This is a genomic window from Agrobacterium sp. CGMCC 11546 (genome assembly GCF_013365515.1).
GTDB classification, from domain to species: domain Bacteria; phylum Pseudomonadota; class Alphaproteobacteria; order Rhizobiales; family Rhizobiaceae; genus Agrobacterium; species Agrobacterium fabrum.
In genome coordinates this window covers 1,017,891-1,132,439 of record NZ_CP047387.1, presented here as the reverse complement: position 1 = coordinate 1,132,439, position 114,549 = coordinate 1,017,891, and the positions used below count along the sequence as shown (strand labels likewise).

General features: G+C 59.6%; 109 protein-coding genes and 1 pseudogene (2 of these 110 running past the window's edge). 48 read left to right on the top strand and 62 right to left on the bottom strand.

Annotated elements, in window-relative coordinates; translation table 11 throughout:
- The 3 genes from eno to GSF67_RS05650 form a co-directional block, all read right to left on the bottom strand.
- Positions 1-1,005, bottom strand: the 5' portion of a protein-coding gene (gene eno, locus GSF67_RS05660) for a phosphopyruvate hydratase (protein WP_006312487.1). It extends 270 nt beyond the left edge of the window; only the first 1,005 of its 1,275 coding nucleotides appear in the window; it begins with the start codon at positions 1,003-1,005; the stop codon falls past the left edge of the window.
- A gap of 136 nt (positions 1,006-1,141) precedes the next feature.
- Positions 1,142-1,987 carry a 3-deoxy-8-phosphooctulonate synthase gene (kdsA, locus tag GSF67_RS05655; RefSeq protein WP_006312488.1) on the bottom strand — a complete coding sequence of 282 codons (846 nt, stop codon included), beginning with the start codon at positions 1,985-1,987 and terminating at the stop codon, positions 1,142-1,144.
- The gene (locus GSF67_RS05650; RefSeq protein ID WP_035215177.1) at positions 1,987-2,865 is read right to left on the bottom strand and encodes a VOC family protein; all 879 of its coding nucleotides are present in this window, start codon (positions 2,863-2,865) and stop codon (positions 1,987-1,989) included. Before GSF67_RS05650 ends, kdsA begins: the two co-directional genes overlap by 1 nt.
- Before the next feature lie 283 nt (positions 2,866-3,148).
- Here GSF67_RS05650 and GSF67_RS05645 point away from each other — a divergent pair, with 283 nt between their 5' ends.
- Together GSF67_RS05645 and GSF67_RS05640 are read left to right on the top strand one after the other, a co-directional pair.
- Complete coding sequence (locus GSF67_RS05645; RefSeq protein WP_006312490.1) at positions 3,149-3,628, top strand: MarR family winged helix-turn-helix transcriptional regulator; 480 nt, start codon at positions 3,149-3,151, stop codon at positions 3,626-3,628.
- Positions 3,618-4,493: a 4-hydroxyphenyl-beta-ketoacyl-CoA hydrolase gene (locus tag GSF67_RS05640; RefSeq protein WP_006312491.1), complete on the top strand. Its 876-nt coding sequence runs from the start codon at positions 3,618-3,620 to the stop codon at positions 4,491-4,493. The genes GSF67_RS05645 and GSF67_RS05640 overlap by 11 nt, the downstream gene beginning before the upstream one ends.
- Before the next feature lie 198 nt (positions 4,494-4,691).
- Here GSF67_RS05640 and GSF67_RS05635 read toward each other — a convergent pair whose 3' ends face one another.
- On the bottom strand, positions 4,692-6,107 hold the full coding sequence (locus GSF67_RS05635) for an aminomethyltransferase family protein (RefSeq protein ID WP_006312492.1): 1,416 nt from the start codon (positions 6,105-6,107) through the stop codon (positions 4,692-4,694).
- Positions 6,108-6,262: 155 nt separating this feature from the next.
- Positions 6,263-6,997 carry a GntR family transcriptional regulator gene (locus tag GSF67_RS05630; RefSeq protein WP_006312494.1) on the bottom strand — a complete coding sequence of 245 codons (735 nt, stop codon included), beginning with the start codon at positions 6,995-6,997 and terminating at the stop codon, positions 6,263-6,265.
- A gap of 307 nt (positions 6,998-7,304) precedes the next feature.
- On the opposite strand from GSF67_RS05630, the gene GSF67_RS05625 reads away from it, so the two are divergent.
- Positions 7,305-8,225, top strand: coding sequence for a methylenetetrahydrofolate reductase (locus GSF67_RS05625; RefSeq protein WP_006312495.1), 921 nt, complete (start codon positions 7,305-7,307; stop codon positions 8,223-8,225).
- A 49-nt stretch (positions 8,226-8,274) separates the two neighbouring features.
- On the opposite strand, the gene GSF67_RS05620 is transcribed toward GSF67_RS05625, so the two are convergent.
- Positions 8,275-9,072, bottom strand: coding sequence for a crotonase/enoyl-CoA hydratase family protein (locus GSF67_RS05620; protein WP_006312496.1), 798 nt, complete (start codon positions 9,070-9,072; stop codon positions 8,275-8,277).
- A 144-nt stretch (positions 9,073-9,216) separates the two neighbouring features.
- Between GSF67_RS05620 and GSF67_RS05615 the strand changes: the two genes are divergently transcribed.
- From GSF67_RS05615 to GSF67_RS05585, 7 genes are all read left to right on the top strand, one after another.
- Positions 9,217-11,052: an AMP-binding protein gene (locus tag GSF67_RS05615; RefSeq protein ID WP_006312497.1), complete on the top strand. Its 1,836-nt coding sequence runs from the start codon at positions 9,217-9,219 to the stop codon at positions 11,050-11,052.
- A complete protein-coding gene (locus tag GSF67_RS05610) occupies positions 11,049-11,822 on the top strand; it encodes an SDR family NAD(P)-dependent oxidoreductase (protein ID WP_006312498.1) in 774 nt (257 codons plus the stop codon). The genes GSF67_RS05615 and GSF67_RS05610 overlap by 4 nt, the downstream gene beginning before the upstream one ends.
- A 4-nt stretch (positions 11,823-11,826) precedes the next feature.
- Complete coding sequence (locus GSF67_RS05605) at positions 11,827-13,419, top strand: acyl-CoA dehydrogenase family protein (RefSeq protein WP_244399826.1); 1,593 nt, start codon at positions 11,827-11,829, stop codon at positions 13,417-13,419.
- A gap of 68 nt (positions 13,420-13,487) precedes the next feature.
- Complete coding sequence (locus GSF67_RS05600; protein WP_006312500.1) at positions 13,488-14,636, top strand: ABC transporter substrate-binding protein; 1,149 nt, start codon at positions 13,488-13,490, stop codon at positions 14,634-14,636.
- 138 nt (positions 14,637-14,774) lie between these two features.
- The gene (locus GSF67_RS05595) at positions 14,775-15,809 is read left to right on the top strand and encodes a branched-chain amino acid ABC transporter permease (RefSeq protein ID WP_006312501.1); all 1,035 of its coding nucleotides are present in this window, start codon (positions 14,775-14,777) and stop codon (positions 15,807-15,809) included.
- Position 15,810: 1 nt separating this feature from the next.
- Positions 15,811-17,583, top strand: a complete 1,773-nt coding sequence (locus GSF67_RS05590) for an ATP-binding cassette domain-containing protein (protein WP_006312502.1) — start codon at positions 15,811-15,813, stop codon at positions 17,581-17,583.
- Entirely contained in the window at positions 17,580-18,302 is a 723-nt protein-coding gene (locus GSF67_RS05585) for an ABC transporter ATP-binding protein (RefSeq protein WP_006312503.1), read from the top strand. Before GSF67_RS05590 ends, GSF67_RS05585 begins: the two co-directional genes overlap by 4 nt.
- Before the next feature lie 150 nt (positions 18,303-18,452).
- On the opposite strand, the gene GSF67_RS05580 is transcribed toward GSF67_RS05585, so the two are convergent.
- The 4 genes from GSF67_RS05580 to GSF67_RS05565 are packed head-to-tail and all read right to left on the bottom strand — an operon-like array spanning position 18,453 to position 22,017.
- Entirely contained in the window at positions 18,453-18,941 is a 489-nt protein-coding gene (locus tag GSF67_RS05580) for an ureidoglycolate lyase (protein ID WP_006312505.1), read from the bottom strand.
- A complete protein-coding gene (locus tag GSF67_RS05575; RefSeq protein ID WP_006312506.1) occupies positions 18,941-19,984 on the bottom strand; it encodes an L-idonate 5-dehydrogenase in 1,044 nt (347 codons plus the stop codon). The genes GSF67_RS05580 and GSF67_RS05575 overlap by 1 nt, the downstream gene beginning before the upstream one ends.
- A 49-nt stretch (positions 19,985-20,033) precedes the next feature.
- The gene (locus GSF67_RS05570) at positions 20,034-20,804 is read right to left on the bottom strand and encodes an SDR family oxidoreductase (RefSeq protein WP_006312507.1); all 771 of its coding nucleotides are present in this window, start codon (positions 20,802-20,804) and stop codon (positions 20,034-20,036) included.
- A 10-nt stretch (positions 20,805-20,814) separates the two neighbouring features.
- The gene (locus GSF67_RS05565) at positions 20,815-22,017 is read right to left on the bottom strand and encodes a mandelate racemase/muconate lactonizing enzyme family protein (RefSeq protein WP_006312508.1); all 1,203 of its coding nucleotides are present in this window, start codon (positions 22,015-22,017) and stop codon (positions 20,815-20,817) included.
- A gap of 160 nt (positions 22,018-22,177) precedes the next feature.
- Here GSF67_RS05565 and GSF67_RS05560 point away from each other — a divergent pair, with 160 nt between their 5' ends.
- The 12 genes from GSF67_RS05560 to GSF67_RS05505 all read left to right on the top strand — a co-directional run bounded on the left by GSF67_RS05560 (position 22,178) and on the right by GSF67_RS05505 (position 33,367).
- Positions 22,178-22,933 (top strand): GntR family transcriptional regulator, encoded by a 756-nt coding sequence (locus tag GSF67_RS05560; protein ID WP_006312509.1) that lies wholly within the window; start codon positions 22,178-22,180, stop codon positions 22,931-22,933.
- Positions 22,934-23,055: 122 nt separating this feature from the next.
- Positions 23,056-24,273: a sugar ABC transporter substrate-binding protein gene (locus GSF67_RS05555; RefSeq protein WP_006312510.1), complete on the top strand. Its 1,218-nt coding sequence runs from the start codon at positions 23,056-23,058 to the stop codon at positions 24,271-24,273.
- A gap of 64 nt (positions 24,274-24,337) precedes the next feature.
- Positions 24,338-25,255 (top strand): carbohydrate ABC transporter permease, encoded by a 918-nt coding sequence (locus GSF67_RS05550; RefSeq protein ID WP_006312511.1) that lies wholly within the window; start codon positions 24,338-24,340, stop codon positions 25,253-25,255.
- Positions 25,255-26,085, top strand: a complete 831-nt coding sequence (locus GSF67_RS05545) for a carbohydrate ABC transporter permease (RefSeq protein WP_006312512.1) — start codon at positions 25,255-25,257, stop codon at positions 26,083-26,085. Before GSF67_RS05550 ends, GSF67_RS05545 begins: the two co-directional genes overlap by 1 nt.
- 12 nt (positions 26,086-26,097) lie before the next feature.
- Positions 26,098-27,249: an ABC transporter ATP-binding protein gene (locus GSF67_RS05540; protein WP_006312513.1), complete on the top strand. Its 1,152-nt coding sequence runs from the start codon at positions 26,098-26,100 to the stop codon at positions 27,247-27,249.
- A 76-nt stretch (positions 27,250-27,325) separates the two neighbouring features.
- Entirely contained in the window at positions 27,326-28,312 is a 987-nt protein-coding gene (locus tag GSF67_RS05535; RefSeq protein WP_006312514.1) for a 2-hydroxyacid dehydrogenase, read from the top strand.
- Between the two features lie 65 nt (positions 28,313-28,377).
- Positions 28,378-29,181 (top strand): transporter substrate-binding domain-containing protein, encoded by an 804-nt coding sequence (locus GSF67_RS05530; protein ID WP_006312515.1) that lies wholly within the window; start codon positions 28,378-28,380, stop codon positions 29,179-29,181.
- 68 nt (positions 29,182-29,249) lie between these two features.
- Positions 29,250-29,954: an amino acid ABC transporter permease gene (locus tag GSF67_RS05525; RefSeq protein WP_006312516.1), complete on the top strand. Its 705-nt coding sequence runs from the start codon at positions 29,250-29,252 to the stop codon at positions 29,952-29,954.
- Positions 29,954-30,607, top strand: coding sequence for an amino acid ABC transporter permease (locus tag GSF67_RS05520; protein ID WP_006312517.1), 654 nt, complete (start codon positions 29,954-29,956; stop codon positions 30,605-30,607). Before GSF67_RS05525 ends, GSF67_RS05520 begins: the two co-directional genes overlap by 1 nt.
- Positions 30,588-31,319 (top strand): amino acid ABC transporter ATP-binding protein, encoded by a 732-nt coding sequence (locus GSF67_RS05515; RefSeq protein WP_006312518.1) that lies wholly within the window; start codon positions 30,588-30,590, stop codon positions 31,317-31,319. The genes GSF67_RS05520 and GSF67_RS05515 overlap by 20 nt, the downstream gene beginning before the upstream one ends.
- A 387-nt stretch (positions 31,320-31,706) precedes the next feature.
- The gene (lexA, locus tag GSF67_RS05510) at positions 31,707-32,429 is read left to right on the top strand and encodes a transcriptional repressor LexA (RefSeq protein ID WP_006312519.1); all 723 of its coding nucleotides are present in this window, start codon (positions 31,707-31,709) and stop codon (positions 32,427-32,429) included.
- A gap of 260 nt (positions 32,430-32,689) precedes the next feature.
- Positions 32,690-33,367, top strand: coding sequence for a glutathione S-transferase family protein (locus tag GSF67_RS05505; protein WP_006312520.1), 678 nt, complete (start codon positions 32,690-32,692; stop codon positions 33,365-33,367).
- A 19-nt stretch (positions 33,368-33,386) separates the two neighbouring features.
- Here the strand turns inward: GSF67_RS05505 and GSF67_RS05500 are convergent, their stop codons facing one another.
- Positions 33,387-35,819, bottom strand: coding sequence for a ComEC/Rec2 family competence protein (locus tag GSF67_RS05500; protein ID WP_035215184.1), 2,433 nt, complete (start codon positions 35,817-35,819; stop codon positions 33,387-33,389).
- 306 nt (positions 35,820-36,125) lie between these two features.
- Between GSF67_RS05500 and gltA the strand changes: the two genes are divergently transcribed.
- The gene (gltA, locus tag GSF67_RS05495; RefSeq protein ID WP_006312523.1) at positions 36,126-37,415 is read left to right on the top strand and encodes a citrate synthase; all 1,290 of its coding nucleotides are present in this window, start codon (positions 36,126-36,128) and stop codon (positions 37,413-37,415) included.
- A 78-nt stretch (positions 37,416-37,493) separates the two neighbouring features.
- Here the strand turns inward: gltA and GSF67_RS05490 are convergent, their stop codons facing one another.
- From GSF67_RS05490 to GSF67_RS05400, 19 genes and pseudogenes are all read right to left on the bottom strand, one after another.
- The gene (locus tag GSF67_RS05490; RefSeq protein WP_006312524.1) at positions 37,494-38,228 is read right to left on the bottom strand and encodes an amino acid ABC transporter ATP-binding protein; all 735 of its coding nucleotides are present in this window, start codon (positions 38,226-38,228) and stop codon (positions 37,494-37,496) included.
- Positions 38,206-38,865: pseudogene (locus tag GSF67_RS05485) on the bottom strand (amino acid ABC transporter permease). The gene GSF67_RS05490 and the pseudogene GSF67_RS05485 overlap by 23 nt, the downstream one beginning before the upstream one ends.
- A complete protein-coding gene (locus GSF67_RS05480; RefSeq protein ID WP_006312526.1) occupies positions 38,862-39,533 on the bottom strand; it encodes an amino acid ABC transporter permease in 672 nt (223 codons plus the stop codon). Before GSF67_RS05480 ends, GSF67_RS05485 begins: the two are co-directional and overlap by 4 nt.
- 80 nt (positions 39,534-39,613) lie before the next feature.
- Positions 39,614-40,399 carry a transporter substrate-binding domain-containing protein gene (locus GSF67_RS05475; protein WP_006312527.1) on the bottom strand — a complete coding sequence of 262 codons (786 nt, stop codon included), beginning with the start codon at positions 40,397-40,399 and terminating at the stop codon, positions 39,614-39,616.
- 6 nt (positions 40,400-40,405) lie between these two features.
- Positions 40,406-41,116, bottom strand: coding sequence for a GntR family transcriptional regulator (locus tag GSF67_RS05470; protein ID WP_006312528.1), 711 nt, complete (start codon positions 41,114-41,116; stop codon positions 40,406-40,408).
- Between the two features lie 192 nt (positions 41,117-41,308).
- Positions 41,309-42,493 carry a lipid-A-disaccharide synthase gene (lpxB, locus tag GSF67_RS05465; RefSeq protein ID WP_006312529.1) on the bottom strand — a complete coding sequence of 395 codons (1,185 nt, stop codon included), beginning with the start codon at positions 42,491-42,493 and terminating at the stop codon, positions 41,309-41,311.
- Complete coding sequence (locus GSF67_RS05460; protein ID WP_006312530.1) at positions 42,490-43,371, bottom strand: LpxI family protein; 882 nt, start codon at positions 43,369-43,371, stop codon at positions 42,490-42,492. The genes lpxB and GSF67_RS05460 overlap by 4 nt, the downstream gene beginning before the upstream one ends.
- Positions 43,372-43,374: 3 nt before the next feature.
- Positions 43,375-44,190: an acyl-ACP--UDP-N-acetylglucosamine O-acyltransferase gene (lpxA, locus tag GSF67_RS05455; protein ID WP_006312531.1), complete on the bottom strand. Its 816-nt coding sequence runs from the start codon at positions 44,188-44,190 to the stop codon at positions 43,375-43,377.
- Complete coding sequence (fabZ, locus tag GSF67_RS05450; RefSeq protein ID WP_006312533.1) at positions 44,190-44,654, bottom strand: 3-hydroxyacyl-ACP dehydratase FabZ; 465 nt, start codon at positions 44,652-44,654, stop codon at positions 44,190-44,192. Before fabZ ends, lpxA begins: the two co-directional genes overlap by 1 nt.
- Positions 44,647-45,714 (bottom strand): UDP-3-O-(3-hydroxymyristoyl)glucosamine N-acyltransferase, encoded by a 1,068-nt coding sequence (lpxD, locus tag GSF67_RS05445; protein ID WP_006312535.1) that lies wholly within the window; start codon positions 45,712-45,714, stop codon positions 44,647-44,649. The genes fabZ and lpxD overlap by 8 nt, the downstream gene beginning before the upstream one ends.
- Positions 45,715-45,763: 49 nt before the next feature.
- The gene (gene bamA / locus GSF67_RS05440; RefSeq protein WP_006312538.1) at positions 45,764-48,088 is read right to left on the bottom strand and encodes an outer membrane protein assembly factor BamA; all 2,325 of its coding nucleotides are present in this window, start codon (positions 48,086-48,088) and stop codon (positions 45,764-45,766) included.
- Between the two features lie 199 nt (positions 48,089-48,287).
- Positions 48,288-49,409 (bottom strand): RIP metalloprotease RseP, encoded by a 1,122-nt coding sequence (gene rseP / locus GSF67_RS05435; protein WP_006312540.1) that lies wholly within the window; start codon positions 49,407-49,409, stop codon positions 48,288-48,290.
- A 49-nt stretch (positions 49,410-49,458) separates the two neighbouring features.
- Positions 49,459-50,292 (bottom strand): phosphatidate cytidylyltransferase, encoded by an 834-nt coding sequence (locus GSF67_RS05430; protein ID WP_006312541.1) that lies wholly within the window; start codon positions 50,290-50,292, stop codon positions 49,459-49,461.
- Positions 50,292-51,035: an isoprenyl transferase gene (locus GSF67_RS05425; protein WP_006312542.1), complete on the bottom strand. Its 744-nt coding sequence runs from the start codon at positions 51,033-51,035 to the stop codon at positions 50,292-50,294. Before GSF67_RS05425 ends, GSF67_RS05430 begins: the two co-directional genes overlap by 1 nt.
- A gap of 64 nt (positions 51,036-51,099) precedes the next feature.
- Complete coding sequence (gene frr, locus GSF67_RS05420) at positions 51,100-51,657, bottom strand: ribosome recycling factor (RefSeq protein ID WP_006312543.1); 558 nt, start codon at positions 51,655-51,657, stop codon at positions 51,100-51,102.
- Between the two features lie 66 nt (positions 51,658-51,723).
- Entirely contained in the window at positions 51,724-52,446 is a 723-nt protein-coding gene (pyrH, locus tag GSF67_RS05415; protein WP_003502561.1) for a UMP kinase, read from the bottom strand.
- A gap of 97 nt (positions 52,447-52,543) precedes the next feature.
- Positions 52,544-53,470: a translation elongation factor Ts gene (gene tsf, locus GSF67_RS05410; protein ID WP_006312544.1), complete on the bottom strand. Its 927-nt coding sequence runs from the start codon at positions 53,468-53,470 to the stop codon at positions 52,544-52,546.
- 359 nt (positions 53,471-53,829) lie between these two features.
- Entirely contained in the window at positions 53,830-54,597 is a 768-nt protein-coding gene (gene rpsB / locus GSF67_RS05405; protein WP_006312546.1) for a 30S ribosomal protein S2, read from the bottom strand.
- A 193-nt stretch (positions 54,598-54,790) separates the two neighbouring features.
- Complete coding sequence (locus GSF67_RS05400; RefSeq protein ID WP_006312548.1) at positions 54,791-55,633, bottom strand: cell envelope integrity EipB family protein; 843 nt, start codon at positions 55,631-55,633, stop codon at positions 54,791-54,793.
- A gap of 116 nt (positions 55,634-55,749) precedes the next feature.
- On the opposite strand from GSF67_RS05400, the gene GSF67_RS05395 reads away from it, so the two are divergent.
- From GSF67_RS05395 to GSF67_RS05380, 4 genes are read left to right on the top strand one after another with little or no spacing between them, the layout of a single operon-like run.
- On the top strand, positions 55,750-56,220 hold the full coding sequence (locus GSF67_RS05395) for a RidA family protein (RefSeq protein WP_006312549.1): 471 nt from the start codon (positions 55,750-55,752) through the stop codon (positions 56,218-56,220).
- The gene (locus tag GSF67_RS05390; protein WP_006312550.1) at positions 56,217-56,963 is read left to right on the top strand and encodes a glycerophosphodiester phosphodiesterase; all 747 of its coding nucleotides are present in this window, start codon (positions 56,217-56,219) and stop codon (positions 56,961-56,963) included. The genes GSF67_RS05395 and GSF67_RS05390 overlap by 4 nt, the downstream gene beginning before the upstream one ends.
- Complete coding sequence (locus GSF67_RS05385; protein ID WP_006312551.1) at positions 56,960-58,159, top strand: GNAT family N-acetyltransferase; 1,200 nt, start codon at positions 56,960-56,962, stop codon at positions 58,157-58,159. The genes GSF67_RS05390 and GSF67_RS05385 overlap by 4 nt, the downstream gene beginning before the upstream one ends.
- Before the next feature lie 21 nt (positions 58,160-58,180).
- On the top strand, positions 58,181-58,609 hold the full coding sequence (locus GSF67_RS05380) for an HIT family protein (protein ID WP_006312552.1): 429 nt from the start codon (positions 58,181-58,183) through the stop codon (positions 58,607-58,609).
- A gap of 126 nt (positions 58,610-58,735) precedes the next feature.
- On the opposite strand, the gene GSF67_RS05375 is transcribed toward GSF67_RS05380, so the two are convergent.
- On the bottom strand, positions 58,736-59,587 hold the full coding sequence (locus tag GSF67_RS05375; RefSeq protein ID WP_035215194.1) for a DUF1989 domain-containing protein: 852 nt from the start codon (positions 59,585-59,587) through the stop codon (positions 58,736-58,738).
- A gap of 110 nt (positions 59,588-59,697) precedes the next feature.
- Here GSF67_RS05375 and GSF67_RS05370 point away from each other — a divergent pair, with 110 nt between their 5' ends.
- Positions 59,698-60,564 (top strand): LysR substrate-binding domain-containing protein, encoded by an 867-nt coding sequence (locus GSF67_RS05370; RefSeq protein ID WP_006312554.1) that lies wholly within the window; start codon positions 59,698-59,700, stop codon positions 60,562-60,564.
- 12 nt (positions 60,565-60,576) lie between these two features.
- On the opposite strand, the gene GSF67_RS05365 is transcribed toward GSF67_RS05370, so the two are convergent.
- The 5 genes from GSF67_RS05365 to cckA form a co-directional block, all read right to left on the bottom strand.
- Positions 60,577-60,921 carry an AzlD domain-containing protein gene (locus GSF67_RS05365; protein WP_006312555.1) on the bottom strand — a complete coding sequence of 115 codons (345 nt, stop codon included), beginning with the start codon at positions 60,919-60,921 and terminating at the stop codon, positions 60,577-60,579.
- Positions 60,918-61,676, bottom strand: coding sequence for an AzlC family ABC transporter permease (locus GSF67_RS05360; RefSeq protein WP_006312556.1), 759 nt, complete (start codon positions 61,674-61,676; stop codon positions 60,918-60,920). The genes GSF67_RS05365 and GSF67_RS05360 overlap by 4 nt, the downstream gene beginning before the upstream one ends.
- A 77-nt stretch (positions 61,677-61,753) precedes the next feature.
- Positions 61,754-64,264, bottom strand: coding sequence for an ATP-dependent Clp protease ATP-binding subunit ClpA (gene clpA, locus GSF67_RS05355; RefSeq protein ID WP_006312562.1), 2,511 nt, complete (start codon positions 64,262-64,264; stop codon positions 61,754-61,756).
- A gap of 10 nt (positions 64,265-64,274) precedes the next feature.
- Positions 64,275-64,628 (bottom strand): ATP-dependent Clp protease adapter ClpS, encoded by a 354-nt coding sequence (gene clpS, locus GSF67_RS05350; RefSeq protein ID WP_006312564.1) that lies wholly within the window; start codon positions 64,626-64,628, stop codon positions 64,275-64,277.
- 285 nt (positions 64,629-64,913) lie between these two features.
- Entirely contained in the window at positions 64,914-67,499 is a 2,586-nt protein-coding gene (gene cckA, locus GSF67_RS05345; RefSeq protein ID WP_006312566.1) for a cell cycle histidine kinase CckA, read from the bottom strand.
- A gap of 237 nt (positions 67,500-67,736) precedes the next feature.
- On the opposite strand from cckA, the gene GSF67_RS05340 reads away from it, so the two are divergent.
- Together GSF67_RS05340 and GSF67_RS05335 are read left to right on the top strand one after the other, a co-directional pair.
- Positions 67,737-68,129 (top strand): hypothetical protein, encoded by a 393-nt coding sequence (locus GSF67_RS05340; RefSeq protein ID WP_176072008.1) that lies wholly within the window; start codon positions 67,737-67,739, stop codon positions 68,127-68,129.
- Between the two features lie 55 nt (positions 68,130-68,184).
- A complete protein-coding gene (locus GSF67_RS05335) occupies positions 68,185-69,435 on the top strand; it encodes a flagellar biosynthetic protein FliO (RefSeq protein WP_006312569.1) in 1,251 nt (416 codons plus the stop codon).
- A 108-nt stretch (positions 69,436-69,543) separates the two neighbouring features.
- Here GSF67_RS05335 and dksA read toward each other — a convergent pair whose 3' ends face one another.
- A complete protein-coding gene (gene dksA / locus GSF67_RS05330) occupies positions 69,544-69,963 on the bottom strand; it encodes an RNA polymerase-binding protein DksA (protein WP_006312570.1) in 420 nt (139 codons plus the stop codon).
- A 302-nt stretch (positions 69,964-70,265) separates the two neighbouring features.
- Between dksA and GSF67_RS05325 the strand changes: the two genes are divergently transcribed.
- The 4 genes from GSF67_RS05325 (at position 70,266) to GSF67_RS05310 (ending at position 74,115) form a co-directional block, all read left to right on the top strand.
- Positions 70,266-70,742, top strand: coding sequence for a histidine phosphatase family protein (locus tag GSF67_RS05325; protein ID WP_046033539.1), 477 nt, complete (start codon positions 70,266-70,268; stop codon positions 70,740-70,742).
- Positions 70,743-70,870: 128 nt separating this feature from the next.
- The gene (locus GSF67_RS05320; protein WP_006312572.1) at positions 70,871-72,349 is read left to right on the top strand and encodes a YcjX family protein; all 1,479 of its coding nucleotides are present in this window, start codon (positions 70,871-70,873) and stop codon (positions 72,347-72,349) included.
- Positions 72,346-73,425: a YcjF family protein gene (locus GSF67_RS05315; protein WP_006312573.1), complete on the top strand. Its 1,080-nt coding sequence runs from the start codon at positions 72,346-72,348 to the stop codon at positions 73,423-73,425. Before GSF67_RS05320 ends, GSF67_RS05315 begins: the two co-directional genes overlap by 4 nt.
- 129 nt (positions 73,426-73,554) lie before the next feature.
- Entirely contained in the window at positions 73,555-74,115 is a 561-nt protein-coding gene (locus tag GSF67_RS05310) for a hypothetical protein (RefSeq protein ID WP_006312574.1), read from the top strand.
- A gap of 14 nt (positions 74,116-74,129) precedes the next feature.
- Here the strand turns inward: GSF67_RS05310 and folK are convergent, their stop codons facing one another.
- From folK to folP, 3 genes are all read right to left on the bottom strand, one after another.
- Positions 74,130-74,666: a 2-amino-4-hydroxy-6-hydroxymethyldihydropteridine diphosphokinase gene (gene folK, locus GSF67_RS05305; RefSeq protein WP_006312575.1), complete on the bottom strand. Its 537-nt coding sequence runs from the start codon at positions 74,664-74,666 to the stop codon at positions 74,130-74,132.
- Complete coding sequence (gene folB / locus GSF67_RS05300) at positions 74,650-75,015, bottom strand: dihydroneopterin aldolase (RefSeq protein WP_006312576.1); 366 nt, start codon at positions 75,013-75,015, stop codon at positions 74,650-74,652. The genes folK and folB overlap by 17 nt, the downstream gene beginning before the upstream one ends.
- 78 nt (positions 75,016-75,093) lie before the next feature.
- On the bottom strand, positions 75,094-75,879 hold the full coding sequence (folP, locus tag GSF67_RS05295) for a dihydropteroate synthase (RefSeq protein ID WP_006312577.1): 786 nt from the start codon (positions 75,877-75,879) through the stop codon (positions 75,094-75,096).
- Between the two features lie 179 nt (positions 75,880-76,058).
- On the opposite strand from folP, the gene GSF67_RS05290 reads away from it, so the two are divergent.
- Complete coding sequence (locus GSF67_RS05290) at positions 76,059-76,685, top strand: DUF922 domain-containing Zn-dependent protease (RefSeq protein ID WP_006312578.1); 627 nt, start codon at positions 76,059-76,061, stop codon at positions 76,683-76,685.
- A 306-nt stretch (positions 76,686-76,991) separates the two neighbouring features.
- On the opposite strand, the gene GSF67_RS05285 is transcribed toward GSF67_RS05290, so the two are convergent.
- Together GSF67_RS05285 and GSF67_RS05280 are read right to left on the bottom strand one after the other, a co-directional pair.
- Positions 76,992-77,312 (bottom strand): 2Fe-2S iron-sulfur cluster-binding protein, encoded by a 321-nt coding sequence (locus GSF67_RS05285; protein ID WP_006312579.1) that lies wholly within the window; start codon positions 77,310-77,312, stop codon positions 76,992-76,994.
- Between the two features lie 129 nt (positions 77,313-77,441).
- Positions 77,442-77,810, bottom strand: a complete 369-nt coding sequence (locus GSF67_RS05280) for an Hpt domain-containing protein (RefSeq protein WP_006312581.1) — start codon at positions 77,808-77,810, stop codon at positions 77,442-77,444.
- Positions 77,811-78,286: 476 nt separating this feature from the next.
- Here GSF67_RS05280 and GSF67_RS05275 point away from each other — a divergent pair, with 476 nt between their 5' ends.
- The gene (locus tag GSF67_RS05275) at positions 78,287-84,634 is read left to right on the top strand and encodes a hypothetical protein (RefSeq protein ID WP_006312583.1); all 6,348 of its coding nucleotides are present in this window, start codon (positions 78,287-78,289) and stop codon (positions 84,632-84,634) included.
- 92 nt (positions 84,635-84,726) lie between these two features.
- Here GSF67_RS05275 and GSF67_RS05270 read toward each other — a convergent pair whose 3' ends face one another.
- Positions 84,727-86,676, bottom strand: a complete 1,950-nt coding sequence (locus tag GSF67_RS05270; RefSeq protein WP_006312585.1) for a translation factor GTPase family protein — start codon at positions 86,674-86,676, stop codon at positions 84,727-84,729.
- Positions 86,677-86,897: 221 nt separating this feature from the next.
- Positions 86,898-87,815 (bottom strand): PhzF family phenazine biosynthesis protein, encoded by a 918-nt coding sequence (locus GSF67_RS05265; RefSeq protein ID WP_006312586.1) that lies wholly within the window; start codon positions 87,813-87,815, stop codon positions 86,898-86,900.
- A 304-nt stretch (positions 87,816-88,119) separates the two neighbouring features.
- Here GSF67_RS05265 and GSF67_RS05260 point away from each other — a divergent pair, with 304 nt between their 5' ends.
- Positions 88,120-88,893, top strand: a complete 774-nt coding sequence (locus tag GSF67_RS05260; RefSeq protein WP_006312587.1) for an NAD kinase — start codon at positions 88,120-88,122, stop codon at positions 88,891-88,893.
- 19 nt (positions 88,894-88,912) lie between these two features.
- Complete coding sequence (locus tag GSF67_RS05255) at positions 88,913-89,413, top strand: hypothetical protein (RefSeq protein WP_006312588.1); 501 nt, start codon at positions 88,913-88,915, stop codon at positions 89,411-89,413.
- Between the two features lie 27 nt (positions 89,414-89,440).
- On the opposite strand, the gene GSF67_RS05250 is transcribed toward GSF67_RS05255, so the two are convergent.
- From GSF67_RS05250 to GSF67_RS05235, 4 genes are all read right to left on the bottom strand, one after another.
- Positions 89,441-89,911: a cysteine hydrolase family protein gene (locus GSF67_RS05250; protein ID WP_006312590.1), complete on the bottom strand. Its 471-nt coding sequence runs from the start codon at positions 89,909-89,911 to the stop codon at positions 89,441-89,443.
- A 73-nt stretch (positions 89,912-89,984) separates the two neighbouring features.
- A protein-coding gene (prfB, locus tag GSF67_RS05245; protein ID WP_113519808.1) for a peptide chain release factor 2 occupies positions 89,985-91,116 on the bottom strand; the annotation gives its coding sequence in 2 pieces (ribosomal slippage) (positions 89,985-91,046 and positions 91,048-91,116; 1,131 coding nt in all).
- A gap of 98 nt (positions 91,117-91,214) precedes the next feature.
- Entirely contained in the window at positions 91,215-93,662 is a 2,448-nt protein-coding gene (locus GSF67_RS05240) for a penicillin-binding protein 1A (RefSeq protein WP_006312594.1), read from the bottom strand.
- Positions 93,663-93,978: 316 nt separating this feature from the next.
- Entirely contained in the window at positions 93,979-95,238 is a 1,260-nt protein-coding gene (locus GSF67_RS05235; RefSeq protein WP_006312596.1) for an N-acetylmuramoyl-L-alanine amidase, read from the bottom strand.
- A 245-nt stretch (positions 95,239-95,483) separates the two neighbouring features.
- Between GSF67_RS05235 and GSF67_RS05230 the strand changes: the two genes are divergently transcribed.
- Together GSF67_RS05230 and GSF67_RS05225 are read left to right on the top strand one after the other, a co-directional pair.
- Positions 95,484-95,624, top strand: coding sequence for a hypothetical protein (locus tag GSF67_RS05230; RefSeq protein ID WP_006312597.1), 141 nt, complete (start codon positions 95,484-95,486; stop codon positions 95,622-95,624).
- A gap of 259 nt (positions 95,625-95,883) precedes the next feature.
- Positions 95,884-98,817, top strand: coding sequence for a ribonuclease E/G (locus tag GSF67_RS05225; protein ID WP_006312599.1), 2,934 nt, complete (start codon positions 95,884-95,886; stop codon positions 98,815-98,817).
- Positions 98,818-98,927: 110 nt separating this feature from the next.
- On the opposite strand, the gene GSF67_RS05220 is transcribed toward GSF67_RS05225, so the two are convergent.
- From GSF67_RS05220 to GSF67_RS05210, 3 genes are all read right to left on the bottom strand, one after another.
- Complete coding sequence (locus tag GSF67_RS05220) at positions 98,928-99,632, bottom strand: SDR family oxidoreductase (RefSeq protein WP_006312611.1); 705 nt, start codon at positions 99,630-99,632, stop codon at positions 98,928-98,930.
- A gap of 127 nt (positions 99,633-99,759) precedes the next feature.
- Positions 99,760-100,125, bottom strand: a complete 366-nt coding sequence (locus tag GSF67_RS05215) for an antibiotic biosynthesis monooxygenase (RefSeq protein ID WP_006312612.1) — start codon at positions 100,123-100,125, stop codon at positions 99,760-99,762.
- Complete coding sequence (locus tag GSF67_RS05210; RefSeq protein WP_006312613.1) at positions 100,122-100,448, bottom strand: NIPSNAP family protein; 327 nt, start codon at positions 100,446-100,448, stop codon at positions 100,122-100,124. The genes GSF67_RS05215 and GSF67_RS05210 overlap by 4 nt, the downstream gene beginning before the upstream one ends.
- Before the next feature lie 74 nt (positions 100,449-100,522).
- Here GSF67_RS05210 and GSF67_RS05205 point away from each other — a divergent pair, with 74 nt between their 5' ends.
- Positions 100,523-101,206: a helix-turn-helix transcriptional regulator gene (locus GSF67_RS05205; protein ID WP_006312614.1), complete on the top strand. Its 684-nt coding sequence runs from the start codon at positions 100,523-100,525 to the stop codon at positions 101,204-101,206.
- A 27-nt stretch (positions 101,207-101,233) separates the two neighbouring features.
- Here the strand turns inward: GSF67_RS05205 and GSF67_RS05200 are convergent, their stop codons facing one another.
- A complete protein-coding gene (locus GSF67_RS05200) occupies positions 101,234-102,391 on the bottom strand; it encodes a pyridoxal phosphate-dependent aminotransferase (RefSeq protein ID WP_035215228.1) in 1,158 nt (385 codons plus the stop codon).
- Positions 102,392-102,564: 173 nt separating this feature from the next.
- Between GSF67_RS05200 and GSF67_RS05195 the strand changes: the two genes are divergently transcribed.
- The 5 genes from GSF67_RS05195 to aat all read left to right on the top strand — a co-directional run bounded on the left by GSF67_RS05195 (position 102,565) and on the right by aat (position 106,389).
- Positions 102,565-103,332 (top strand): DsbA family protein, encoded by a 768-nt coding sequence (locus GSF67_RS05195; protein ID WP_006312616.1) that lies wholly within the window; start codon positions 102,565-102,567, stop codon positions 103,330-103,332.
- Positions 103,333-103,457: 125 nt separating this feature from the next.
- Complete coding sequence (gene aroQ, locus GSF67_RS05190; protein ID WP_006312617.1) at positions 103,458-103,895, top strand: type II 3-dehydroquinate dehydratase; 438 nt, start codon at positions 103,458-103,460, stop codon at positions 103,893-103,895.
- Positions 103,896-103,920: 25 nt separating this feature from the next.
- Entirely contained in the window at positions 103,921-104,409 is a 489-nt protein-coding gene (gene accB / locus GSF67_RS05185) for an acetyl-CoA carboxylase biotin carboxyl carrier protein (protein ID WP_006312618.1), read from the top strand.
- 12 nt (positions 104,410-104,421) lie between these two features.
- Positions 104,422-105,768, top strand: coding sequence for an acetyl-CoA carboxylase biotin carboxylase subunit (gene accC, locus GSF67_RS05180; RefSeq protein WP_006312619.1), 1,347 nt, complete (start codon positions 104,422-104,424; stop codon positions 105,766-105,768).
- Positions 105,769-105,774: 6 nt separating this feature from the next.
- Positions 105,775-106,389: a leucyl/phenylalanyl-tRNA--protein transferase gene (gene aat / locus GSF67_RS05175; RefSeq protein WP_006312620.1), complete on the top strand. Its 615-nt coding sequence runs from the start codon at positions 105,775-105,777 to the stop codon at positions 106,387-106,389.
- Between the two features lie 13 nt (positions 106,390-106,402).
- On the opposite strand, the gene GSF67_RS05170 is transcribed toward aat, so the two are convergent.
- The 5 genes from GSF67_RS05170 to gatB all read right to left on the bottom strand — a co-directional run bounded on the left by GSF67_RS05170 (position 106,403) and on the right by gatB (position 110,164).
- Positions 106,403-106,840: a DUF2155 domain-containing protein gene (locus tag GSF67_RS05170; RefSeq protein ID WP_006312621.1), complete on the bottom strand. Its 438-nt coding sequence runs from the start codon at positions 106,838-106,840 to the stop codon at positions 106,403-106,405.
- A 131-nt stretch (positions 106,841-106,971) separates the two neighbouring features.
- The gene (locus tag GSF67_RS05165) at positions 106,972-107,370 is read right to left on the bottom strand and encodes an NADH:ubiquinone oxidoreductase subunit NDUFA12 (RefSeq protein WP_006312623.1); all 399 of its coding nucleotides are present in this window, start codon (positions 107,368-107,370) and stop codon (positions 106,972-106,974) included.
- 109 nt (positions 107,371-107,479) lie between these two features.
- Entirely contained in the window at positions 107,480-107,953 is a 474-nt protein-coding gene (locus GSF67_RS05160) for a GNAT family N-acetyltransferase (protein ID WP_006312626.1), read from the bottom strand.
- Positions 107,950-108,447, bottom strand: coding sequence for a GNAT family N-acetyltransferase (locus tag GSF67_RS05155; RefSeq protein WP_006312628.1), 498 nt, complete (start codon positions 108,445-108,447; stop codon positions 107,950-107,952). The genes GSF67_RS05160 and GSF67_RS05155 overlap by 4 nt, the downstream gene beginning before the upstream one ends.
- Before the next feature lie 211 nt (positions 108,448-108,658).
- A complete protein-coding gene (gene gatB / locus GSF67_RS05150; protein WP_128821990.1) occupies positions 108,659-110,164 on the bottom strand; it encodes an Asp-tRNA(Asn)/Glu-tRNA(Gln) amidotransferase subunit GatB in 1,506 nt (501 codons plus the stop codon).
- 151 nt (positions 110,165-110,315) lie between these two features.
- Here gatB and GSF67_RS05145 point away from each other — a divergent pair, with 151 nt between their 5' ends.
- Complete coding sequence (locus GSF67_RS05145; RefSeq protein ID WP_006312632.1) at positions 110,316-110,648, top strand: DUF1294 domain-containing protein; 333 nt, start codon at positions 110,316-110,318, stop codon at positions 110,646-110,648.
- Here the strand turns inward: GSF67_RS05145 and GSF67_RS05140 are convergent.
- Positions 110,630-111,139, bottom strand: coding sequence for a GNAT family N-acetyltransferase (locus GSF67_RS05140; protein ID WP_006312634.1), 510 nt, complete (start codon positions 111,137-111,139; stop codon positions 110,630-110,632). The two genes, GSF67_RS05145 and GSF67_RS05140, sit on opposite strands and share 19 nt — an antisense overlap.
- A gap of 275 nt (positions 111,140-111,414) precedes the next feature.
- On the opposite strand from GSF67_RS05140, the gene GSF67_RS05135 reads away from it, so the two are divergent.
- Complete coding sequence (locus GSF67_RS05135) at positions 111,415-111,672, top strand: YjhX family toxin (RefSeq protein ID WP_006312635.1); 258 nt, start codon at positions 111,415-111,417, stop codon at positions 111,670-111,672.
- Between the two features lie 66 nt (positions 111,673-111,738).
- Here GSF67_RS05135 and GSF67_RS05130 read toward each other — a convergent pair whose 3' ends face one another.
- The 4 genes from GSF67_RS05130 to GSF67_RS05115 all read right to left on the bottom strand — a co-directional run.
- Positions 111,739-112,236 carry an N-acetyltransferase gene (locus GSF67_RS05130; RefSeq protein ID WP_342028819.1) on the bottom strand — a complete coding sequence of 166 codons (498 nt, stop codon included), beginning with the start codon at positions 112,234-112,236 and terminating at the stop codon, positions 111,739-111,741.
- Positions 112,227-113,708, bottom strand: a complete 1,482-nt coding sequence (gatA, locus tag GSF67_RS05125; RefSeq protein ID WP_035215206.1) for an Asp-tRNA(Asn)/Glu-tRNA(Gln) amidotransferase subunit GatA — start codon at positions 113,706-113,708, stop codon at positions 112,227-112,229. The genes GSF67_RS05130 and gatA overlap by 10 nt, the downstream gene beginning before the upstream one ends.
- 56 nt (positions 113,709-113,764) lie before the next feature.
- On the bottom strand, positions 113,765-114,052 hold the full coding sequence (gene gatC / locus GSF67_RS05120) for an Asp-tRNA(Asn)/Glu-tRNA(Gln) amidotransferase subunit GatC (RefSeq protein WP_003496362.1): 288 nt from the start codon (positions 114,050-114,052) through the stop codon (positions 113,765-113,767).
- 126 nt (positions 114,053-114,178) lie between these two features.
- Positions 114,179-114,549 carry the 3' portion of a metal-dependent hydrolase gene (locus GSF67_RS05115; protein WP_006312641.1) on the bottom strand. 334 nt of this gene lie beyond the right edge of the window, so 371 of the gene's 705 nt are visible here — the last part of the coding sequence; the start codon falls outside the window, past its right edge — the gene reads right to left on this strand; its stop codon occupies positions 114,179-114,181.

The window sequence follows — 114,549 nt, the reverse complement described above, 5'->3', positions numbered from 1 at the left end:
GACGAGGATGGAGTTTGCAACGCCCATCTTGATGCCGTCGCGAAGACGCGCGGAGTTGGTGACGAAGAGATCATCGCCAACGAGCTGGCATTTGTTGCCGACGAGATCGGTCAGCGTCTTCCAGCCTTCCCAGTCATCTTCGGCCATGCCGTCTTCAACCGAGATGATCGGGTATTTATTGACAAGCTCGGCCAGATATTCGGCCATGGCGCCGGGCTCCAGCGTGCGGCCTTCACCTTCCAGAACGTACTTACCGTCCTTGAAGAACTCGGTCGATGCGCAGTCGAGGCCGACATACATGTCTTCGCCCGGACGGTAGCCAGCCTTTTCGATCGACTTCATGATGAAATCGAGGGCTGCCGGCGCGCTCTCGAGGCCCGGTGCAAAACCGCCCTCATCACCGACATTGGTGTTGTGGCCCTGTGCGGACAGTTCTTTTTTCAGCGTGTGGAACACTTCCGAACCCATACGCACGGCTTCGCGGATGTTTTCCGCGCCAACCGGCAGGATCATGAATTCCTGGAAGTCGATGGGGTTATCGGCATGCGCGCCGCCGTTGATGATGTTCATCATCGGAACCGGAAGCAGATGGGCGTTCGGGCCACCGACATAACGGTAAAGCGGCAGGCCGGAAGCCTCGGCCGCAGCCTTGGCGATGGCAAGCGAGACGCCGAGGATGGCGTTGGCGCCGAGGCGCGACTTGTTCGGCGTGCCGTCAAGCGCGATCATCATCTGGTCGATCTGGATCTGGTTTTCAGCGTCGAAACCGCCGATGGCGTCGAAGATTTCCGTATTGACGGCTTCGACCGCCTTTTCCACGCCCTTGCCGAGATAACGCTTGCCGCCATCGCGCAGCTCAACCGCCTCATGCGCGCCAGTGGAGGCGCCGGACGGAACGGCCGCACGGCCCATGGAGCCGTCTTCGAGGTAAACATCGACTTCAACGGTCGGATTGCCGCGGCTGTCGAGGATTTCGCGCGCGATGATATCGGTAATGGCAGTCATGGTCTCTCCCTTGGGAATGGAACAGATATTTTCCGTCGCCTGTCTTAGACGATGACGAAGAAATTACAATGACGGCGGGCGGCAGAAACGGAGCGCCCGCCATTAAAATCGATTGGCACAAACCGAACGCACTGTGTCAGGCTTTGGTGATGGCGTCGAAGGCCAGAAGCTTTTCCAGCAGTTTTGGCATGTCTTTCAGGTGGACCATGTTGGGGCCATCGGAAGGCGCATTGTCCGGGTCCTCGTGGGTCTCGATGAAGAGACCGGCTACGCCGACAGCGACTGCCGCACGCGAAAGCGTCTCGACAAATTCGCGCTGGCCGCCGGTGGAACCGCCCTGCCCGCCCGGCTGCTGCACCGAGTGGGTGGCGTCGAAAACGACGGGTGCACCGAGTGAAGCCATGATCGGTAGCGAACGCATGTCGGAGACGAGCGTATTGTAACCGAAGGACGCGCCGCGTTCGCAGAGCAGCACATTCGGATTGCCGCTTTCATTCAGCTTGGCTAGCACATTCTTCATGTCCCAGGGCGCCAGGAACTGACCTTTCTTGACATTGATGACTCGGCCGGTTTTGGCGGCGGCAACGAGAAGATCGGTCTGCCGGCTGAGGAAGGCCGGGATCTGCAGCACATCCACCACTTCGGACACGATGGCGCATTGTTCCTCGGTGTGAATATCGCTCAGAACCGGAAAGCCGAATTCCTTCTTGAGATCGGCAAAAATCTGCATCGCGCTGTCAAGACCGATGCCGCGCTTGCCGGAAAGCGAGGTGCGGTTGGCCTTGTCGAAGGAGGATTTGTAAACAAGGCCGATGCCCAGACTGTCGCACAGTTCCTTGAGCACGCCGGCAATCATGAAGGCATGGTCGCGGCTTTCCATCTGGCAGGGGCCGGCAATCAGCGAAAAACGCTCGCTATTGCAGAAGGAGACCTTGCTGGCACCATCGCCGGCGGTGACTTTGAGATTGTTCGTAACGCTCATCATATTTCCTCGAAGGCGAAGGCGACGCCCTGACCGGGTGCTGCGGGCACCACCAGCCGGCCGCCCGCTTCCATGCTGGAGACGCCATTAGCAGCAAGTACTGCCGCTGTCACGGCAAGATCGGTGACGGAGAAGACGATGCCTGCGCCGCGCAGCCCACCGTCACCCCGATTTGAAGTATTCAGATCAAGGCCGGCGAAGGCCGGCTTATCGGTCAATCTGATCCTGGCATTGCCGGTTGCGAAAATCATATCTCCGTCCGGAGACATCGCGGATTCACAGTCAAACACCGTCTCGATCAGGCGAGCCGCCTTCGCATCTCCGCCAGAAAACAGCACGATCTCGCGGAGCCCCTTGACAGCGTTGGCATGCCGCTCCAGCTCCGCGCGGTCTCCCGGCAAGGCCTTCAGCCGCTGGCAGCCGAACAGGAAAAAATCCGCCGCCGCCCCGCTTGCCGCAAAAGCCAGCCGGAATGCCGCTTCGCTGCGGGAACCGTCCGGCATCTGCACCGGCCGCGAAAATTCAAAAAGATCACCCGCCGACAGGCCCGCCGTGACGAACCGTTGATGATCAGCGAAAGCATCGCCACTCCTGGCAACGAGAGCCGAGAAGCCTTCCGGGCCAAGGCTCTCACGAAAGGCTCTGTCCCTGCCGGTGAATACGTCACCTCTGTCAGCGGACTCATCATATTTAGCCGGGTTATTAACTGCGAGCGGCTCCAGATAAGTGCCGTCAGCAAGGAACACACAGGCATTCGCCGTGCCGAAGGGATGAACCGCCAAAGGCGCAACGGTGAAGCCGAGACTTGCAAGCCGCGCGGTGGCGACGTCGATCTGTGCAACCGGCAATACGAGATGATCTACGTGGTGAGGACGCAATGGAAAGGCCCTTCGTCAGGAGGAGGCATTGTCTGGCACCAGAAAAGCACGCGGAAAACGGCGAGGCAAACCGTTCGCCGGAGGAGAGGTGTTATTTCGTGGCCGGGTATCGACTGCATAATTCTGTCTGATGGTATAATTGTTGACTTGTAAACAATCTATTTGTAGATTTTCTGAATAGATTGTCGGGTTTGATGGCGCCTCATGCGAACGATATGATGACGCCGGTCGCGTTCTTTTTGAGACATGCGGCAAATTTGGCGAAGCATGAAACGGAAACATCATGGACCACCTCCCCCGCAAGACGATGGACGTCAATATCGACCGGCTGGAGACAGCGCTTGGATTTCTCATCCGCCTGGCGCAGCTCAAGACCTACGATGATTTCTTCACCGCACTTGGTGAATCCGGCATGCGGCCGGGCGAATTCTCAGTGCTTTTCGTCATCATGCACAATCCCGGCATTCGCCAGACGGCGCTCGGCCAGCGGCTGATGATCAAACGCGCCCATATGACCAAGCTGATCCGCGCCTTCGAAGACAGGAACCTCGTGACCCGCCGCGTTCCGGATGACGACCGCAGGGCCATCGAGCTGACATTGACGGCTGAAGGCGTGGCGCATGTGCGCAAGGAAAGCGAATGGTTCTTTTCGCATGAGGCAACGCTCGGCGCAGGCCTGACCAATGCCGAGCGCGATCAGTTCATTGTCCTGCTGCATAAATTTCTAGGCATGAATTTGGGAGAAACAGGCCGTGAATATTGATGAACTTATTGCCATCGACGTGCATACCCATGCGGAGGAGCCCTGCTGCGGCCCACGCGACGATGGTTACGATGAATTTCAGGCGGGCATGGCGAAATATTTCAAGAACCCCGCCGGCCACAAGGGCATGTTGCCGACCGTGCAGGAAACCGCCGCCTATTATCGTGAGCGCAAGATCGGCTGTGTGATCTTTCCGGTCGACGCGGAGCGGGAGACCGGTTTTCGACGTTACGAAAATGAAGAGGTGGCGAAGATCGCCGCCGAGAACAGCGATATCATGATCCCTTTCGCGTCGATCGATCCCGCCAAGGGCAAGGCCGGCGCGCGCGAGGCACGACGGCTTGTGCGCGAATTCGGGGTAAAGGGTTTCAAATTCCATCCGACGATGCAGGGTTTTTACCCGAATGACCGGATGGCCTATCCGCTTTACGAAGCCATTGCCGAGGAAGGCGCGATTACGCTTTTTCACACCGGGCAGACCGGCGTTGGCGCTGGTCTTCGCGGCGGCATGGCAATGCGGCTCAAATTTTCGAACCCGATCCACCTCGATGATGTGGCGGTGGATTTTCCCGACATGCCGATCATCCTCGCACATCCTTCCTTCCCCTGGCAGGAAGAGGCGCTGTCAGTCGCCACCCACAAGCCGAATGTCTATATCGATATGTCCGGCTGGTCGCCGAAGTATTTCCCGCCGATCCTGGTGCAATATGCCAATTCGCTCCTGAAACACAAAATGCTGTTCGGCTCGGATTGGCCGGCAATGACGCCGGAGCGCTGGCTCAACGACTTCGCCAATATTCCGATAAAGGACGAAGTTCGGCCGCTCATCCTCAAGGAAAATGCACGCAGGCTGCTGAAACTGTAGCGTCAGTCTGCAAAGCAGAGATTAAAGCCTCGGCGTCGAGCCGGGGCTTTTTTGAAAGAAACGCACCCTTGAGATTTGAGGGCGACGCGGCGCCCCTGCTTTTCACAATAGCAAAGGCCCACCGGTTCCGGTGGGCCTTGTTGTTTTTGATCGCTTCATATGGCGCCACGTGAAGGGGCGCGGGCAGAGAGAGCCTTCTCAGGACGCCTTTTTGGTGCGCCAGCTGTCGGCGTAATTGTCGCGTGCTTCCGCGGCGTAAGGCGTTTCTGAAACGCGGACGCGGATTTCCTTCTGCTTGTGGCGCTCCGTCGAGGTCTTGGCAGAGCCGCCGTCTGGCTCGCCCCAGACAAGCGTGAGAACGTCGCCGATCTGAACGTCATTGTCGACGATGCCGAGCGACAATATGCAGCGCTCATTATAGGAATAGCCGGTGAACATCGACATCCCCACATGTTTGCCGCCCTTCAGGATAAGGTCTGCGCCCGTCGAAGCGTAATTGGCCTGCGGGAAATCGATCCACTTGTAATGGTCTTCGCCAGGACGGAAGGCTGAGGCGATGACGTCAACGACATCCTCTGCATTCCATTCGAAGGTCACCTTCTTGCGATGCGTTTTGCCCTTCATGGCCTCGAGCGCCGACTTGCCAATGAAATCGTCCTTCTTCCAACCGATATAGAAGTCGTAACCGAGTTCGAACGGATTGACGTAATAGTCCTCGATATTCTCAGAAACGAAGCTTCCACCGATCGCGCCCGTGGCCTCGTAGCTATCCGCGCCCAGCCAGTCGCGATAATCCTTCAGCATGCCATCGCCAGTGTAGATGCCCGGCAGAGGCGACGGGATCCAGCCCGATTCGAGCGTGTTGGTGGAATAGGCCCGGCTGCCGCAGCGCACGAGATTGACGCCGGCCTGTTTGGCTGCCTCGAGGATGCAGGACAGGATGTAGCTCTTGTCCTCATACGGTCCCCATACTTCGAGACCGGGCGCGCCGGACATGCCGTGACGCAGCGCCTGTACTTTCTTCGAGCCGATATTGATCCAGTCGACATGGAAGAACTTGATATCCGGGATCGGCCCACCATTCATCTTCTCGAAGATCTTCGGGGCATCCGGTCCCTGGATCTGGTAGCGGTAGTGGGTGCGAAGCACACGCTCACCTTCCGGCCGCGACGGAGACCGAGGATCATGCTTGATGCGCACATTCCACTTGCCATAGGCAGCGCAGAACATCAGCCAGCTCGAGGTCGGAGCGCGGCCGACGAGGATGAACTTGTCCTGACGCTCCCGGAAGATGATGTGGTCACCAATGACGTGACCATCAGGCGTTACCGGAACGAAATGCTTGGCGCGGTTGAGATCGAAATTCGAAAAGGAGTTGATGCCGTGATAGGCAAGGAATTTCTCCGCATCGGGCCCTTCAACGATCAATTCGTCCATGTGGTGGGACTGGTCAAACAACACGGCACCCTCGCGCCAGGCGGCCTGCTCAGAACGCCAGTTGCTGAACTCACCGGCGACAACCGGGTATACATACATCCCGATTTTTGAGTTGCGGAGCATTTCAACGGGGTTCGGATATTGCTTCAAAACCTCGGTCAGACTGGAATTTGCCATTGTCATCTCCTCCCTGGCAATCGCATCGATGTATACATGAAACGCTGCGCGTCGATAAATTGCAAGCGCAAAATTACCGCGTCATGGAGGGTATCGACAAAAATAAAAGCGGCGCCAAAAGGCGCCACCCTTGGATTTGCAGCGATTTCCGCCGCTTAGTCGCTGATGAGTGCGAGACCCGGAACCTGCGCAATCAGTTCGGGCGCTTCGCGGATCATGTATTCAAGATTGGTGCGTGCTGTGCGGGAATGCTCCCGAGCCACAGCCTCCGCGCGCGCGCCTTCCCGCGCCACGATTGCCGCGACTATCGCCTTGTGCTGCTCCTGTGCGCCTCGCAGCGAGCGGCGAAAGGCGCCAATATTCGCCTTGTCGGGCAGAAAGGCCGAAGGGGACGCAAAAGGCAGGGAGCTTGCGCGCTCGACCTCGCGGCGAATCATCTCACTGCCGCAGAGCGCCGCCAGTTGATGATGAAAAATCCGATTGAGCGCTGCGTAACCATCGAAATCGACGTCATCGACACGATCACCGAAGCACAGGTCCAATTGCTGGACGGTGACACCGATCTCCTCCAGCGCCACTTTCGAGACACCGCGCTCAGCGGCAAGCCGCGCTGCCGTCCCCTCCATGACGCCACGTACTTCAATGGCATCCACGACATCCGCAAAACCAAAGCGGCGCACAACAAATCCGCCGCCCGGCAGACGATTAAGCAAACCCTCTTCCGTGAGGCGCGACAGCGCTTCGCGCACCGGAGTTCGGGAAATATCCAGAAGCTCGGCGGTCGACACTTCGAAGAGCCGCATGCCGCCAGGCAATTCGCCACTCAGGATTTTCTCCCTGAGTTCGATCACCGCCCGGCCGCCATGTGTCGCAGCATCCACCTGCCTCATATCTCACCCCTTCCATCCACCGGAGCGCCGCCATCAACGACATCGAGCACGCTTATTCAAGCGACATGCCATGTATACATTAGCAACTCAAGCAACAGGACGCAGAACTTCACCACCAACAGGACATGCCGCCTCCCTTTGAAATCGCATAGAAATCATAGGCAAAACCGACACCATCGCATCAACATGTATTCATTCAATCTAATTAAGATTAAATAATTCGTCAATATTCTTGGTTTTTCGCAAGATTTTGATTGAAGTAGCCGTTTCATGTATACATAATCAGGTCTCGCTAAGGGAGAAAGCGATGGGTTGGTCGAGTTTTTGGGATAATTCCGGTGCCGACGGAGATGTTGTCAGATCTGGCAACATCCTAGCTGGCTGGTCGATCGAGGTCATGCCGCGCACTGCGGCAAAGATCGATGATTTCAGAAATATTCTGCCTGACGGCACGCGGGTTTACATCGCCCACATAGATGGAACGCCGATAGCCGACATGGTATCCACCGCAAAGCGCTTGCATGACGAAGGCTTTCCCGTGATTCCGCATCTGCCGGCGCGTGGCATCGGCGGCAAAAACGAGCTGGAGGACTGGCTGAAGCGTTACCAGGGCGAGGCCGGCGTGACGCAGGCGCTGCTGCTGGGTGGCGGCCAGAAACAGCCCGCTGGCAGTTTTTCGAGCTCGATCGACATGATTGAGACGGGCCTCTTCGACAAGATGGGGTTTACCCACCTTCATCTGGCCGGCCATCCCGAGGGTAATCGCGACATAGACAGCGACGGCTCGTCAAGAGGTGTCGATCAGGCCTTGTTGTGGAAGCAGGATTTCGCCAGCCGCACCGACGCCCGGCTTGCCCTGACGACCCAATTCGCCTTCGATGCGAAGGCGGTTATCGAATGGGCAAAACGCATCGGGAATATGGGTGTCACAATTCCTGTTCACGTCGGTATTGCTGGTCCGACAAAACTGCAGACATTGATCAAATTCGCAATCGCCTGCGGCGTTGGGCCGTCTCTGAAGGTGCTGCAGAAGCGCGCGCTTGATCTTTCGAGGCTCTTCGTTCCTTACGAACCGACCGATTTCATCGCCGAACTTATCGATCACAAGGCGGCAAATCCCGATAGTCTCATCGAGCATGTCCATATTTTTCCGCTCGGTGGCATCAAGCCCTCTGCCGAGTGGATGAAGAAACATGCCTCCACCGGGACCCTCGCCAATGTCGCCTGAGAAAGCTTATTCTCAGGCGATATTGCGAGATGGCGTGAGGACAGTGCCGTCAGGCCGTCGTGTCCGGCGCTTTCAGCCGCGTAGCGCGTTTTTCAAGAAAGGCGCGCAGGCGTTCTTCGGCTTCGGGGCTGGCCGCCGTGAAGGAGGAAATGAAGGACTCGACGAACAGCCCGTCCTCCTTGGCCATATCCTGAATGCGGGGAAGCGCGTTGATAACGGCATAGTTGGACAAAGGTGCATTGGACGCTGCAATGGTGGCGAGCTCCTGCGCCTTCGCAAGCGCTTCGCCGCGCGGCACAGCATATTGCACAAGGTTCCAGCGTTCGGCTTCGGCGGACGAAGCGACCCGTCCAGTCAGCATCATGTCGCTCATGCGGGCGACCCCCAGCAGCCGCGCGATGCGGACGGATCCACCTCCCCCAACGAAAATGCCGCGCTGGCCCTCGGGCAACGCAAAGAAGGCGCTTTCGTCGGCAACCCGCAGATGGGTCGAGGCGGCCAGTTCCAACCCACCGCCGACGACCGCGCCATGCAGGGCAGAAACCCACGGTATGGTGCCATGCTCGATCTGCGAGAACACGGCGTGCCAGCGGCGGGAGCCGCGCACGCCTTCGATCGGCGTCTTGTGGATATGTTCGCCAAGATCGAGACCGGCGCAGAAATGATCGCCATGACCGAAAATGACGGCGGCACGGGCTTCGTTTTCCGCCCGCGCGGCGGCGGCGGCAATAGCCTCAACGAAACGGTCACTGATGGCGTTGCGCTTTTGTGGCCTGTTGAGGCCAACAAGGGCGATGTCACCCCGCAATTCGTAAGAGACAAATTCTTCTGTCATTTTTTCGCTCATGGCGAGGTCTCCGATAATTTCGTCTCATATACAATCTATCTTCCGCATTTTGTTTACAAGGATATTATTTTCTTGTAATCATTTTTTTGACAAAAGATTATTCGTACGGTTCGCGTGAATGACGTCTGGGAGGAGGTCGTGACGATGAGTGTGAAACTTTGGTCGCCAGATGTCGCATGGGAGAAGCGGCCGAACGGCGAGATCATGATCTGGCGGAACGATCCGCTTGGCCCCTATCCGCAGAAATTGAATGAGCGTCTCCTTCACTGGTCTCGTTCGGCACCGGAGCGCACATGGATGGCCGACCGTCAGGGTCGCGAGCCATGGCGCCGGGTCGGCTACGCTGAGGCTCTCGACAAGATACGGCGTATCGGCCAGTTCCTTCTCGATCATGACCTTTCGGTCGAGAGGCCGCTGCTGGTGCTTTCTGAAAATTCCATCGAGCATGCGTTGATGGTGCTTGCGGCCCAGCATGTCGGTATCGCCTCGGCTGCCATCACGCCGGCCTATGCCACGTCGGCCGATCTCACCAAACTCGCCGACATCCGCGGGCAGATCACCCCGGGGATGGTTTTTGCCGAGGATGCGACGCCTTTTCGCCGGGCGCTCAGCGAGGTTTTCGACGACGGTACACCGCTGGTCGGCCTCCGCAACCTGCCGGAAGATCGCTCCAATACGTTTCACTTCGAAACCCTGCTTGAAACGGAGCCGACCGAAGCGGTTGATCGTGCTTTCGATGCGGTCGGGCCGGATACCGTCGCCAAATTCCTGTTCACGTCAGGTACGACTGGTTCGCCCAAAGCGGTCATCCAGACGCAACGCATGTTGTGCTCCAATCAGGAAATGATTGCCGATTGCTATGGCTACTTTCGCGAGGAGCCGCCGGTCGTCGTTGATTGGGCGCCATGGAACCACACGGCCGCGGGGAACAAGGTGTTCAACCTCGTCCTCTATAATGGCGGTACCTATTATATCGATCGCGGCAAGCCCAGCCCGGCGCAGATCGGCCAGACACTGGACAATCTCCGGGACATATCGCCCACCTGGTATTTCAACGTTCCCGCTGGCCACGAAATGCTGGTCCAGGCCATGCGCAAGGACGAGGCGCTGTGCCGCAGCTTTTTTCGCGACCTGAAGATGCTGATGTATGCCGGTGCCGGCATGGCGCAGCACACATGGGATGCGCTGACGGAGCTTTCCATGGCAACGGTCGGCCATGCGGTTCTCATGGGTGCCGGCCTCGGCTCGACGGAGACGGCACCCTTCTCGCTGTTCTGCACCGAACCGCAGGACAAGCCCGGCAATATCGGCATCCCGGCCCAGGGCGTGACGATGAAACTCGTGCCCTTCGATGGCCGGTACGAATTACGGCTGAAAGGCCCGAACATCACGCCCGGTTACTGGCGTAATGGCGAACTGACGGCGGCAGCCTTCGACGAGGAAGGGTTCTATCGAATCGGCGATACCGTCAAATTTGCCGTCGCGGACGATCCACGCCGCGGCTTTTATTTCGATGGCCGCATGGCGGAAAACTTCAAGCTGCAGACCGGCACCTGGGTGGCCGTGGGGCCTTTGCGCGCGCAATTCGTCAACATGTTCGCCGGGCTGATCCGCGATGCCGTCATAACGGGCGAAAACCGGGCCGAATTGGGTGCCCTTGTCGTGCCATTCATGCCGGCGCTACGTGAGCTTGTTCCCGGTTCGCAACATCTCTCCGATGCGGAGATCATCCGGCACCCGAGTGTCAGGGCGCAGATTGTCGCGAAGCTTTCGGCGCATCAAAAACAGGCGAGCGGTTCCGCAAGCCGCGTCATGCGCATTCTCGTGATGGAAGACGCGCTGCGCTTCGAGAAAGGCGAGGTTACGGACAAGGGATCGATCAACCAGCGCGCCGTGCTTCTGCATCGCAAGGAGCTCGTAGAGTCACTTTACGGCGACACGCCGCAGGTCATCACCGTTGGCAGAGAGGTAGCAGCATGAATATCGAAGGCGCAGGCGCACTCGTCACGGGTGCGGCATCCGGCCTCGGCGCGGCCGTGGCGCGAATGCTCGCGGCTCGCGGCGCGGCGGTCACCATTTTCGACCGCAACGGCGAAGCCGGCGAAAAGCTGGCGGCGGAGATCGGCGGTAAGGCCGTTCAAGGCGATGTGACAAGCGACGCCGATGCGCAGGCGGCAATAAAGGTAGCCGCTTCCGCCAAAGGCGGCCTTCGTATTCTCGTCAATTGCGCGGGCATCGGCACCGCGGGTCGAATTCTCGGTCGCGAAGGGCCGCAGCCGCTGGGCGATTTCGAACAGGTCATCCGCGTCAACCTGATCGGCACCTTCAACATGATGCGGCTTGCGGCCGCTCGCATGGCTGAGAGGGAACAGGATGAAGGCCAAGATAATCGCCAAGACAATGGCGTGATCGTCAACACGGCGTCGGTTGCCGCTTTCGAGGGCCAGATCGGGCAAGCGGCCTATGCCGCGTCGAAGGGCGGCATCGTTTCACTCGCCCTGCCCGCAGCACGCGAACTTGCCCGCTTCCGCATTCGGGTGAATACCGTCGCGCCCGGCATTTTCCTGACACCCCTGCTTCAGGGATTGCCGCAGGAGGTTCAGGAGAGCCTTGCGGGCCAGATACCCCACCCTTCCCGGCTCGGCGATCCAGCCGAATTTGCCGATACGGTGCGCTTTCTCATCGAGAACGATTACATGAACGGTGAAGTCATCCGGCTGGATGGCGCGATCCGCATGCAGCCGCGGTGATGTGATGAGCTTTTCAACCCAGGCGGCCCGCACGATGGAGCTTCTGAAGGCAACGCCCGGCTGGCGTCGCATCCAGTCTCTTCGCGGCGATTGCGATGATGCCTTGGTAACGGCCATCCTCGACGAAGCGGCGCGTTTTGCCGAAACCGTCCTCGAACCGCTCAATACACCCGCCGATCGTCAAGGCTGCACCGTGGTCGGTGGCCGCGTTCGCGTTCCCACCGGCTTTACCGATGCCTTTCGGCGGCATGCGGGCGATGGCTGGCTGGCCATGGATGTGCCGGAACGCTTTGGCGGTCAGGCTCTGCCGCTGGTGTTACAGGCCACCTGCGCTCCGCTTTTCGAACGGGGCTGCGTGGCGCTGATGATGGCGTCCGGCTCGACCCGCGCCGCCTGTCACCTTCTTGCCGAGACCGCGGAAGGAGCCGTTGCGGACGAATGGGTGCCGCGCCTTGCGGCGGGGGAATGGGCCGCCACCATCTGCATTTCCGAGCCTGATGCCGGTTCCGACCTCGCCCGTCTGCGCAGTCGCGCCGTCTTCAGGGAAGGCGCATGGCGCATCGAGGGTCGGAAAATCTGGATATCCTTCGGCGACCATGACATGGCGATGCGTATCGGCCATTGTCTTCTCGCCCGCACCGGCGAAGAAACCGGGACGCGCGGCCTCAGCCTTTTCCTTGTGCCGGATGAGATCGATGGCGAACGCAACGGCGTCACCGTCGAGCGTATCGAGGAAAAAATGGGGCTGCACGGCTCGCCTACCTGCGCGCTGCGTTTCGACGGTGCCCGCGGCCTCTTGCTGGGTGAGGAAGGGCGCGGGCTGGCGCAGCTTTTCGCCATGATCGAATTGATGCGGTTGCAGACCGGCTGTCAGGGGCTGGGACTAGCCTCGGCCGCCATCGATATTGCCGAAACCTATGCGCGGGAGCGCCAGCAAGGCGGCGATCCGGCAAAACCCGCCATCGCCATCGCACACCACCCCGATATTCGCCGCCAGCTTCAGGAAGCCCGTCTGCGCACGGAAACATTGCGGGCAGCAACACTGGAACTCGCAACAGTCATGGATCTTGCCCGCATGGAGCCGAAGGAAGAGCTGCGCGGCGATCTGCAGGCGCTCTCGCGCTGGCTGCTGCCGCTTGTCAAGAATTTCGGTGCGGATGCCGGCTTTACCGTCTCCAATCAGGCCATCCAGATACTCGGCGGCGCGGGTTACACCCGGGAATGGCCGCTTGAGCAATATCTGCGCGATGCCCGGGTGATGACGATCTATGAAGGCACCACCGGCATGCAGGCGATCGACCTTCTGACAAGACGACTGTGGCGGGAAGGCGGAAAAGGTCTCGACGTTTTTCTGAAACGCGCCCGCAGCGAACTCGCTGATTACCGGTCCGACAAAACCAAAGCGGCAGCATCCGTGCTGGATGCTTTCGAGGCCGAGAGCCGACGCATGGCGGCGCTGGAAAACGAGCCGGAAACCGGCCTCTGGCAGGCCAACAACTATCTGAACGCCGCCTGGGAGGCATTCGCCGCATGGATGACCGTGCGGGTCGAAGGCGTCGCGGATGCGCAGGCACGGCGGACGGGAAAAGCGGCCTGACGTCACGAAAAGAATGAGACGCATTTTTCAGGGCTGTCACCGACGCCCGATCATTGGGAGGGAAGACAATGAATAAACGCATCAACACATGGATGGCAACTGCCGTCGCCTTGACGATCACAGCAAGCTCCGCCTTTGCCGATGTGACCATCGGCGTGACCATACCAACCACTGGGCCGGGTGCTGCGCTCGGCATTCCGCTCAAGCAATCGATCGAATTCTGGCCGGCCGATATTGATGGCGAAAAGCTGAAGGTCATCCTGCTCGACGATGCCGGCGATCCGTCCGTCGCAACCACCAATGCCCGGCGTTTTGCCAGTGACGACAAGGTCGATGTTATCGTCGGTTCGGCGCTGACGCCGGCAGCCATTGCCGTCGCCGGCGTTGCCAATGAGACGGAAGTTCCGCATTTCGCGCTGTCGCCGATCCCGCCGACGGCAACGAAGAAATGGAACTTCGTCATGCCGCAATTTTCCACGGTTCTGGTGAAGAGCATGTTTGCGCGCATGCAGAAGGACGGCGTCAAACGTGTCGCCTTTATCGGTTTTGCCGATTCCTACGGCCAACAATGGGTCGATGCGCTGAAGGCTACCGGCAAGGACTACGGCCTCGAACTGGTCGCGGAGGAGCGTTATGCGCGCGCCGACACGTCCGTTTCGGGTCAGGTGCTGAAGTCGCTTGCCGCACGTCCGGACGCCATCTTCATCGGCGCTTCCGGCACGGGCGCCGCCCTGCCCCAGATCGGGGTGCGCGAGCGCGGTTTCAAGGGCAAGGTCTATGTCGTTTCCGGCGCCGTAACATTCGATTTCCTGCGCATTGCCGGCAAGGCCGTCGACAATACCGTGTTTGCGTCCGGTCCGGTCATGGTCGCGGAAGATCAGCCGGACAGCGCGCCGACCAAACAGGAAGGCCTCGCTTATCTCAAGGCTTTCGAAGGCAAGTTCGGCCCCAACACCCGCACCCAGTTCGGCTCGCATGTCTGGGACGTCATGGTGATCCTCAAGAAGGCCGTTCCGGTGGCGTTGAAAAAGGCAAAGCCCGGCACTGCCGAATTCCGCGCCGCCCTTCGCGACGCCATTGAGACCAGCGGTCCGTATAACGCCACCCACGGCGTCTACGAATTCACCGCCGACAATCATTACGGGCTCGACCAGCGCGGGGTCGTGTTGCTGACAGCGGCCGACGGCAAATTCGTGTTGCTGCCGGACAATAAATAAAGCTCCCCATTCAAGACGGGCCGGGAGCCTGCTCCCGGCTCGAACGCGCAGCCGCAGACCCGGCGAGCCCGATGGCAGTTCGCCGGTCATCGAAAATGCCCATCGCGCATCACGCAAGGCCAAACCAAAGGGTGTATTTTGGACGCGACAATTGCCACTTTCCTGATCCAGGACGGCGTCACCAACGGCGCGATTTATGCGCTGCTGGGCCTTGCCATCGTTCTGGTTTTCTCGGTCACGCGGGTGATCTTCATTCCGCAGGGTGAGTTCGTCGCCCATGGCGCTTTGACCCTGGCGCTGCTGGATGCCGGCCGTGTGCCGGGCACGCTGAACCTGCTGCTGTGCATGGGCGTCGTCGCTCTTGTGCTGGATCTGTGGGCAACGCGGCGGGACATGCGCCTTCCGCGACTGTTGCAGGCGCTTGCCGTCAACCTTGCCCTGCCCGGCGCGATTTACGGGCTCGTCGCAATTCTGGCGCCCATGCAGCTCCCCTCGTTCCTGCGTGCCATGATTACCATCGCGATCATCGCGCCCATGGGATATTACGTCTATCGCATCGCCTACCGGCCGCTTTCCGATGCTTCCGTTCTCGTTCTGCTGATTGCCTCCGTCGGTGTGCATCTGGCGTTGATGGGCCTCGGGCTCGCTTTCTTCGGTCCGGAAGGCCTGCGCGCGGCGGCGCTCAGTGATGGTGGTTTCACGCTGGGGCCAATGCTCGTTACTGCCCAGAGCATTTTCATCTATCTCGCGACCATCCTCGTCATGATCGGTCTTTACCTGTTTTTCGAAAAGACACTGCTCGGCAAGGCGCTGAAAGCAACGGCGATCAACCGGCTCGGCGCCCGTCTCGTCGGTGTTCGAACGGAACTCACCGGCGTCACCGCCTTTGTGCTGGCCGCAGCCATAGCCGCGATTTCCGGCGTATTGGTCGGGCCAATCACGACCATCTTCTATGATACGGGCTTCCTCATTGGTCTCAAGGGTTTTGTCGCTGCCATTCTCGGCGGCATGGCGAGCTTTCCCGTCACGGCGGTTGCGGCGGTGGGCGTTGGACTCATCGAGGCTTTCGCCTCCTTTTTTGCTAGCGACTTCAAGGAGATCATCGTGTTCGGCCTCATCGTGCCCGTTTTGATCTGGCTTTCCTTCGGCGCAAGCCATCATGAGGAAGAGTGACATGACCTCAGGTAAACATCTCTATCCTGCGGTAGCTGCGCTTTTTCTCGTCGCCATCTTTCCGCTTCTGCCTGTTCCACCCTTCTGGGTGACGCTCGCCAACAATATCGGCCTTGCTTCGCTTGTCGCCATCGGGCTCGTGCTGTTGACCGGCGTCGGCGGCATGACCTCTTTCGGTCAGGCAGCATTCTGTGGTTTCGGCGCCTATACAACGGCGGTTCTGACCTCTGCCTACGGCTTCTCGCCCTGGCTGACCTTGCCGCTGTCCCTCCTCGTCGGCGCGGTTGTCGCCCTGCCGCTGGGCTTGATGACGGTTCGGCTATCTGGCCACTACCTGCCGCTTGGCACCATCGCCTGGGGTCTTGCGATTTATTACCTGTTCGGCCGCATCGAACTTCTCGGCCGTTATGACGGAATTTCAGGCATACCGCCGCTATCGCTTGGCGGCGAAGCGCTGATGAGCAGCAGTTCGATCTATTACATCATCTGGATCTTCGTCATCGCGGTGGCGATCGGCGCACAGAACCTGCTCGACAGTCGCGTCGGGCGCGGCATTCGCGCTCTGCGCGGCGGTTCGCAGGCGGCGGAGGCCTTCGGAGTCAATATCGAGCGCGCCAAGCTTACCGTCTTCGTGTTTGCGGCCGTGGTGGCCGCGCTTTCCGGCTGGCTTTACGCCCATATGCAGCGATCGATCAACCCGACCCCCTTCGGCCTCGACATGGGCATCACCTATATGCTGATGGCCGTGGTGGGCGGCTCCGGCCGTGTTGTCGGGGCGATCTTCGGCGCAAGTGTCGTGCTGGTGTTGAAGGAGGTGCTGCAACGGGTACTGCCCGGCCTCCTCGGCACATCGGTCAATTTCGAAATGATCGTATTCGGTGTGCTGCTCGTCCTTATCCTGCAGCTTTCCCGTGATGGTCTCTGGCCGCTTCTGGAAAGATACCTGCCCGCGCGGCCGCCCCGCACCATCAGGCGTGATGGCGAAGCGCTGGACAGACGCCCCATGCCGCAGACGGGCAGCCCGCTGGTGCGGGTCGAAAGGGTCCGCAAGGCCTTTGGCGGGTTGACAGCGGTCAATGATGTCAGCTTCGACATCAAGGCCGGGCAGATCATCGGCCTGATCGGCCCGAATGGCGCCGGCAAGAGCACCACCTTCAACCTCATCACCGGCATCCTCAACCTGTCCGGTGGAGAAGTCACCTATCAGGGACAAAGATTGTCGGGCCTCAATCCGCGGCTGATCGCACGACGGGGCATTGCCAGAACCTTCCAGCACGCCAAGGTGCTGCCGACAATGTCTGTTCTGGAGAATGTGGCGCTGGGCGCACATCTGCGCGGCAATGCGGGCATGTTCCGCAGCTTCTTCCGGCTCGAACGCAGGCAGGAGCAGGCCCTTCTGGCCGAAGCAGCCGACCAGCTTGACCGCGTCGGCCTCGGCGCCCATCGCGACCGTCCGGCCGGCGACCTCGCGCTCGGGCAGATCCGTATCCTTGAAATTGCCCGCGCGCTCTGCCTCAACCCGACCCTGCTGTTGCTCGATGAACCGGCGGCAGGCCTGCGCCACGGCGAAAAACAGGAGTTGGGCGATCTCCTGAAAAAACTGCGGGCCGAAGGTGTGAGCGTGCTGCTCGTCGAGCACGACATGGGCTTCGTCATGGGGCTGGTCGATCATATCGTCGTGCTGGACTTCGGCACGTTGATCGCCGAAGGCAAGCCTGCGGACATAAGGCAACATCCGGCCGTGATCGCGGCCTATCTCGGGGGTGCGGCGTGAGCGGAAATCTACTCGATATCAGGGACATCCATGTCGCTTACGGTCGCGCCGAGGTGGTGCATGGCATATCGCTTTCCATGGCCGCAGGTAGCATCGTCACCGTCATCGGGGCGAATGGGGCCGGCAAGACGACGCTGCTCAATGCCATCATGGGCGTGATCCCCTCGCGCGGGACCATTCTTTACGACGGCGCGCCGGTGCCCGATACCATCGAGGGCCGGGTTGCCGCCGGCCTTTGTCTGGTGCCGGAAAAGCGCGAATTGTTCGGATCGATGACGGTCGAGGACAATATCGAACTCGGCGGTTTCCTGCGCTCACGCCAAGAGCGCAACGAAACCCGTGAAGAGGTCCATGCACTCTTCCCGCGCCTTCGCGAGCGCAGCAAGCAGCTTGCCGGAACGCTTTCCGGCGGCGAAAGGCAGATGCTGGCGCTCGCCCGAGCACTGATGAGCCGGCCGAGACTGCTGCTGCTGGATGAGCCAAGCCTCGGGCTTGCGCCGTTGATCGTCGCCGAAATCCTGCGCATCGTCGCCGAACTGCGCCGTACCGGCGTCTCCATCCTGCTGGTCGAACAGAACGCCCGCGCCGCGCTTGAAATCGCCGACGAGGCCTATCTCGTTGAGCTCGGCGAGGTCCGCCGCTCAGGCCCTGCCGCTGAACTCGCCGTCGATCCGGCACTGATGGCAAGCTATCTCGGCCCCGGTGAACACGCCGTCTAGAGAGCCCTCCCTCCGGATGAGAACGGGTTCCCGTCGCTGACGGACGGACTGGTCGTGATGCGCTGATGTCTGAAACACAGCGCCGCCGTCACATGCACATTTCAGGCAGCGGTTCGATGGACCAGAAGAGCAAAACCGACGACCGCATGCTCACGGAGTGATGTCGGAGATATCCACCGATACGGGTGTGTGCAGCGGGTAAAGGACGGCGTCTCCACCACGTCCCGTCTGCCACATCGTCATGGCGAATCTGCCGGAGGGCGCAAGCGGCGTCAGCCTGTGATGCATGACACCGTGACGATAGGTGACGATCTGGCTGGGGCTTGCCAGAAAGGCCTTTATGGTGGATTCGTCCGGCATCCCGTCCTCACCTGCTTCGCAAACCACGATCAGAGATGACGACTGGTCGAGCGGCAGAAAAGTCTGGCTGGAGAATGGATGTATTTCCATTTGCGAAATGACCGGCGAACCCGACATTGCCTTCGCGTGTACGAGTTGAAGCACTGGTGTTTTTGCTTCGCCGGTTCCCTCATAGGCATCCGCAAGCGACACCAGATTTTCAAGTTCGGAGATGTCGGCGACAGAGCCGTAGGGCGCGAAGGCTTCCGCTGTCAGCGGCCTGGCGGCAACGGTCTTCATCAGGCTGCTCCGCTGAAGGCAAGCTGCACTTTCATGCTTTTTGCGCGGTCACCGGCAAGATCGAAAGCCTCGCGGGCCTGATCGAACGGCAATGTGGCGCTGATCAAAGGCTTAACGTCGATCAGGCCACGTCCCATCATATTCACCGCCTGGGCAAATTCCTCGTGGAAGCGGAACGTTCCGCGCAGCTGCAGCTCTTTAGCAACGATGAGGTTCATCGGAATGGTGAAGTCTCCGCCAAGACCGAGCTGGACGATAATACCGCCCGGCCGGAGCAGATCCAGCGCCGGGACAAGTGCCGCGTGATTGCCGGAGGCTTCGAACAGGACGTCGAAGACGCCTTTTTCAAACCGGTATTTCTCAAGCATGCCGGCATCGCGCAGGATGTTGACGGCTTCATCCGCGCCGATACGTCGCGCCAGCTCGAGCGGTGCGTCGGCGACATCGGTAACGACGATATGCGCCGCGCCGGCAAGACGGGCAACGAGCAGGCTAAGCATGCCGATCGGCCCGGCACCGGTTATCAGCACCGTCTTGCCCAGAAGCGATCCCGCCTGACGCGCGGCATGGAGGCACACGGCCAAAGGCTCGGCCATGGCTGCCTCACCCATGGAAAGTCCGTCGGCGATCTGTACCGGTTGCGTCGAATGGACCGTCACGACTTCACGGAAACCGCCCTGAACATGGGGGGAGCGCATGGCGCTGCCCATGAAGCGCATGTCCAGGCACTGATTCTGCCTGCCCTCAGCGCAATAGCGGCAGGTGCCGCAAGGCAGGCTCGGATTGACGGCCACGCGCATGCCGGGCACGAGATGCGAGACCGAACTGCCCACCTCAACCACCGTACCGGCAAACTCATGACCGAGCGCCATCGGCTCTCGAACGCGCACCGTACCGAAGCCGCCATGGTTATAATAATGCAGATCCGAGCCGCAAATTCCGCCGACGGCAACAGCCACCCGCACCTCGTCCGTGGCAAGTGGCTGGCCAGCAACGTCCTCTACCCGCAGGTCTTTTGCTGCATGAATGACGACTCCGCGCATGCGCGTCTCCTCCCGTCAATTTCTGTTGTTATCAAGGATGGGGGCGGTTCTAGAGAACCGACAGCATTCCACCATCGACATAGATTATCTGGCCATTGACGTAGTCGGAGGCCGAAGCAGACAGGAACACGGCGGTTCCGACAAGTTCCTGCGGCTTGCCCCAGCGTTTCGCGGGCGTGCGCGCCTTCACCCAGGCGTCAAATTCCGGATTGTCGATCAATGCCTGATTCATGTCGGTCAGCATGTAGCCGGGGCCGATGGCGTTCGCCTGAATGCCGTATTGCGCCCATTCCGCCGCCATGGCGCGGGTCAGCATCTTGATGCCGCCCTTGGCCACGGTGTAGGGCGCCACCGTCGCGCGGGCCAGTTCGCTGGTCAGGGAGCCGATATTGACGATCTTGCCATATCCCCGCGGGATCATCCGTTTTGCCGCCTCACGGCCAATCATGAAGGCGCTAGTGAGGTTGGTGTCGATTACCCGCTGCCAGTCGGCCGTCTCCAGCTCGATCATCGGCTTGCGGAACTGGATGCCGGCATTGTTGACGAGAATGTCGACGTCTATCCCCTGCTCATCAAGCCTGGCGAAAGCCTCAATGATTTTGCTTTCGGAGGTGACGTCAAAGGCGACCGCCTCGGCGTCATGGCCGGCATTGCGAAACTCCTGAACCGTTTGCGCGACACGCGACGGATCGGTGCCGTTGATGAGGATGCGTGCCCCCGCGACGGCAAGTCCTTCCGCCATTGCGCGGCCGAGGCCGCGTGAAGAACCGGTAACAAGCGCCGTGCGCCCGGAGAGATCGAAGATGGTCTGATTGCTCATGATGCCTTCCTCACAGCGTGCTGACGCGGACCGTCAGGTCCGGCCGCTCGAAGACCTTGGGCAGCAATTCGGTCCCGAGGCCGGGTCCTTCCATCGGCAGCACGAAGCCGTTTTCGATGACGGGCAGATTTGTCACCAGCTCGCTGTACCAGCCGGTATAAAAAGCGCGCACCGACTCCTGGATCATGGTGTTGGTCTGTGAAAAAGAGGAATGAACGGCTGCGGCATAGGCGACGGGCCCGGTGCAATCATGCGGCGCGTAAGGGCGATGATAGGTGTCGGCCAGTGCGGCGATCTTGCGGCCTTCGGTCAGACCACCTGTCCAGACGAGGTCGGTCATGACGATGCCGATCGCGCCGGCTTCCAGCATGTCCTTATAGGGGAAACGGGAACCGAGGGTTTCCGAGGCACAGATCGGCACGCTGGTGGAGGCGGCGAGTTCCGAAAGGGCGGATACCGAGTTCATCCGTATCGGATCTTCGTACCAGGTCGGGTCGAAGGCCTCGAGTTCGCGGGCGATCTTCTTGATCGTCGGCAGGTTCCAGAGGCTGTGAAACTCCACCATGATCTGCATGCGGTCACCCACACGTTTGCGTATCTGCTCGAACGGCAAAAGGGCTGCGCGCAGCTGCTCGCTGGTGATATAGCGTCCGTCGTTTTCGATGGCGGCGGGATCGAAGGGCCAGATCTTCATGGCCGAAATGCCCTGCTCCAGCAGGTTTTCGGCAAGCGCGCCCGCATCCGTCATGAAAGCCCTGAGATCTTCATAGGGGCCTTCGGCATCGTCGCGAAAATTCCAGGTATCGACCGGCTTGATTTTGTTGGACCGCACGTAACCGTAACCGGCGCAGGTGTTGTAGACGGGTATACGATCGTGGCAGAGGCCGCCCAGCATCTGATGGACCGGCTGGTTGCAGACCTTGCCGAAAATATCCCACAGCGCCAGATCGATCGCCGAAGCCGCACGATATTCGGCACCGGTCGAGGCCTGCGCCATCGGCAGATTCACCAGTTCGCGGGAATGCGCCTCAATCCGCATCGGGTCGCGGCCAAGCAGGCGACCGGCGAGCACATCGTGGATATGAGCCTCGACCGCGCCTGCGCCATAGAAGGTTTCACCCAGCCCGATCACCCCGGCATCGGTGTGGATGCGCACCCAAAGCACATTTGAGAACTCCTCGGTCCGCAAAGTTTCGACAGACGTAATCTTCATTAGCTCCTCCGCGCGCCCAGCTCGGTCGCGTCTCCCGATTGACTGACCAGCCTCCCAGCCAGTCTCGACCAGGACAATAATGTCGCTTGTAAAATTTCACAACATGTTTTATAGCGATTTATGTACTGAGTTTGTTGACCGCGACGGGAGGAGACCGGAGATGGCACGCAAGCAGACGAAACCCGAACTGGTAACGGACGGGGAAAAGCCGAAGCGGGCAAACCGCGTCAACTTCTTCGATCTCGCTTATGAGCGCATCGAGGAACTGCTGATCAATTGCGAGCTGAAGCCCGGTCGGCAACTGACATTGCAGGAATTGCAGGATGCCACGGGGCTGGGCCGGACGCCGGTTCATAATGCCGTCAGCCGTCTTGCCGCCGATACGCTGCTGGTCGTGCTGCCCCGCCACGGCCTCAGGGTCGCGCCGATCGATCTGGCGCGTGAACGCCTGCTGCTACAGCTTCGTCGGGACATGGAACGCTTCGTCATGCGGCTGGCGGTGGAGCGGGCAAGCCTCTCCCATCGCAATCAGATGCTGCATATTGAACGTGCCCTGCGTGAACGGCGGGAGCAGATCACGCTCAGCGAATTCAACCTGCTCGACCGTCGGATCGACCAGATTTTGCTGGCGGCGGCGAACGAACCTTTCCTCGAACATACCCTGCGGCCTCTGCACACGATCTATCGGCGCATCGGCTTCATTCACCACACGGTGACACATGGAAAATCCGACCTGACGCAGACAGTCGACTGCCATCTTTCGGTCCTGAATGCCGTCGCGAACCGCCATCTGGACACGGCGCTTGCCGCAACGGACGCCTTGGTCGGCTTCGTCGATTCCATGTTCGATGAAATGGAGACGGGTATAGACCCTCGCCTGCTGGATTGCAGCATCGAACCGATTTTCAAGATTTGAGACAGCGGCACCATTGGATGTGCGACATCCGTCCGCCACGAAGAAAGATTTCTGAAATACATATTTTACAATGACTTATGGCGCTCGGGAGGCGCCAAAAAAAAGCTCAGGGAGGAGCATGGATGAGCAATATCGTAAAATCCTTGATTGCGGCCACAATGGCGACGGCGCTTGCATCCTGGGCAGCGCCGGCGCTGGCCAAGGACAAGATCACCTTCGCCGCCGCGGTTTTTGCGGAAGCCGGACGTGGCGACCGGGTCAAGGCCTGGATCCAGAAGTTCAACGAAAGTCAGGACAAGGTCGAAGTTGAACCCATCGCAATTCCGTTTTCCAGCCTCGCCAACACTGTCTTCACCCAGATGGGCGGCGGTGGCGGACCGGACCTCGTACGCTTCGACCAGACCGATTTCTTCGCCGCCATTCCATCCGGTCGCCTGCTGCCGCTCGATGATATGATCAGCGACAAGGATCACGAATTCCTGGGGCCGGACCGCTTCATGAAGGTGAAGGACGTCCGTTACGGTCTGCTGTTCGACACGACGGGTTATGCGCTGCTGTACAACAAGGACATCCTGCCGGAACCACCGAAGGATTTCGAAAGCTTCCTGGCGGCCGCCAAGGAGAAAACCAAGGACGGCGTGTATGGTTATGCCTACCGCGCCACGATGGCGGAGCGCGCCGGTTTCTGGCAGGATCTCTGCAACTACGTCTTCGGATTTGGCGGTCGCTGGAGCGACAAGGACGGCAAGCTCACGCTCAACAGCCCTGACGTCATCAAGGGCGTTACCGCCTACAAGCAGGTTTATGATGCCGCCGTGACGCCACGCGGCGCGGATGCGGCCACCTATCGCCGCATGTTCTGGGAAGGCAAGATCGCCATGAATGTCGACAACGGCGGCGTGGCGGCAATCTTCAACCAGAACGCCCCGCAGCTCAATTTCGCCGCAGCACCCTCGCCTTTCCCGGACAAGGCGCAGGGCCTCATCATGACCGCTCTCGTGGTCAACGCCAACACGAAGCACAAGGATGCTGCGGGCGCCTTCATCAAATGGGCCTATTCCCCCGAGAACCAGAAAGGCCTTCAGGCCGCCATGGGGACGGGTGTCGGCACCAAGATCGACATGTCTGCCGAAGAGCAGGCAAAGCGGCCATGGCTGAAGGTCTATGAAGGCCAGATGCAGAACGCCCTTCCGCAGCTCGTGATGGGACATGAGGGCAAGACGCCCGAAATCCAGCAGATCGTGCTCGAGCAGGTGTTGAAGGTGCTTCTCGAAAATGCCGATCCAAAGGACGCCATGGATCGCGCCCAAACGCTGGTGGAGCGACGCGTCCTTCGCTGAGATCGATGCGGAGGCTGACTGATCGGCCTCCGCAACCCCGGCTCTATTTCCATCGAGGTCAGTTATGAAACGTGCCCAGCTCGCAGGAGCAAGGCTCGACGGTCATCCGTTGACTCCTTATCTCTTCGCCGCACCGGTCGGCATTTATCTCCTGCTGTTTCAGTTTTATCCGCTGGTCCAGCAGTTCTTAATGAGCTTCACCGCCACCGACCTGCTGACGCCCAACGTCAACCCGTTCGTCGGTATCGAGAATTATTCCTTCCTGATCGAGGATGGCGAATTGTGGAAGGTCCTGTGGATCACGGCGATCTATACCGTCGCCTGCGTGATCTTTGCCATCGGCACGGGTCTCGGTTCGGCCATGCTGCTCGATTCCCCCTTTTTCGGCCGGGGTATTGCCCGGGCGCTGATCACCGTTCCCTGGGCCGCGCCATCCGTTGCCGTCGCGCTGGTGTTCACCTGGATATTCAATTCGCAATACGGCATTTTCAATCGGGTTCTCACCGGTCTCGGCCTTCCCTTCGGCGGCGAGAACTGGCTCGACGATCCGAACCTCGCCCTACCGGCTATCCTGCTCACCACCGTCTGGCAGATATTTCCCTTCTCGTCCGTGGTGATCCTTGCGGCGCTGCAGGGCGTGCCGCATGAGCTTAAAGAAGCTGCCGTCATCGATGGTGCGGACCGGCTCAACATCTTCAAGACCGCCACATGGCCGACCATCCAGCCGACCGTGCTGATGCTGACGCTGTTCGTCACCATCTGGTCGCTGCGCCGCTTCGACCTCATCTGGCTGATGACGCAGGGCGGCCCGATCGGCGCGACCAATACGCTCGTCATCGAGCTTTATCGCCAGGGTTTCGTCTATCGCGATCTCGGATCGGCGGCCTCCATCGGCATGATCGGCCTGTCGATCGCGCTTCTGGTCACCGTCATCTATTTCAAGGTCACCCGGATGACTGAACAGGCACAGGGAAAGCGTTGATGAATACCACCGGCAACGCCCACTATGTCCGCATCCTCGCTGTCCTCTTCATGCTCGGCTTCGCGGCTTTTCCGATCTACTGGATGTTCGTCACGTCCATGACGCCGTCCTCGGAACTCTTCGCGCCCTTTCCACGGCTCGTGCCTGACTGGTCGCAGCTTGGAATATATCTCGAGGTTTTCGATACCATCCCGGTGACGACATGGCTGAAGAACAGCTTTCTGGTCGCCACAGGCACCACCGTCCTCAGCATCCTGCTTGCCGTCCTGCCGGCTTACGCCCTTTCCCGCTTCCGGTTTGCAGGACTTGCGATACTGGGCTTTGCATTGTTTGCGACGCAGATGCTGCCGGAAGCCATGCTTGTCGTGCCGCTCTATTCGATATTCGGCGACCTCAACCTGCTCAATACGATCCCTGGTCTCGTGCTGGCAAACACCGCCTTCGTGGTGCCTGTGATCACCTGGATCATCAAGGGTGCGATCGACGGCATTCCGATCGAGATCGAAGAGGCGGCAAGGGTCGATGGCTGCTCGCGTCTCGATATTGTGCTCGGCATCATCATTCCGCTGATTGCACCGACGCTCGCTGCCGCTGCCGTCATCTCTTTCTTCCACGGCTGGAACGAATATGTCTTCGCGCAGACCCTGATCAGCAGTGAAAACCTCAGGACGGCTTCCGTCGGGCTCGCCAGTTTTGTCGGCGAACTCTCCACCCCCATCCATTCCGTCATGGCAGTGGGGGTGATCTACACCCTGCCCGCCATCGTCTTTTACCTCTTTGCCCAACGCTACGTGGTCGCCGGAATGACCGCCGGCAGTGTCAAAGGCTGACAGGAAAACCAGATGCCCGCTATTGAACTCAATAATATCTCGAAGAAATTCGGTGCGAAGGAAGTCATTCGTGACATCAATGTCTCGATCGAAGAGGGAGATTTCCTCGTCCTTCTCGGCCCTTCCGGCTGTGGCAAATCCACGCTTTTGCGTATGCTCGCAGGCCTTGAAAGCATTTCCGGCGGTGAAATCCTGATCGGCGGCAGGCGGGTCGATCAATTGCCGCCCGGTGACCGCGATATCGCCTTCGTGTTTCAGTCCTACGCGCTTTACCCGCATCTTTCCGTGCGCAGGAACATGTCCTTCCCGCTGTTGATGCAGCAGTTTCGCTGGTGGCACCACCTGCCGATCATCGGCGGTCTGGCAAAACGCCGGATCGAGAAATCATCAACCGTCGTCGAAAAAGTCGCCAGGATCGCAAAAATCCTCGGGCTGACGGAGATGCTCGACCGTTTCCCGCGCACGCTTTCCGGCGGACAGCGCCAGCGCGTCGCCCTCGGGCGAGCCATGGTGCGGGAGCCGGAAGTGTTCCTGATGGACGAGCCGCTCTCCAATCTGGACGCCAAGCTTCGAACCTCCATGCGTTCGGAGATTTCACGCCTGCACCAGGAGATCGGTGGAACCTTCGTCTACGTCACGCATGACCAGGTCGAAGCCATGACCATGGGCACAAAAATCGCCCTGATGCGCGACGGCATCATCCAGCAATTCGGAACGGCGCGCGAAATCTATACCGATCCGGCCAATACCTATGTCGCCCGCTTCATCGGCACGCCGCCGATGAACCTGATCGTCACTGACAAAAAGCCTGATGGCCTCTTCATCGGCTCCACCTCCATCCGCGTGGATGTGCCACAGTCGGAGACGGCTTCCACCGTGTTGCTGGGTGTTCGGCCAAACGCCCTCTCCCTGACGACGGAACCGACCGAAGCCTCCCTGCGGGGCGAGGTCGTGATGGTCGAACATATCGGCGCAGATTCGATCATCGCCGTTCGCCTCAAAGACGGCCGCACGGCGCATGACGAGGACGGCGATATGGATGCGGTGATGGTGACCGTTCCCGGATATTGCACGCTTTCACTACGGCAGGAGGTTTCGCTGACGATCGATCCCGATCAGGCCATCCTGTTTTCGGCCGTGACGGGCGAGCGGATCCGGTCGTGACCGTGAACGTGACCGGACCTGCATCAGCGCAACCTTTTTTCAATCTCCAGAAATATCCGCAGCGGGGAGAATAGACATGTCAAAACGGATCGTTTTTCACGGCGAAAATGCCGCCTGTTTCAGCGATGACTTCAAAAACCTGGTGGAGGGCGGCGCGGAAATCGCTCTGCTGCCGGATCAACTCGTCACCGAGGAAGACCGCAACGCCTATCGCAAAGCCGATATCATCGTTGGCGTCAAATTTGATGCATCGTTGCCGACGCCTGAAAGACTGACGCTGTTTCATGTGCCCGGCGCCGGTTATGACGCCGTCAATCTCGACCTGCTGCCGAAAAGCGCGGTCGTGTGCAACTGCTTTGGCCATGATCCCGCAATTGCCGAATATGTGTTTTCAGCCATTCTCAACCGTCATGTTCCGTTGCGCGATGCCGACAACAAATTGCGCGCCGGCCAGTGGGCCTACTGGTCCGGTTCGACCGAGCGCCTGCACGACGAAATGTCCGGAAAAACCATCGGTCTTCTCGGCTTCGGCCATATCGGGAAGGCCATTGCGGTCCGCGCGAAGGCGTTCGGAATGCAGGTCAGCGTCGCCAATCGCAGCCGCGTGGAAACGTCGGATCTGGTAGACCGCTCCTTCACACTAGATCAGCTCAACGAATTCTGGCCGACCGCAGATTTCATCGTCGTCTCCGTACCACTAACGGACACGACACGCGGGATCGTCGATGCGGAGGCTTTCGCAGCGATGAAATCCGGTGCCGTCATCATCAATGTCGGGCGCGGCCCGACCATAGACGAGCAGGCGCTTTATGACGCGCTGAAAGGCGGAACCATCGGCGGTGCGGTCATTGATACCTGGTACGCCTATCCGTCACCCGACGCGCCGACGAGACAACCGTCCGCACTGCCATTCAATCAACTCGAGAACATCATCATGACGCCGCACATGTCCGGCTGGACCAGTGGAACGGTGCGGCGGCGGCAGCAGACGATCGCGGAAAACATCAATCGGCGGCTGAAGGGGCAAGACTGCATCAACATCGTCCGCACCGCGTCTGAATAGCAGATCACCGCATGGCCGGGAGGAGCCGGCCATAAACCACAGCTCAATCAACCAGGGAGAGAGTGATGAGCATCTTTCAGTCTTTTAAATCCGTTGCTGCCGCGATCGCGGTTTGTGCCGGTATCTTCACCGGTTTTTCGGCAAATGCACAGAGCGTCGATGACATCGTCAAGCGCGGCTCGGTGAAGATCGGCGTGCTGGTGGGTGCTCCGCCCTTCGGCTCGGTGGACGCGCAGGGAAATCCGGTCGGGTATGATGCCGATGTCGCAACGCTGATCGGCAAATATCTCGGCGTACCGGTCACCATGGTCCAACTGACGCCGCCATCGCGCATTCCGGCTCTGGAATCCGGCAAGGTGGACTTCCTTGTCGCGACGCTGGCGCCGACGCCGGAGCGCGCCAAGGCGGTGATGTTCACCAACCCCTACAGCGCCTTCCAGGTGGGGATCTATTCCCACAAGGATACCAAGATTGAAAAATGGGAAGACCTGAAAGGCATGACTGTAGGGGTCAATCGCGGGTCGAGCGTCGAGCGCGAATTCGTCAACCGTGAGAAGGAACTTGGCCTGACGATCCTGCGCTTTGATGATGATGCGACGACCATGCAGGCTCTTTTCTCGGGTCAGGTGCAGGCGATCGCCGGGCCGGATGCGCAGGCCAACGCGGCCATCAAGCTGCGCGGCGATACGACGACGGAGATGAAATTCTTCTTCTCCATGCAGCCGAACTCGATGACCGTTCGCAAGGATGCCGTCGACCTGCATCAGTGGCTGAACAATACGATCTACTACATCAAGCAGAATGGCGAGCTGGACACGATTGCCCGCAAATGGGTCGGCACGCCCCTGCCCGTTCTCCCGACGTTCTGATCGGACGGCAAAACTCCGGCGCGCCCTTCCACAGGCGCGCCGGAACAGCGTATTCGGGAGGAGCCAGCATGAATTTTTCACTTCACTTCGAGGCCGTGTTTGCTGAATCGGATCTGATCTGGCGCGGCATCCTGCTGACGATAGGCCTGTCGGCAACCGCGATCGTCTTCGGCACGATGATCGCCGTGGCGCTGGTCGCCATGCGCAGCCTCGGCAACGGCGCCATCCGCTTCGGCGTCGATTCCTATGTCGAACTGCTCAGGAACACGCCGTTTCTCGTCCAGCTCTTCATGGTCTTCTTCGGACTGCCGCTCGTCGGCTTTCGCATGTCCGGGACACAGGCGGCGCTCTTTGCCATGACGCTCAACCTTTCAGCCTATGCGACGGAGATCATTCGCGCCGGCGTGGAGTCCATACACCGCTCTCAGGTCGAGGCGGGCCTGTCGCTCTCGCTCAGCCGCCTTCAGGTGTTTCGTTACGTCGTGATGAAACCGGCCTTTGCAAAAATATGGCCGGCGCTGTCCAGCCAGTTCGTGCTGATGCTTCTGGCATCGAGCATCTGCTCCTTCATCTCTGTGCCGGAGCTTTCCGGTGCGGCGTCGATCATCGAGCAACGGACGTTTCGAAGCTTCGAGACCTATATCGTCGTAACCGTCATCTACCTCCTTCTCGCGCTGGCGCTGAAAATCATTCTCGCATGGCTCGGTCACTGGCTGTTCCGCCGCCGCGTCAAGATTTTCTCCCCGATGACCGTCCAGGAAGGAATTGCCTGATGTCCACATTCGGTTGGCCTGAATTTCTTTTCCTGCTTCGTGGGGCCGGCTGGTCCATCGTCCTGACCGCCATTGCCTTCAGCATCGGCTCGCTGACGGGCGGCTTCTTCGCCATCATGCGGCTTTCGCAATACGGATCGGTCCGCAACGTCGCAGCAGGTTACATCACCATCATTCAGTCGATACCGGTGCTGATGATCCTGTTCATGTCCTATTACGGGTTGACGCTGTTCGGGTTCGAAATACCGCCGCTGCTCGCCGCATCGGTGTCCCTGTCGGTCTATGTTTCGGCCTATCTGGCGGAAATCTGGCGCGGCTCCATTCAGGCGGTGCCAAAGCCGCAATGGGAGGCCTCGGCCTCGCTGGCGCTCACGCGTTTCCAGCAATATCGCTACGTCATCCTGCCGCAGGCGTTGCGGCTTTCCCTGCCTCCGACGGTGGGGTTCCTTGTCCAGCTCGTCAAGAACACCTCCATCGTATCCGTGGTCGGCTTCGTGGAACTCTCCCGCGCAGGCCAGCTCGTCAACAATGCGACGTTCAGACCCTTCCAGGTGTTCTTCGTCGTCGCCCTTCTTTATTTCGCGATCTGCTTCCCGCTATCGCGCCTCAGCCGCCATCTCGAAAGGGTTCTCCATGTCGGTCGTAACAATTGATCAGGTGCACAAGCGTTATGGCGCCCTCGAAGTTCTGAAGGGTGTATCGTTGAACGTCGAAGCGGGACAGGTCGTCGCCATCATCGGGCGCAGCGGTTCCGGCAAGAGCACGATGCTGCGTTGCATCAACGGTCTCGAAGAGTTTCAATCCGGCAATATCACCGCTGCGGGACACAGGGTGGAGCAGGACCAGACAAAACTCAGACAGTTGCGGAAGGACGTCGGCATCGTCTTCCAGAGCTATAATCTCTTTCCGCATCTGACCGTCGGCGAAAACATCATGCTGTCTCCGAAAATAACGCAGGATGTCGCCAGAGCTGATGCCTATGTGCTGGCGCGCAAAGTGCTGGCGCAGGTGGGGCTGGCGGAAAAATTCGACGCTTATCCCGACATGCTGTCGGGCGGACAACAGCAACGTGTTGCCATCGCCCGCTCGCTGGCGATGCGGCCGAAAGTCATGCTGTTCGACGAAGTGACATCCGCTCTCGATCCCGAACTGACGGGAGAAGTGCTACTCGTCATGGAACAGCTGGCGCGGGAAGGCATGACGATGTTGCTGGTGACCCATGAAATGAGCTTTGCCCGCAGCGTCGCACATGTGACCGTCTTCATGCATCAGGGTAAGATCTGGGAAATGGGCGCTTCGAAACAGCTGTTCGAGCAGCCGCAAACGCCAGAACTGCAGGCCTTTCTGTCCAACGGCGTGAAATAACCAGTCGTCCGCTTAATGAACGGGTTTGGCAGACGCAGTCACCAAACCTGCGGAGGCTATTGCTTCAATGCGAATAATAGACGCAACGGAGAGGATATCACTTTTCTTCGTTGCTTCGGCGCGTCCAGACCGTTTGCGGCTCCGCGGTCGTAATCCGAGCTGGTAACATCTCTGCAATAATCTCATCGATCGGAACCCGCGACCGGCGTCTATTCGCTACGTCGCTACGCTATCTGTGGCTCTCGTCATGGTTTCAACGATTGAATCACGATCCGAGATGTATCCTTCACGAAATTTTAGGGGATTGCGGAACACATATGGAACATATAGTGTTCGTTCTGTATTTGTTTCGCGACTTCAACGACGATTCTCAAGGGTATTTTCCTCATGCTCACGCGCAAACAGCAGGAATTGCTTCTCTTCATTCATGAAAGAATGAAAGAGTCCGGCGTGCCGCCCTCCTTCGATGAAATGAAGGACGCACTCGATCTTGCTTCCAAATCCGGCATCCACCGGCTGATCACCGCGCTCGAAGAGCGCGGGTTTATTCGCCGGCTACCTAACAGGGCGCGAGCGCTGGAGGTTATCAAGCTGCCCGAGGCCTATACGCCGGGCGCAAGGCCGCAACGCGGCTTTTCGCCGAGCGTCATCGAAGGCAGCCTTGGAAAACCGAAGGAGCCGGAACCGGCGCCTGCCGTGAAGGCGCCTGCCAATGATTTCGCCGGAGCTGCCACCATTCCCGTCATGGGTCGTATCGCTGCCGGTGTGCCGATTTCCGCCATCCAGAACAATACCCATGATGTGGCCGTGCCGGTGGACATGCTGGGTTCGGGCGAGCACTACGCGCTTGAGGTCAAAGGCGATTCGATGATCGAGGCCGGGATTTTTGACGGCGATACCGTCATCATCCGCAACGGTAATACCGCCAATCCGGGCGATATCGTCGTGGCGCTGGTGGATGATGAAGAAGCCACGCTGAAGCGCTTCCGCCGCAAGGGTGCGTCCATCGCGTTGGAAGCGGCCAATCCTGCCTACGAGACCCGCATTTTTGGACCGGATCGGGTGAAGATTCAGGGCAAGCTGGTCGGGTTGATACGCCGTTACCATTGATAGCTGGAGGCTGCTGCCGGTATTACTGAAACCGAATAGGTTTTCACGGGTAGATTTGGCTTTCGAAATGAATGGCGCATCGTTCCGTTGAATTGATGCGCCTTTTCTTTGTGAGATTGGCAAACGCACTCGTTGCTGCGAAATTCCGTCGTGTATGACGGCCCCTCCATCAATTGGCCTTATGGGAGCCATGGATTCTTTGCGATATTCCAAGGCTCCTTAGCAGGTGTAGAAATGTGCGTTCTATCGGGGAAAACGCCATGTACGATCTTTATATTGCCAACAAGAACTATTCCTCATGGTCATTGCGGCCCTGGGTTTTGATGCGCACGCTTGGCATCGCCTTTGATGAAAAACTCGTTCCCTTTGGCGAAGGTGTTTCCTTCTCCAGCTTTTCGCCGACCGGCAAGGTTCCCTGCCTCGTCGACGAAGGCGTGACGGTCTGGGAAACGCTGTCGATCGCCGAATATCTGGCCGAGAGACATCAGGGCGTCTGGGCAGGCGACAAGCAGGTACGGGCCTGGTCACGCTCTGCGGCGAGTGAAATGCATGCGGGCTTTTCCTCGCTGCGCAATCTCTACCCCATGTCGGTCGGTATCCGCGTAAAACCCAATGCCGGCGATGCCGGGCTTGCGGCCGATATAAAGCGCATCGATGCGCTGTGGAGTGAAGGCCTCGCAAAATTCGGCGGACCGTTTCTCGCCGGTCAGAAATTCACGGCGGTCGACGCTTTCTTCTGCCCGGTGGCGTTCCGTTTCCAGACCTATGGCGCCGATCTTTCGCCGGCGGCGAAGGCCTATTGCGACCGGTTGCTTGCCCTGCCCGCCATGCGCGAATGGTATGAGGCAGGACTGAAGGAGACATGGCGCGATGCCGCGCATGAAGAGGAAATCGGCGGCATTGGCGAGTTGACGTCGGATTTGCGCGCCAAGGCCTGATGATCCCGGCTGGCGGCACTCATAGCGATGCCGTCAGCAACCGGGTCACGGCGTCAGGCACGTCATGGTCAAAACGGCCGCTCTTCCAGTCGTAGAAGCGATGGTCGCTCCACGGCCTGTCTGTGCCGGCGGTTGCTGCGCGCATCCGCCCTACCACCCCACCAGCCTGATCGCTGCCGGCAAAATTTATCTCCACCGAGCCGATGCGCCTTAATATGTCGCGGTTGAGCAGCAAGGCTCCCGAGCGGCATTGCGTAAACGACGTTCTGCGGGAGACGATGACGATATCGGCGATGTCACAGGCTTTCCCGGCAAATCGGCCATCTTCCAGCACGATGATAAACTCGCCGCTTTTCGCACGCGCCGCACACCAAATGCCTGTCCTGCAGGTGAAGACGCCAGGCGCCGCATCTCTCAGCGTCGTTACCATCTCCCGCGCCACTGCCTTCATATCCTCCGGCGCCAGCTTCGATTTTGCGCTGAGAGCAATGGTGGTTGCGGGAACCCCCGTCTTGAGAAGGACCGGTGAGAGCGGTTTCTCAGGCAACAGCAGCGCCCTCTGCCATTGCTCATAGATGAAGCCCTGCGGCCGCGTTTTTGTGGTGTAGACCCTGCCCTCGTCCAGAAGCGCCACCAGCTTACCTTCCTCATGGATAAGCAGATCGGGCAGACTGCGTTGGGCGACAGCGCCGGAGAGGCCGAAGGCGAGAAGCAAAGGTGGAACTCCAAACAGTGCCAGCCGGGTGCGCAGCAATGTCAGCAGCAGAAAACCCACGGAGGCGATGCCGATAAACCAGCCATGCGGCCGCCCGGTCGCTGCGCTGCCGCCCCAGGACGCCACCTCCTGCGCAACCTCGATGACAAGCGCCATGCCGTAACCCATAACCTTCAGAAATGGCGCGTCCAGCCCAAAGGGCATCAACAGCATGGCGATGAGGCCGAAGGGCATGACGACCAGCGACATCAGCGGCATGGCCGCCAGATTGGCGAAAAGTCCATAGGTGGTGACACGCTGGAAATGCTCGACCGAATAGATCGCCGTCGAAAGTCCGCCGATCAGCGATGTGGTGACAACACCGCCGATGACGGCGCCTGCCGTTCCCGCCACCGTCATCCACGCCGGTTTGCGCCCGATGAACAGACGCTCCCGGTCGGTGCGCCAGCGGCTCCAGGCGGCATAAGCGGCAACAAGCGCTATTGTCGCGGCAAAGGACATCTGGAAGCTCGGCCCCATGATTTCCGAGGGAGACAGAGCGAGGATGACCAGAGCGGACAATGCAACATTCCTGAGGCTGAGCGAAGGCTGATCGAACAGCACCGCAATCAACATCACCGACGTCATCAGCCAGGCACGCTCGGCAGAAACGGCAAAACCGGAAATCAGGTAATAGGCAAGCGTCATCAGGAGCGCCGCGAAGGCGGACATCTTCTTCACCGGCCAGCGCTGCGCGAAAGCCGGAAACAGGCTGAAGGCAAGCCTCAGCCCCACGAAGAATATGCCTGAAGCCAGCGCCATGTTGAGCCCGGATATGGCGACGATATGGGCAAGGCCGGAAAGCCGCAGGGCTTCCATCGTCCCGGCCGATATGGCCTGTCTCTCATCGGTGACGATGGAGGCGGCAAAAGCGCCGGCGTCACCACCGATGGTGTTGCGAATGCGCTCGGCAATGGCGGTGCGCAGGCCGTAAAGCCGCATATCGGCCCATTCCAGCCAGTCCTTTTTTGCGTCGATATCAGGGGCCGTTACCGTCTGCGGCGGCTTATAAAAAAAGCCGGTGGCACCGATGCCCTTGAAATAGGAGGCGAAGGCGAAATCATTGAGACCGGGCAAGGCCGGACCGGATGGCGGCGAAAGCCGTGCCTTGCCGCGGATGGTGGCGCCGAGTGCCGCCGGCTCGCCGCCGCCGCGGGCCAGCAAAGAGACCTTTCCCGGCGGGCGAGACACTGTCGGCGCTTCGGTCGCAGCCAGTTGCACCACATACCGCCAGTCGCCGCGGGCATCGACCTCCCGGCGTATCACCGTACCTGATAGGGTGGTGGTGACGGGCGTATCCAGCACCACTGTCCCTGCCCGCCGCGTTTCGAATTCGGCAAAAAGCATACCCAGCAACAGCATCGCGACGATGCTGCAGGCCGTGGCTGCCAGGGTCGAGCGATATCGGGTGGCGAATGCCAGGCCGGCGGCGAGCAAAAAAAGAACGACGAGAAGCGGCAATGAAGGTGCTGCATCCAGCGAAAACCAGAGGATCGCTCCACAGCCGATGAAGACCGGCACGAAAAGAAAATCATGGCCGAATGCGCGTTCCTCGGCGAGGCAGGCGGTGATTTTCTGGATAACGGCAGCTTGCGGTTTCGGCCTGCTGACAAGGGCCGGTAAATCATATGTCGCGACCTCGCCGGTCCGGCGCAGCGGCGAAAGGATATCCGCCGTGCGGGGCAATCCGCCCTGCATCGTTTCGGCATACCCGAAATGCTGTTTTTCCCCTTGACCAAGCAATCTGCGCCGTGCCCCTGCCGCACCGGAAACAGGTTTGCAGGCGACGCGGGGGATTGCAATGCTTTCCTTTAACCCTGTGTTGACCGAGATTGAATTGCCATGATCGATAAAGCGAAAAGCGACGCGATTGCGTTTGCCGCAATGCACAATTTGACCTTTGGATAGCTTGGCATCGGCGCCAGGATCATATAGCTAATCGGTAGACGCTTAACCGCGAGGCGTGTCTCAACGCCTCCACCCGCATGTTCTCGGAGGATCAGTATGACGGAAAAAAGCGCTACAGTGACACTTGGCGAAAAGCAGGTGGAACTCCCGGTCAGGGAAGGCACGATTGGACCAAGCGTCGTCGATATCGCCACGCTCTACAAGCACACGGGCTCCTTCACCTACGACCCGGGTTTCACGTCGACGGCCTCCTGCGAATCCAAGATCACCTATATCGACGGTGACGAGGGCGTTCTCCTGCATCGTGGTTTCCCCATCGAGCAACTGGCTGAACAGGGCGACTTCCTCGAAACCTGCTATCTGCTGCTCTACGGCGAACTGCCGACGGCTGCGCAGAAGAAGGATTTCGACACCCGCGTCACGCGCCACACCATGGTGCATGAGCAGATGAGCCGCTTCTTCACCGGCTATCGTCGCGACGCACACCCGATGGCCGTCATGTGCGGCACGGTCGGCGCTCTCTCGGCCTTCTATCACGACTCGACCGACATCACCGATCCGCACCAGCGCATGGTCGCTTCGCTGCGCATGATCGCGAAGATGCCGACGATCGCCGCCATGGCCTACAAGTACCATATCGGTCAGCCCTTCGTTTACCCGAAGAACGATCTGGATTACGCCTCCAACTTCCTGCACATGTGCTTTGCCGTGCCGTGCGAGGACTACAAGGTTGATCCGGTTCTGGCCCGCGCCATGGATCGCATCTTCATCCTGCATGCCGATCACGAGCAGAACGCCTCCACCTCCACGGTGCGTCTTGCCGGTTCGTCGGGTGCAAATCCGTTCGCCTGTATCGCGGCTGGCATCGCCTGCCTCTGGGGTCCGGCTCATGGCGGCGCCAACGAGGCGGCGCTCAACATGCTGAACGAAATCGGCTCTGTCGACCGCATCCCGGAATATATCGCCCGCGCCAAGGACAAGAACGACCCGTTCCGCCTGATGGGCTTTGGCCACCGCGTCTACAAGAATTACGACCCGCGCGCCAAGATCATGCAGAAGACGATGTATGAAGTGCTGGAAGCCACCGGCAATTCCGACGATCCGATCATGCAGGTCGCGCTCGAACTGGAAAAGATCGCCCTTTCCGACCCCTACTTCGTCGAAAAGAAGCTCTACCCGAATGTCGACTTCTATTCGGGCATCACGCTGAAGGCGCTCGGCTTCCCCACCACCATGTTCACTGTTCTCTTCGCTCTCGCCCGCACCGTCGGCTGGATTGCACAGTGGAACGAAATGATCGAAGATCCGCAGCAGCGTATCGGCCGTCCGCGCCAGCTCTATACGGGCGCCGGCAAGCGCGATTACGTTCCGGTTTCCAAGCGTTAAGCCACGAAACCCTGTAAGATCAAAGGCCGGCAGGTTTTCACCCGCCGGCCTTTTTGTTGGGCGTCTCCGGGATATTTCTCAGTGGCGCGCAGCAACGCCGAGAAACTGCTTGAGCTCTGGCGTCGCGGGATTGGAGAACACTTCTTCCGGCGGGCCAATTTCATGCACCCTGCCCTCATGCATGAAAACGACGCGGGAGCAGACGTCGCGCGCAAATTTCATTTCATGCGTTACCATTAGCAGCGTCATGCCCTCGCCAGCCAGTTCACGCACGACCGCGAGCACCTCCGAGACCAGCTCGGGATCGAGCGCCGAGGTAATCTCGTCGCAGAGAAGCGCGATCGGTTGCATGGCGAGTGCACGGGCAATGGCAACGCGCTGCTGCTGGCCACCGGACAATTCGTCGGGATAGGCATCGAACTTATGCGCCAGCCCGACCCGTTCCAGCATGTTGCGGGCAACGGCTTCCGCTTCCGGTTTCGGTGTCTTTTTCACCACCGTCTGAGACAGCATGACGTTGCCGCCGACCGTCTGGTGCGGGAAGAGATTGAACTGCTGAAAGATCATGCCGACCTTCAGCCGCAAAGCTTTCAGATGCAGATCATCGTCGAGAAGCTGCGCGCCGGCGACCGATATGGAACCGGCCGAAATCGTCTCCAGCCCGTTGATGCAGCGAAGCAGGGTCGATTTTCCCGATCCGCTCTTGCCGATGATGGCGATGACCTCGCCGGGCTCCACATCAAGGTTGATGCCTTTCAGAACCTCGTTGCTGCCATAGCTTTTGCGGACCTCAGTGATTTCGATGAGCGACATTGAGCTTCCTTTCGAGGATCTGGCTGCTCTTCGACAGAGGCCAGCACAGCGCGAAATAGATGAGGGCGACAAGCCCATAAACGGTGAAGGGCTGGAAGGTGGCGTTGGTGACGACCGTGCCGGCCTTGGACAGTTCAACGAAGCCGATGATCGACGTTACTGCCGTTCCCTTGATGACCTATACGAAAAACCCGACGGTCGGCGGAATGGCCACCCGCATGGCCTGCGGCAGGATGACGTAGCGCATCTGTTGCAGGCGTCCCATGGCAAGGCTTGCCGATGCTTCCCATTGGCCTTTCGCGACGGATTCGACACAGCCACGCCAGATTTCGGTGAGAAAGGCGGCCGCCCACAGGATCAGCGTCAAGCCCGCTGCCAGCCACGCCGGCACATCAATGCCGACGAGGCCAAGTCCGAAAAAGGCGATGAAAAGCTGCATCAAAAGCGGCGTTCCCTGGAAAAGCTCGACATAATAGCGCGCGAAAACCCGCATCGATTTTTTGCGGGAAATGCGCATGAACAGCAGAAGCAGCGCCACGAGACCGCCGCCGACAAACGAGACGAGCGACAGCAGCACGGTCCAGCGCGTGGCGAGCAGCAGATTTCTGAGGATATCCCAGGTGGAGAATTCGATCATCGGACACTCCTGCGCGGAAAAATGAGGTTGCCGCCCATGACCAGCACCTGCCTCAAGAGAATGGCCAGCACGAGATAGATGACGGTGGAGACCATGTAGGCTTCGAAGGCGCGGAAGGTGCGCGACTGGATGAAATTGGCGGCAAAGGTCAGGTCTTCGGCAGCGATCTGCGACACGACCGACGAGCCGAGCATGACGATCACCACCTGCGACGAAAGCGCCGGCCAGATGCGTTGCAGGGACGGCACCAGCACCACATGCCGGAAGGTTTCGAAACGGGTCATGGCAAGGCTTGCCCCCGCCTCGAACTGCCCCTTGGGCGTCGCCTGAATGCCGGCGCGGATGATCTCGCAGCTATAGGCTCCGAGATTGACTACCATGGCAATGTTGGCCGCGCTCAATTCCGACAGTTGCAGGCCAAGCGACGGAAGGCCGAAGAAGATAAAAAACAATTGTATGAGAAATGGCGTATTGCGAATGAGCTCCACATAGGTCGCAACCGGCGGCCGCAGCCATTTGGGCCCGAGCGCGCGCACCCAGGCGCAGAATATGCCGAGCGCGATGCCAAGAACGCCGCCGATGGCAATCAATTCCAGCGTGATGGCAATGCCCTTGGCGATCTGCGGGTAATAATCGAGAAGCCATCCAAAATCGAATGTGTATTTCACCCGATATTTCCTTTCGGGGAGGACAAACCACGCGCCGCGCCGGGATCAGATACGGCCGGCGCATGGATTTGCCAGGTTGGTCAGAGATCCTTCGGAAGATCGGTTTTCAGCCACTTCTGCGCGATCGTGTTCAGAGAACCATCGGTCTTTGCAGTCGCGATGATGGCGTTGACCTTTTCCAGTAGCGCTGGCTGTTCCTTGTTCAGGCCGATATAGCAGGGCGAATTCTTGATCAGGAATTTCAGCTCGGGGCGCTTCGGCGGGTTCTTGGCCAGAATGGCGGCGGCCACGACATTGCCCGTGGCCACGGCTTCCACCTGGCCGGCGAGGAAGGCGGAGATGGTGCCGTTATTGTCCTCGTAACGCTTGATGGTCGTGTCGGCCGGAGCAACCTTTGTCAGTTCCAGATCCTCGACAGCGCCACGGGTGACACCGATGGTCTTGCCCGATAGATCTTCCGCCTTGGCCACAGTAACCGAGTCCGGCGCAAAAACGCCGTTGAAGAAGGGCGCGTAGGCGGTGGAGAAGTCGATGACCTTTTCACGGTCCGGGTTCTTGCCGAGGCTCGAGATGACGAGGTCGACCTTGTTGGTCTGCAGATAGGGAACACGGTTGGCGCTGGTGACCGGCACCAGCTCGACCTTCACGCCAAGCTTCTCGCCGATCAGATTGGCAACGTCGATATCATAACCCTGCGGCGCCATATCCGTGCCGACGCTACCGAAGGGCGGGAAATCCTGCGGGACCGCAACACGGATCGTTCCACGCGAGGAAATATCGCTAAGCGCATCGGCAAAGGCTGAGGGGGAAAAACCAAGCGTTACGGAAACAGCGGCGATGGCGAGCAATGAACGTCTGGAAAACATGGGAGACTACTCCTTGGGGCTTGAGAAAAGAGGCTGCAATGAAAGGGAGTTGCGGAGCTCATAGAGCGGGTCCGGTCTGCGGGTGAGATCGAGTCCGGTTTCGACTTCGTCGAGATGGCGGATGGCGAGTTCGGCGGCGGCATGGAAATCGGCCGCCCTGATCGCCTCGAAGATGCGGCAGTGCCCGTCATGCGATTGCTGCGCATGGAAGTCGGACTGATAGAGCATGGAGATGAGGATGGTTCTGGCCGTCAGGTCACGCAGCGCTTCGACAATGATGTCGTTTCCGGCGATTTCAGCGATGCGGATATGAAAATCACCCATCAGGCAAGTCAGGCGCTGGCGATCACCTTTGGCAATTGCCGCCTTCTCCTCATCGAGATGATCGGCAAGCAGCGCAATGCCTTGCGCGCTCACCGTGGAAAGATTGCGTAAGAGTCCATATTCGATGATGCGGCGCGCCTCATAGACCTTGATGGATTCTTCAGCGGAAGGCTCCACCACGAACCAGCCGCGACGTGGGCTGACGGTGACGATGCCGCGCGTCTCAAGCCGCATCATCGCCTCGCGGATGCGCGTGCGCGACACACTGAAAAGGCTGGCGAGCTGGTTCTCGCTGAGCCGGGTCCCCGGACGGATGCGCGCGGAAAGAATGCCTGAGATGATGGCGTCTTCTACCGCGCTCTGGGCGCTTTCGGATGTATGGCTGTCTTGCATACAAGATTGAAAGCAAGAGCCGTGCCAGACGAAAATTTAACGGCTCTCGGGTCGCTGATGATCAGCGGCTTGCCGCCCTAGCGATCAAATGCGCTAAAACAGAGCCCTCGACTGCCTTGATCGACGGCAGGTGGAACCGAGCGTTACCTGCCCACGAACCGCGATTACGCCGCTCGGACAGGAGAAATATGATCAGGCTGAGCGGCTATTTTTCGTCTTCAGGACATCGAGAAGAATGGCTGCACCGGTTTCGCCGGGAGGGATGTCCGTATGCAGACGCTGCTGCACCAACGCATAACCTTCCAGCATCGCCCGCCGTTCGGTGGTATCGGAAGACAGGCGCTCGGCCCAGCGCAGCATCGAGCCCGATCGTACCACCTCGTTGAAATATTCCGGTATGATGGCGTAATCGGCAATCAGGTTCGGCAAGGCGCCTGTCCATGTCTTCACCCGCTTGCTCAGCATGGTGAAAATCCAGTCGGTCTTATAGACCGAGATGGTCGGCACGCCGGTCAGCGCCAGTTCGAGAATGACGGTGCCGGAAGCGGCAATGGCCGCATCGGCCTCGGCAAAGGCCTTCCACTTGAAGGCAGAGTCGATACCAATCTCTGGCCTGATGTCGTCCGGCCACATCGCTGCCATTTCGCGGATGCGATGTTCCTGCCGTGGTACGGTGGGAAGCAGGAACCGGGTGGGGCCGTTGCGTTCCACGAAAGCTTTCGCCGCGTCCTGAAACGGCTCCATCAACCGCGTCGTCTCAGTGGAACGCGATCCCGGCAGGAGAAGGATGGTCCTCGGCTGGCCCTGTTCCGGAAGAGGCCGGTCGGCCCGCTTCTGCCGTGCCGCCAGCACTTCAGGATCGACGCTGAGCCGGTGTCCGACGAATGTCGTCGGCGGGCCGCCAAGGCGCCGCATAGCCTCCGGTTCGAAGGGTAGCAGGGCCAGAACGTGGTCGACATAGGACAACATCGCCGTGGCGCGATATTCCTTCCACGCCCACACGCTCGGGCAGACATAATTGACGACCGGCAGCTGCGGCAATTGTTTGCGGACTTTTTTCGCGACGCGGTGGGTAAAATCCGGGCTGTCGATGATCAGCAGAATGTCCGGCTTTGCGGCCACGATGGCTGCGGCAGTCTGGTTGATCCGCGCAATGAGTTTCGGCAGCTTCTTGAGAACCTGCGTGAAGCCCATGATGGAGAGTTCGGAATAGTCGAACAGCGAGGTGAGCCCCTGCGCCTCCAGCGCTTCGCCGCCAACGCCCACCAGTTCAACGGAACCCGCATATCGGACTTTGAGCGATCGGATCAGATCCGCGCCCAAGAGATCGCCGGATACTTCCCCGGCGATTACCGCCACTTTTAATGCCGCCGTCATCCGATCATGTCTCCGCCCACCATGTCGCCACCCAGTGATGTATCGATGCCGCAGACGAATATGCCCGCCTCATCGGCGGCTTTCAACATCGCCTCACGATCGAGCACCAGCGCCCGCCCGGCTTCGACGGCGATGCCCGCCAGTCCGGCTTTTTTCGCATTTTCCACGGTTTCGATGCCGATGGTCGGCAGATCGGCACGTATATCCTGCTGGGGCTTGCAGAGCTTGACCAGCACGCCTTTACGGCGGGGCGATATGCGCCCTTCGGCACGCAGAGCGGCGACACGCGCCAGCATGGCATCCGTACCCTCTACACCTTCCAGCGCCACGATGCGGCCACCAACGGAGACTGCCCCCTGCCCGACATCGAGCTTGCCGAGCGCAAGTGCCGCCTCAGCCGCCCTGCGAATATCCTTCAGATCCTCTTCGGCAGGCTTCTGCCCACCGAGAGGCCCCGTGGTTGCCAGCAAGCCGGGCGCAATCTCATGCGCGCCGATGACTTTTGCGCCGAGTGTGCTGATGATCTTGATAACCATCTGCAGAACCGCATCATCGCCACCTGACAGCAGCGTTTTGACGATGGAGGGCAGCTTAATCAGGATGCCGGCGGTGGGGCGGATTTCCCGCCATTCCGGCCGCCGCGCAACGGCGCCGGACAATACGACACGGTCTACCTGATTTTCACGCAGGAGACGGCCAAGCCCTGCGACATCGCCGACGCTGATGACGGCATTGTCAAAACCGCTCCAGTCGTAACGGGAATCATCGCGCAAGCGCACGATGAAGGGGTTCTCGCCCATCTCCCGGGCCGCCGCCGCCACATAAAGCGGCAGCTGGCCGCTGCCGGCCACGATGGCGAGACGCCCGCCGCCTGTCACGGCTCACTTGCCCCGGTTGGGCGAAGAAATCGCACGGTCGCTGCCCGCACCGATGAAATCGATGATTTCGAGCGCCTGCGGGCAATCCAGATAGTCGTTACGATCGATAGCCGCCGCGTTGCCGCGGATCGTGCCTTCGGCCTCAAAGATCGCCTTGTAGACGCGCCTGACCTTGTGGATGTCCGCACGCTCGATGCCAGAGCGTGTCATGCCGACGACGTTCAGGCCACCGAGAATGCCGGGATTGCCATTCAGCATGCCATAGGGGATGACGTCGTAATTGACCGCAGACAATCCGCCAATGAAAGCCTGGCGGCCGATGCGGGTAAACTGGTGCACGGCGCAGCCGCCACCCAGAATAGCGCGGTCCTCGATGGTGACATGGCCAGCCAGCATCACATTGTTGGACAGGATGATGTGGCTGCCGAGACGGCAATCATGCGCCACATGCGAATTGGCGAGGAAAAGATTGTCGTCGCCGACGATGGTCTTGCCGCCGCCATCGGAACTCCCGGCATTCATCGTCACGCCTTCGCGCATGATGCAGCGTTCACCGATTTCGAGCGTTGTTTCCGAACCATCATGGCGAACCGCCTGGGGCGTGCCGCCGATGACTGCCATGGGATGCACGACCGATCCGCGACCGATGACCGTGAGGCCCGACACCACGGCGTGGTTGTGCAGGCGGACATCATCATGCAACGTCACCTTCGGCCCGACATAGGCAAGTGCACCGATGACGACATTCTCACCGATGACTGCGCCATCCTCGACAACGGCAGTCGGGTGGATTTTCGCCGAAGCCGCGATCGTGCTCATTACTGGCCCTCGGGGATCATCATCGCGCCGACATCGGCTTCCGCCACGAGCGCGCCTTCGACCTTCGCTTCGCAATGGAACTTAAACACATTGCCGCGCTGGCGCTGCTTGACCACATGGATTTCGAGGCGATCGCCCGGAACCACTGGTCTGCGGAAACGCGCGTTGTCGATGGTCATGAAATAAACGAGATGACCGCCCTCGCCCTGGTTACGGGCGCAGATGGCGCCGGCCGTCTGGGCCATCGCCTCGACGATCAGAACGCCCGGCATGATCGGCCGATCAGGGAAATGGCCGGTGAAATGCGGTTCGTTGACCGTCACGTTCTTGATGCCGATCGCCGAACTGTCGCCATCGATCTCGATGATCTTGTCGATGAGCAAAAACGGGTAACGATGCGGCAGAAGTTTCATGACTTCCAAGATGTCGGCCGTGCCAAGCGTCGCCTTCGTTTCGTCAGCCATTGTTTTTTTCTCCTGTTTTTTTATCACGCTCTTCGGCGCGCGCCAGAATATCGGCCATATCGCGCAGGAAATGTTTCATCGGACGCGCCGGTATGCCGCCGTAACGGGTGCCGGCCGGAACATCGGAAACCACGCCGCTCATCGCGGCAATCTGCACACCATCGCCAATGGTGATATGGCCATTAACGCCCGTTGCGCCGCCAATCATCACACCGTCACCGATGCGGGTGCTGCCGGCAATACCGACCCCGCTGACGATGCCGCAATGGCGACCGATGCGAACGTTGTGACCGATCTGCACCTGATTGTCGATCTTGGTGCCTTCACCAATAACGGTGTCATCCATCGTGCCGCGATCGATCGTCGTGTTGGCGCCGACCTCGACATTGTCCTGAATGATGACCCGGCCGATCTGCACGATCTTCAGCATGCCACGCGGACCCGGCGCATAACCGAAACCATCCTGGCCGATGCGTGCGCCGTTATGGATGATGACATTATTGCCGAGCAGCGCCGCCAGAATGCTCGCTCCACCGGCAATCGTACAATCGCGACCGATCTGGACATCGGAGCCGATAACGACACCCGGGCCAATGCGCGTGCCAGCGCCGATATGAACGCCCGCGCCGATCACGGCCATGGGTTCCACGATGACGCCCGGCTCGAGCTTTGCCGATGGATCGACATAGGCAGCCGGGGAAATTTCCGCTTCTATCCGAGCAACAAGCGAGGGCCGCATGGCGGATGGATGCAGCAAAGCACCGACCTGCGCAAACAGCGTGTGCGGGGTCTTCGATATCAAAGCGGGAATATGGGAAGGAATCAGGCTCTTCAGGGCCGCGTCACAAATGACAGCACCGGCCTCGCAGGTCAGCAGCTCTTCGCCGCTCTTGCGGGAAAGAATGTAACAGAGCTGATCTGGTTTTGCCCGGTAGACCGGTGCAACGGATCGAATGATCCGCTCGCCCGCCGCGTCATCAGACAGTTCCGCCCCAAAACGGTCTGCGATATCTTTCAATCGCAGTCCCTCGTGGGGCGGAAAAAATGCGTTGTATTCCATCAGCCGGAAACTCCAGAACGTTCAAAGTTGCAGTTCTGGACTGCCGATATCAGAAAGTGTTGGACATGCCAAACCGGAAACGCTGTTCCTCGTCGTAGTCTTCCTTGGCAATCGGAATAGCGTAGTCAACGCGGATCGGACCGAAGGGCGACGCCCACATCACACCGATACCGGCGGATGCACGGATGGAGTTGTCATCCTTGACGGTCTGCGATGTAGAGACCTTGTTGCCATACATCGTACCGGCATCGACGAAACCAGCAAGACGCAGGCCGAAGTCTTCAGGAACACCAGGCATCGGAGCGGTGACTTCCGCAGACGCTGCGAAGTATGTCGTGCCGCCGATGGAGTCCGAACCGATGCGCGGGCCGATACCATCGTTCTTGAAGCCGCGAACCTGACGACCGCCGAACTTGAACTGGTCAAAGACGAGCAGATTGTCACCTGTCGGCATGACATGACCCGCCTGGCCGGTGAGCGAACCGATGACATCGTATTCGTCCGACAGCGTGTAGTAGTACCGCGCCTTGGCATAGATTTTGTAGTATTCGGAATCACCGCCGAGGCCTGCAAATTCGTTCGTCAACGCAGCCTGCCAGCCTTCACGCGGCATGTTGCGGTCATCGAGCGTATTGTAGTTCAGCGTGTTCGAAAGGATGGACTGGGTCCAGTCCTCACCGCGGATCAGAGCCTGATACGGTTCTGCGAGATTGGCGTTGTTCTGCCAGTCGCCCTTACCTTCATAATTGATCTGCTTATAGGTATACTTGAACGTCGTCGACAGGTTCTCGGTGATCGGCGCTGTTACGCGCAGTGCGAAGCCCTGTTCGTCGTAGTTGTAGTAGTCTTCGCTCTTGCTCTGGTTCTTGAAGAGATCGAAACCAGCCGCCAGACGGTAGCCGAGGAAATAGGGCTCGGTGAAAGACAGCGAGTAGGTACGCGCATCGTCTTCGCCAGCACCGGCAGCAACACGGATGTACTGCCCGCGACCGAGGAAGTTCTTTTCTTCGACCGATGCCTCGAGCAGCACGCCGTCGTTCTGCGAGTAACCCGCACCGATACCGAACGAGCCGGTCGACTGGTCTTCAACGTCGACCACGATCACGACGCGGTCAGGCGCGCTGCCGCCGGCGGTCGAGATGTTGACCTTGGAGAAATAACCAAGGGCTTCGAGGCGACGCTTTGCAGCGGTGATGATCGTCTGGTTGAACGCATCGCCTTCGGAAATATCGAATTCGCGGCGGATGACGTAATCACGCGTACGGGTGTTGCCGCGGATTTCGATACGCTCGACGTAAGCGCGCTCGCCCTGATCGACGATATAGGTCACGCCAATGGTGTTGCCAGACATATCACGGTCGCCGCGCGGCGTAACGCGGGCGAAGGGATAACCTTCACCGGCAACGCGCTTGGAAATCGCTTCCATGCTCTGCTGAACTTCCTTGGCGCTATAGCTTGCACCCTGGCGGGTCTCCACAAGGCCCTGAAGTTCGGAACCGTCAACACCCGGAACAGTCGATTCGACTGCGACGTTGCCGAAGTCATACTTCTTGCCTTCGTCGACCGTGATGGAGATGGTGTATTCGTTTTTGGACTCGTCCAGCACCGCGTCGGAAGACACGACCCGGAAGTCGGCATAACCGCGATTGTAATAGAACTGGCGCAGCGCCTCTTCGTCGGCGCGCAGCTTGTCCTCGTTATAGACGTCCTTGCGTGTCAGGAACGACAGCATGTTGGACTTCTTGGTATTGATCACAGCGGCCAGACGACCGTCGCTATAGGAATTATTACCGATGAAATCGATGCGGCCGATCTTTGTGCGTTCACCTTCGTTGATGACGAAAGCAATGTTCACACGACCCTGACCGACAGACACGGTCTGCGTGGTGATTTCCACATCGCTGCGGCCGATAGCGGAATAGGCTTCCTTGATGCGGGCGATATCCGCCGTCACGATTGCCTGGTTGAACGGGCCCATCGGCTGGGTCTGCACGATGCCGGCGAGCTTGTCGTCCTTGATCTTGCGGTTACCGTTGAAGACAACCTGGTTGACAAGCTGGTTCTCATTGACCGTCACGACCAGCGTGCTGCCGGAAACGCGCATAGAGACATTCGAGAAGTAACCGGTGGCGTAAAGACGCTTCACCGATTCATCGATGTCGGAATTGGAAAAATTCTTACCCGGCGCAATGGTGATGTTGGAGCGCACGGAGTCCGCACCGGACCGTTCAGCCCCGCGAACGTCAATCTTGCTGATGACGGCTGCATTTGCAACGCCAGCAGAGGCAAGCACGCCAAGGCCCGCAACCGAAGAAACACCGGCAGACAGAGCAACCGCCGACACAGCGTTCAAAAATCTTGAACCAGCCTTCATTTCAATTCTTACCTTTTTACGTTGTCCCTCAGCGGGCGGAACCCGACTCCGGCCATGTGCGTCGTTTTACCTGCTTTTCCCCTACAAGCAAGCGTGAACGTTAAATTCTGTTTACTTCGTGCTCCAGAGTGGCTCATTCGCCACTTCGGCATAAAAACACGGTAAACAAATAACTAACAAAACCGTTAAAACACAATCCTCAGCCGATCAAGCTGCTGATATCATTCCATGTTGCAAAAACCATCAGACCCAGAATCATCATCATGCCGATACGGAACGCCACTTCCTGCGCCCCCGCACCGAGCGGCCTGCCGCGGATGGCCTCGATGGCGTAGAATACCAGATGGCCACCGTCCAGCACCGGAACAGGCATGAGGTTCAAAAGACCGATCGAGACGGAAAGAACGGCGGCGAGCTGAATAACGGCGGAAATGCCGAGCGTCGCCATCTGGCCGGATGCCTGCGCGACACGCACGGGGCCACCGAGCTGATCGGCATTCATGCGCCCTGTCACGAGATTGCCGATATAGTTGAAAGTGCCGGTGATGACATGGCCCGTTTCGCGCACGCCCTCAGCCACCGCCTCTGACGGCGAATATTCGATGTGCCGGAAATTGCCGCTGGTCTGGTCGGTGACGATGCCGATGATGCCCATTTCCAGCTTGTTGCCGAACTGGTCTGTGGTTTCGGTACGGGTTGGGACCATAGGCAGCTTGAGTTCCTCACCTGCCCTTTCGACGGTTACCGTAATCGGCGTGCCCGGCCTGATGCCGACATAACGGCGGACATCCTCGAAGGTCATCACTTTTTCGCCATCGATCGCAACCAGCCGGTCGCCGGGCTTTACGCCGGCTGTTGCGGCGGCGCTGTTTTCACGCACCTCCGCCACGACGGGATCAGCGATCATCCGGCCGTAAATGCCAAAAAGCACCGCAAAAATGAGAATTGCGAGAATGAAATTTGCGATCGGGCCGGCAGCAACCGTGGCCGCCCTTTTCCACAGCTTTGCGCCGGAAAGCGTCTGCGCCCTCTCCTCCAGCGACATATGCGACAGGCCGGAACTATCCGGCTTGCTCGCCGCATCTTCGTCGCCGAAGAACTTGACATAGCCGCCGAGCGGAATTGCCGAAAGCTTCCATCGCGTGCCGCGCTTGTCGGTGAAACCGATCAGCTCGGGGCCGAAGCCGATGGAGAATGCGGTGGATCGGATGCCGCACCAGCGGCCGACAAGGTAATGCCCCATCTCATGAACGAAAACGAGCAGGGAAAGCACCAGTATGAAGGGCACTATATAGCCGGTCAGAAAGCCCGTCGCCGCCATTATTGTGTTCATGACAATCTGCCCTTTATGTCGTGACCTATCGCGACGCCTAGAAACCCGGCAGCAGACCGCCGCCCGATCCGGGCACGTCTCCGGTTGCCGCCGCATGCACGAAAGCTATGAGGAATACCGTAAAGCAGGCGAAAACAAGACCGTCAACACGGTCCATGAAGCCGCCATGGCCAGGAATGAGATGGCTGGAATCCTTGACCTGGAAACGACGTTTCACGAAGGATTCAAAGAGATCGCCGATCTGGCTGAATACCGAAAGGACGAGTGCGAGCCCAACAAGCAGCAGGCTGATCCTGCCGTGATAGGCCATGGAGACCGCAGCGCCGCCGATCACCGCCGCCACAGCACCACCAACGGCGCCGGACCAGGTCTTGCCGGGCGAAATCGAAGGCGCAAGTTTCGGCCCGCCAATGGCGCGTCCAACGAAATAGGCCAGGATATCCGTCGACCAGACGACGGCGAAAATGAACAGGATGGAAGCGAACCCGGCCAGTTCGTCACCGCGGATAGCCGCTAGCGATATGCCGCTCAGTCCCGCGTAAAAAATGCCGCCCACCAGCCACCAGTTCTTGCCGCGCAAAACCGGAAACAGCGCCGCAGTCAGCGTGAAGCCGGATAAAAGCGGCAGATCGAGCGAGGACTCGCCGAAGATCGTATTGCCGGCGATGACGGCAACCGCAAACCAGCCCCAGGCATTGCCGGTCGAGTTGGTCTCCGACATCCGGGTAATCGTCGACCACTCATAATAGATGAGGATCGCCAGAAGCCCCGCAACGATGCGGAACAGAATGCCACCATACCAGGTCGCGGCCAGAATGACCGCGGCCATGACGATTGCGGACACGATCCGCAGTCTGAGTTCACGGCTCATCAGGCGCCTGCCACGGCAACCTGCTCGGCCAGAGCACCGAAGCGGCGGTCACGCGTTGCATATTGCTCAATTGCGGAGAAGAACCGCTGGCGGTCGAAGTCGGGCCAATATTCCGGCACGAACAGGAACTCGGAATAGGCTGCCTGCCAGAGCAGGAAGTTCGACAGGCGCTCCTCGCCGCTGGTGCGGATGATGAGATCCGGATCCGGCATTCCCGATGTATCGAGCCTCGTCGAAATCATCTCAGGCGTAATGGCGTCAGCACTGAGCCGGCCTTCGGCGACATCACGGGCGATTGACGCTGTCGCGCGGGCAATCTCGTCACGGCTGCCGTAATTGAAGGCGATCACCAGCGTCAGCTTGGTATTGCCAGCCGTCATCTGCTCCGCTTCTTCGAGCAGAGAGCGTATATCGGTCTTCAGCCCCTGCCGGTCGCCAATGATCCGCACGCGGACATTTTCGCGATGAAGTTCCGCAAGGTCGCGACGGATGAAGGCCTTAAGAAGGCCCATCAGATCGCTCACCTCGGATTCGGGTCTGCGCCAGTTTTCCGAGGAGAAAGCGAACAGCGTGAGATAGCTGATACCGCAGTCGCCTGCCGCACGCACGGTCTCGCGCACGGCCTCAACCCCACGGCGATGCCCCATCACGCGCGGAAGTCCGCGCTGCTTTGCCCAGCGGCCATTGCCATCCATGATGATGGCGACGTGCTCGGGTATGGAGGAACGTGTCGTCGTCGGCATATCGATCCAGTAACAGGCAGCGCGGAATTAAAACGAATAAAATACAGGTCTATCGCGAGCGATATCAGACCTGCATGATTTCCTTTTCCTTCTCGGCAAGCAAGCGGTCAATTTCCGAAATCGTGTCGTCGGTCATTTTCTGCACTTTTTCCGACTGTCCACGGCTTTCGTCCTGACCGATATCGCCGTCTTTTTCGGCTTTTTTCAGGCCGTCCATGCCGTCCCTGCGCACATGGCGAATCGCCACTTTTGCTTTTTCGGAATATTCGTGGGCCACCTTGACGAGCGATTTGCGGCGCTCTTCGTTGAGTTCAGGCAGCGGAATTCTGAGGTTCTGGCCGTCCACGATCGGGTTGAGACCGAGATTGGATTCGCGGATCGCGCGGTCGACGGCATTGACCATCGACTTGTCCCAAATGTTGACGCCGAGCATGCGCGGCTCCGGAACGGTGATGTTCGCAACCTGGTTAAGCGGAACACGCGAGCCATAGGCATCGATGGTCACCGGGTCGAGAATATTGGCCGAAGCGCGGCCGGTGCGCAGCGATGCGATATCGCTCTTGAATGCATTGATGGCACCATCCATGCGGCGCTTGATATCGTTGAGGTCAATACCACTCATCTTGATACTCCATCTCTATCGGCCAAGGCGGCCGGAATCCGCCCCGGAGGCGACGTCGTTTTTTGATTATTTGTCGTGCACGATGGTCTTGCGACCACCGCCGGTCAATATCTGCGCGAAACCGCCCTTCTCGTGGATCGAGAAAACGATGATCGGGATGTGGTTTTCGCGAGCGAGAGCAACAGCTGCGATATCCATCACCGCCAGCCCCTTGCCGAGCACTTCGCTATGGGTCAGCTCGTCGAAACGGGTGGCTGTCGGATCCTTCTTCGGGTCGGCGGAATAGATGCCATCCACCTGGGTACCCTTGAAGATCGCCTCGGCGCCCATTTCCGCGGCGCGCAAGGCTGCGGCAGAATCGGTGGTGAAGAACGGATTGCCCGTGCCGCCGGCAAAAATCACCACGCGACCCTGGGCCAGATGGTGAAGGGCAGCGCGCTGCGAGAAGCTCTCACAGATTTCCGGCATCGCGATTGCCGAGAGAACGACCGTGTCGATGCTGAGCTTGCGCAGCGAGGTTGCAAGTGCCAGCGCGTTGATGACGGTTGCCAGCATGCCCATATGGTCACCGGTGACGCGGTCGCCGCCCTTGGACGCCACGGCCACGCCGCGGAAAATATTGCCACCGCCGACGACGACGCCGACTTCAACGCCCATCGCCCTCGCCTCGGCAATATCGGAGGCGATACGGTCGGCCACCGCCACATCGATACCGAAACCCTGGTCGCCCATGAGGGCTTCACCGGAAGCCTTGAGAAGAACACGTTTGTAGATCGGCTTGGAAGACATCATGACTCCTCGGAAATGTAACCGAAACGCGGATACACGAAGGGCACCGCGTTGTCACGCGATGCCCTCCCGTTTTCCCAAGATTGGGTAAATATAATCAGCCCTTGGCGACGGCTGCGACTTCTGCCGCGAAATCGCTTTCTTCCTTTTCGACGCCTTCGCCGAGCAGCAGGCGAACCATACCCGTCACTTCGATGGAAGCGCCGGCTTCCTTTTCGACTTCCTTGATGGCAGCGCCGACAGTGATGTCGGGGTTGATAACGAAAGCCTGCGACAGAAGGGCGACTTCTTCGAAGAACTTGCGCATGCGGCCATCAACCATCTTTTCGATGATGGCTTCCGGCTTGCCGGATTCACGGGCCTGTTCGATGAAGACGTTGCGCTCGCGTTCAGCAACAGCGGCGTCGACTTCTTCAGCGCGGATGGCGAGCGGGTTGGTCGCAGCGATGTGCATGGCAACCTGACGGCCGATGGAGTTCAGAACGGCCTTGTCGCCTTCCGACTTCAGGGCAACCAGAACGCCGAGCTTGCCGATGCCGTCGCCGGCGGCGTTGTGGACGTAGGTCGCAACAACACCGTGCGGCACTTCGAGTGCAGCCGAGCGGCGCAGCGTCATGTTTTCGCCGATGGTGGCAATCGCGTCCTTGATGCTGTCGGCAACAGACTTGCCGGTTGCCGGATAGGTCGCAGCGGAAACAGCGTCAACGGTGCCGTCGGTTGTCAGAGCAACCTGCGCAATACCGCGGATGAGGTCCTGGAACGCGTCGTTACGGGCAACGAAGTCGGTTTCGGAGTTGAGTTCGACAACAACAGCCTTGTGACCCATGGTGGCAACGCCGATCAGACCTTCGGCAGCCGTGCGGCCGGACTTCTTGTCGGCCTTTGCGATGCCCTTGGCGCGCAGCCAGTCGATTGCCGCTTCCATGTCGCCATTGGTTTCAGCAAGAGCCTTCTTGCAGTCCATCATGCCTGCGCCAGACTTCTCGCGCAGTTCCTTCACCATTGCGGCTGTGATTTCGGTCATTGTTTGCCTCTTATCGGTTCGATCGGTCAGTCGGCGGAATTTGCCGTGCCGAAGTTCTGGGTGATGACTGTACCCGGCCGCACACCCTTTGAAACCCGGAGGTTCCGGGATGGGCATGCGCATTCCCAAGTGCTGCGGCGTCGCCATACATCGAAATGATGGGTGCCGCTCTAGTGTGACAGCGTTATGAAGACTGCCTGCCGTTCCAACCACATCGGACGCCTTCGGTTTTAGAAAAACACATGGCGGAGCGGTTAGAAACGAACAAGGCCGTCAACCCATTGAAGGTCTTTGACGGCCTTGTCATATCCTGGTCGAGGAGACGGCGATTAAGAAATCGCCGCCAGACAGGGCCTAAATCAGGCGCCAGCCTCGTCTTCGAGAGCGGGCTCAATCGGAGCTTCTTCAGAAGCGCCGATGTCGCGGCCGGAAGCGCCCTGCTGACGTGCGATACCGTCGATGGCAGCGCGGGCGATCAGGTCGCAATAAAGCGAGATGGCGCGCGAGGCATCGTCGTTACCGGGGATCGGATAGTCGATGTGATCCGGGTCGCAGTTGCTGTCGATGATCGCAACGACCGGAATGCCAAGACGCTTGGCTTCTTCGATCGCGATCTTTTCCTTGTTGGTGTCGATGATGAACATCAGGTCCGGAACGCCGCCCATATCGCGGATACCGCCGAGAGCCTTTTCAAGCTTTTCGCGTTCGCGCTCGAGGGTCAGACGCTCTTTCTTGGAATAGCCGGAGCCTTCCGAGTTCAGGATTTCGTCAACCTTGCGCAGACGCTGGATCGAGTTCGAAATGGTCTTCCAGTTGGTCATCATGCCGCCGAGCCAGCGGGAGTTGACGTAGTACTGGGCCGAACGCTTTGCGCTGTCGGCAATGATTTCCGACGCCTGGCGCTTGGTGCCAACGAACAGAACGCGGCCGCCACGGGCAACGGTGTCGGACACGACCTGAAGGGCGCGCGACAGCATCGGAACGGTCTGAGCCAGGTCGATGATGTGGATGTTGTTACGGTCGCCGAAGATGTACGGCTTCATCTTCGGGTTCCAGCGATGCGTCTGGTGACCAAAGTGAACACCAGCTTCGAGAAGCTGACGCATAGAAAAATCGGGCAATGCCATGCCTTGTTACTCCTTTTCCGGTTTAACCCCCGCGAAGCGAACAGCACCGATTTTCATCGATACCACCGGGCGGAACGGACCGGATTTCTCCCGGAACATCCCAAGCTTCGCGTGTGGAATGGTGAGCCGCATACAGTCGCCCGCATGAAAATGCAAGCATTTATGCGAAAAAACCGCAAGAATGGCCCGCGTTTCAGCGAACCGGTTTGTTTTCGCAGGTTTCGGGCTTGAGAATATCAAGCTTCGCAAGCTTTCCCGTCAGGACGAAATCGCCGTAATCCATCGTCAGGTCGCGGGTGATTCCGTTTTCGTAAAGCTTGAACGACATGCGGTAGATCGGCAGGGCGTCGGTGCCGGTCTTGTCGTTGTAATAGGCGATGGTCACCGGCCAGAATGCCGCCTTGGCGAATTCTCCAGCCTTGCCGGCGTCGGCATCGCCATCCTTCGGCATCTGCGACTTGCCGACCAGTGTGGACGTGATCAGGCTTTCATCACCATCATCAGAACCGTCGAAAATGCGCGATTCGAAAATGCGTTTTCCCTGTTTCGCATGCTCGATGACCTGGAACATGTGCTGCGTCGGAAATTCGCTGGCGACGAGACTGACCTGTCGGGCATCCGGGCGGGTCAGATCGACCTTCACGCCATCGGTGCCGTCGATTGCAGCTCCCTGCACTTCCTTGTCCAGCTTGTCATCGGTGTAGGACTTGGTCTCGAAGGTGAACTTCTTGGCAGCGAGGTCCTCGAAGGTCTTGGTCTGCTGGTCGGTCATGCGAACCGCATCGCCGGTGTTGATCTGCGTCACGAAGCGGAAATCCGTCTTGTAACCCTGACAGGCCGAACCGGTGAATTCATAAACCATGCGGCCGGTCATGCCCTCGATGCCGGAGCGGTCCGACGCATCCTTGAGCTCGAGATCGTAGACGGCGCGATGGGCGACGAGATCCGGAACCGCGATGGGCAAGGCATTGGCAGCGTTTGACAGGCCGGTCATAAGCCCTGTTGCGGCAACGAAACCAAGCGTCCTGACAAACATGCAATATCTCCTGTTGGACTCGCTGCTCATATTGTACAAGCAACCGCCCGGCTTTTGGATCAACATCTTCTGAATGCCGGATTCTTGAAGGATTTACAACAAAACCGGAGACGAAAATGTCTGACGTCATCGAAGGCCGCCTCAAGGAACTTGGCTTTACGCTTCCTGTCGCCGCAGCACCAGCCGCAAACTACGTTCCGTTCACCATCAGCGGCAACCTTCTTTATGTATCAGGTCAACTGCCGATGGAATCGGGCAAGATTGCGGTGACAGGCCTTGTCGGCCGCGATGTCGACGTTGCAAGCGCCCAGCGCGCGGCCGAATTATGCGCCGTCAACATTCTCGCACAGGTCAAGGCCGCTTTGAATGGCGACCTCTCGAAAATCCGCCGCGTCATCAAGCTGAATGGCTTCGTTGCGTCCGTTCCGGAGTTCGTGGAGCAGCATCTCGTCATCAACGGCGCTTCCAATCTCATTGCCACAGTTCTCGGTGAGCCCGGCAGACATGCCCGCGCGGCCGTCGGCATGGCGTCCCTGCCCTTCAATGCGTCAGTCGAAATCGACGCCATCGTGGAAATCGACATATGACGCTCAAGCTTTCCTGGTTGACGGCTCAACCAGTCGCCCATCGTGGCTATCATGATCTCAACAAGGCGGTCTGGGAAAACACGATTTCCGCCTTTTCCCGCGCCATCGAGGCCGGTTTCGCCATCGAATGCGACGTGCAGCTGGCCGCCGACAGCGTGCCGGTGGTTTTCCATGACCACGATCTGGAAAGGCTGACTGGCATCAAGGGCGATGTGCGCGAACGCACGTCAGCCGAACTGGCGATGCTCTCCGTTGGGCAGACCAAGGACCGCGTCCCCACCCTCAAGCAGCTTCTGACACTCTGCGCCGGCAAGGTGCCGCTCGTCATCGAGCTGAAAGGCCGCGAAGGCGAAGGCGAAGGCGTCGATGATGGTTTTGCCGAAGCGGTGCTGGAAGACCTCGAGGGTTACAAGGGCCATGTGGCGCTGATGAGCTTCGATCATCATCTGCTGAAGGACCTGAAGGCTGCGGGCTCGCCCTGGCCGCTTGGGCTCACGGCGGAAGGCGACAAGCCGGAAGATTTCTTCAGGCATGACGAAGCGATGCAGCTGGGGCTCGATTTCATCTCCTATCATTGGGGTCATCTGCCCAACAGCTTCATCGAAGCACAAAGAAAACTCGGGCTTCCGGTGATTACCTGGACGGTAAGGGATGAAAATGCGCGCGCGACTACCTATAAATATGCGGACCAGATGACATTCGAAGGTTTCGACCCGAGAGAGAACCCATCCGCCACGGCATGACAGAAGATTATTCCATACGCGTTGCGCAATCCTTCACGGATATCGATCCGGAAAGCTGGAACCAGCTTTCCGGAGTTTCGCGCAATACGTCGGGAAAATACTACAACCCCTTTATTTCTCATGCGTTTTTATCCTCCATGGAGGATTCCGGCTCGGCGACGGCAAAGACCGGCTGGCTTGGCCATCACCTGCTGCTGGAAGATGCCGTGGGAATGCTCGTCGGCGCCGTGCCGGCCTATCTGAAGAACCACAGTCAGGGCGAATATGTCTTCGACCACGGCTGGGCGGACGCTTTTGAACGGGCCGGTGGTCACTATTATCCAAAACTGCAATGTTCGGTTCCCTTCACGCCTGCGACCGGGCCGAGGCTGCTTGTTTCCGAAGCCGTGGATGCCACGCGCTTCAAGCCGCTTCTGGCCTCTGGTCTCGCGCAGGTAACGGAAAAGATCGGCGTTTCCTCCGCGCATGTCACGTTTCTGGAAGAGGATGATCTGTCTGCCCTGCTGCCGCGCGATTTCCTGCACAGGAAAGACCAGCAGTTCCACTTCATCAATGACGGTTATCGTGACCACGATGATTTTCTCGACGCCCTCTCCTCGCGCAAACGCAAGGGGCTGAAAAAGGAACGCCGCGCCGCGCTGGAACATGGCATCGAGATCGACTGGCTGACCGGAAGCGATCTGACCGAAGATATCTGGGACCAGTTCTTCGCCTTCTACATGGATACCGGCAGCCGCAAATGGGGCCGGCCCTATCTGACGCGGAAGTTCTACTCGCTGATCGGCGAACGCATGGCTGATGACGTGCTGCTGGTGATGGCGAAACGCGAGGGGCGCTACATTGCCGGGGCGATCAATTTCATCGGTTCGGATGCGCTTTATGGCCGCCACTGGGGCTGCATCGAGGATCATCCCTTCCTGCATTTCGAGGTCTGTTACCATCAGGCAATCGATTTCGCGCTGACAAATGGATTGAAACGGGTCGAAGCCGGTGCCCAGGGCGAACACAAGCTGGCGCGTGGTTATGTGCCGGTCACCACCCATTCGGCGCATTTCATCGCCCATCCGGGCCTGCGCCGCGCCATTGCCGATTATCTTCAGCGCGAGCGCGAAGAAGTCGAGCATATCGGCGATTATCTTGATGAACACACGCCCTTCCGCAAGGGCGAGAGACAGGAACACGAACCGGACGCATAGTCCGCGACGAGGAGATCACCGATGACCAGCGCCTATGACGACAACAATATCTTCGCAAAAATCCTGCGCGGCGAAATTCCGAGCCACAAGCTTTATGAAGATGAGCATACGCTGGCCTTCATGGATGTGATGCCGCAGGCACCCGGCCATCTGCTCGTCGTTCCCAAGACCGGCTCCCGCAATCTGCTCGATGCCGACCCTCAAGTGCTGGCAAGAACCATTGCCGTGGTGCAGAAACTCGCCGTAGCCACCAAGGAAGCTTTCGATGCGGATGGCGTCTTCGTCGCGCAGTTCAACGAACCGGCGGCCGGCCAGACGGTGTTCCACCTGCATTTCCACGTCATTCCGCGCAAGGAAGGCGAGCCGTTGAAACCGCATTCCGGTGCCATGGCCGACGGCGAGGTGCTGAAGGCTCATGCGGAGAAGATAAGGGCGGCGCTTGCTTCGTGACGCTGGCTAAACACGCAACGTCATCCTCGGCCTTGTGCCGAGGATCTAACCACGTATCGTGAAATCAATCGGTTGCAGATGCTCGGGACAGGCCCGAGCATGACGGAGGATAGGTTTTCTGACCTATCACTCGACAGGACGGTAGGCATTCCGATCCGGCCACGGCCAGCCTACCAGCACGGCCATATCCGGCCGAAAAATTTCCACCTTCAGCGGATAACAGGCCGCCATGTCACTTGAATGCGTGGCACTGCAATCGCCGCCCGGGCAGGCGGAAAGCGCACCGATGAGGTCAATTTCCGCGAATAATTCCAAATAGTCACCCGGCCGCACCGGGCTCGCCTTCATGAAATATTGGTGTGTATCGCGGGTGAAACCGGTGCACATGAAGACATTCAGCACATCATGCACATGCGGCTCGGCCTCTCGGAACGACAGGCCCCTGGCGGAAGCGAGCGCGTTTGTCAGGTTCGAATGGCAACAACGGTGATAATCGCCACCGCTCAGCAGCTTGTTGGTATAGGGATCGCAGCGGGTGCCGATCACATCATGCACACCGCCGCCATCCTCGTCGAAGCCATACCATGACAGCGTATCATGGGTGATTGTCGCCATCGGCCGCAGGGATGGCAGGTTGCTCCATAGCCGGTTGCCAACCGAAACATGGGTGGCATGCAGCGCGCGCGTCTTGCCGCTGAAAAAGCGCTCGTTCAGATCATGGGCGTTCCAGAGATTCAAATCCCCCACCTGCGGGCCTTCGATGCTGACGATACGGAAAAAATGCCCCTTGGGTACAGTGAAGGTGCGGCCGTCACGCGGGGGTATGATGACCTCATCGATCTTCTCCATGCCGTTCTTTGCTTGCACGAGACGCGCAAGGTCCGGGGCCTCCAGCGTGCCGTTCGGATAAACAACGACAGGACTGATGGCGCGGCGCTCGGCGGCATCCACGGGTTCGGCAGCAGGCATGGTAGTCATGAAATCCTCGGAGAAAGACGTTATCGACGTAATAATTGCGCCATGTCCACCCCGCTGACAAGACAGGTTTTTCTTGCGCTCAGCCCAAGCCTCACTTAGCCTCATCGATCATGACACTGCCACCACTCGCCACCCTTCGTGCTTTCGAATCCGCCGCCAGAAAGGCTAGTTTTGCCCTGGCCGCGCAGGAACTTGGCATGACAGCCACTGCGGTGAGCCAGCATGTGCGCAATCTGGAAGCATGGCTTGGGGTCGCTCTTTTCGAGCGCCACGCGCGCGGCGTCAGGCTTACCCCCGCCGGAAGGGAATTTGGCAACACGGTCTCGGGCAGCCTGCGGCAGATCGCTTCTGGCGCGGAGCGCATCCGCCGGGGTCACGACCGCATGACCGTGCGCCTTGCCAGCCTGCCTTCGGTAGTGGCGCATTTTCTCACGCCCCGGCTGCCCCGCTTCCGGGCCTCGCATCCAGACATACAGGTGTCGATCAGCTATTCCGGCGCGCAGCATACAAGCGCAGCCGATCTCACCATCGGGCATGGGATATCCTTCGGGGAAAATGCCGTGGCCCTGTTCAGCGCAGAAACACGTCCAACCTGCGCGCCCAGCTATATCGCCAGTGCTGGTCCCTTCAATGACGAGGCCAGCCTGTTACGCGCGGAACTGCTGCATGATGATACCGAGACGGCATGGAGAGACTGGTTTGCGGTTGGTGACATGTCGCTACCTTACGGTGCAGGTCCGATTTTCGCGGATTTTAATCTACTGGTTACAGCCTTGAAAGCGGGACAGGGTATCGGCCTCTGCCCGACGGCACTTCTTCGTGAAGAGATCGCCGAGGGCCAGTTGACAGTGCTTTTCGACCGGGCCGTCGATACGGATAAATATTACTGGCTCATCCGACCGGAAGAGATGACCGCATCGGCGCGCCTTCTCGCTGACTGGTTGGTGGCGGAAGCGCGCGGGAGCGACCTGACGTAGAACAAGCAGGCATTAAAAACCGCGCAAAAACAGCCCAGCCGCTAGAAGCACAATTGGAACCGCCACACCGACGATGACGCGCTGCCCTGCAACGAGAAATGCGATGAAACCGAGGGTGGCCGCGCCGATGCGCAGCCACATGGGCGACGCTTCCAGCGATCCGGTTGGAAAGACGATGAGCTTGGCGGTGACGGCCATGACCAGTGCGGTGGCGACCGCCCTCACCCAATAAAGCGCTTCGGAATCCTCTTTCAACCGGTTACCGGCGAGGACGCCGAGCCAGCGCCAGAGATCGGTCGCCAGCCAGCCGGCGATGGCGATGAACAGATACGGCGCCCACCAGTTATCGGTCATCATGGTCCGCCCTCCGGTGAGACGGGTTTGATCCGGCGGCGGAAAACGAAGCGATCGATGACGTAGGCCAAAGTGCCGCCACCGATACCGGCATAGAGAATATCGAATTCCGGCGTGACCACCGCGAAGGCGGGTCCGGCAATCACGCCGATGACGAAGGCGACCTTGACGACGGAATGGCGGGCCGAAGCCCAGATGGATGCGATGAAATAGACCGGCGTCAGAAAGAACAGCACACCCGCAACGAGCGGCGGAAACGCGGCGGCGACGCCGTAACACAGGCCAACGATGATGGCGTTGACGACCGTGAGCGTGATGCCGAAACCGGCGAACCAGGCGGCGCGTGCTTCACGCGGCACCTTTGAAAGATTTTGCGTAGCGAAGACCCAGGCCGTGATCGCGACGAAATGCGAGAGAAACAGCAAGATCCATGTCGGCGTCTTCGCACCGCGCATTTCCGGAACGATGGAGGCGACCATCGGCATCATCCTTACCGAAGACAGCGTGACCGCCAGAAAACAGGCGGCAAGGTTGGCGCCGCCGACCATGGAGCCGATCAGGATCATCTTGGCCGGCAAGGCCCAGATGACAAGCGTCATGAACACCGCTTCGCCGCGTGCCACCCCGGATTCGAGCGCAAAGGCGCTGAAACCGACGAAAGACGTCATGAGAATGAGCGAGGGCAGCGAGAAAATGCCCCGCATTCCCCGGAAGAACCAGCCGCTGAGGGGGATGACTTCGCTTTCGGCAGTCTGCATTTGAATTCCATCAGGAATGGACAGGCATGAAAATGCCGGGCTCTCGCCCGGCATTGTCTATCGGTCAAAGACCTGGACTACTTCTTCTTCGGTACTTTCGGCACCGTATTGGTCTTGCGGCGCGGCTTGTCCTCATCAGACTTGTCGGCCTCGGCCACCAGAATCTCAGCCTCATCGGCAGTCTTTGCCGCCTTGGAAGCCGTTTTCGCTTTGGCTTTCGGCTTGCCCGGCGATTTCGCCGCCTTCAGCTCGGCTTCCGGCTGCGGTTTCACGGGCGCGGTCTCCGGCAGAACCTCGAGAATCAGACCGTCGGAGCCGTCATCCTTCTTGCCGACGGTGACGCTGACGACGCCACCCTTCTTCAGCTTGCCGAAGAGGATTTCATTGGCGAGCGGCTTCTTGATGTGTTCCTGGATCACGCGCGACAGCGGGCGGGCACCCATCTTTTCGTCGTAACCCTTTTCCGCCAGCCAGGAGATCGCATCCTCATGCAGGTCGAAGGTGACGTTACGTTCGGAGAGCTGGGTTTCCAGCTGCATGACGAACTTCTGCACGACCTTGTGGATAACGGCGGTCGGCAGCGGCGAGAACGGAATGATCGCATCCAGACGGTTGCGGAACTCCGGCGTAAACAGGCGGTTGATCGCCTCTTCATCCTCACCCGTGCGGCGCGAAGAGCCGAAACCGATCGCCGATTTCGCCATTTCGGACGCACCCGCATTGGTCGTCATGATCAGGATGACGTTGCGGAAGTCGATCTTCTTGCCGTTATGGTCGGTCAGCGAGCCGTGGTCCATCACCTGCAACAGGATGTTGTAGATGTCAGGATGCGCCTTTTCGATTTCGTCCAGCAGCACCACGGAATGCGGATGTTGATCGACGCCGTCGGTCAGAAGACCGCCCTGATCGAAGCCGACATAACCGGGAGGTGCGCCGAGCAGACGCGACACGGTATGGCGCTCCATATATTCCGACATGTCGAAGCGCAGCATCTCGACACCCAGCGAGGCGGCAAGCTGCTTGGCCACTTCCGTCTTGCCCACGCCCGTTGGGCCGGAGAAGACATAGGAGCCGATCGGCTTGTTCGGCTCGCGCAAGCCGGCACGCGCCAGCTTGATGGCGGTCGCCAGCGCCTCGATGGCGATGTCCTGACCATAAACGACCGAGCGCAGTTCCTTTTCAAGATTGGCGAGAACCATCTCGTCATCCTTGGAAACGGTCTTCGGCGGAATACGGGCCATCGTCGCGATGGTGGCCTCGATTTCCCGTTCGGTGATCAGCTTGCGGCGCTTGGAGGCCGGCAACAGCATCTGTGCGGCACCTGTCTCGTCGATCACGTCGATCGCCTTGTCCGGCAGCTTGCGGTCGGAGATATAGCGAGCCGACAATTCAACGGCGGCCTTGATCGCCTCGTTGGAATATCTGAGGTGATGATAGTCCTCGAAATAGGGCTTCAGACCCTTCATGATCGCAATGGCATCATCGATCGACGGCTCGTTGACGTCGATCTTCTGGAAACGACGCACCAGCGCGCGGTCCTTTTCGAAGAACTGGCGATATTCCTTGTAGGTGGTCGAACCGATGCAACGGATAGCGCCCGATGACAGCGCGGGCTTCAGCAGGTTCGATGCATCCATCGCGCCGCCGGACGTGGCGCCGGCACCGATGACGGTGTGGATTTCATCGATGAACAGAACCGCGCCCGGAAACTCTTCCAGTTCCTTGACGACCTGCTTCAGACGCTCTTCGAAATCACCGCGATAACGGGTTCCGGCAAGCAGCGTGCCCATGTCGAGCGAGAAGATGGTATCATTCGCGAGCGCCTCCGGGACCTTGCCTTCGACGATACGCTTAGCCAGGCCCTCGGCAATCGCCGTCTTGCCCACGCCCGGATCACCCACATAAAGCGGGTTGTTCTTGGAGCGGCGGCAGAGAATCTGGATGGTGCGATTGACCTCATCGTGACGGCCGATCAGCGGGTCGATCTTGCCGTTCCTCGCCTTGTCGTTGAGGTTGACGCAATAGGCCTTCAGCGCATCCTGCTGCTTCTTGGCGGACGATCCGTCTTCCTCGGGATTACCGCGGCTGGGCTTGCTTTCGCTTTCCGGCTCATCAGCGCCACGCGGCGCGCGCGTCTGCGACGTGCCCGGACGCTTGCCGATGCCGTGAGAGATGTAATTGACCGCATCGTAACGGGTCATTTCCTGTTCTTGCAGGAAATAGGCGGCATGGCTTTCGCGCTCGGCGAAAATGGCCACAAGCACGTTGGCGCCAGTCACTTCCTCGCGGCCGGACGACTGAACATGGATGACGGCGCGCTGAATGACGCGCTGGAAGCCGGATGTGGGTTTGGAATCCTCGTCATAACCGGTGACGAGGTTGGTCAGTTCGTTGTCGACGTAATCGCTGACGGTCTTGCGCAGCGCGTCGAGATCGACATTGCAGGCAGCCATAACGGCGGCGGCATCCGCGTCGTCGATCAGCGCCAGAAGCAGGTGTTCGAGCGTCGCGTATTCGTGATGACGCTCATTCGCAAAGGTCAGTGCCTGGTGCAGCGCCTTCTCGAGACTTGGGGAAAAAGTTGGCACGTTGCGATCCTCATTTCTTTTCCATGACGCACTGCAGCGGGTGCTGGTGCTGTCGGGCGAAATCCATGACCTGGCTTACTTTCGTCTCTGCGACCTCATATGTAAACACCCCACATTCACCTACGCCGTGCTGGTGCACGTGCAGCATGATACGGGTTGCCGCCTCGCGATCCTTCTGGAAAAAACGCTCCAGAATATGGATGACGAATTCCATGGGAGTGTAGTCGTCATTCAGTAAAAGAACACGGTACAAATTCGGTCTTTTCGTTTTCGGCTTAACGCGGGTGATAACAGACGTTCCGCGGTTGGTGCCGCCGTCTTCCCCGTCGCCCTCGCCCTGCATGTAGATCGGCTTAGCGATCATCTTTCATCATTCTCCAAACTATTCTCAAACCGACAGCTGATTGCCAGGAGGGAGAACTTCGCCTCTCCATATCTAGGTCGTTAAGATGCGATTTTAAGCCCCTTGTGCAACGGTGCAATCACTATTGCGTTTGCGAAGAGGCAAACCTCGGGAAAAGTGAGGCTGTGAAGGCGGCATACGACGGAAGAGCGGAACAAACCGGCGGGAACGGCGCAACTCTAGCCGCATGCAGACCGGTTCCGTAGAGCGAATGACGCGGGCGAATCCGGTTGGCCGCCGCCAGCATCACTCCTTGTCGTCGAGCATTTCGCGAACGGCGATGGCGAGTTGCTTCAGCGAGAATGGTTTCGGCAGGAAACCGAACTTGGCATCCGCCGGCAGGTTCCTGGCAAAAGCGTCCTCGGCATAACCGGAAACGAAGATGAATTTCAGGTCGGGATAGGATTTGCGCAATTCTCGCAGCAGCGACGGACCGTCCATTTCCGGCATCACGACGTCGGATACGACGATGTCGACCTTGCCTTCCAGTTCCTCCATCACTTCCAGTGCCTCGATGCCGGAACCGGCCTCGTGCACGGTGTAGCCGCGGGTTTCCAGCATACGCTTGCCACCGCGCCTCACCGCCTCCTCGTCCTCGACCAGCAGCACGACGGCGGATTTGCCGGTGAGATCCAGCGGTTCTTCCTTCACCGGCTCCGCCGCCACGACCGGCGCGGCAACCATTTCGCCATCCTGCCCCATCACCTGAACGACCTCGACCACATGGCGCGGCAGATAGATGCGGAAGGCGGTTCCCTTGCCCACTTCCGATTCGGGGTAGATGTAACCACCCGACTGCTTGACGATGCCATAGACCATCGAAAGGCCAAGACCCGTGCCCTTGCCGACTTCCTTGGTGGTGAAGAAGGGTTCGAAAATCTTGTCCATGATTTCAGGCGGAATGCCCGTGCCGTTATCGGCGACTTCCACCATGACCATGTCTTCGGCCGGGAATTCGGGACGGCCAAGCGCTGCGATTTCCTTCTCATCGACGTTGCGCGTCCTGATGGTGATTTTGCCACCATCGGGCATGGCGTCGCGCGCATTGACGCAGAGATTGATGAGCACCTGCTCGAATTGCGAAAGATCGGTCTTTACCGGCCAGAGATCACGGCCGTAATCGACCTCAAGCTTGACATTGGTGCCTGATATCAACCGGTCGACCAGCATTCGCAGATCGCCGATCACGTCGGTCAGGTTGAGGACGGCCGGACGCATCGTCTGCTTTCGCGAGAAAGCGAGAAGCTGGCGCACCAGCACGGCGGCGCGGTTGGCATTGCGCTTGATCTCCATGAGATCGGCAAAGCTCGGATCGGCGGGCCGCGCCTGCAGCAGAAGATGGTCGGACGACAGCAGGATGGCAGTGAGAACGTTGTTGAAGTCGTGGGCAATGCCGCCCGCCAGCGTGCCGACCGCATTCATCTTCTGGGTCTGCGCCATCTGGGTTTCGAGCGCCTTCTGCTCGGTCACCTCGATGGCGTAAACGATCGCCACTTCTTCCGGGGCCTCGTCGTCCTGGTCGATGACGGCGTTGACGTAGAAACGGAAATGCCTGGTCTCGTCGCTCGGATGGCGGGAATCGAACGGTGCGATATCCCCCTGGCGATCCTTGGCTTCGGCCAAAGCCTGTTCCAGCCGCGGCTTCTCATTGTCGTGAAGAACGGTTTCGAGTGCCACGCCTCGGTCGATATCGTCACGCCCGACGACGCCGGAAAAGAGCTTGAGGAACGGCGCGTTGATGCGCAGGATGCGGCCTTCGCCATCAAGCGAGGCGATCGCCATCGGCGTATTGTTGAAGAAGCGCGTGAAGCGCATGGCGGAGGAGGATTCCGTGTCCTCCTGCCCCTTCGGGCGCATCAGAACGATCGTCCGGCTCTCACCCGGCGCGCCATCCTTTGCCGTAACCTGATGCACGAGGCGGGCCGGCATGCTCTGGCCGTTCACCCGGCGCATGTCGAGATCGAGGATTTCGGTGCGCTTGGCCGTACCCTGCGGATGGACGGAATCGATCAGCGCCATTCCCTCGCCGGCGACGATATCCGAGATGGTCATCGAACCCGGCGAAAACTGCGCGAGATCGATGCCGAGCCATTCCGACAGGGTGGCGTTCAGATAAACGATCTCGCCCTTGCGGCTGGCGGAAAAGAAACCGGCAGGGGCGTGATCGAGGTAATCGATGGCGTTCTGCAATTCGCGGAAGAAACGCTCCTGATCCTCGCGCTCCGGCGTGATGTCGGCGATCTGGAAAACGTGCAGCCCCTCGCCGCCCGCATCCTTCAGCACCCGGCCTTTCAGCCTGTACCAATGCGGCCCCGCGCCAGTATCATCGCCGAGCGGTTTCAGCAGCCGGAACTCCTCGTAACCGTCGCGGCCTTCGCGCAGCACGTTGATGAGACGATAAAGCGCTTCGGTCGATTCGCGGCTGCGCGACAAAAGCGTCTCCAGGCTCTGGATGTCGCTTGCCTTCGTGGTCCCGCTCATGCGGCAATAGGTGGCGTTGGCATAGACCATATGCCCCTTGGCATCGGTGATCAGCGTGCCTTCGGGGTGGGCCGAAAGAAACCGGCGGGCAAGGCCGTCCGATTGCGATTGCGGCATCACCTCGATGAAGCCGATGATCGACGAGACGAGGAAGAAGATGCCCATCATGGCCAGCACACCGAGAATGCCGAGCACGATTTCGTTTTCCAGCGAATCCTTGAAATAGACGAAGGCGGCCGCCGCCGCGATCAGAACCAGCGCCAGAAGCAGAATGCGCAAGACCGTGCCGGAACGGGCACGCCTGTCCACCAGCGGAAGGTCGTTGTCGCTTGTCTCGCGCACCCGTGTCATCTTGGCCTCGCAGTCGTGCAGGTCGTCATTCGGTCAGCCTTATTTCCTCGACGGAATCGGGCAGCAGAATTTGTTGTAGCAACTCGCTTGACCGTCAAAAAGCTCCGCTACCACACAAAGGCTTAAAAACGCACAGCGAAAACAGCCTGAAAGCGGTATAAATGCCTCAGAGACTACCGTCTCGTACAGCTCAGCTCTTTCACCTGGCATTGAATGCGGGGCGCGGAGCAGGCGATCTTGCCGTCAGCGACAGTGCAGACCGAGCATCCGTCCGTGAAATCGATGCAGGACGGATTGTCCCGCACGAAGTCCTTCATAGTGGCGGAAGTCTCCAATGCTTTGTCTTCCGTCGCCGTTGCCTGGTGGGGAGAACTGAAAATCGGTAGCAACAAAAAAACAACTGCAATGAGACGTGGCGCAGGAAACCCGTCTACGCGCGATGCCTTGACCATTCAGTCTCTCCCGACGCGAAAGGATTGCAACCTTCATTGCCTCCCAGCATTGAAGGAGAGGATATGGCGTTTTGGTGGCGTCGTTGCGATCGACGCGTCTATCCTGTGGGGCGAAATGAATAAACCTTGTATCGCACTTAAAAAAATCGTCTTTTCCTGTTTCGCGTTCACACTATAAGAACCACGGCAATATTAATTGTCCAAGAAACTGAAATGCCAAAAAATCTGAAGGGATGATCTCCATGATGGAAGATTTTATCGGCACCTATGGCAACAATCTCATCGTCGCCGTTGTCGGTGTGGGTGTGGCGCTTCTCGTTCTGGCGATCGCTTTGTGGCTCCTGCGCAGGCGAAGCGGTTCATCGCCCTTCATCCGTGGTGGTCGCAACCGGCAGCCGCGCCTGCAGGTTCTCGACGCGACGGCCGTGGATGCGCGCCGCCGTCTGGTTCTCGTGCGTCGCGATAACGTCGAACATCTGGTCATGATCGGCGGCCCGACCGATATCGTCATCGAAAGCGGTATCGGCGCGATCCCGATCGTCCGGGACTTGCAGGAGCCGGAACTGAAGGCACTGCCGCGCCAGGAAAGCGAACAGAAGAGAGCCGAACCGTCGATCCCGCAGGAACGCCGCGCCGCCCTGCCACAGCAGCCTGTTGTGGCCGCAGCTCCGGTTTCCGCCCCCGAAGAACCCGTCAAGCAACCGCAGCGGCCGGAGCCGTCCAAGCCGGCACCCGTTTCGCGTCCCGCACCTGTTGCGGCTACAGCTGCCCCCATGCCACCACGTCCATCGACACCACCGCAACCCGTGCCGCCCGCGGCAATCTCGCGGGAGCCCGCTCCGCCGGCAAGGCAGGCCGCACCCGAGCGGACCCGCCCCGCGCCGCCGCCTATCCCAGCGGCAGCCGTCCCGGCCGCAACCGTCCTGCCCATGACCGCTGCATCACTCGATATGCCAGCGGTACCAGCAGAGCAAAAGCGAGCCGAGCCTCTCGTACAGGCTCCGGCCCCAGCACCCGTCGCGCCGCCGATCCCCGCCCAGATGCCCGAACAGGCAAAGCTAGCGGAAGAGCGGCCCGTGGAGCTTGCCCCGCCGGTCTTTGCAGCGCGAGAGCCGGTGATCGACCAATCCATCGCCGCCGATTTTCTCGACGCTGCCCGCGACCGGGTTCTTCCTGACCTGAAGCCGGGCCAGAATACATCGCCCGCTCCTTTTCCGCCGAGGCCTGAAAACCCGCCTGTGGCTTCAGCCGACGCTGAACCGAAATTTTCCGATGAACTCGCCAGCGATTTTGAGAGCTTTCTGGAAGCAGAAATCGCCAAGAGCAAGGAAGCGGATAATGAACCTTCCGTTACGCCTGCGGCCGACAGGCAGGTCAAAACGCAGCCTACCTCTCCGCCTGTCACCGGCGCTTCACCGGATGGAGACGTGCAGAAGGAAATGGCTCGTATCTTCGGAGAGCTTTCCGTCACCCGTGATCGCTGACGGGCGGGTATCTTCCGAAACAAAATTCACGACACCAAAAAGGGCACGGAAACAATTTCCGTGCCCTTTTTCAATTGATGCGGTTTTTAGCCTGTTGGCGGAAACGCCCTATTCGTCGCGATAGACTTTTTCGCGACGCTCGTGACGCTCTTGCGCCTCGATGGAAAGCGTTGCGATGGGTCGAGCATCCAGACGCTTGAGGCCGATAGGTTCGCCCGTCTCCTCACAATAACCGTAAGTGCCGTCGTCGATCCGCTGAAGGGCTGCATCGATCTTCGAGATCAGCTTGCGCTGACGGTCGCGGGCGCGAAGCTCGATCGCCCGGTCTGTTTCGGAAGATGCCCGATCAGCGAGATCGGGATGGTTGGCGCTTTCTTCGGCGAGATGTCCGAGCGTCTCGCGCGCTTCTCTCAGGATATCATTTTTCCAGGCTATGAGCTTCGCGCGAAAATATGCACGCTGGCTGGCATTCATGAACTCATCGTCTTCCGAGAGCACATATTTGCTAAGATCGATCTTCTCACTCAACGCGATTCTCCTCGAAGAACATCTCAATGCGGCGGTGTATACTCCAATGATATAGGCCGATTCAAGTCTACAGATCAGTTTTCAGGCATTTTTAAAACTGACACAAAAATCATCTAAATGACTAATTTTTATCCTTTATTCGTATTGAAGCGATTTCTTCTTCAATCACTTCAATGCGACTTACCAACAGGAAAGAGGACTTGCGGTCCTGCAACCCTATCCTGTAGCATTCAGTCCGTGTCCTGACATTCGAACGCCGGTCCCCGCCCTTGACAGCATCTTTCCCGACCCGAGTTTATCTTCTGCGCCACGCCAAGGCCGCCTGGGCGGCGCCGGGAGAACGGGATTTCGACCGGGGATTGAACGAGGCCGGCTTTGCCGAAGCGGAGATCATCGCCGACCTTGCCGCAGACCGGCGTTACCGCCCCGATCTCATTCTGTCGTCTACGGCCGCGCGCTGCCGGCAGACCACCCAGGCCTGGCAGCGGGCTTTCAACGAAGGCATCGATATCGTCTACATCGATGAGATGTACAATGCCCGCAGCGAAACCTATCTGTCGCTTATCGCCGCGCAAACGGAAGTGCAGTCGGTGATGCTGGTGGGGCACAACCCTACCATGGAGGCGACGCTGGAGGCCATGATCGGCGAAGATCTGCTGCATGCCGCCCTGCCCTCGGGTTTTCCGACCTCAGGTCTTGCGGTTCTGGATCAGGACGACAGCGCGGCAAGCGGTAAAAATCGCTGGCGGCTGATCGATTTCCTTGCGCCCGGCAAATAACCGCCGCCGCGTGCAACAAAGGCGTCGGGAAGCAGCGCTGCCGAAAATCCGCTGGAGCGCTTCTTTTTTGGGCAGCCGCAACTTCCTATATGCAGCCGTGACCGTGAAACACAGCCAGGAAACTGCCATTGCCGCCTTCTCTTACGTCCCTGACAGACAGCGCGCTTATCGCTTTCGATAATCTGGCCGACCGCGCGGGCAACCTCACCCATCCGACATTGCGGCTTGGCGTCACCGGCCTTTCGCGCGCGGGCAAGACGGTGTTCATCTCCTCCCTCGTGCATAACCTGCTGAATGGCGGCCGGTTGCCGCTGTTCGAGGCCATGCGATCCGGGCGCGTCTCCAATGTGCGTCTGGAACCGCAGCCGGATGACGCCATTCCGCGCTTCCAGTATGAAGACCATATTCAGGCGCTGGTGCGTGACAGGCTCTGGCCGGATTCGACACGGGCGATCTCGGAACTGCGGATCACACTCGATTATCAGAGCGCCAGCGGCTGGGGCCGGTGGTTTTCGGCCGGCAAGCTCTCCATCGATATCGTCGACTATCCCGGCGAATGGCTGCTCGACCTGCCGCTGCTGTCGCAGGATTACATGCAGTTCAGCGATGCAACTGTCGCACTTGCCGGAAGCGGCATTCGTGCAGAACTTGCGCAGGAATGGCTGGCGATCGCCTCCTCGCTGGATATCAACGCCCCCGCCGATGAAATGACGGCGCGGCGGCTGGCGGAAAGTTTCGCGGCCTATCTGAAGGCCTGCAAATCCGACGAAAGGTCGCTCTCCACCTTGCCGCCAGGCCGCTTTCTGATGCCTGGTGATCTCGAGGGATCGCCGGCGCTGACATTTGCGCCCCTGCCGGGCCTGACCGACGAAAAGGCACCGAAGGGCTCGCTGCGCGCCATGATGGAGCGACGCTACGACGCTTATAAATCGATCGTGGTCAAACCCTTCTTCCGCGAACATTTCGCCCGTCTCGACCGACAGATCGTGCTGATCGACACGCTGCAGGCAGTCAATCGCGGCCCGGAAGCCGTGCAGGATCTGGAGCGGGCGCTGGGCGATGTTCTTGCCTGCTTCCGCCCTGGCACAAATAGCATACTGTCGTCGCTGATCCGTCGGCGCATCGACAAGGTGTTGATTGCCGCCACCAAGGCCGATCATCTGCATCATGAAAGCCATGACCGGCTGGAGCGCCTGACCCGCCGTCTGGTTGACCGCGCCATTACCACCATCGGCATGAACGGCGCTGGCATCGAGGTCATGGCGCTTGCCTCCGTGCGCGCCACCAGAGAGGCAAGCGTGCGCCAGGACGGCCATGAACTGCCCGTTATCGTCGGCACGCCGATGGCCGGTGAAACCATCAATGGCGAGATTTTCGACGGTAATCGCAAGACGGCGATCTTTCCCGGCGATCTGCCAGAGGATCCGCAGCCGCTGTTCCGCAGCATAGACCAGGATGGCGACAAGGCGACACTGCCTGACGTCAATGTCGTGCGTTTCCGCCCGCCCAATATCGACGAGCCGGGCAGCGGCGGCATTCGGCTTTCCGTTCCCCATATCAGGCTCGACCGCGCCATGCAGTTCCTGTTCGGAGACAAGCTCGCATGAAGGCTCCCACACAAAACGATCCGCAGACACGCCGCCCGGCGGCTTTCACGCTCGAGACCGAGGAGGCGGCACGGCCGTCCGCCACACAGAAACGCGCGCCCCGCAGCTTCGACGCCGAGATTTCGCTGACGCCGGACGAGGATGATCCGTTTCTGGCGCCTGCGGATATCGACGCCGCCGCATTACCGGTGGCGACGCCGAAGAAAAGCCGCTTCTCCTTCGGCAAGCTGGCGCTCGGGGCGCTTGGTGTCCTTTTCTCGCTCGCCTTCGGGCTCTGGGCGGATCAGCTCATCCGCAATCTGTTTTCCCGCTCCGACTGGCTGGGTTACACCGCAACGATCGCCCTTATCGTGGCGCTTTTCGCGGTTCTCGCCCTTGTCGGCCGCGAGGTCTTCGGCATCATGCGGCTCAACGCCGTGCAGTCTCTCAAGGCCGACGCTGAAACGGCCAGCCTCGACAAGAGCCCAAAACCCGCGCGCGCCATCGTCACCCGCCTGAATGCAGTTCTCTCGCACCGGGCCGAAACGGCAAAAGGGCGCGCGGCGCTGAAGGAAACGGAAAATGACGTCATCGACGGTCCGCATCTGATCGAGCTTGCCGAACGAGAATTGCTCGTGCCGCTCGACAGGCAGGCCCGTGCCCTCATTCTCAACTCCTCCAAGCGCGTGTCCGTCGTCACCGCCGTCAGCCCGCGCGCCGTGGTCGATCTCGCTTATGTGCTGTTCGAGGTGACGCGGCTGGTGCGCGCCATGGCGGAGCTTTATGGCGGCCGCCCGGGCACGCTTGGCATGCTGAAGCTCCTGCGCGATGTCGTCGCGCATCTTGCCGTCACAGGCTCGATTGCCGTGGGTGACGGACTTGCCCAGCAGGTTCTCGGTCATGGCCTCGCCTCGAAACTCTCCGCCCGTCTCGGCGAAGGCGTCATCAACGGGCTGATGACGGCGCGAATCGGCATTGCCGCCATGGATCTTTGCCGTCCACTGCCGTTCAGGGCGGTGAAGCGGCCGGGCATCGGCGATTTCATGTCCGATCTCACGCCCGATTTAAGCGGCGGAAAAAACGCTGAAAAAGCCTGATCTGCCGTGCATTGCCGGTTCAAAAGGTTACGGACGAAGCCGCAAATGAGCGCGAAATAAACCAAGCATTAACCATTCCGCCGGTAGATTGCAGCCTATCGAACAGGCTTCTTCGCCGGGGAAAGTATCATGTATTCGCGCTTCTTTTCGCTTATGGGCGGACTTGCCGCCATTTTGTCCGTCAGCGGTGGTTTCGGCATGTCTGACGTCCATGCAGCATCGCGCGATCGCGACGACGTCTTCTTCCGCTCGGTGGCCGGCAGCTGGAAAGGCCCCGGCGAAATCGTCGCCGGTAAATACAAGGGCACAAAATTCACCTGCGATCTGACGGGCGAACCGCTCGACGACAAGCAGACCGGCATCAAGCTCGGCGGCACCTGCCGCGTTGGCGTCTTCAGCCAGCCCATGTCGGCTGTCATCAGCCAGAAAGGCAACAGCTACGAGGGCAAGTTCCTCGACGGCGCTGCCGGCAAGGGCCTCGACATCACCACCGGTCAGGTGAGCGGCGACAAGGTGGTCGTCGGTATCAACCGCGCCAAGCTCAACGGCGCCATGGTTGCCCGCGTCTCGAACGACAATTCGATGAACATCACCATTTCGGTCAAGGTCGCAGACCAGATGATCCCTGTCATCGGCGTCACGCTGGCGCGTGATATCGACCAGATCGCCGTCGGCTCGATCAAGCCGTAAAAGCCATAATCTTCTCAGTCATCGCCGAGCCGGAGTGTCCACCACTCCCGCTTTTCGTTTGCGCGGACAATGCCACTCCTGTCCGCCTGCTGGAGCCATTGCCGCACCGGCTTTCCCTTGACCTCAAGATCGGGCGCGATGTCGGCAAGCGGCATCAGCACAAAAGCGCGCTCCGTCATACGCGGATGCGGCACCTCGATGTTTTCCGTAACGATAGCCTCATTGCCATAAGTCAGCACGTCTATATCGATGGTGCGCGGTCCCCAGCGTTCCGTCCGCACCCGCTTCATGCCCCTTTCGATATCGAGGCAGAGTTGCAGCAGCGCCAGCGCGGTCAGCGATGTCTCGACCAGCGCACAGCAATTGAAGAAATCCGCCTGATCGGTCTTTCCCCAGGGCGGCGTGCGATAGAGGCCGGAAACGGCCTGCACCCGGCAATCATCATGCGCGTCGAGTTCGCGCAGCGACCGCGCCATGGCAGCGGCGGGATCGCCGATATTGCCGCCGAGGCCCAGTGCGGCGACAGTCGGCTTTTCAGGCGCGATGTTCAACGCTCACCTGTGCATAATCGAGAATGCCGGGAACCGGTGCCGAGGGTTTACGCACCGTGATCTTCAGCCAGACGATTTGCGGATAACGCGCCCGCAGCGCCTTGGCGATGTCGTTCGCCAGCGCCTCGATGAGATAACGGCGCTGCCCGACGACGCTTTTTTCGATGACGGCAAAGGCCACGCCGTAGTCGACGGTATTTTCGATATCGTCGGTTTCCAGCGCATCACCCGCCTCGACTTCCATCTCGGCATCGACAAAAAAGCGCTGGCCCAGCACCTCCTCCTGCTCGAGAAGGCCATGACGGGCGAAAAAGGAACAGTTTTTCAGGATGATGGTATAGCGGCTCATCGCATCGCCTCCATGGCAGGATTGTTTCGCCTGAAAGCCGCGCCATCTTCGGGACACGGCATTCCGGCACTCGTTGATCTACGCATCGGCCTTTGCCGACGCTTTTGCAAGAACCGCATCGGCAATAGCCAGTGCATCGCGGGTCGCGGCGACATTATGCACCCGAAAAATCGAAGCACCCGCGAGCCTCAGGATCGCAGTGGTTGCAGCCGTTCCGATATCGCGTTCCTCTGCCACATCCCTGCCCGTCAGCGACCCGATGAAACGCTTGCGCGACGTGCCGGCAAGAACCGGCAGGCCAAAGGCGGCAAGTTCACCGAAACGGGCCATCAGCGCGACATTTTCGCTTTCATCCTTGGCAAATCCAAAGCCGGGATCGAGCACCACGGCATCAAGGGCAATGCCCGCAGCCTCGGCGATTTCAAGCGAGCGATTGAGGAATTCAAACTGATCGTCGATGACGTCGGCAAGCTTCTGCCGGTCACGGCCGGTATGCATGATGCAGATGCCGGCGCGTGTGGAGGCAACCACACCCGCCATATCAGGATCCTTCTGCAGGCCGAAGACGTCATTGACGATATGAGCACCGGCGCCGATTGCCAGCCTTGCCGTCGCGGCGCGATAGGTGTCGACGGAAATCAGCACATCGGTCTCGCGGCGCAATTTTTCGATGACCGGCAGCACCCGGTCCTGTTCCTCTGCCTCCGTGACCGCGGCAGCACCCGGCCGTGTGGATTCGCCGCCGATATCGATGATGTCGGCTCCCTCCTCCACACAGGTCAGCGCATGGGAAAAAGCCGCATCGACGGCAAGATAACGGCCGCCATCGGAAAAGGAATCAGGCGTTGCATTGACGATGGCCATAATACGGCCACGCCCATCAAGTTTCAGGGAGCGGCCATGGGCCGCTTGCCACGCGTTGCTGCCGACTGTTATCACGTAACACGCGCCTTTCGGGAATAACGGAGTGTTATGTCAATTCTTATAAGTTCCGCTCCGCCTATGCAGCAAACCTTTTTCAAGTTCAACCGGAAGGCCGGGTCATGACCAAATCATCAAGCGCTCTCTGCGCCGTTTTCGCAGGCGTATTGGCCCTTTCCCTGTCCGGACCGGCTTTTGCCGAAACCATCGTCCGCAAGACCTATTCATATTTTTCGGTCAGCGGCAAAACCGCAGCCGATCTTGACCAGCAGCTTTCCAAGCACGGCCCGTTGACCCGCAATACCGGCGCACGCCATCCCGGTGCGACCGAGATCAAGTTCGGCGGTGAGCTCACCTATGTCGAAAAAAACGGCATGTGCAGCGTCGGCACGGCCAAGGTGCTCCTGAATACCCGCATTCTGCTGCCGCAGTGGAAAAACCGCCGCCGTACCACGGCGGAACTGGCCTTCATCTGGGATACCCTGCTTGCCGACATCAAGCGCCACGAGGAACGCCACGCGGAAATCGCCCGTACCCATGCCCGTTCGCTCGAAAGGCAATTGACGTCGCTTCGCCCGCAGAAAAGCTGTGAAGTGCTGCAGGGAATGGTCGGCAAGATCACCCAGACAGTGATGGACGAGCACGATCGCGACCAGATGCGCTTCGACGTGGTGGAATCGAAAAACTTCGATGCCCGCATGACCCGGCTGTTGAAAAACCGGCTGGAACAGGGCCAGGCCCGCCGCTGACGGTTGTTGGCAGCCCTTCCCAAATCTCGAGGAACAACAGGGACATGACGTAACGTCATGTCCGATATCACCCGTGAATTCTCGTCATGGTGCGGCCGGCAAGACTCATTGTAGCTTGTTCATACGGTTTGGAATGGTTGCGGCCCACGGCGGTCCGACGGTTGCAACCGTCTCCGGTTCTCCCGGTGCGCACTTGAGGGCTCGCAGGTGTTTCCTCCCTCGCCTGCATGCTGCGTACCCGCCTCGCCCCGCTCCCCACTACCAGGTGAGCGGGGCTTTTTCTGCGCGGGGCAGTGCCGAAAGTTCTCAGCCCTGGCGTTCGGGAACATGAACAACGAGACCGTCAAGCTCGTCATTCATCTTGATCTGACAGGAAAGCCGCGAAGTGGGACGAACCTCGAAGGCGAAGTCCAGCATGTCCTCTTCCATCGGCTCGGGTCCGCCAACACGCTCTGCCCAGGCATCGTCAACATAGACGTGGCAGGTGGCGCAGGCGCAGGCGCCGCCGCATTCCGCATCAATGCCGGGAACGGAGTTGCGCACTGCATTCTCCATGACGGTGGAGCCGTTGCTCACGTCGAGTTCATGAGGCGTGCCGTCAAAGGCAACGATGGTGAGTTTTGTCATGCCGGAAATCCAAAATGTGATCTGAGAATTGTTCTAAACACATAGAAAGGCCGACCCGCCTTGGCAACCCGCTTCGGGACACACAGGCTGAACCGGCCTTGCAAAATGGCAAATTTGATCGCTCGCGGCTCAGCGGCAGAGCTTGAGGATAAAATTTTCAGCTTCGACAATAGCTGCAGCGAGTTTTGCGATCAGCGCGCTATCATTGCCCTTCTCCTCCACCGCTGCCGCGGCCGCGGAAACGGCGGAGGCGCCAACGGCCTGCGCCGATCCCTTCAGACGGTGGGCGGTGGCCGTAACGGTCTTGTTGTCTGCGCCCGCCATTTCATGCAGGGCTGCGCGGGCACTGCGGCTGAACAGCTGGAGCACCTCGATTTCCAGATCCTTGTCGCCCATCGTCTGCTGTGCAAGATGATCGAAATCGATTGGCTTCTTGCTGACGGCAGGTGCACCGCCGTAATTATCGGGAGCTTCGAAAACAATACTGACCGCTGCCATGGCTGGAATCCTGTCTCGCCGTTTCCTGTTTCATGTCACATATGTGTCGTATTCACGCATGCTGGCGGCTGCTATCGGCTTAAATTACGGCGTGACGCAGGCGAAAATCTTCTGCTATGGTTAATTTATGTTAAACTTATGCGAAACAAGGCGTTCAGCGTGAAACTCAGGTTTAAAAACTGTTAAAAAGCCGACGGTTCGCCGCCGTCGCAAATCCGCATTAATTGTTTCGAACACCTAAATGTGTCACTACGGTACTGCCGTTCTCGCAGGGCTTAAGCTCAAGCTTTGTTATTGCGGCACAGTGATGTAATTTCGCCCGAAAGCTGGACCACCAGCAATTCGGGATTTGGTAAATGGCGGAGCTGCTCTCTCTTGAGGGAAAGTTTCGTTGGCATGATGGCGGCAGTCCGCTTGCTGATCGCAAGTGGGTCAACGGCATGAAGCCGGGCGTATGTGTAACGAGGCGTAACCGCATGGCGAATAACAAGATCAGCGACTCTGTCGACGAGACTGCATTTCAGGCATTGGAAGATGCCTTGCAGCTTGGCGCTTTCGAAGAAAAGCCGGAGACGCGGAAAACTGCAAAGCCGAAGCAGCCGGAGGCCAGAGTGAAGGAAGCAAGCAGACAGACCCCTGCTCCCGAGGCTACCCGCGCGCCTGCCGAACAGACGCCCAGATCGCCCAATCTCGAAGCCGCAAATGACGGCTCCAAGCGCAGCCCGGCGATGATCCTGAAATCGCTGGAAGGCGGCTCCATCGGCGGTGCATTGCGCAACGCCACGATCATGTCGGTGATCTGGGCACTCGGCGGCCTTGGCATCGCACATCTCCTTTACGGCAATGCGCTGTGGAGTATCGGCTCGCTCGCCGATCTCACCGCGATCCCCGGCCTGATGGCGATCGTCGTCGGCATCCTCGTTCCCGTCATGCTGTTCTTCGCCTTCGCGATCATGATGGCGCGTGCCCGCGATCTGCGCAACGCTGCCCGCTCGATGGCCGAAGTTGCCCTTCGCCTTGCGGAACCGGAAACGGTAGCGTCCGACCGCATCATGTCCGTCGGCCAGGCGGTTCGCCGCGAAGTTTCGGCCATGAATGACGGTATCGAGCGCACCATTGCCCGTGCGACGGAACTCGAAACCCTCGTGCATTCCGAAGTCAACGCGCTTGAGCGCAGCTATGCCGACAACGAATTGCGCGTGCGCAGCCTCGTGCAGGAACTGACCGCCGAGCGCGACGCCATCGTCAACCATGCCGAGCGCATCCGCTCCTCTATCGTTGGTGCGCAGGAACAGATCAAGGAAGAACTGTCCATCGTCGGCGAAGAGCTTTCGATGCGGATCGCCACGACCGGTGAAGCTTTCGCCTCGATGATCGATACGCGCTCGGCCGCGCTGCTCGAAAAATCGCGGGCCTCGACCGAAGCGATGGGCAGCCTGATCGCCGCCAAGACAGAAAATCTGCTGCAGGCGCTGAACTCCTCCGGCTCGACGATATCAAACGAATTCGACATGCGCCTGCACAATCTCACGTCGACGCTGGACGAGCGCGGTGAAGTGCTGCTGGAGCGTTTCGCGATCCATGCATCGACGCTGGATAGCGGTGTGGAAAGTCTCAACAGCGCGCTTGAGGAGCGCACCCGCCAGCTCAACGAGACGCTGTCCACGCGCTCGCTGGAACTCAACCGCAATATCGAACGCGGCCAGCAGGTGATCGGCGGTTCGCTGGATACGGTTCTCGACAAGCTGTCCACGACACTTGAAGAAAAGGGCCTATCCTTCCGCCAGAGCCTGCAGAGCACCGCCGACGATGCGATCATGGATCTCGATCTTCGCTCCGGCCTTTACGAAGAGCGCATGCAGGCGACGGTCGGCCAGGTCAATTCGGCCTTCGACGAGCATGTGGCGCAATTTGCCAGCGCCTTCGACCAGCGCGCCGGCAGCCTCGACAGCAAACTGATGGAAAGCCTCGCCCGGATCAACGAAACCGTTGCCGGCGGCTCCGAAGCGCTCGACACCATGCTGACAAGCGGTCTTGAGCGCATCGGCAGCACCATGACCGACCAGTCGCTGGCGCTCGCAACCGCGCTTGGCACGGGTCAGGAAATGCTGGAAAGCGCGCTTGAAAGCCGGACCCAGGCCTTCAGCGACGCCATCGGCAAGCGCACCGCCGAAATTACAGATGCCTTCACCAATTCGCACGCGAAGATCGATACCGTTCTGGCGGAACGCAGCAACGCCCTGTTCGGCGCGCTTTCGGCCAGCCAGGACCGTTTCGACGAAGCACTCGCCAGCCGTTCTCTCGCCATTACCGGCTCGGTTTCCGGCACGGCCGAACACCTTGCCGCAATGCTCGATGAACGCGCCGCCGCGATCAACAGCGTCGTTGCCGACGTCGAACGTCGCCTGACGGAGACGCTCGAAACCCGCGCCGCAGCCATCACCGGCGCTGTCTCCGGCATCGAGGACCGCATCTCCGACACGCTGGAAAGCCGCACGGCTGCCCTGCATGATGTCGTTTCCGGCGCAGAGAGCCGTATCGCCGATACGCTTGACGGCCGCACCGCCGCTCTTTCCAGCGCGATTTCCGGTGTCGAGGAACGTATTGCCGACACTATGGACAGCCGCACGTTGTCGCTCGACATGACCTTCGCCAATGTTGAGGAACGGCTTTCCGAAACGCTCGACAACCGCACCTCCGCTCTGACAGGCATTGTTGCAAGCGCCGAAGAAAAGATCGCCGGGGCGCTCGATAGCCGCACGGCCACCTTCGGTGACGTGGTTGCCGGCGCTGAAACCCGTATCGCCGAAACGCTTGATGGCCGCACCGCAGCGCTCAATGCCGTGGTTTCCGGTGCCGAAGAGCGCATCGCGGATGCTCTCGACAGCCGTACCATGGCGCTCGACATGACCTTCTCGGGCGCCGAGGAAAAGATGGCCGAAGCGCTCGACACGCGTACCGCAGCCCTTGGCGAGCTGGTGGCAAGCGCCGAGACCCGTATTGCCGGCGCGCTCGACAGCCGCACGGATTCGCTGAAAACCGTCGTTTCCGGCGCGGAAGAGCGGATCACCGATGTGCTCGACAGCCGCACCATGGCGCTCGACATGAGCTTCTCCGGCGTCGAGGAAAAGATCACCGATATTCTCGATGGCCGCACCGCCGCCCTGCAGAGCGCCGTTGCCGGTGTTGAGGACCGCATTGCCGGTGCGCTCGACAGCCGTACGGCTGCCCTTTCCGGCATCGTGTCAGGCGCGGAAGAACGCATCGCCGAGGCGCTCGACAGCCGCACCCTGGCACTCGACATGACGATTTCCGGTGTCGAAGAGCGGATCGCTGAAGCAATGGATGCGAGAGCCTCGTCGCTTTCGCTTGCCGCTGCCGGCGTCGGCCAGCGTCTCGAAGCCACGGCCTTCACGCTTGAGAATGCCCTTGCCAGCGGTCACGAGCGGCTGGAAACCATGCTTGGCTCGCAGGCGGAGCGCATTGCCGGTTCGCTGGAGCGCAATAGCGGCCTGATCGAACAGAGCGTTTCCGGTGCCGCCAACCGCATCGAAAACGTTGTGGAAGATGGCAGCAGCCGTTTTGCGCAGACGGTGGAAGAAGGCGTCTCGCGCCTCGAAAACAATCTGTCGCAATCGCACGAAGAAATCCGCACCGCGCTTGACCAGCGCCAGGCGGACCTTGCCGCGACGCTCAGCGCCGCCACCACCCAGATGGGCGACATGCTCTCCGAGCAGGCGATGATGATCGGCACCACTGTCGCCTCCAGCGCCAGCATGCTCGAATTGTCGCTCGAAACCCAGCAGGACACGTTGCAGAAGGCAATCGATGGCAGTGCTGCAACGCTGGAGGCGCGTCTTCGCAACAGCGCCGGCGACATTGCCGTCAAGATCGGTGAAGCCGCCCGCGAAATCGGCGGGGCGACCGACGCCCTCTCCACCCGTATCGAAACCTCGATCGGCAATGTCACCACCCGTCTCGACGAGACCGGCGCCCGCATCGAGACCTCTCTCGACGCCCTCCAGACCCGCGTCGGCGGTGATCTGGCCAACGTCAACAATTCGATCGAAGATGCCGGCCGCCGCTTCGCGGATGCGCTGGAAGACAAGACGGCCGTGTTCGCCCGCACCAGCGACGAGGCCGCCGAACGCATCACCGGCATTCTGGACGAGCAGACGACCCGCGTCGCAGACACGTTCGAAAACCGCACCAGTCGTCTGGCTGAAACCTTCGATGCCGGCACGGCCCGTATCGACGAACGCCTCGGCACCATGGACCGGGCGCTGACCATCGGTCTCGAAAACGTCAACCGCACCATCGAAGGCAAGGCGAGCGATCTCGCCGTCAGCTTGCGCGGCGCCGTTGTCTCCGCCACCCAGAACATCGGCGACGAAGCGGCTCGCTCTTCCGCCCTGCTCGCCAAGTCCGGCTCGGAATTTGCCGAACAGGTGCAGGCGCAGAACGAGGCCTTCACCAAGGCCATCGAGGAACGTTCCGGCGAGATCGTCAATCGCATCTCGGATGCGCAGACCCGTCTTTCCGGCCAGGCCGCTGCCGTCGCGCAGACCTTCTCCGAAGCGGGCAACATCATCGTCAACAAGGTGGCCGAAGCTGAAGCCGTCGTCCGCTCCCAGGTCGGCGTCATCTCGGAGACACTGACGAGTGTCGAATCCGCCCTCGATGCACGCGGCGAATCGATCCGCTCGGCGCTTGATAACCGCACCCGCGAACTCAACTCGATGCTGGCCAGCCGTTCTGCCGAACTGTCGCGCCTGATCGAGGAGAAGGCGAAACCGGTCGTCGACGAATATGCCACCATCGGCCGGGAAGCCGCCGAAAAGATCGTTTCCGCCGCCCAGCAGAGCGCAGAGCTTCTGTCGCAGAGCAACAGCGGCATGGTCGGCATGGTGGAACAGGCGATCAGCGATTACGCCGCCGCCGGAACGGATGCAGCAAGCAAACTCGTCGCCGCCACCCGCCAGAGCACCGACATGCTGTCGGAAACCCATACGGCCATGGCGGACGCCGTCGAACAGGGTATCGACAAATATGCCCGCTCGGGCAGCGATGCGGCCAATAAGCTCGTCGCCGCCACACGCCAGAGCACGGATATGCTGTCGCAGACCCATAACAGCATGGCCGAGATCGTTGAGCAGTCGGCGACCAACTTCAACGCCGCCGTCGAGCGCGCCGCACAGGGCTTCGGCGCGGCAGATGAAGCGCTGAACGCCTCCGCGACCCGCTTCTCGGAATCCGCCTCGCAGGCTGCCGACATGGTCTCCAGCTCCAGCCGTCTGCTCGAAGGAAAGATCGACCGCCTGTCGAATATTTCCGGCCAGACACTGGCGCAGGTCGCCGGCATCGTTGGCCGCTTCGAGGAACATTCGAAGGTGCTGAGCCAGGCGTCCGAACTGCTCAATGCGGCACAGTCGAGCCTCGTCGGTACGCTGGAAGAGCGTCAGGACGCACTGCGCAGCCTGTCGGTCGGCCTCGTCAAGCGTTCCGAAGAAATCGAAACCGCCATGCGCAACGTCGTCGGCGTCGTGGAAAACACCCTCAACGAGGCCGAGGAGCGTTCACAGAACGTCGCGGGTAATCTGCGTGACAATCTGCAGGCCTCCTTCTCCGATATCGGCCGCTCGCTCGACGAGACCGAACAGCGCGCCCGTTCGGCGGCACAGACCATGCGGGGCGCCCTGCTGTCTGCCGGTCAGGATGCCAGCCGCTCGATCGAAAGCACGCTGTCCGACGCGCAGAAATATTCCGATGAGCTGGTCAACCGCCTGCGTGGTGGAGTCGAATCCTCGCTGTCGGAAGTCGACAATCTTCTCGGCAGTGCCTCGGAGAAATCCAATGCCGCCGCCGCCAACCTCAAGGAAACGCTGCGTCAGGCCGTCGAGGAGGCTGTTAGCCGCTTTGCCGGTGCGACGGACGAAATCCGCCGTTCCAGCCACGATATCCGCCGTGAGCTGGATGCGACCCGCGCCGAACTGAAGCGTGGCGCATTCGACCTGCCGGAAGAAGCCAAGGAAAGTGCCGCCGCCATGCGCCGCGCCGTTTCCGAACAGATCAAGGCCCTGCAGGATATTTCGCAACTCGTCGGTCGCTCGACCCACCAGATGGAAGTGTCCGAACCCGTCGCCCGTGCCATCGCCGCAACCCAGCCCGCCGCAGAACGCCGCGTCGAGCCGCGTCCGCAGCCTGCGGCAGCCGCTCCGGTGCAACAGCGCCCGGCACAGCCGCAGCCTGCCCCCGCATTGCGTGGCACACTGCCGCTTGAGAACCGTCAGGTCGAAAACCGTCAGGCACCCGCCCCGGCGCAGCCGGTCGCAACCAACCCGGCCGGTCGCCGGGAAGAAGGCGGCGGCTGGATCAGCGATCTGCTACGCGGCGCGTCCCAGGAGACGCCAGCAGCATCTACACCGCGCGCCAGCACTGAGCAGCAGCCCACCCGTGCGGCCGACACCCGCAATCCCCGGCACATGGTGGAATCGCTGAATTCACTCTCGGTCGATATCGCCCGCGCCATCGATCACGATGCCTCCGTGGAACTGTGGCGCCGCTATCAGCGCGGCGAGCGCGACGTCTTCACACGTCGCCTCTACACGCTGAAGGGCCAGACGACGTTTGACGAGATCAAGCGCAAGTACGAACGCGAAGCGGAATTCCGCACCGCCGTGGACCGCTACATCACGGATTTCGAGAAGCTGCTCGCCGACGTAGCCCGCACCGACCGCGACCGGAGCGTCACCCAGTCCTACCTCACCTCCGATACCGGCAAGGTCTATACGATGCTTGCCCATGCGGCGGGCCGGTTTAATTGACAGAAAGGTAACGCGGAGGGGAATCTCCTCCGCGTCACCCGTCTAACCTGAAATGAAAAATGACCGTCGTGTAGCATTCGTCTACCCGGTGGTCATTCTGCGTTCCGACGCATGCGCAGCAGATAATCGCACTCGTTGAACGGATCAGGGCCGGAGCGTCGCCGCGGGGACGGTGGACTTTCAGCCTGCGCGTAGTGGCTGAACGATGTTTCCATTCCACCCAGGCCACTCGTCAGTCCCGGCACCTGCTGCTGAACACCTTGAACCGCCGCCGACGCTATGGTCCCTTCAAGCGTTGCCACACCACCCGAGATAACGGAGTTTTTGGTGGCTGCACCCGCCTTGGCAAGCAACGAAATCAGACGCGTTATGGCTGCGGCCGGCGCTTCGATATGGAAGTGATCAAAGGGTTCACAGACGAAGGGTTGAGCTTGTTTGAGCGCGGTCCCGAGTACCCACGGCGTCAATTTTCGAAAATCCGCAGCGGTACTCGAAGGGGAGGTGTGACGCGCAGCCGTCATGGCGACATGACAATCCTGCACCTGCCAGCCGAAGACACCCTGTTTCAATGTATCGAATACGGTCTCCTCCACCGCACGGTAAAAGCTTGCAGGCATCTGACCGAATTCCACCTCCAATGCGAAACTGTTGCCGGCGCCATCCAGCCGTGGCTCGACTCGTAGCCCTATGGTGGCGAAGAAGGGATTGGGCTCCCTGAAAATGGTTTGAAGCCCCTGCCCGGAACCTGAGAGCCTCTCCACGCAAATAACCGTACTGTCTTCAAATTCGGCCTCGATTCCGAACCCCGTCGACAGTTCCGACTGAATAATCTGCTTTTGCACTTCCCCGTAAAGGGAGACGAAGACCTCGTTTGTCTCGTCGTTCCTACGCAAACCAATCAGGGGATCCTGCTCGACCATCTGGTTCAGTGCGAGCCACAACGCCGCATGCTCGGATGGCCGTCGGGAGACGACACGCGTTTCAAGTGTTGGTGGAGCAAAATGAAACGCTCCGTCTGCAACGGCGTCCACCCCGACACTATCGCCAACTCTGGCACCGGCCAGACCGGTGACGCGGGCTATTTGACCGGCGCCGAGACTATTTGCGTTTTGAACACGGCCGTCTTTAAACAGCTGTATTCCGGTAAGTCTTGCCGGCCCCTGCGGCAGAGGCAGAACGTGCCGAAGCCGGACCGTTCCCGATGCGAGATGGAGATAGGACAGTTTTTCACCACCCCAGCCGCGTTCGATCTTGAAGATTTTGCCCGAAATTTCCCCTTCGGGGTCTGGATCACGAGCGGGCAGCATCTCCGTAATGGCCGCTATCAAAGCCGGCAAGCCTGCTCCGGTCATTGCCACGCCGGCAAATGCGGGATGTACCACACCACAAGCAGTCTGCTGCCCAAGCAATAGCGACAGCCTGCCTGCATCCACCCGATCCGGCGTTAGAAGATAGTCGCGCAACAATTCATCGTCGTTTTCCGCAAGGGTTTCACAGAGGATGGTGAATAATGGCTCGCACTCTGTATCAGTTGCAGCCACCTGCACGTGTTTGCTGCCCGCACCAGTAACCTTCGACATGACAACCGGGCGCACTCTCAATTGATCGGCAAGGTCCCTTACAACCTCATCATAGCGCGCACCGACGCGATCCACCTTATTGATGAAGAACAGGAACGGGACCGCAAGACGTTGCAACGCCCTCACCAGCACGCGCGTCTGTGCCTGCACGCCCTCTACGGCTGAGACGACCACAACCGCGGCATCGAGCACACCCAACACCCGCTCCACCTCCGCAATGAAATCTGGATGGCCAGGTGTATCGATGAGATTGACGACCGTATCGCCGATCGTGAAGGAAACAACGGCGGCTCGGATCGTGATACCGCGCTGCCGTTCCAGTTCCAGACTGTCCGTCTGCGTGTTGCCGGTATCGACGCTACCCAGCTTGTCGATAACACCGACGTCGAAAAGGAGACGCTCCGTAAGGCTAGTTTTGCCTGCGTCCACATGGGCAAGGATGCCCAGATTCAAAGTGCGCATGAACCCTCAACTTCTCAGAAATTCTAACGTGATTTTCTTGAGAAGGGACTCGGCGCATTGGGACCTCTATGTGCTGAAAACCGTGGGTTGGTGCGCAAATCTCCGCCAGTTCACGGAGATGCAGACGAATTTAGAACTCGTGTCGCGATATATGTCAAGCATGGTCAGGTCGTACCTTTGCCGTCATGCAGAACACGATACATCGCAATATCTCTTCCACGTCAAAGTTCGAACGTACCCGATGCAACCCGCACCGCATGGCCGCCGATGCGGGCGCGGGCGATTTCGTTGTCCTTGATGTCCATGCGCAGGTGGATGTGGGATGGTCTTTCCATTTCCACGCCCTGCTCTATCAGCAGCGGATAGTGGCCGTCCGTCAGCCCGTCGAAATGGTGGATGGCGCCGGAGAGAGCGGCGGCGGCCGAGCCAGTGGCAGGGTCTTCCGCAATTCCCATTTCCGGGGAGAACATGCGGGCATGGAACTTCGCCGCGTGGTTGACGCCGCCGCGACAGTAGATATAGGCCGCCGCCAGCAAGCCTTCGACCAGCGGCGCGGTGCGCAGCCAGAGATTGGCGTCGAAATCCATGTCGCGCACGGCGGCGATATTGTGCATCGGCACGAGCAGGAAAGGCACGCCGGCGGTCCAGATCGACGGCACATGATTCTCGAAGCCTAGATGCCCCTCGCTGACGCCAAGCGCATCAGCGAGTGCGGCGTGATTAAGCGGCAGCTCGACGCGGGAGGATTTGCGCGGCAAGTCGAATTCCGCGAAGCTGACGGCGCCGGCGCGCATCTTCACCGCACAGCGCACCGGCCCCACCTTCTCTTCCAGCACGCAGACCATGTCGATATCGTCATCGCCTTCGCCGCGATTGCGCTCGGCAATGGCAACGGCCGCGCCGACGGTCGGGTGGCCGGCGAAGGGTAATTCGCCTGACGGTGTGAAGATGCGCAGCGAAGCCGCATGGGAAGGATTGGTGGAGCGGTTGATGAAAACCGTCTCGGAGAGGTTCATTTCCCGTGCAATCGCCTGCATGGTGTCCTGCGAAAGATCATCGGCGTCATACATGACCGCCAGCGGATTTCCCGCCATTTTCGCCTCGGTAAAGACATCATAGATATCGTAGTTCAGCGCCACATCCGTCTCCTGCCACTCGTCATTCCGGCTGCTTTGGCAAACTGCATCACGTCGCCCCGCATCGCAACCCTTGTCGGCAAGCACAAATCAAGAAGCTGTGGACCGGAACGGCGAGACCCGTCGCAATGGAACGCCTGGCGGCTCGAAAGGCCTTGTCGCCTGCCGCCGTCTTCATGTACCAAGGGTGCGTCTGGCGGCTTGTCATCCTCCTCTTGGTTGAGGTTTCAAGATTTCGAGCCGCTTCAACGGGTTACAGCGTCCTGCGCGGACCAGTTCCGGTCTGCGCCGTTGTTGAGGGAAGCGGATGTCGCATTCTACCTATTCACTGTCCTTCGTCGCCTCCCCATCCGAGGAGGCGCAGATGGCGCTGAAAGAGCTGAAAGCCGTTTATGACGATACGCCATTCGAAGAGGCCGACGTGATCGTTGCGCTCGGCGGCGACGGGTTCATGCTGCAAATTCTCAACGAAACGATGAATTCCGGCAAGCGTGTCTATGGCATGAACCGGGGGTCCGTCGGGTTCCTGATGAATGACTTCCGGGTGGAAGGCCTCATCCAGCGCATCGCGGTGGCGAGCGGCAATGATTTCCATCCCCTGCGCATGACGACGACGGATTCCGATGGCGACGAGTTTACCGCGCTCGCCATGAACGAAGTCAGCCTGTTTCGCCAGTCGCATCAGGCCGCCAAGCTGCGTGTCGAGGTGGATGGCAAGGTGCGGCTGGAGGAGTTGATCTGCGACGGCATGATGGTGGCGACGCCAGCAGGGTCGACGGCTTACAATTTCTCCGCCCATGGGCCGATCCTGCCACTGGAATCACCACTTCTGGCGCTGACCCCGGTCAGCGCTTTCCGGCCGCGACGCTGGCGCGGCGCGCTTTTGCCCAATAAGGTAACCGTCGATATTCATGTCCTGGAACGCGACAAGCGCCCTGTGAATGCCGTGGCCGATCACACCGAGGTGAAATCCGTTCGTCACGTCAGGATCGCACAATCACAGGACAGGACGGCGAAAATTCTCTCGGATCCGGATCGTTCATGGTCGGACCGGGTTCTCGCCGAACAGTTCAACAATTAAACCAACCATCACGATTGTCATGTTCGCTAAAAAAACGCTCCTCGCTGCTCTGCTTCTTGTCACGACCGTCCTGCCCGCGCGGGCGCAGACGCAGGCGATCGATACGCTGCCTGTTGCCGCCATATTCGTCGTCAGCAGCGGCATGTGGGAGGACCGGAACCTTGAGCCGGTAAAAGGCGCTGACGGACAATTGCGGCCACCGCCTGCCTCGCCCACACGGGGCTATTACAAGGTCATCGCCATCCGCCAGGGCGACGGTACGGCGAAAATCTACCTGCAGCGCATCGTCTTTACCGCCGACGGACCGAGCCTCCTCGAAAATGTCGAGCTGGAGGAATTCAGCCAGATGAAATCCTATGTCACGGATATCCGTCCGGAAAGCTCGAATGGCGCCTCCGCCTCACCCGGCCTGTTCGTCACCGTCTATCTGAAGACCGACCCGATGGCCAAGGAAGCGGACAGCTGGACGATCCTGATCGATGAACTGGGTGAGATGAAGGTCGAGAAAGCCTCGAACTGATCGGACCGTTACGCAGGTTCGGCGAGGCTACCCCGCAAGTGCCTCCGGCCCTGTGAGAACCGCTCCGAAATGATGCTTCCATAGTCTCGCGCCAAGTTCACCGCTGCGGTCGAGACTGGAGCCCACCGTCAGCCATGGCAGAAGTGTGGGATGAAGCCCTGCATCGAACAGGGCAAAACCGGCCGCCAGCACGCAGGTATCGGCCTGAATGCCGCAGACCAGCACCCGGTCGATTTTCAGGGACAGGAGATGGTCGATAACCTCCCGGGGCGGCCCATAACCGTGTTTGATGAATATGCGGTCTGCCGGCACCAGCGACACATCATCCCTGCCCGGTTTCCAGCCCAGTTGCCGTTCGAAGGGCGTTACGCTTTCATCGTGGCGTTCGACGGTGGCGATACTGGGCATGGTTCCGGCGAGCGCGGATATCTCCGCCACCAGCGAGGCCGGCGGATTGAAGCTCGGCTGGACGTCGACGATATAAAGCGCCTGTTTCATGTGTATCCTCCAACGAAAAACCCCTCGCAACGGGTTTGCGAGGGGCAAATTTCCGATCGACGCGTCGGGCGTCTTAATCGATATCCGAGACTTCCACATCCGCGCCGCCGCTGATGCGATGGGCAAGTGCGGCTTCCATGAACTCGTTCAGGTCACCATCCAGCACGTTGCCGGGCGCGGTGCTTTCCACGCCGGTGCGCAGGTCCTTGACCAGCTGGTAGGGCTGAAGAACGTAGGAACGGATCTGATGGCCCCAGCCAATATCGGTCTTGGATGCGGCCTGCGCATTGGCCGCCTCTTCCCGCTTTTGCAGTTCCACCTCATAGAGGCGGGCGCGCAGCATGTCCCACGCCTTGGCGCGGTTCTTGTGCTGGGAGCGCTCCTGCTGGCAGGCGACGGCGATGCCAGTCGGAATATGCGTGATACGCACAGCCGAGTCAGTGGTGTTGACGTGCTGGCCGCCCGCACCGGACGAGCGATAGGTATCGATACGGCAATCGCTTTCATTGATGTCGATCTGGATCGAATCATCGACCACCGGATAGACCCAGATGGAAGAAAACGAGGTGTGGCGACGCGCATTGCTGTCATAGGGCGAGATGCGAACGAGGCGGTGCACGCCCGATTCCGTCTTCATCCAGCCAAAGGCGTTATGGCCCTTGACCAGAATGGTGGCCGACTTGATGCCCGCCTCATCGCCATCGTGGATTTCGAGAACTTCGACCTTGAAGCCCTGACGCTCCGCCCAGCGGGTGTACATGCGCAGCAGCATGTTCGCCCAATCCTGGCTTTCGGTGCCGCCGGCGCCGGAATGCACTTCCACATAGGTGTCGTTGCTGTCGGCCTCGCCGGAAAGCATGGCTTCCACCTGGCGGCGGTTCGCTTCGCTTCTCAGCGCCTTCAGCGCATCTTCGGCGTCCTTGACGATCTCATCGTCGCCTTCCATCTCGCCGAGTTCGATCAGCTCGATATTGTCCTTGAGCTGCTGCTCCAGCGCCTTGACGCCGTTGATGCTGTCATCCAGCTGCTGGCGTTCGCGCATCAGCTTCTGGGCTTCGGAGGCATCGTTCCAGAGGGTCGGGTCCTCTGCCTTATTGTTCAACCAGTCCAGTCGTCTTATCGCCTGGTCCCAGTCAAAGATGCCTCCTCAGCAGGCTTATGGCCTGCTTGATTTCATCGACTACGTTCACGATTTCATTGCGCATTTCGCTGGTTCTTCACCTTCATTGAAACTTGTAGCTCAAATAAATGCGGGGGGCGCGGATGTAAAGACCCGCGCCCCCGCCAAACGTCATGACTGATGTCAATAAAGACCGCCGCCACCGCCAGTGATGGCCTGCTGTGCCTGCGGCGACGTCTTCAGAATGTCTTCCTGCGACATGTAGCCTTCAGCACCAATCACCGAGAAGGTGGAAGCCGGACCCGTGCCGGGTTTGAACGCTTCCATGATCGTGTCCGGTTCGCCTTCAGCCGCCGCCATGCCCGTCTTGCGGTTGACGGCGACGAAGTTCATGCCAGCAGGCACGATGAACTTGCTCGGCTCCAGATGCTTGGCCGCATCGGCGATGAATTCACCGAAGATCGGCGCTGACAGCGAGCCACCGGTGCCGCCGCGACCGAGCGGTGCCGGCGAGTCGAAACCGATATAGAGGCCGGCGACCATGTCGGGCGTATAACCGACAAACCAGGCGTCCTTTTCATCATTGGTCGTGCCCGTCTTGCCGGCAACAGGCAGATCGACCTTGATCTTGCCCGCCGCCGTACCGCGCTTCACCACGCCTTCCAGCATGGACGTCGTCTGGTAGGCAGTCATCGGATCGAGAACCTGCTCACGATTGTCAACGATGACGGGCTCGTCCTGGTTCTGCCAGCTCGTCGCATTGCAGCCCTCGCAGCCGCGCTCCTCGTGCCGGAAGATCGTCTTGCCGTAACGGTCCTGAATGCGGTCGATCAGCGTCGGCTTGATCTGCTTGCCGCCATTGGCAAGGACCGAATAGGCCGAGACCATACGCATGACAGTGGTTTCACCCGAACCGAGCGACATGGACAAAAGCGGCGGCATCTTGTCGTAGATGCCGAAGCGTTCGGCATATTCCGCCACAAGGTTCATGCCCATGTCCTGCGCCAGGCGCACGGTCATCAGGTTACGGGATTTTTCGATGCCGAGACGCAACGTCGACGGACCGGCGGAACCCCCGCCGTAATTCTGCGGTTTCCAGACCTGACCGCCCGACACGACTTCGATCGGTGCATCGAGAATGACCGATGCCGGCGTGTAGCCATTGTCGAGCGCGGCCGCATAGATGAACGGCTTGAAGGACGAACCCGGCTGGCGCATGGCCTGCGTGGAGCGGTTGAATTCCGACTGCGCGTAGGAGAAGCCGCCGACCATGGCCAGAACGCGGCCGGTATGCGGGTCCATCACCACCATGCCACCCTGCACTTTCGGCGGCTGACGCAGACGGTATTCGTTGCCAGAGCCGGAAAGCGGCTGCGCATAGACGACGTCGCCCGCCGTCACAACGCCGACCGGCGACTTGGATGTCGCTTTCTTGCCGCTGGCGTCACGGAATGCCCAGCGCATGTTTTCAGCCGAGATATGGCCGCGCGTGCGCTTGTCGCCATCTTCCGCATCCGGGTCCGCCTGGACACCGATATCGACGCCATCGGCGGCAACGGCGAGTACGACGGCAACCTTCCATTCGGGAACGTCCCGGAGACCCTTGACCTTGGCCAGCGCCGCCGTCCAGTCGCCGGCCGTCTCGATCTTTTCGATCGGCCCACGAAAGCCACGGCGTTCGTCATATTGCACAAGTCCATCCTGAAGCGCCTTGCGCGCCTCCATCTGGATCTGCGGATCAAAAGAGGTGCGAACAGAGAGCCCGCCTTCGAGAAGCGCTTCTTCGCCATATTTCTCGACGATCTGGCGGCGGACTTCCTCGGCGAAATAATCGGATGCGGCAATATGGGCGCCGCCGCGACGCAGATTGACGCCGAGCGGCTGCTTTTTGGCATCGGTGGCGTCGGCAACGGTGATGTAGCCGTTCTCGGCCATACGGTCGATCACCCAGTCGCGGCGCTCCAGCGCTGCTTTTTCGCGACGGATCGGATGGTAATTGGCCGGGCCTTTCGGCAGCGATGCGAGATAGGCGGTCTCGGCGATAGTCAGTTCCGTCACCGATTTGTTGAAATAGGTGAGCGCCGCGCCGGCGATGCCGTAAGAATTCAGGCCGAAAAAGATCTCGTTGAGATAAAGTTCGAGGATCTTGTCCTTCGAATAGGTTTGCTCGATGCGGAAGGAAAGAATGGCTTCCTTGAGCTTGCGGTCGATGGTCTGGTCATTGGTCAGAAGGAAGTTCTTCGCAACCTGCTGGGTGATGGTGGAAGCGCCGACCGGGCGGCGCCCAGAGCCCAGATTCTGGAGATTGACGAGAATGGCGCGACCGAGACCCCAGATATCGACACCGGGGTGATTGTAGAAATTCTTGTCTTCGGCGGACAGGAAGGCGGCCTTCACGCGGTCGGGAATTGCCTGGATGGGCAGGAAAAGGCGCTTTTCATGGGCATATTCTGCCATCAGAGCACCGTTGCCGGCGTGCACACGGGTCGTTACCGGCGGTTCATACGTGCTCAGAACTGCATAATCCGGCAGGTCCTTCGTCACGCCGTGCAAATAAATCGCACCGACGACGGCAGCGCACAGAAAGAGCACGCTGGCCAAGCCGAAAAAATATCCAATCAGTCTGATCATACCAAGCTACCGATAATTCGAATCGTAACCATCAACGCCCGACGAAATACGGGCGCATCCTTGCATATCGCGTGCCGTTTTGCACACCATACCTTCGATGACAAGCCGGATATGGCAGCATTCGCTGATATGTTACCGGGCCGCAGGCCCGCAATCACGCACCGACGCTATACGGATTGCCACCGAATCCGGTTTCCGAGTAACGCGGCGAATGTGAGTAAAATAGGGCTTCGGGTCGTTAATCGACCGCAAGCCTTAGAATTGAACAGCTTTTTCCACGATCAATGGCAGGGCGGCAACAGCGTCTCCACCGCTATCAGCCGCCATTCGCCAGGGCCTTGGAACGGTATCGCCCGACGGCCGTTGCCAATGTGTCGGCTACTTTTTTGCGCCACTCGATATCGAGAAGCAGCTTTTCGTCTTCCGCATTCGAAAGGAACCCAAGCTCAAGAAGCACCGACGGCACATCATGGGCGCGGAGAACCATGAAACCGGCATAACGGTGCGGATTGTTGATAAGGCCAACCTGCCCCTCGAAGGAAGAGACGATGTTTTCGGCCAGCGTTACCGAAAAGGCCTGGGTCTCGCGGCGGGTGAAATCGAGGAGAATATCGGCGACCTCCGGCGGCTCCGTGGAAGCGGCAACGCCGGCAATCTGGTCTGACTTGTTTTCGCGCTCTGCCAACTCCTGCGCCTGCCGGTCGGATGCCCGGTCCGACAGGGTATAGACGGTGGCGCCGCGAATTCCCTTCTGCTTCAGCGTGTCGGCGTGAAGGGATATAAAGAGATTGGCATTGTTCTGGCGGGCGATTGTCACCCGTTCCGACAAGGCGAGGAAGGTGTCGGAATCACGCGTTAAAAAGGCCTTGATGCCCGCTTCGCGGTTCAACCGCTCCACAAGCTCCTTCGCAAAGGTCAAGGTGATGACCTTTTCCTCGGTGCCCGTCGTGCCGCCAGTGGCGCCTGCGTCGATGCCGCCATGGCCGGCATCGACCGCGATGACGAATTCCGCTGGCCGCGATGTCTTGTCATCGGGCGTGATCGCGGCCGTTGTCACCGGGGCTGGCGCGCGCCATTGCTGATCCTTCACCAGTTCCGCAAACTTGCCCTTGGTGGTGATCTCGGCATCGAGTACGAAACGGAAAGACTGGCCGTCATCGCCCTTTTTGGTTTCGGCAACCGTCACTTGAACAGGCTTTTTCGCCGTCAGCACGATGCGGGCACTGTTCTCCCCCATGGTGCCGAAGCGTATATCCGAAAAAAGGCCTGTTGGTTTGAGGTCGGACGTGGGGAACGCAAAATTCACCGCGGGAAAGTCGACGACGATGCGGGCGGGCGAATCGAGATAGTGAACGTCGAATTCCGGCTCTTCGGCAAAATCGAGAACGATGCGCGTGCGCGCCTCATCACCGATGATCCGCGCCTGGTGGGCGACAAGCGGCTCCGCCGCATGGGCTGTCGGCACGACGGAGACTAAGGTGGCGACGAAAAATGCCAAAGCCGACGCAAGCCGCGCGATTCGCGCACCAAGCCGCCCTGCCCCGCCTGATATCGTTGCGCTGCGCGTAAAATTCATGGCCCTCAAGAAATTCCGTATTTCAGTCATTTTCGATAAACGGCGCGGAAAAGTGCCGGCAATGGTGCCGTTTCAACCACGCCGCACGATAGGTTACGCCTTTGCGCCCCACAATCGCAGGCCTTGGTGAACCAATTCTTAACCCGGAAATTCCACCAACAATATGGCATATTTAGCCAGCCTATTGCTATTATGACAGAGAAAACATACAACGCATGTGAGGGTTAAAAGTGTTGACGGGATAGATGCCCGCCGGCTGCCAATCGGAAAAGACGCTGGCGCTGCACATCGGGCAATCATCTGCCGTCGTTACATTTATCCTGAAACTGGATCAATTCCGGCCGTGGCCGGAGACCTACCCGGTGGCGCTGCCACCGCCGCTCTGAGGAGAGCAAATTCATCGGACCCCAAGGGGTCTATATATTATTGTCGTTCCGCCTGGCCAATGATGTCGCAGCAGTTTTCACATGAACCGGATACCAGGAGCAGGCCAAGCGCCTCGCCGTCGGTCCGGATGCTGCCAGTTTACAGAGGCCCGGCAGGAGACTTCATTTCCGGCACATCCTTGCACTCATATGAAAGGCTCGTCCATGCGGCGGGCCTGTTCTCGTATAAAACAAGGCTGCGCCGAGGAGCACAGCTTACATGGCAGACAAAATGCTTATCGACGCCTCCCACGAAGAGGAGACACGCGTAGTCGTTGTCCGTGGGAACCGGATCGAAGAATTCGATTTTGAATCGGAGCACAAGAAACAGATCCGCGGCAATATCTACCTTGCCAAGGTGACGCGCGTTGAGCCTTCCCTTCAGGCGGCCTTCGTCGATTACGGTGGAAATCGCCACGGCTTTCTCGCCTTTGCGGAAATTCATCCGGATTATTACCAGATTCCGCTCGCGGACCGTCAGGCCCTCTTGAAGGCGGAAGCCGAGGATCACCGCCGCAGCGACGATTTCGAATCGGCCGATGCGCCCGAGCCCGGCGCGCCGATGATCGACCTGTCGCAGGTGGATCAGCCGGATGTCGGCATCGTTGCCGCAAGCGAAACCACCGACGTCGCCGTCACGGAAGAAGTCGCACCCGTTTCGGAAGCAGTTTCTGAAGAAACGGCCGTTGAGGTCGTCGCCGAAGAAGCGCCGGCTGAGGAAGAAAAGCCGAAGAAGCGCGTTCGCCGCCCCCGCGCCAAGAAGAAGACAGCTGAAGAAATCGCAGCCGAGGCGGCAGAAGCGTCTTCTGAAGACGACGGCAGCACCGGCGGCGACATGGCCGCAATGGTCGATACCGACACGATTTCCGAGGAAGTCGAAGGCCTTCGTCGCGGCAATGACGATGATGACGACGACGATGATGACGATCATCACGAAAAGGAAGTGATTGAGTCCGTCGGTGCCGAAGACGCCATGGAAGAAGTTCCGGATCGCGTCGCCCGCAAGCCGCGCAAGCAGTACCGTATCCAGGAAGTCATCAAGCGCCGCCAGATCCTTCTGGTCCAGGTTGCCAAGGAAGAACGTGGCAACAAGGGTGCTGCACTCACCACCTATCTGTCGCTTGCAGGCCGTTATTCCGTGCTGATGCCGAATACGGCGCGTGGCGGCGGCATTTCCCGCAAGATCACCCAGCCGACCGACCGCAAGCGCCTGAAGGAAATCGCGCGCGATCTGGAGGTTCCGCAGGGCATGGGCGTCATTCTGCGCACCGCAGGCGCCAATCGTACCCGCGTCGAGATCAAGCGCGACTTTGAATATCTGATGCGCCTGTGGGAAAACGTCCGCACGCTGACGCTGAATTCCACGGCCCCCTGCCTTGTTTACGAGGAAGGCTCGCTGATCAAGCGCTCGATCCGCGACCTTTATAACAAGGATATCAGCGAGATCATCGTTTCGGGCGAAGAAGGCTACCGTGAAGCGAAAGACTTCATGAAGATGCTGATGCCGAGCCACGCCAAGGTGGTTCAGCCCTATCGCGACATTCATCCGATCTTCTCGCGCTCGGGCATCGAAGCCCAGCTCGACCGGATGCTGCAGCCGCAGGTGACGCTGAAATCCGGCGGTTATCTCATCATCAACCAGACGGAAGCTCTGGTTGCCATCGACGTGAACTCCGGTCGGTCGACCCGTGAGCATTCCATCGAAGAAACCGCGCTGACGACCAACCTTGAGGCGGCGGAAGAAGTGGCTCGCCAGCTGCGTCTTCGCGACCTTGCTGGTCTCGTTGTCATCGACTTCATCGACATGGAAGAAAAGCGCAACAACCGCTCCGTCGAGAAGAAGCTCAAGGATTGCCTGAAAAACGACCGGGCGCGCATTCAGGTCGGCCGCATCTCGCATTTCGGCCTTCTGGAAATGTCGCGTCAGCGCATCCGCGCTTCGGTGCTGGAATCGACCACGCAGGTTTGCCAGCATTGCGGCGGCACGGGCCATGTGCGTTCGGAATCCTCCATCGCGCTGCATGTGCTGCGCGGCGTCGAGGAATATCTGCTGCGCAACACCACCCACAACATCACGGTGCGCTGCACGCCGGAAACGGCGCTCTACCTGCTCAACCACAAGCGCGGCTCGATCGTCGATTATGAAGGCCGCTTCGGCGTCGCCATCATCATCGCTGCCGATTCCAGCGTCGGGGCGCAGCATTTCGCCATTGATCGCGGCGATGCCGTCGAAAATCCGGTGAAGATCGAAAGCCTCATCCAGATGCTTCCGAGCTTCGTTGAAGAAGAAGACGATATCGTCATCGAGGTGGAAGAGGACGAAGAAGAGGAAGAAATCGTCAAGGCCGAAAGCGCCCAGCCACGCCAGCAGCCGCAGGGTGACAATGGCGAGGACGGCAAGCGCAAGCGCAAGCGCCGCCGCCGCCGTCGGGGCAAGGGTGGTCAGAACGAGCAGAACGGTGCGCTCGATGGCCAGTCCGGCAATGACGCGGAAGACGACGATGCCGAAGGCGACGACGATGGCGTCGAAACCGATGAGGCCGGTGCAGATTCCGACGAAAACGGTGCGAATGAAGCTGCAAATGCCGACGAAGACGGCAAGCGCAAGCGCCGTCGTCGCGGCAAGCGTGGCGGCCGCCGCAACCGTGACGATGCTCTCGATGCTGCAGGCACCGATGGCGAGACGGAAGGTGAAGGCGCGGAAGGCGAAGAGGTTTCCGCTGCAGAGCCGGTAACGGAAGAGCCCGCCACCGCCGCCGAAGTGGTGGAAGGTGTGGTTGCCGACGTCGTGGCAGAAGAAGCCCCGAAAAAGCCCCGCCGCACCCGCAAGGCGAAAACCAAGACCGATACCGAAACCGAAGAGGCGCCAAAGGCTGAAACCGTCGAAACGGTCGAGCCCGTCGTCATCGAGCCGGTCGTCGTTGAAGCGACTGTCGTTGATGTCGCCATCGAAGAGGTCGGTGAAGCCTCAGCCGATCTGGCACCGAGAGCGGACGCTCCGGGGACCGAAGAAAAGACCCGCGCGAACCGGGGCAGCAATGTTTCCAGTTCGGAACCGGTCGTCACCTCTTCCGGTTCGCCTGCGAGCAACCCTGATGGCGATGAGCCGAAGCCACGCAAGGGTGGCTGGTGGCAGCGCAAAGGCTTCTTCTGAGAGAAGTGACACTGAATAAAAACGCCCGCAACATCGTTGCGGGCGTTTTGTTTTGTCGATGCTGGAGCGCCAGACGATGTCACAGGAAAGAGGGTCGATATAACCGCCCGTCAAACAGACCGCGTCAGCCCGCCATCAACCCGGATATTCTGGCCGGTAATATACCCTGCCCCTTCGGACGCAAGAAACGCCACGGTGGCAGCGATTTCCTCGCTCTTGCCGTAGCGCTGCATCGGCACGCTGTCGCGGCGTTCTTCCGTGGCCGGCAGGCTGTCGATCCAGCCGGGCAGGACATTGTTCATGCGCACATTGTCGGCTGCATAGGTATCAGCGAAAATCTTGGTATAGGAGGCAAGGCCGGCCCGGAACACTGCCGATGTCGGGAACATGCTGCTCGGTTCGAAAGCCCAGGCCGTCGAGATGTTGACGATCGCACCGGCCTTCTGCTTCACCATGATGGGCGCGACGATCCGCGTCGGGCGGATGACGTTCATCAGGTAGACATCGAGACCGGTGTGCCATTGCTCATCGGTAATATCGAGAATGGAGGCACGTGGGCCATGCCCGGCGCTATTGACCAGCACGTCGATGCGACCGAATTTCTCGAGCGTCTGATCCGTCAGTCGCTGGAGATCGTCATTGGACTGGTTGGAGCCGGTGACACCGATACCGCCCAGTTCCTTCGCCAGCGCCTCGCCCTTGCCGGAGGAGGACAGGATCGCGAGCCTGTAACCGTCCGCCGCCAGGCGTTTCGCCACGGCCGCCCCCATGCCGCTGCCACCTGCCGTTACAATAGCCACTTTTTCTGCCGACATCGCTTTTCTCCATATCCAGTCCGACGGGTGGTCCTGCACCACATTGACCCATCTATAACGGGTTTCAAAGACGAGTTCGAACCAGAAAGCCTTGCAGCGGCATGCAGAAAAACTGATGCTGGGAATCTCAGCCCAAGCTGCTCCCCTCTACCGGATGGGCGTCCCGGCTGTCGGCTGGCGCTTCTTCCCGTTCCAACAAGCCATAATCGCGGATTACATGTGCAATACGCAACCGATAGTCGGAAAAGACGCCGGATCGGCCCAAAGCTTGCGCCGTGCGATGTGGTAGAGTGTTGCGCCACGCCCTCACCGCCTGTTCATCCCGGAAGAAGGACAGGGAGAGCATCTTTTCCGGATTGCTGATACTCTGAAACCTTTCTATGGACAGGAAACCATCGATTGTTTCGAGTTCGGCACGCAGGCCGGCAGCTATATCGAGATAATGCTGTTTTTCACCCTCAGCCGGCCAGACCTCGAAGATGACGGCGATCATTGCCCGCCTCCCGTCTGCGGGGCGGAGGCGAGGCGGAGGAACAGACGGTCCTCGCGGCGGATGAACTGTTCCCGGCGGGCGAATTCATAGTTTTCCCGCCCCGCCGGGTCGGCGGCGAGCCGTGCCCTGTAGGCTTCGTAAGCGGCGAGATTTTCGATGTTGTAGACGCCATAGGCAATCGTGCTCGACCCCTCCTTGGGCGCGTAATAACCGATGAGATCAGCACCGCAGCGCGGGATCGCCTCGCCCCAGTTACGGGCATATCGCTCAAAGGCATCGACCTTGAAAGGATCGATCTCGTAGCGGATGAAACAGGTCAACATCGTTGGTCTCCTCGTTTTCTGTCTCTCCTTTTTATACCATTGCGCAACATCAATGCTTCGGCTACCATCGAAGCATGAAAGACGGACCCCTTATCGCCAATGTCGCCGCCCTGATCGGGGACCCCGCCCGCGCCAACATATTGACGGCGTTGATGGATGGACGTGCGCTGACGGCAAGCGAGCTTGCGGAAGCCGCCGGCGTGACCCTGCAAACCGCCAGCGGGCACCTGTCCAAGCTCTCAGAGGCACAATTGCTGAAGGCGGAAAAACAGGGGCGACATCGTTATTTCCGTCTCTCCGACGAAGATGTGGCGCAGGTTCTGGAAGCCTTGATGGGGCTTGCGCAACGCACGGGTGCGGTCCGCGTCCGCACCGGGCCGAAGGACAAGGCGCTGCGTGAGGCACGCATCTGCTACGACCACCTGGCCGGGGAAAGCGGTGTTGCGCTGCTTTCCGCCATTACCGCTAAGGGACTGGTGACATCAGGTGACGACCCGGTGCTGACGGATGACGGGCGCGATTTCTTCTCGAGCTTCGGTATCGATCTATCGCCGCTGGAAAAGGCTCGGCGGCCGGTGTGCTTGCATTGCCTGGACTGGAGCGAGCGCCGCCATCACCTCGGCGGCGGCCTCGGTGCATCGCTGCTCGACGCCATGCAGCAGCGCGACTGGCTGCGGCGCGGAAACGGTCGTGTGCTGACCTTCACGGCAAAAGGTGAAAAGGCCTTCGTCGGCACCTTCGGCTGCACGCCCGCCTGATTTCGGAAAGAGGCGGCCGTTGCGGGTTTATTTCAGCCAGCCGGCAATACGTCCCACCGCCTCGGCAATGTCAGATACCGAACCCGCATAGGAAATGCGCAGCGCCCTGTGGCCCTCCTCGGGATCGAAATCCATGCCCGGTGTCGCCGCCACATCGATTTCCGCCAGCATGCGCTTGGCGAAATCCATGCTGTCATTGGAAAAACGGCTGGTATCAACATAGGCGTAAAATGCCCCATCCATCGGGGATGCCAGCGGCAGTCCGATTTCCGGCAGGCGCGCCATCAGGAAATCGCGGTTGGTGCGGTAGCTTTCCCGGTAGACATCGAGCTCCTCCGCTGCCGAAAAGGCCGCGGTTGCCGCCAGCTGGGACAGTTCCGGCGGTGAGATATAGAGGCTTTGGGCCAGACACTCGACCGGACGGACGAGATTTTCGGGCAGGACCATCCAGCCGATGCGCCAGCCGGTCATGCAATAATATTTAGAAAATGAATTGATGACCACGGCACTATCGGTGATTTCGAGTGCGCTCGTCTCCTCCCCGACGAAAGTGAGGCCGTGATAGATCTCATCGGAGATGAAGGCCATGTCGCGGCTTTCGCAATAGCTCGCCAACCGCTTCAGCGCCTCGCGGCCGGTAACCGTGCCGGTGGGATTGGCGGGGCTTGCCAGAAGCACGCCCTTCAGCTTGCAGCCGGCTTTCGTTTCCGCGCGTTCGAGACTTGCCGGTGTCAGCGTGTAGCCGGTTTCGGCCGTGACCGGCACTTCCACGACATTGAGACCGAGGGCTTTCAGAATATTGCGATAGGCCGGGTAACCGGGCCTTGCGATGGCAACATGATCGCCGGCATCGAAAAGGCCGAGGAAGGCAAGATTGAAGGCGGCGGACGAACCTGTCGTCACGGCGATGCGCGCCGGATCGATGGCGACCTGATGGCGCAGCCGGTAATGGCCGGCGATTGCCTCGCGCAGCTCGCGCAGGCCCAGTGCATCAGTGTAGCCGATCCGCCCGTGCTTTAACGCCTCCTGCGCGGCTGCCAGCGAGGCTTTCGGTGCGGGGTGGGACGGCTGGCCGACCGCCATGGAAATGACGGGGCGTCCCGCCTGCCGTCGCCGGTTCGCCTCCGCCAGGATATCCATGGCATGAAAGGGTTCGACTGCGCTCCGCTTCGACATCGTAATCAAGGGCATGCTCTTTCCTGAACCGTATTTCGCAGACTTGCCGCAGAATCACGATCTTCACAATCATGCGATCATAATGCGGACAAGTATTTTTGCCGTATGGCATTTGGCTTAAAGTAAGGTAATTGCCTTCATAAGATTTCAAGAGGCTGCGGCCGAACAGAATGAGGACCGATATGGCGCATTTTCTCCGTTCCACCCTTCTCGCCAGCGTGACGGCCCTTTCAACGGTATTCGCCTGCCTGCCCGCGCATGCGCTCGATGAGCAGCAGAAGAAAGAAATGGGCGAGTTCATCAAGCAATATCTGATCGAGAACCCGGAAATCATGCTCGAGGTTCAGGACGCGCTTGAACGCAAGCAATATGCTTCGCGCAACGCCAAGGCCGCGGAAGCGGTTGCCGACAACAAGAAGGCCATCTTCGAATCGAAATACGACCTCGCGCTCGGCAATCCCGATGGCGACGTCACGCTGGTCGAATTTTTCGACTATAATTGCGGTTACTGCAAACGCGCCATGGGCGACATGGACAATATCCTGAAGGGCGACAAGAAGGTGCGCGTCGTCCTTAAGGAGTTTCCGATCCTCGGACCGGAATCGGTTGCCGCACATCGCGTTTCCAACGCCGTGAAGCTTTTGGCGCCGGCCAAATATGCCGAATTCCAGCGCACCCTGCTCGGCGGCCGTGGTCGAGCCAATGAGGACAGCGCCATGGAAGTCGCAACCTCGCTTGGCCTCAAGGAGGCCGATATCCGCAAATCGATGGCTGACAACCCCAATGACGCGCAGGTGCAGGAAACCTACAAGCTGGCAACCAGCCTCGGCATTACCGGAACGCCCTCCTATATCGTCGGCGACGAGGCGGTTTTCGGTGCTGTTGGTGCCGACCCGCTAAAGGAAAAAATCGCCAACATGCGCAGCTGCGGTAAAGCAACCTGCTCGTGATTCAGACGAACAGCCTTTATTGCCTGTGAGATAAGGGGCAGCCCCTGCGCTTTACGGCTTGCAGGGGCTTTTCCTTGAAGGCTGCGCAGTCTATAGGTGTCGCTGATTTTCTTATGGAAACGCGAATGAGCAATATCATCATCGTCATCAACGGCCCCAATCTCAATATGCTGGGAAAACGGGAACCGGGTATCTACGGTGGCAAAACGCTGAAAGACATAGAAAACGATTGTGTGAACGCCGGAGCCGATCTCGGCTTTTCGGTGGAATTTCGCCAATCCAACCACGAGGGCGTGCTCGTGGACTGGCTGCATGAGGCGGGCGAGCGGGCGGCGGGTGTCGTCATCAATCCCGGCGCTTACAGCCACACCTCCATCGCCCTGCACGACGCCATTCGCGCAATTTCGACTCCGGTCGTGGAAGTGCACATCTCCAATATCCATGCACGGGAAGAATTCCGCCACAAATCAATGGTCTCGCCCGCAGCCAAGGGCATGATCTGCGGTTTCGGACCATATGGATACGTCATGGCGCTTCATGCGCTGAAGAACATCACGGCATAAAAAGAAACAAAGAATAGGGTTTGTCATGTCTGAAAAGAAACAGGGTATCGACAAGGAACTGATCCGCGAACTCGCGAATATCCTCAATGATACCGACCTTTCGGAAATCGAAGTGGAGCAGGAAGACCTGCGTATCCGCGTTTCCCGCGCGGCTCCCGTTCCCGCCACGGTCTATGCTGCAGCACCCGCCGCTTATGCGCCCGCACCGGCAGCAGCAGCGCCTGCGGCCGCACCGGTAGTTGCGGCCCCGGCCGCACCTGCAGCAACAGCCCGCAACCCGGCCAACACCGTATCTTCGCCGATGGTCGGCACGGTTTATCTGTCGCCTGCCCCGGGCGCCCGCCCCTTCATTGAAGTTGGCGCCACCGTCAAGGAAGGTCAGACAATCCTCATCGTCGAGGCCATGAAGACCATGAACCAGATTCCGGCCCCCAAGTCCGGCAAGGTGGTGGAAATCATCGTCAACGACTCGCAGCCCGTGGAGTATGGCGAAGCCCTCGTGGTCATCGAATAAAGGCGGTTCAGCATGGTTTCGAAGATCCTTATAGCCAACCGCGGCGAAATCGCGCTGCGCGTCCTGCGCGCCGCGAAAGAACTTGGCATTCCGACCGTCGCCGTGCATTCCACGGCAGATGCGGATGCGATGCATGTGCGCCTTGCCGACGAAAGTGTGTGCATCGGCCCGCCGCCCTCGCGTGATAGCTACCTCAACATCCACCAGATCGTTGCGGCCTGCGAAATCACAGGTGCGGATGCCGTTCACCCCGGTTACGGCTTCCTGTCGGAAAACGCCAAGTTCGCCGATATTCTCGACGCCCACGGCATCACCTTCATCGGGCCGACCGCCGAACATATCCGCATCATGGGCGACAAGATCACCGCCAAGCAGACGGCACAGGAACTCGGCATTCCCGTGGTTCCGGGTTCGGATGGCGAAGTGAAGCCTGAAAATGCGCTGGAAATCGCCCGGACGATCGGCTTCCCGGTCCTCATCAAGGCGACGGCAGGCGGTGGTGGCCGCGGCATGAAGGTGGCGAAGACCGAAGCCGATCTGGAAGAAGCGGTTGCAACCGCCCGTTCCGAAGCGGCAGCAGCCTTTGGCAACGATGCCGTCTACATGGAAAAATACCTCGGCAAGCCGCGCCATATCGAAGTGCAGGTTTTCGGCGATGGCGAAGGCAATGCCGTTCACCTTGGCGAGCGCGATTGCTCGCTTCAGCGCCGCCACCAGAAGGTGCTGGAAGAAGCCAATTCACCGGCTCTCACGGTCGAACAGCGCATGAAAATCGGCGAAATTTGCGCCGACGCGATGCGCAAGCTGAAATATCGCGGCGCCGGCACCATTGAGTTCCTGTATGAAAACGGCGAGTTCTATTTCATCGAAATGAACACCCGTCTGCAAGTGGAGCATCCAGTGACGGAAGCGATCACTGGCATGGACCTCGTGCAGGAACAGATCAGGGTCGCTTCTGGTCAGGGCCTGTCGGTCACACAGGCTGATATCGAATTCCATGGCCATGCCATCGAATGCCGTATCAATGCCGAAGACCCGCGCACCTTCGTTCCCTCCCCGGGCACGCTGACCTATTTCCACACGCCGGGCGGCCTTGGTGTGCGCGTCGATTCGGGCGCCTATCAGGGCTACAAGATCCCGCCCTATTACGACAGCATGATTGGCAAGCTGATCGTTCACGGCCGCGACCGTGACGAGTGCATCCGTCGCCTGCGTCGGGCGCTGGACGAATTCGTCGTCGATGGCATCAAGACCACGCTGCCGCTTTTCCAGGACCTTCTCCAGAACGAGGATATTCTGAACGGCGATTACGACATTCACTGGCTGGAGAAGTATCTGGCCGGTGACGCGTCTCACTAAGACGATATGGCTGGGCGGCGCAGCAGAAACAACGACATAACGGTCGATATTCTGCTGCGCGCCTATTCCGCCGGCCTGTTTCCCATGGCCGATTCGGCTGATGATCCCGAGCTTTTCTGGGTCGAGCCGGAGATACGCGGTATCATTCCGCTCGATGATTTCCACGTTTCCAAAAGCCTCGCCAAGGCGATGCGCAAGAAGCCGTTTGCGATACGCTTCAACACCGCTTTCGAAGATGTCATGGCGGGCTGTGCGGCGGAAGCGCCGGACCGGCCAAGCACCTGGATCAACGCCACCATCCGCCGGCTCTATACCGAGCTGCACCAGATCGGACACGCCCACAGCGTCGAGGCATGGGAGGGTGATGAGCTTGTCGGCGGGCTTTATGGTGTCTCGCTGGGTGCTGCCTTCTTCGGCGAAAGCATGTTTTCCCGACGCACCAATGCGTCGAAAATCTGCCTTGTGCATCTGGTGGAGCGATTAAACGCGAAGGGCTTCGTGCTGCTCGACACGCAATTCACCACAGAACATCTGAAGACATTCGGCGCGATAGACGTGCCGAAGCTGGACTATGCCAGAATGCTCGATCTCGCCGTCAACCGGCCGAGCCTGCAATTCTAGTCTTTACGTTAGGTTATTTGCTTGCCGTTGAGGGAGCCGGAACCTCGGAGTCCTGCTTGCAACCCGTCAGCCACACGTCATAGATCGGGTGCTCCACGGCGTTGAGGCCGGGGCTATCGGCAAACATCCAGCCGGTGAAGATACGGCGGATCTTGCGATCGAGGGTGATTTCGTCGACTTCGACAAAGGCGTCGATCTTTTGCGTTTCCGTCTGGTCGCGGGAGTAACAGACCTTCGGCGTCACCTGAAGCGCGCCAAACTGCACCGTCTCGTCGATATAGACATCGAAGGAGGTGATGCGGCCGGTGATCTTGTCGATGCCGGAAAACACCGCGACGCGGTTTTCCAGACGGGCGGCGGCGACGGGTGATACGATGAGGACAGCAGAGACCGCCGCAAACAGCGAGACTGTCAGCGCACGCAAAGAACGATCCCGCGTGATTTTCCTCATACGATATGTCTCCAAATATTTGCCTGTGTCGAGACGCCGACCGGATCAACGCCTAAGGGCGGAATGTGGCAAAAACCGGTGAGGCCGGATACAAGCGCGGTGTTTTGCACAACACCGCGCATCGCGATAATTCAGTTGCCGGGGGTCCAAGCGTCGTAGTCGCCGGTCACACGCGGGCGCTCGCCGGCCACTGCCAGCGATCCCTGCGGGCGGTAAGCCTTTGATGAGCCGGTGTGGTTGGGCTGATGCGGCTTCTGCCAGTCGCGAGCTGTGTAGCTTTCCTGGCTCGGCGGCACGTCGGTGCGGTAATGCATCCAGCCATGCCAGCCCGGCGGAATCGCTGACGCTTCGGCGTAACCGTTGTAGATCACCCAGCGGCGCGGCATGCCCCAGGAAGTGGTGCCGCCTTCATAATAGGTGTTGCCCAACTCGTCCTGTCCTACCTTCTTGCCAAAACGCCAGGTGTGAAACCGCGTTCCGATCGTCTGGCCATTCCACCAGGTGAAGATTTGCGTCAGGAGAGTCTTCATTCTACGTTCCTCGGGCTTGAATGCGCCGCAGCGATTTTCCGTGCACAGCACAAGACATGCTTATGCCGCCCCTCACGGCAATTGTCCAGCATTTCGAGATATATCCGCGCTATTTCAGCTTCATCCTGAAGCCCAGATGCCGCTTCTCGAAACCCAGCCGCTCGTAAAAGCGATGCGCGTCCAGCCGGGCCATGTTGGAGGTAAGCTGCGCGGCGTTCAAGCCCTGACGGCGGGCTTCTTCCAGGCAATGATTGATCATCACCGCGCCGATGCCGCGACCACGCATGTCGGCGCGCGTCTGCACCGCTTCGATCACCATCGACTTCGCCCCTCGCCCGACCAGCTTGGTCAGGATCGCCGTCTGGAAGGTGCCGACCACCTCGCCATCCAGTTCCGCCACATAAAGCGTTTCACTGGGCGACGCGTCGATCGCCCTGAAGGCGGCGAGATAATCCGGCTGCGCCGATTCGTCGGCCGTATCGCCGTGGCCACCGATGTCGTCGGCGGCAAAGATGGCGGCGAGCGCCGGCAGATCGTCTTCGCGCGCCGTGCGTATAATCAGCTTTTGTAATGTCGCATTCATCGGGTCAGGCTCTTTTCCATAACGATGCCGGGCAGCCCCTCGATGCCCGCCATGCGCTCGATTCGGTCCACCTCGACAAATCCGACGCCTTCATAAAAGGCGATTGCGACAGGATTTTTAGGCTCGACTTCGAGACGCATGATTTCCGCGTCCGGAAAGCAGGTTTCGAGTTCGGCGAAAAGATCGCGGCCGACACCCTGCCGCTGAAGATCGGGCGCCACGTAAAGCTGGTGCAGCAGGGCGGTCTTCGCCATCTTGGTGGACATGGAGCCATAGGCCATGCCGCCGATCCGCTTGCCGTCATCGGCCACCAGAAACTCGCCGCCCTTTTTCTCAACGCGGTCCTTCATGGCCTGCGGCGAATGCCAAGCGGCAATCAGTTCGTTCACCTTGTCCGCGCCGTAGATCGCGTCATAGGTGGCGTGCCATGTCGTGGCGAGCAGGATGCGTACCGGCTCGATATCTCGCAGACCTGCCGTGCGGATGAAAAACATGATGGCGCTCCGTCTCAGAATAGAAAAAGCCGGGCGTTGATCCCGGCAGAAGTGATGTCAGTCATTCGTACTCGACGTCATCCTCGGGTTTGTCCCGAGGATCTGAGCACGTTTGACCTTGTGGGTCGTCAGATCCTCGGGACAAGCCCGAGGATGACGGAAGAGAGCTTTCTGCCTCAATGCCCTTTAACGGCAGGAGGCAAGCCTCCGCCTATTCGTCCTCGATGCCGAGCTTCGCCTTCACCAGCGCCTGCACCGCCTGCGGGTTGGCCTTGCCGCCCGTCGCCTTCATCACCTGACCGACGAACCAGCCGGCAAGCGTCGGCTTCGCCTTGACCTTCTCGACCTGATCCGGGTTGGCGGCGATGATATCGTCCACGGCCTTTTCGATGGCGCCGGTGTCGGTCACCTGCTTCATGCCTCGGGCTTCGACGATTTCAGACGGATTACCGCCCTCGTTCCAGACGATTTCGAACAGGTCCTTGGCGATCTTGCCGGAAATGGTCTCAGCCTTGATGAGATCGATGATGCCGCCCAGCTGGTCGGGCGAAACCGGCGTCGTCTCGATGTCCTTGCCGAACTTGTTCAGCGCACCGAGAAGATCGTTGATCACCCAGTTGGCAGCGGTCTTCGCATCGCGACCGGTGGCAACGGCTTCATAATAATCGGCAATCGCCTTTTCCGACACGAGAATCGAGGCGTCATAGACCGACAAGCCGAGATCGGCCACGAAACGGGCCTTCTTGTCATCGGGAAGCTCTGGCAGATCGACCTTCAGAGCTTCTACAAAAGCATCATCGAATTCCAGCGGCAGCAGATCGGGATCCGGGAAATAGCGATAGTCATGCGCGTCTTCCTTGGAGCGCATGGACCGCGTCTCGCCCTTGCCGGGATCGAACAGGCGGGTTTCCTGATCGATGACACCGCCGTCTTCGAGAATGGCGACCTGACGGCGCGCCTCGTATTCGATGGCCTGGCCGACGAAGCGGATGGAGTTGACGTTCTTGATTTCGCAGCGCGTGCCGAAACCTTCGCCCGGGCGGCGCACGGAGACGTTGACGTCGGCGCGCATCGAGCCTTCGTCCATGTTGCCGTCGCAGGTGCCGAGGTAACGGACGATGGAGCGCAGCTTGGTGAGGTAACCCTTGGCCTCATCCGACGAGCGCATGTCAGGCTTGGAGACGATTTCCATCAGCGCCACGCCCGAACGGTTCAGGTCCACGAAGGACATGGTCGGATGCTGGTCGTGCATCGATTTGCCGGCGTCCTGCTCCAGATGCAGGCGCTCGATGCCGATCTCGATATCCTCGAAATTGCCCTGGCGGTCCGGACCGAGCGAAATGGTGACGGTGCCCTCACCGACAATCGGGTCCTTGAACTGCGAAATCTGGTAGCCCTGCGGCAAATCCGGATAAAAGTAGTTCTTGCGGTCGAAGATCGAACGGTTGTTGATCTTCGCCTTCAGGCCGAGGCCCGTGCGCACGGCCTGTTTGACGCATTCCTCGTTGATAACGGGCAGCATGCCGGGCATGGCGGCGTCCACCAGCGAGACGTTGGAATTCGGCGCATTGCCGAAAGTGGTGGACGCGCCGGAAAACAGCTTGGAATTGGAGAGAACCTGCGCATGGACTTCGAGGCCGATCACGATTTCCCAATCGCCGGTGGCGCCGGGAATGAAGCGTTTCGGGTCGGGGGTGCGCACGTCTACAAGGGTCATCTGAAGCTCACGATATACGGGTTCTTTGGCCTTGGTGGGTAGAACAAATGCAGCGCGGGCGCAAGACATCTTGCACCCCGTCGCGCCATACGCCGGATTTTCGCCAGCACCGGATACGTGTTTTTTACGCCTTTCAGTTTCAATTCACGTCATGACCATGATCGCTCTCTGCTTCATGACCTATATCGCCTTCAATCTTTTCGTCTTTCTTGTCTGTTGGTGGGACAGGCAAGCAGCGAGGAATGGCGAATGGCGCATTCGGGAAAGCACGCTGTTATCGCTTGCTCTCGTGGGCGGCAGCATGGGCGCGATTTCGGCGCAACGGCTGCTGCGGCATAAAACACGCAAGGAACCGTTCCGCAGCATCCTGCTGTCCATCGTGATATTGCAGGCGGGTCTTGTCGCATCCCTCGCCATCATGCCGGACTGGCCGATGCGGCTTGCAAGCGTTCTGAAATCCCTGCTTCAGAACATGGGCCCATAAAGGCCGCTCTCCACCTCGGCCAACTGCTTCTGCAAGCCCACCGATTGCACCTCGCGATCGAGCTTCGGCGCGTAGGACACGGAGAGCCAGCGGACGCTATAGCCATGGTGGCGGAAGAAGGCGACGGCCGGTTCGTTCTGGGCGTGGGTTTCAAGCCGGATGGCATCAAAACCCTTTTCCTCTATCAGACGTTCGATGTCGCCCAACAGGCGGCTGCCGATCCCCCTGCGATGAAAATCCGGATCGATCCAGAAATCCGTAATCGTCTCGTCGAAATGCTCCCGCGCCGCCCATCCGGCAACCGAACCGCCAAATTCCGCCACGCGGATGGTAAGCCATGAGGAGCGGGTGAAATTGGAAAAGGCGCTGGCCGCATTGTCGTAAAGCGTGGATGTGATGCCAAGCGCCGCGGTCGCCTGCCGCCATGCCCTGAGGCCGATGGCTGCCAGAACCTCCGCTTCCTGCTCGTACGCATTGCGAATGACGATCAAGCCGCGCCCTCCATGGCCGTGGAAAGTAAAACATCGGTGGCGCGATTCGGCCAGTGTGGTTTCGCTGTGCTCACAGCAGGCTTGACCGTGCCCGCCTTGCGCAATATCCAGAACTGGCAAGAACGGAGTTTTTATGTTCGCTCAATCGGAGTCCCGGTAACGGCCCTGCCCGCAAGTTTCTTGCGCGCCGGGCCAGATGAAACCGAGCCGGCTGCCTTAACGGCACCCGGGTTTGCTTTCACGCGTCTAGATGACGCCGACCGGACTTCCAAAAAATGGACATTTCCCGCGCCGAACAGCGCATTCTTCACCTGCTCGCCCAGGGCGGCAGAATTGAACTCGTTCGAGACGATACCCGCAAAATTGAGAAAATCACGCTTTATACGCGCGATGGCTGGATTTTCGGCGGCCTCGATCTCCTCACCTTCCGAAAGCTGAAACAGAAGAGAGCGATAGCCTCTTCCGGCGGCAAACCTTACCGCATCACCACACGCGGGCTGGAACTGGTGCGGGGTGAGTTGGACAATCGATAAGCCGACCGGGCGGCGGCAATGCTGTCGCCCGGCATTTCGTCGCGCAGCGTCGACGGTGCAAACACGTTATGGCGAGAGCTTTTGCTCGAGCTTTACCTTCTCTAGTTCGACCTTCATAATGTCGGACCATTCCATGCCGCGCCAGACGATTTCAAATCCGCAACGCTCGTAAAGACCGATGGCGGCGCGATTTCTCGCATGGGTGTCGATGGTGGCAAGCGGCAAGCCTTCAGCCCGCATCCTGTCGAGAAAATGGACGATCAGCGCTTTGCCAATCCCCTTGCCCTGCCAGTTTGGGTCAACCCAAAGATCGGAAATATGATGGGGCTTCGCATCGCAAGCGCCCCAGCCAACAACAACACCGTCAATTTCGGCCACGACGACATCACCGGTCGGAGACTTGGCGAAGCTTTCGAATTCGCCCCTCACCCGCTCGACGACATAGGAATCGAGATAGGAGGCGTCAAAGGCGTCACCCGCACGCCAGGCAGCAAAACCGACAAAGCCGACCGCATGGCGATCGGCTTCGTTCATGTCTCTGAGCTTGAGGTCGCTTACCACCACTTGGCAGGGGTGAACTTGCCGGCGGCCTGTTCGATGGCATGGGCCGTCTTAAACAGCGTTTCTTCCTCGAAAGGCTTGCCGATGAGCTGCAGGCCGAGCGGCAGGCCCTTGCCGTCGAGACCGGCCGGGACCGAAAGGCCCGGGAGACCGGCCATGTTGACGGTGATGGTGAAAACGTCCTGCAGGTACATCTTCACCGGATCGGAGGCGAGTTCCTCGTCACCGACAGCGAAGGCGGAAGACGGCGTGATCGGGGCCAAGATGGCATCTACGCCCTCATCGAAGACGTTTTCGAAGTCGCGCTTGATGAGGGTGCGGACCTTCTGCGCCTTCAGGTAATAGGCATCGTAATAACCGGCCGAAAGCACGTATGTGCCGACCATGATGCGGCGCTGCACTTCCTTGCCGAAACCGGCCGCACGGCTTTTTTCGTACATGTCGGCAATGTCCTTGCCGTCGACGCGCAGGCCGTAGCGCACGCCATCATAACGTGCGAGATTGGAAGAGGCTTCCGCCGGTGCGACGATGTAATAGGCGGGCAGCGCGTATTTGGTGTGCGGCAGCGAGATATCGACCACCTCGGCACCCGCATCGCGCAGCCACTCGACGCCCTTGGCCCAGAGCTTTTCGATCTCTTCCGGCATGCCATCGACGCGGTACTCGCGGGGAATGCCGATCTTCAGGCCCTTCAGCGACTGGCCGATGGCCTTTTCGTAATCCGGCACCGGCAGATCAACGGAGGTCGTATCCTTGGCATCGACACTTGCCATGGTCTTCAGCAGGATTGCCGCGTCACGCACGTCGCGGGCAATCGGGCCAGCCTGATCGAGCGAGGAGGCATAGGCGACGATGCCGAAGCGCGAGCAGCGGCCATAGGTTGGCTTGATGCCGACGGTGCCGGTGAAGGCCGCTGGCTGGCGGATGGAGCCGCCTGTGTCGGTTGCGGTCGCGCCGGCGCAGAGATGCGCGGCAACAGCTGCCGCCGAACCACCGGAGGAACCACCGGGAACGAGCTTCTGCTCGGAACCGTTGGCGCGCCAGGGGTTGATGACCGGTCCGTACCAGGAGCTTTCATTGGACGAGCCCATGGCGAATTCGTCCATGTTGAGCTTGCCGAGCATGACGGCGCCCTGATCCCAGAGGTTCTGGGTGACGGTGGATTCGTATTTCGGCTTGAAGCCGTCAAGAACATGCGAACATGCCTGCGTGTGCACGTCGCGGGTGGCAAAAAGGTCCTTCACGCCGAGCGGAACACCTTCCAGTTCGCCAGCCGAGCCTGAGGCGATACGTTGATCGGAGGCCTTTGCCATGTCGCGCGCCTTTTCAGGCGTCAGCGCCACATAGGCGTTCAGCGCGCCGTTCGCCGCGTCGATGGCGGAGAGATAGGCGTCGGTCAGCTCAAGGGCGGAAAAATCTTTCGCCTTCAGCTTTTCGCGGGCTTCGGCAATGGTCAGGCTCGTCAGGTCGGTCATGGTCGGCAACGGCTTTCGAAAATCTCAGAAAAATCAGGCGGCAAACAGCGGTCGGATTATTCGACCACTTTCGGGACCATGAAGAAGTCCCGGTCGGTCGCAGGCGCATTGGCAACAATGTCTTCCGCCTTGTTGCCGTCGGTCACCACGTCGGCACGCTTTTTCATCTCCACCGGGGTGACTGACGTCATCGGCTCGACGCCGTCGACATTCACTTCCGAAAGCTGCTCCACGAAACCGAGTATGCCGTTCAGCTGGCCGAGCATATTCTGTGCTTCTTCTTCGCTGACAGCGATACGGGCAAGGCGCGCAACGCGCTTTACGGTGGCGAGATCGACGGACATGGTTTTACTCCGATGGGATATTTCCCATTCGCTATAATCACCATGTCCGTCCTTCGCAACGGTAGAAAGCATGTCGCGTCAAACTGCGGAGCGGTTTTGCGGCAACGACATGCTCTTCACGGAGCTTCAGAAGGACAACGTATCGCCCGCCTTCGGCGTGTGAACACGCGCTTCCGCGCCTTCCATGCCGGCCACGAACTTGTCTGGCGTCTGATCGATGATCGGGAAGGAACCGTAGTGGCAAGGAATGACATTCTGGAACTTGAAGAAACGCTGGCAGGCGAGCGCCGCCACGGCACCGCCCATCGTGAAGCGATCACCGATCGGCACCAGGCCGATATCCGGCTGGTGCAGTTCGTTGATGAGCTTCATGTCGGAGAAGATGTCGGTGTCGCCCATGTGATAGACGGCCGGGCCATCCTCGAAATGCAGCATCAGGCCGTTGGCATTGCCGAGCGAATGGGAGACGCCGTCTTCGGTGATCTGGGCCGAGGAAT

Excerpts from the sequence above, each read along its gene's own strand:
- GSF67_RS05285 (WP_006312579.1), bottom strand. The coding sequence starts at position 77,312 with ATGACAAAACTCACCATCGTTGCCTTTGACGGCACGCCTCATGAACTC.
- GSF67_RS05275 (WP_006312583.1), top strand. The coding sequence starts at position 78,287 with ATGGCGAATAACAAGATCAGCGACTCTGTCGACGAGACTGCATTTCAG.
- GSF67_RS05240 (WP_006312594.1), bottom strand. The coding sequence starts at position 93,662 with ATGATCAGACTGATTGGATATTTTTTCGGCTTGGCCAGCGTGCTCTTT.
- GSF67_RS05400 (WP_006312548.1), bottom strand. The coding sequence starts at position 55,633 with ATGTTTGTCAGGACGCTTGGTTTCGTTGCCGCAACAGGGCTTATGACC.
- GSF67_RS05565 (WP_006312508.1), bottom strand. The coding sequence starts at position 22,017 with ATGAAGATTACGTCTGTCGAAACTTTGCGGACCGAGGAGTTCTCAAAT.
- GSF67_RS05165 (WP_006312623.1), bottom strand. The coding sequence starts at position 107,370 with ATGAAGACTCTCCTGACGCAAATCTTCACCTGGTGGAATGGCCAGACG.
- GSF67_RS05360 (WP_006312556.1), bottom strand. The coding sequence starts at position 61,676 with ATGCAGACTGCCGAAAGCGAAGTCATCCCCCTCAGCGGCTGGTTCTTC.
- GSF67_RS05515 (WP_006312518.1), top strand. The coding sequence starts at position 30,588 with ATGTCGGTCGTAACAATTGATCAGGTGCACAAGCGTTATGGCGCCCTC.
- pyrH (WP_003502561.1), bottom strand. The coding sequence starts at position 52,446 with ATGTCTTCCAAGCCGATCTACAAACGTGTTCTTCTCAAGGCTTCCGGT.
- GSF67_RS05225 (WP_006312599.1), top strand. The coding sequence starts at position 95,884 with ATGGCAGACAAAATGCTTATCGACGCCTCCCACGAAGAGGAGACACGC.
- GSF67_RS05550 (WP_006312511.1), top strand. The coding sequence starts at position 24,338 with ATGAAACGTGCCCAGCTCGCAGGAGCAAGGCTCGACGGTCATCCGTTG.
- GSF67_RS05270 (WP_006312585.1), bottom strand. The coding sequence starts at position 86,676 with ATGCGCACTTTGAATCTGGGCATCCTTGCCCATGTGGACGCAGGCAAA.
- lpxB (WP_006312529.1), bottom strand. The coding sequence starts at position 42,493 with ATGACGGCGGCATTAAAAGTGGCGGTAATCGCCGGGGAAGTATCCGGC.
- GSF67_RS05335 (WP_006312569.1), top strand. The coding sequence starts at position 68,185 with ATGATCTCCATGATGGAAGATTTTATCGGCACCTATGGCAACAATCTC.
- GSF67_RS05610 (WP_006312498.1), top strand. The coding sequence starts at position 11,049 with ATGAATATCGAAGGCGCAGGCGCACTCGTCACGGGTGCGGCATCCGGC.
- GSF67_RS05635 (WP_006312492.1), bottom strand. The coding sequence starts at position 6,107 with ATGGCAAATTCCAGTCTGACCGAGGTTTTGAAGCAATATCCGAACCCC.
- GSF67_RS05560 (WP_006312509.1), top strand. The coding sequence starts at position 22,178 with ATGGCACGCAAGCAGACGAAACCCGAACTGGTAACGGACGGGGAAAAG.
- GSF67_RS05505 (WP_006312520.1), top strand. The coding sequence starts at position 32,690 with ATGTACGATCTTTATATTGCCAACAAGAACTATTCCTCATGGTCATTG.
- lpxA (WP_006312531.1), bottom strand. The coding sequence starts at position 44,190 with ATGAGCACGATCGCGGCTTCGGCGAAAATCCACCCGACTGCCGTTGTC.
- clpS (WP_006312564.1), bottom strand. The coding sequence starts at position 64,628 with ATGATCGCTAAGCCGATCTACATGCAGGGCGAGGGCGACGGGGAAGAC.
- GSF67_RS05375 (WP_035215194.1), bottom strand. The coding sequence starts at position 59,587 with ATGACTACCATGCCTGCTGCCGAACCCGTGGATGCCGCCGAGCGCCGC.
- GSF67_RS05365 (WP_006312555.1), bottom strand. The coding sequence starts at position 60,921 with ATGATGACCGATAACTGGTGGGCGCCGTATCTGTTCATCGCCATCGCC.
- GSF67_RS05535 (WP_006312514.1), top strand. The coding sequence starts at position 27,326 with ATGTCAAAACGGATCGTTTTTCACGGCGAAAATGCCGCCTGTTTCAGC.
- rseP (WP_006312540.1), bottom strand. The coding sequence starts at position 49,409 with ATGGCGGCGACGGGCTTTCTGACCGGCTATATAGTGCCCTTCATACTG.
- gatA (WP_035215206.1), bottom strand. The coding sequence starts at position 113,708 with ATGACCGACCTGACGAGCCTGACCATTGCCGAAGCCCGCGAAAAGCTG.
- GSF67_RS05490 (WP_006312524.1), bottom strand. The coding sequence starts at position 38,228 with ATGTCGCTCATCGAAATCACTGAGGTCCGCAAAAGCTATGGCAGCAAC.
- GSF67_RS05135 (WP_006312635.1), top strand. The coding sequence starts at position 111,415 with ATGGACATTTCCCGCGCCGAACAGCGCATTCTTCACCTGCTCGCCCAG.
- GSF67_RS05210 (WP_006312613.1), bottom strand. The coding sequence starts at position 100,448 with ATGTTGACCTGTTTCATCCGCTACGAGATCGATCCTTTCAAGGTCGAT.
- tsf (WP_006312544.1), bottom strand. The coding sequence starts at position 53,470 with ATGACCGAAATCACAGCCGCAATGGTGAAGGAACTGCGCGAGAAGTCT.
- GSF67_RS05545 (WP_006312512.1), top strand. The coding sequence starts at position 25,255 with ATGAATACCACCGGCAACGCCCACTATGTCCGCATCCTCGCTGTCCTC.
- GSF67_RS05470 (WP_006312528.1), bottom strand. The coding sequence starts at position 41,116 with ATGCAAGACAGCCATACATCCGAAAGCGCCCAGAGCGCGGTAGAAGAC.
- aat (WP_006312620.1), top strand. The coding sequence starts at position 105,775 with ATGGCTGGGCGGCGCAGCAGAAACAACGACATAACGGTCGATATTCTG.
- accB (WP_006312618.1), top strand. The coding sequence starts at position 103,921 with ATGTCTGAAAAGAAACAGGGTATCGACAAGGAACTGATCCGCGAACTC.
- GSF67_RS05215 (WP_006312612.1), bottom strand. The coding sequence starts at position 100,125 with ATGATCGCCGTCATCTTCGAGGTCTGGCCGGCTGAGGGTGAAAAACAG.
- folB (WP_006312576.1), bottom strand. The coding sequence starts at position 75,015 with ATGAGCCGCTATACCATCATCCTGAAAAACTGTTCCTTTTTCGCCCGT.
- GSF67_RS05170 (WP_006312621.1), bottom strand. The coding sequence starts at position 106,840 with ATGAGGAAAATCACGCGGGATCGTTCTTTGCGTGCGCTGACAGTCTCG.
- GSF67_RS05385 (WP_006312551.1), top strand. The coding sequence starts at position 56,960 with ATGACAGAAGATTATTCCATACGCGTTGCGCAATCCTTCACGGATATC.
- GSF67_RS05280 (WP_006312581.1), bottom strand. The coding sequence starts at position 77,810 with ATGGCAGCGGTCAGTATTGTTTTCGAAGCTCCCGATAATTACGGCGGT.
- GSF67_RS05390 (WP_006312550.1), top strand. The coding sequence starts at position 56,217 with ATGACGCTCAAGCTTTCCTGGTTGACGGCTCAACCAGTCGCCCATCGT.
- accC (WP_006312619.1), top strand. The coding sequence starts at position 104,422 with ATGGTTTCGAAGATCCTTATAGCCAACCGCGGCGAAATCGCGCTGCGC.
- GSF67_RS05530 (WP_006312515.1), top strand. The coding sequence starts at position 28,378 with ATGAGCATCTTTCAGTCTTTTAAATCCGTTGCTGCCGCGATCGCGGTT.
- gltA (WP_006312523.1), top strand. The coding sequence starts at position 36,126 with ATGACGGAAAAAAGCGCTACAGTGACACTTGGCGAAAAGCAGGTGGAA.
- GSF67_RS05260 (WP_006312587.1), top strand. The coding sequence starts at position 88,120 with ATGTCGCATTCTACCTATTCACTGTCCTTCGTCGCCTCCCCATCCGAG.
- GSF67_RS05220 (WP_006312611.1), bottom strand. The coding sequence starts at position 99,632 with ATGTCGGCAGAAAAAGTGGCTATTGTAACGGCAGGTGGCAGCGGCATG.
- gatC (WP_003496362.1), bottom strand. The coding sequence starts at position 114,052 with ATGTCCGTCGATCTCGCCACCGTAAAGCGCGTTGCGCGCCTTGCCCGT.
- gatB (WP_128821990.1), bottom strand. The coding sequence starts at position 110,164 with ATGACCCTTGTAGACGTGCGCACCCCCGACCCGAAACGCTTCATTCCC.
- GSF67_RS05425 (WP_006312542.1), bottom strand. The coding sequence starts at position 51,035 with ATGCCGACGACGACACGTTCCTCCATACCCGAGCACGTCGCCATCATC.
- GSF67_RS05290 (WP_006312578.1), top strand. The coding sequence starts at position 76,059 with ATGACCAAATCATCAAGCGCTCTCTGCGCCGTTTTCGCAGGCGTATTG.
- GSF67_RS05540 (WP_006312513.1), top strand. The coding sequence starts at position 26,098 with ATGCCCGCTATTGAACTCAATAATATCTCGAAGAAATTCGGTGCGAAG.
- GSF67_RS05235 (WP_006312596.1), bottom strand. The coding sequence starts at position 95,238 with ATGAATTTTACGCGCAGCGCAACGATATCAGGCGGGGCAGGGCGGCTT.
- GSF67_RS05230 (WP_006312597.1), top strand. The coding sequence starts at position 95,484 with ATGCCCGCCGGCTGCCAATCGGAAAAGACGCTGGCGCTGCACATCGGG.
- GSF67_RS05160 (WP_006312626.1), bottom strand. The coding sequence starts at position 107,953 with ATGAATGCGACATTACAAAAGCTGATTATACGCACGGCGCGCGAAGAC.
- lexA (WP_006312519.1), top strand. The coding sequence starts at position 31,707 with ATGCTCACGCGCAAACAGCAGGAATTGCTTCTCTTCATTCATGAAAGA.
- GSF67_RS05645 (WP_006312490.1), top strand. The coding sequence starts at position 3,149 with ATGGACCACCTCCCCCGCAAGACGATGGACGTCAATATCGACCGGCTG.
- lpxD (WP_006312535.1), bottom strand. The coding sequence starts at position 45,714 with ATGGAATACAACGCATTTTTTCCGCCCCACGAGGGACTGCGATTGAAA.
- GSF67_RS05310 (WP_006312574.1), top strand. The coding sequence starts at position 73,555 with ATGTATTCGCGCTTCTTTTCGCTTATGGGCGGACTTGCCGCCATTTTG.
- GSF67_RS05555 (WP_006312510.1), top strand. The coding sequence starts at position 23,056 with ATGAGCAATATCGTAAAATCCTTGATTGCGGCCACAATGGCGACGGCG.
- bamA (WP_006312538.1), bottom strand. The coding sequence starts at position 48,088 with ATGAAGGCTGGTTCAAGATTTTTGAACGCTGTGTCGGCGGTTGCTCTG.
- GSF67_RS05315 (WP_006312573.1), top strand. The coding sequence starts at position 72,346 with ATGAAGGCTCCCACACAAAACGATCCGCAGACACGCCGCCCGGCGGCT.
- frr (WP_006312543.1), bottom strand. The coding sequence starts at position 51,657 with ATGAGTGGTATTGACCTCAACGATATCAAGCGCCGCATGGATGGTGCC.
- GSF67_RS05520 (WP_006312517.1), top strand. The coding sequence starts at position 29,954 with ATGTCCACATTCGGTTGGCCTGAATTTCTTTTCCTGCTTCGTGGGGCC.
- GSF67_RS05570 (WP_006312507.1), bottom strand. The coding sequence starts at position 20,804 with ATGAGCAATCAGACCATCTTCGATCTCTCCGGGCGCACGGCGCTTGTT.
- GSF67_RS05590 (WP_006312502.1), top strand. The coding sequence starts at position 15,811 with ATGACCTCAGGTAAACATCTCTATCCTGCGGTAGCTGCGCTTTTTCTC.
- GSF67_RS05630 (WP_006312494.1), bottom strand. The coding sequence starts at position 6,997 with ATGAGGCAGGTGGATGCTGCGACACATGGCGGCCGGGCGGTGATCGAA.
- folP (WP_006312577.1), bottom strand. The coding sequence starts at position 75,879 with ATGGCCATCGTCAATGCAACGCCTGATTCCTTTTCCGATGGCGGCCGT.
- GSF67_RS05575 (WP_006312506.1), bottom strand. The coding sequence starts at position 19,984 with ATGCGCGGAGTCGTCATTCATGCAGCAAAAGACCTGCGGGTAGAGGAC.
- GSF67_RS05620 (WP_006312496.1), bottom strand. The coding sequence starts at position 9,072 with ATGAGCGAAAAAATGACAGAAGAATTTGTCTCTTACGAATTGCGGGGT.
- GSF67_RS05155 (WP_006312628.1), bottom strand. The coding sequence starts at position 108,447 with ATGTTTTTCATCCGCACGGCAGGTCTGCGAGATATCGAGCCGGTACGC.
- GSF67_RS05615 (WP_006312497.1), top strand. The coding sequence starts at position 9,217 with ATGAGTGTGAAACTTTGGTCGCCAGATGTCGCATGGGAGAAGCGGCCG.
- fabZ (WP_006312533.1), bottom strand. The coding sequence starts at position 44,654 with ATGGCTGACGAAACGAAGGCGACGCTTGGCACGGCCGACATCTTGGAA.
- GSF67_RS05250 (WP_006312590.1), bottom strand. The coding sequence starts at position 89,911 with ATGAAACAGGCGCTTTATATCGTCGACGTCCAGCCGAGCTTCAATCCG.
- aroQ (WP_006312617.1), top strand. The coding sequence starts at position 103,458 with ATGAGCAATATCATCATCGTCATCAACGGCCCCAATCTCAATATGCTG.
- GSF67_RS05625 (WP_006312495.1), top strand. The coding sequence starts at position 7,305 with ATGGGTTGGTCGAGTTTTTGGGATAATTCCGGTGCCGACGGAGATGTT.
- GSF67_RS05395 (WP_006312549.1), top strand. The coding sequence starts at position 55,750 with ATGTCTGACGTCATCGAAGGCCGCCTCAAGGAACTTGGCTTTACGCTT.
- GSF67_RS05475 (WP_006312527.1), bottom strand. The coding sequence starts at position 40,399 with ATGTTTTCCAGACGTTCATTGCTCGCCATCGCCGCTGTTTCCGTAACG.
- GSF67_RS05205 (WP_006312614.1), top strand. The coding sequence starts at position 100,523 with ATGAAAGACGGACCCCTTATCGCCAATGTCGCCGCCCTGATCGGGGAC.
- GSF67_RS05580 (WP_006312505.1), bottom strand. The coding sequence starts at position 18,941 with ATGAAGACCGTTGCCGCCAGGCCGCTGACAGCGGAAGCCTTCGCGCCC.
- GSF67_RS05255 (WP_006312588.1), top strand. The coding sequence starts at position 88,913 with ATGTTCGCTAAAAAAACGCTCCTCGCTGCTCTGCTTCTTGTCACGACC.
- GSF67_RS05430 (WP_006312541.1), bottom strand. The coding sequence starts at position 50,292 with ATGAGCCGTGAACTCAGACTGCGGATCGTGTCCGCAATCGTCATGGCC.
- GSF67_RS05370 (WP_006312554.1), top strand. The coding sequence starts at position 59,698 with ATGACACTGCCACCACTCGCCACCCTTCGTGCTTTCGAATCCGCCGCC.
- kdsA (WP_006312488.1), bottom strand. The coding sequence starts at position 1,987 with ATGAGCGTTACGAACAATCTCAAAGTCACCGCCGGCGATGGTGCCAGC.
- GSF67_RS05380 (WP_006312552.1), top strand. The coding sequence starts at position 58,181 with ATGACCAGCGCCTATGACGACAACAATATCTTCGCAAAAATCCTGCGC.
- cckA (WP_006312566.1), bottom strand. The coding sequence starts at position 67,499 with ATGACACGGGTGCGCGAGACAAGCGACAACGACCTTCCGCTGGTGGAC.
- rpsB (WP_006312546.1), bottom strand. The coding sequence starts at position 54,597 with ATGGCATTGCCCGATTTTTCTATGCGTCAGCTTCTCGAAGCTGGTGTT.
- GSF67_RS05145 (WP_006312632.1), top strand. The coding sequence starts at position 110,316 with ATGACCATGATCGCTCTCTGCTTCATGACCTATATCGCCTTCAATCTT.
- GSF67_RS05500 (WP_035215184.1), bottom strand. The coding sequence starts at position 35,819 with ATGCAGGGCGGATTGCCCCGCACGGCGGATATCCTTTCGCCGCTGCGC.
- GSF67_RS05525 (WP_006312516.1), top strand. The coding sequence starts at position 29,250 with ATGAATTTTTCACTTCACTTCGAGGCCGTGTTTGCTGAATCGGATCTG.
- GSF67_RS05605 (WP_244399826.1), top strand. The coding sequence starts at position 11,827 with ATGAGCTTTTCAACCCAGGCGGCCCGCACGATGGAGCTTCTGAAGGCA.
- GSF67_RS05600 (WP_006312500.1), top strand. The coding sequence starts at position 13,488 with ATGAATAAACGCATCAACACATGGATGGCAACTGCCGTCGCCTTGACG.
- GSF67_RS05195 (WP_006312616.1), top strand. The coding sequence starts at position 102,565 with ATGGCGCATTTTCTCCGTTCCACCCTTCTCGCCAGCGTGACGGCCCTT.